The sequence below is a fragment of the Mesorhizobium kowhaii genome (assembly GCF_042431665.1).
Taxonomy (GTDB): Bacteria; Pseudomonadota; Alphaproteobacteria; order Rhizobiales; family Rhizobiaceae; genus Mesorhizobium; species Mesorhizobium kowhaii.
Window position 1 is genome coordinate 284472 of the sequence record NZ_JBHLYT010000005.1, and the last position, 114840, is coordinate 399311.

The window sequence follows — 114840 nt, forward strand, 5'->3', positions numbered from 1 at the left end:
CGGAAAGCTGGCCGGGGCGGCGGGCGCCATAGCCGGGCAGCCGCACCAGCGACAGCGCCTCTTCCGCTGCCTTGTGCCGTTCAGCCTTGCCGATGCCCTTGACCATCAGGCCATAGGCAACATTGTCGAGCACGCTCAGGTGCGGGAACAGCGCATAGTCCTGGAACACGGTGTTGACGTTGCGGCGATAGGGCGGCACGCCCTCGGCGCGTTCGCCGAAGATCGAGATCGAGCCCGATGTCGGCTGCTCGAAGCCGGCGATGAGGCGCAGGCACGTGGTCTTGCCGGAACCGGACGGCCCGAGCATGGCGAAGAACTCGCCCGGCGCGATGTCGAGATCGACAGCGTCGACGGCGCGAACGCTGCCGAAATGGCGCGAGGCTTTCTGAAAGGAGACGGCGGAGGTCATGGGCTGTCCTGATCTGTCAGGCTCGTCAAATTCAAGCGGCTGCGCTGCCCCTCATCCGCCTGCCGGCACCTTCTCCCCGTATAGTGACGGGGAGAAGAAAGCGCTCCAACGCTGGCGACCCCTCTCCCCGTTCTTCACGGGGGGAGGGTAAGGGTGAGGGGCAGCGCCGAGCTCGGCAAAGAGGCGAAATCACCTCCCGCCGATGACGCCGATATAGTCCGACACCCAGCGGTAGTAGGGCACGCATTGATCGTTCTGGGTGGCGCATTTCGACACCGGCGTCTTCCAGAACTTGATCTTGTCGAAATTGTCGTAGCCGTTGGTCTTGCAGCCTTCGTCGGTCAACAGTTCGTCACCCTTGCAGGCGGCGGGCACGACCGGCAGCGAACCGAACCAGGCCGAGACGTCGCCCTGCACTTTCGGCGACAGCGAATGTTCCATCCACATATAGGCGCAGTTGGGATTGGCCGAGTCGGCCTCCATCATCGTGGTGTCGGCCCAACCGGTCGCGCCCTCCTCCGGAATGGTGGAAGCGATCGGCTTCTTGGCGGCGACCAGTGTGTTGACCTGATAGGGCCATGAGCCTGAAGCGACGACGCCTTCGTTCTGGAAATCGTCGACCTGGATGGCGGCGTCATGCCAGTAGCGGCCGACCAGCGTGCGCTGGACGCGCAGCAATTCGAGCGCTGCCTTGTACTGGTCCTCGTTCAGCTCGTAGGGATCCTTGATGCCGAGCTCCGGCTTGTGAAACATCAGGTAGTTGGCGGCATCGGCGATATGGATCGGCCCGTCATAGGCCTGGACGCGGCCCTTGTTGGACTTGCCGTCCGGCAGCTTCATTTCCTCGAAGACGATGTTCCAGCTCTTGGGCGCTTCCTTGAACACCCCGGTGTTGTACATCAGGACGTTCGGACCCCACTGGTAGGGAACTCCGTAGTGGACGCCGCCGACGGTGAACCACGGGGCATCCTTCAGGCGTTCGTCGACCGCCTTCCAGCTCGGGATAAGATCGGTATTGATCGGCTGCACGCGCTTGCCGGCAACAAGGCGCAGCGACGCATCGCCCGACGCGGTGACGAGGTCGAAGCCGCCTTCGTTCATCAGCGAGACCATCTCGTCAGAGGTGTTGGCGGTCTTGACCTTGACCTTACAGCCAGTCTCCTTCTCGAAGGAGGTCACCCAGTCATAGCCCTTGTCGGTTTCGCCGCGTTCGATGTAGCCCGGCCAGGCAACGATGTTGACCTGGCCTTCGCCCTTGCCAAGCTCCTTGACCTGGGCGACGGCCTGGCCGGAGAAGGTCAGCGCGACCGTCAAAGCAGTGCATGACTTGAGGAATGAATTCATCATCGATCTCCCATTTTGGCGCCTGACCCCGAAAGCCGGTTTCGGTCTTCGCTAGGGGTCACGCGCGGACTGAAAAACTGTCAGTTCGTGCGTTGGACGCATGTCGCTCTGGTGGCGGCTTTGGTCCCTGAACCGAAAGGTGCTTTGAAAATTCCGGTTTCGCAAATTCATTTATCAGAAAGGCGATATCGGTTTTTCCGATAGCCGGCCGCTCCTTCAAGCCAGCGCCGTCACCAGCCAGCAGGCGGCATTGATGCGAGCCTCGCCGTCCTCCACGAAAGGCGCGAACGCAGCAGGCAACACAGCAGTGATTTTTTCGGCCGTTGCCCGGTCAACCTCGCGCAGCGCGGCGCCGACCGGCCCTAGCCGGGTGACAAACGTCATCAGATCGCCTTCGGCGATCTGACACAGGACGTCCGCCTGTTCGACTTCGATTGACGACCAGCCGCTCGCTTCAAGGATCCGCTTCACCTTGGCGCCGTCGGCAAAGGCAAACTGCCCCGGCGCATCGGGGTCTGGCGCGGGTGCGGGCGGCAGGAAAGGCGCAGCCGCTCGCGCAGCGGTCGTCATGAAATCATTCTCGACCGGACTGCGCCAACAAACAAAGGCGAGTTTGCCACCGCGCCTTGCGGCCTGCCTTATGTTGGCGAACGCGGCCACGGGATCATCGAAGAACATGACACCAAAGCGCGAGACAATAGCGTCGAAGTGCCCGGATTCGAGCGCATACGCCTGGGCATCGCCCACCTCAAAACTTGCGTTTGCTACTTCTTCCACCCGCGTGCGCTCCGTCGCCAGGGCGACAAGCGGCTGCGAGATGTCGAGCCCAACACAACGTCCGTCGTCGCCCACGCGACGCGCCATCGCCAGAGTTGTGGCGCCGGCGCCGCAGCCGATGTCCAGGACATTGCCCCCTTCTCCGGGATAGCCAGCATCGACTACCAGCCGCTCGAACGGCGCCAGTATCTCGTCGAGGATCGGCTGCATCTCGACCCAGGCCTTTCCGCTGGCGTCGTTCCAGAGCGCGGCTTGCCGTGTGTTTGGCTGCGCGGATTGCGGCATAACGGACCTCGCTTTCTGTTGCTCTCACCGATTGTCGCGAGCACTCTACAAGTTCAAGCCGACTTGAGGTCAAGCATGAAAGATATGGACATTGCCGAAGTGTCGCGCCGCACCGGCGTGCCCGCCTCGACACTTCGCTACTACGAGGAGAAGGGCCTCATCGCCTCGATCGGCCGTCGCGGCCTGCGCCGCTTGTTCGACCCGGCCGTCCTGGACCGGCTCGCCTTGATCGCGCTTGGACGCGCCGGTGGATTCGCACTGGACGAAATTTCCGCGATGCTGGGGCCCGACGGCATGCCGAAAATGGATCGAGGGCGCCTGCATGCCAAAGCGAACGAACTGGACCACACCATCCAGCGCCTGACCACGATCCGAGAGGCTTTGCGTCACGCTGCCCGATGTTCGGCCGCCCAGCCGATGGAGTGTCCGACGTTCCGCCGCGCCGTCAGGCTTGCCGGCGCCGGCCGCTTCGAGGTTGCTCCGATCGGGCCGTTCAAGGCGGAGGCGGTTTCCGTCACAAGGCGCAAGCGCCAGACTGGCGACGTCAGCCTGGAGTAGGACACACTAGCGGCGGACCGTGCGCTGCGACTGGGCAAGGCCGATGAAATCGCGCGCCGCCTGCGGCAGGCCGGAACCGCGCCGCCAGACCATGCCGACCTGGACCACCGGCAAGGAGCCGGAAATATCGCGCGATTCGATGCGGTCGCCTTCCAGCGACCAGGGCCGGTAGACGAGGTCGGGCAGCAGCGCCACGCCGGCGCCGGTGGCGACAAGGCTGCGCACGGCTTCCACGGAACGGGTGCGGAAGGCGACATGCGGCTTGGCGCCGATCGCCGTCAGCAGCTTGCCGGTGTTCTCCTCGATCTCGTCGACGGTCAGCATGATCAGCGGCTCCGACGCGATGTCGCCAATGCTGATAATGTCGGCACCGGCGAGCGAATGGCCGAGCGGCAACCACAGGCGATAGGCCGAGACCTCGAGGATTTCCGACTGCAGCGCCGTGCGGTCGCGCAGGTTGGACGTCACCATGACGGCAATGTCCAGCTTGCCGCCGATCAAGAGATGTTCGAGATAGTCGCCATTGTCCTCGATGGCCGAGACCTCGACGCCCGGATAGGCGCGGCGGTAGCGGGCAAGCAGATCCGACAGCACATAGCCGGCGACCAGCGAGGTGACGCCCAGCTGCAGCCGCCCACCCACTGCCGCCTGTTCGCCGGAGAAAGAGCGGCGCGCATCGGAAACGTCGGCAAGGATCTTTGTCGCATGGCGCAGGAACTGGTGGCCCTTGTGGGTGATGTTGAGGCCGCGCGGATGGCGTTCGAACAGTTCGACGCCGAGATCGCTTTCGAGTTCCTTGATCGCTTCGGTGACCGATGATTGCGAGATCGAGAGGTTCTGCGCGGCGCCCGACACCGTGCCTTGCTCGGCAACGGCGATGAAGAACTGCAGCTGGCGGATGGTGAAAGCCATGGCCGGACTAAACACCGGCCCGCAAGCGAAGGAAAGCCGACGGCTGAGCTTATCCAGTGGCTGGAGAGCTGGCGCTCAGCCGAGCACCAGCTTGATGCGCCGCCGCTATGCCGGGCCATAGCGCAGCGCAAGCATGAATGCCGTCTCCAGCGCCACGACGATGACAATGATGCGCAAGCCCACCGTGAAGGAATCCCGGCCGCTGCCGCGCATCAGATAGCCGGTGGTGAGAAAGCCTGCGTTCCAGAGCGTGGCTCCGAGCAGCGTCGCGGTCGTAAAGGGCAAGGCAGGCAGACAGAGCGCGCCGGCCGCGATCGGCAGGTAGTTGCGCACCGTGGGGATGAACTGCGCCAGCAAGGAGACCCGGAGATGATTGCGGCGATAGGCCTGGCCGAGCCGGCGATAGGTCGCATGGCGCAGGAAGACATATTTGCCGAAGCGTTCAACAAGCCTGTCGACGCGGTCAAATCCGAGCCGGCGACCCACCGCATACCAGACAAGGCAGCCGGTGGTGGAGGCGAGCGTCGTCACCATCAGCAAGATCGCGAGTGTGGGACCATTGGGGGCCGCCGTCATGCCGAGAAACAGCAGCATCGCATGCGACGGCGGCACCGGCAGTATCTTTTCCGTGAGAGCCAGACAGAAGACGCCGAACAGACCGAAGCCGAGTATGGTCGACAGAGGGCCAGTCATGCGAAGCGCCAGTCGTAGCTCTTGGCAGCCTTGATTTTGGCGATGCGATAGACGGTAGCAGGTGGAAGATTGCGAAGGGTATGGCCGACTAGCGTGGCTTCCAGGTCCAGCCTGTCAAGCAGCGATTGGTTGATCGGGCAGCGCCTGCCGTAGGTGAACTGATACAGCACGCCGCCGGGCCGAAGATTGGCAAAGACGCCTTCGAGAATAGCCTGGGTCTTACGCGGCGGTATCGACAAGAAGGGCAGGCCGCTAACCGCGGCGCCGACGACCGGGCCCTCGAAGAGCGGTAGGTGGCGCAGGCCTGATGCATCCATTTCGAACGTGCGGGCCTTCGGAAAACGTTGTTTGAGCAAGGCGGCAAAATCGGCACCGAACTCGATCAGCGTCAAATCCTCTTCCTTGACGCCGCGCGCCAACAGCGCACGTGTGAACGGTCCGGTGCCGGGACCAAGCTCAAGCACGGGACCGGTGTCGGGGCCAATGTCGCGCGTCATTAACGCCGCCAGGCTGGCGCTGGACGGTGTGATAGAAGCAACGCGGAGCGGCGCAGCGACCCACGCCAGGAGAAAAGACAAAGCATCACTTGCAGGCATATCCAACCTCGATTCTGATGCCAGCGAATCGCTCGCCGGCATTCGATGGGCGCTGTTTGCTGCGGCTGAATTGCATAGACATTGCGAAATTCCGGGCTTTGCGAAAGAACCTCTGTCCGCCGCCAGGTTTCGACCTCGCCATGTCTGCGCAATGTTGGCGCTGTAGCGCCCGGAGCAACTGATCTCCTCAAGGGATGATGGATGCGTATCTTGCTGGTCGAAGACGAACCCGAAATGGTCTCGGCCTTGCGTGCCGCCTTGAAGCGCCACGACATGGTCGTCGATCACGCCGGCTCGCTGCTCGAGGCGGAGGGCTTCGTTGCCGTCGACAGCTACGACGCCATCCTGCTCGATCGGCAGTTGCCGGATGGCGACGGGCTGGCGCTGGTGCCCAGACTGCGTTCGGCGAAGAACACTACGCCTGTGTTGATGCTGACCGCGAAGGGCGACACGTCGGACAAGGTCGATGGGGCTGGACATGGGAGCGGACGACTATCTGGCGAAGCCGTTCGCCTTCGAGGAGTTGCTGGCCCGGTTGCGCGCGCTGCTCAGGCGCCCAGTGCCGATGCAGTCGCAGTTCATCCGCGCCGGCCATCTGGTTCTCGATGTCGGGCATCGCGAGGTGTCGATCCGTGGCGAGCCGCTCAGCCTGCCGCGCCGTGAGCTTCTGGTGCTGGAGGCGCTGATGCGGCGCACCGGCCGCATGGTGCAGCGTGAGGCGCTGATGGAGGCGGTGTTCGGCCTCGACGACGAGATTCAGTCCAACGCCCTCGACACCCACGTCTCGCGCCTGCGCCGCAAGCTCGCCGACGCGAACAGCGGCGTGACGATCAACGGCATTCGCGGCGTCGGCTATCTCTTGCGCGAGACGACATGAGCAGGCGCCCGCGTTCGCTCAAATGGAGCCTGGTGCTGCGCATCGCGTTGCTGCAATGCGCGATGCTGACGCTGATCATCGTCGGCATTCTCGGCACCATGCTGGCCACCGGGCTCATTCCGCATGACTACGAGGACGGCACAATGGACGTGCTGGCGGACGCGGTGGCGCGCGATGCAAGCGGCAAGCTTGTCCTCAACGAAACGCCTGACATGACGACGCTGCGATCGAACGTTGCGGACCTCTGGTTCATCATCCGCGACAAGCAGGGGCAGCGGCTGCAAGAGGGAACGGTGCCTGCCACCTTCCAGCCCTTTGTCGGGTTGCTGGACAACATCAGCGACGCCCGTATCGACCATGCCCTCGGGCAAGCCGCGCCGCCGGCGGGAAAGATACGCTGGACCGATACGGCGGCCGGCAACGTCCAGATCATGACCGGCACCAAGGGCGGACTTTCGCTCCTGCGCCTGCTCGGGCGGGCGCCACAATTTTTCCTGCAGGGGATCCGCTTGCCGGGCTGATGGCGCTGGCAACGCTGTTTGCGACGCCCTGGGTGGTGCGCGGCGCACTCTCTGGCCTTGGCCATGCAGCCGCCGAGGCCGAGCGCATCGATATCGACCAGCGCGGCGTGCAGTTGCCGCTGAAGGACGTGCCGATGGAAGTGACGCCGTTGGTGAAGGCGGTGAATGCCGCGCTCGCGCGCCTCGACAAGGGCTATGAGCGCCACAAGCGTTTCCTGACCGACGCGGCACATGAGCTCAGAACGCCGGTCGCCATCCTCAACACGCGCCTTGCCTCATTGCCGGCGACACCGGAACGGGCACGGCTGCTGCAGGATGCAGCCAGGCTTTCGACGCTGACCGACCAGCTGCTCGACCTGCAGCGCCTCGACCGGCAGGCGGCGGCTTTCGAGAAGGTGGACCTGGTGGCGATCGCCCGCGGCGTCATTGTCGACCTTGCGCCGATGGCGTTTTCGGCCGGATACGAGATGTCGTTCGAACCGGCGAGAGAGACAGTTTTCGCCACTGGCGACCGCACCGCGATCGAACGCGCCGTCACCAATCTCGTCCAGAACGCCATCGAGCATGGCGGGCGTGCCGGAAAGATCACCGTCGGCGTCACGGCCCCAGCCGTCATCGAGGTGCGGGACGAGGGCGGCGGCGTGCCACTGGGCGAGCGGGAGCGCATCTTCGAGCCCTTCTACCGGCTGCGTCCGCAGGATCATGGCGCCGGGCTCGGCCTCAACCTGGTGCAGGAAATCATGCAATTGCATGGCGGACGCATCGAGATCCTCGACGGCCAGCCGAGCGGTGCCTGCTTCAGGATGACTTTTCGCGCTCTGCCAGCATAGGCATTTCAGCAAGCGCGAAACGATGAGCCGCTCTAGAATCCGGCTGCGTCGCCGGCAATGCTGAGCCGCGCGCCGGCTTGCGAAAGGGCGGCGGCAATGTCGCGCGATGGCGACCGGTCGGTGGCGAGTTCGGAGAACCCGTCGAAGCCGCAGACCTGGACCAGGCCCAGGCGGCCGAACTTGCTGTGATCGGTGATGACGAGCGAACGCTGGCCGCGCGACAGCACCATGCGGGCGAACTCGGCCTCTTCCAGATCGTAGTCCATGACACCCATCACCGCATCGATGGCGCCGGTGGAGATGATGGCATGGCTGACCGAGAAACGGCTGACGAAGTCGATGGCCGAGGCCCCGAAGGCGGCGCCTGAATCGCTGCGCAATTCGCCGCCGGCCATATAGACCTTGTTGCCGTTGACGGTGGCTAGCGTGCGGGCGATGTCCGACGAGTTGGTGACGACCGTCAGGCGCCGGTGGCCGAGCAGCTCACGGGCCAGGAACGAGGTCGTCGTGCCGGTATCGAGCATGATCGATTCACCGTCGCGGATGGTGGCGGCGACCATATGGGCAATGACGCGCTTGGCTTCGGCATTCTCGCGCATGCGCCGTTCGAACGGCGCTTCGCCGATCATCGACGGCAGGCCGATGGCGCCATGCATCTTGAGGACGGAACCGTCGCTGGTGAGCGGCTTGACGTCACGGCGCACGGTCTCGAGTGAAACGCCCAGCCGGTCGGCCAGGCTGGCGATGGTGACTGTCCCCTCTTCCTGCAGCAGCCGCAGGATCTCGCCGTGTCGTTTTGAATGGACCATTTGGATTTCCCGGACTTAGCCCTTTGCCCGCTTCTAAGCTAATTCGAGAGGTTTTAAAGGAATTGCCTATGATTTCGGGCAAAATACCCAAAAAAAGTCACAGCTTTTTGTTGACAACCGGGCAACCCTGGCGTGAAATCCAAACCGTGACAAAGAGTTCGGAGCAGCCACGGGAGGGTGATGGCAGAGCCGCGACTCAATGACCAGGCAGTTTTTGAACGTGTCTGGCGCAAGGAATTTTCAGATCCGCGGGGGCGGATGCCGGGGGTCAAAAACCTGGCCAAGGGGCTCGTCGGTGCGGTGCGGGATACCGATCCTGGCATCCCGCACCGACGAGATTTTGCGTTTCTCCTCGCTGTCGTTGCGCTGTCCATGGCGCCCTTGTCGAAGCTCAGCAAACCAGGGATGATTCCGTGATTGCCGAAGACCGCATCCGCGCCCTGCCCTGCTGGACCGGCAATATCGAGATCGCGCCGCTGCCCGGCGGCCTCAGCAATGCCAATTATGTGGTCAAGGACGCGGCCGGAAAGCATGTCGTGCGCTTCGGCAAGGACTATCCGTTCCACCATGTCTTTCGCGAACGCGAGGTGATGACCGCGCGGGCGGCACATGCCGCCGGTTTCGCACCGGCCGTCCTCCATGCCGAACCGGGCATCCTGGTGACGGAGTTCCTTGGTGCGAAAACCTATCTTGCGGAGGACGTGCGCGCCAATCTTGGCCGAGTCGCAGCCCTGATGCGCGGCTTCCACCGGGAGATGCCCAATCACGTCTCCGGCGCCGGCTTCATGTTCTGGGTGTTCCATGTCATTCGCGATTATGCGCGCACGCTTGAAGAGGGCGGCAGCCGCAAGCGCAGCGAATTGCCGCGCCTGCTGTCGCTGGCCGACGAATTGGAGCGCGCGCAGAAATTGCTGCCTATCGTCTTTGGTCATAATGATCTTTTGCCGGCTAATATTCTCGACGACGGCAGCAGGCTGTGGCTGATCGACTTCGAGTATGCCGGCTTCAACACGGCGATGTTCGACCTCGCCGGCGTCGCCTCGAATGCCGGCATGAGCGACGAGGAATCCTTTGCCTTCCTGACCGCCTATTTCATGAAGGAACCGGACCAGGCGATCCGCCGCTCGCACGCGGCCATGCAATGCGCCTCGCTGCTGCGCGAGGCGATGTGGAGCATGGTGTCCGAACTCTACCTCGACGCGCCCGGCATCGACTACGTCGCCTACACCGAGGAAAACCTGATGCGACTCGATGCGGCGCTGGAAAACTACAGAACAAAATACGGGATACAAAAATCATGACATTGCCCAGCCAGGCCGCGATCGTCGTCATCGGCGGCGGCATCATCGGCTGTTCGACGGCCTATCATCTGGCGCGTGACCACAAGGCCGACGTGGTGCTGCTCGAACAGGGCAAGCTGACCTCGGGCTCGACCTGGCATGCCGCCGGCCTTGTCGGCCAGTTGCGCTCATCCGCCTCGATTACCCGCGTGCTCAAATACTCCGTCGACCTCTACAAGGGGCTGGAGGCCGAAACGGGCCTTGCCACCGGCTGGAAGATGACCGGCTGCCTTCGGCTCGCCACCAATGCCGACCGGTGGACCGAGTACAAAAGGCTGGCGACGACGGCGAAGAGCTTCGGCATGGACATGCAATTGCTGTCGCCGGCGCAGGTCAAGGCCATGTGGCCGCTCCTGGAAATCGGCGATTTGGTGGGCGCTTCCTGGCTGCCGACCGACGGCCAGGCGAGCCCTTCCGACATCACGCAGTCGCTGGCGAAAGGCGCGCGCATGCATGGCGCCAAACTGTTCGAGGATGTGCGCGTCACCGGTTTCGAGATGAAGGACGGCCGCATCACGATGGTGAGGACCAGCAAGGGCGACATCGCCTGCGACAAAGTGGTCAACTGCGCCGGGCAATGGGCGCGGCAGGTCGGCGTGATGGCCGGCATCAACGTGCCGCTGCAGCCGGTGAAGCACCAGTACATCATCACCGAGAAGATCGACGGGCTGGCAACCGACGCGCCGACCATCCGCGACCCGGACCGGCGCACCTATTTCAAGGAAGAGGTCGGCGGGCTGGTGATGGGCGGCTATGAACCCAATCCGCAGGCCTGGACGACCGGGGATGTGCCCAACGATTGGGAGTTCCGGCTGTTCGACGACGACTACGACCATTTCGAGCAGCACATGCGCCAAGCGATGGCGCGCGTGCCGGCGCTGGAGGCCGTCGGCGTCAAGCAGATGATCAACGGGCCAGAGAGCTTTACGCCAGACGGCAATTTCATTCTCGGCGCAGCGCCCGAATGCGCCAACATGTTCGTCGGCGCCGGCTTCAACGCCTTCGGCATCGCCTCGGGTGGCGGCGCCGGCTGGGTGCTGGCGCAGTGGGTGGTCGATGGCGAGGCGCCGCTCGACCTGTGGGTGGTCGACATCAGGCGCTTTTCCAACCTGCACCGCGACCGGCAGTGGGTCTGCGATCGCACGCTGGAGGCCTATGGCAAGCACTATACGATCGGCTTTCCGCATGAGGAGTACGCCAGCGGGCGGCCGCGCATCGTCTCGCCGCTTTACAACAGGCTGAAACAGCAGCGCGCCGTGTTCGGCTCGAAGCTCGGCTGGGAACGGCCAAACTGGTTCGCGCCCGAAGGCGTCGAGCCGCAGGATGTCTATTCGATGGGCCGGCAGAACTGGTTTGCGGCGGTCGGCGACGAGCACCGGCATGTGCGTGAGAAGGTCGGCATCTTCGATCAATCCTCCTTCGCCAAATACGAACTGAGCGGGTCTGACGCGCCGAAGGCGCTGGACTGGATCTGCGCCAATGACGTCAGCAAGCCGGTCGGCCGGCTGACCTACACGCAGCTTCTCAACACGCGCGGCGGCATCGAGGCCGACCTGACCGTGGCGCGGCTGGCCGAGGAGAAATTCTACATCGTCACCGGAACCGGGTTCCGCACGCATGATCTGTCATGGATCGGCGACCATATCGGCGACGGCCTCGATGCCACGCTTGTCGATGTCACCGAAGATTTCGGCACGCTGTCGCTGATGGGTCCTCGGGCGCGCGACGTGCTTTCGGCCGTGACCGAAGCCGACGTGTCGAACACCAGCTTCCCGTTCGGCCATGTGCGCGAGATTGCCATTGCCGGCCGTACAGTTCGGGCGCTGCGCGTTACCTATGTCGGCGAACTCGGCTGGGAACTGCATGTGCCGATCGCGGCGACAGGCGAAGTCTTCGATGCACTGATGGCGGCAGGCAACAAGCACGGCATCCGCCCGGTCGGCTATCGCGCCTTGGAATCGCTGCGGCTGGAAAAGGGCTATCGCGCCTGGGGCTCCGACATCACGCCGAACGACACGCCGCAGGAAGCCGGCTTGAGCTGGGCGGTCAAGCTGCGCAAGAACACGGATTTCGTCGGACGGCGCGCACTCGCGAAGATCAACGGCGGGACCTTGAAGAAACGCTTTGCCGGCTTCACGGTCGATGACTCGGAGATCGTGCTGCTCGGCCGCGAGACCATCCTGCGCAATGGCGAGCCGGTCGGTTATCTCACCAGCGGCGGCTATGGCTACACGGTGGGCCGGAACATCGGCTACGGCTATGTGCGCAACGCCGACGGGGTGAGTGACGATTTTCTCGCCTCGGGCGACTATGAACTGGTTGTGGCGATGGAGCCGACGCCGGCCAAAATCCATCTCGAGCCGATGTACGACCCGGCAGCCGCTAGGGTCAAAGCGTAGTTCAGGGTCAAAGCGTAGTTCAGGTGACGCGCAGGGCGAGACCGCGGCTGGGCACGGTGTCGGCCTCGCCCGGCATGGAGACGTACGGACGCGTTTCCTCGACGCGGGTGATGAGGCCTTGCGCCTCGAGTTCGGCAATGCGCGCGGCAAAGCCGGCTTCCCACAGCGTGTTCTTGACCGTCAGCACGATGATGCCACCCGGCTTGCAGATGCGGATCAGTTCGTCCAGCCCCTCAGCGCCGACATGGCCGGAGGTGAAGACGCCGGCCGAAATGATGCCGGCATAGGCATCGTCGGCAAACGGCAACTTGCCGCCGAGCGCCAGGCAATGAAGCGCCGAATAGACCCCCTTGCGGGCAGCCTGCGCCAGCATGCCTTCCGAAATGTCGAGCGCCTCGACCTGGGGATAGCCTGTTATATCAAGCCATTCGCCGATCAGCCCGGTGCCGGCTCCCGCATCGAGCAGCGGTGCAGCACCGCGCGGCAGATGGCGGGCCAGCAGCGCAAGGCAGATCGTCGGGTGACGGTAACCAGCGGCCGACATGTCGGCGTCATAGGTCTGCGACCAGCGGTCGTAGAGTGCGGCGACGTCCTCCGGCCGCTTCGCCGCGTAGGCCGCGGCAAGGGGGCCTTGCTGTTTGCTGTCCGCCACTTTTGTCCTGTCCATCAATCCTTGGTCTCGCATGATAGCCAAAGCACGAAAATTGTGGAACCGTCGCCGCGACAAATAACAGCGTGGGGGCGCAGGCATGATGACAGACGAGGCACGTGCAACACTTGCCGCCATTCCCATGCTGGCCGGCTACACCGGGCCGCTCGAACGGCTCGGCGGCCTCACCAATCTGGTTTTCAAGGCTGGCGAATTCTGCCTGCGCATTCCCGGCAAGGGCACCGAGGAATATATCAACCGGGCTAACGAAGCGGTGGCCGCGCGCGAAGCGGCAAAGGCGGGGGTCAGTCCCGAGGTGCTGCATGTCGATCCCGCCACCGGGGTCATGGTGACGCGTTTCATCGCCGGCGCGGAGACGATGTCGCCGGAAAAATTCAGGACGCGATCAGGCAGCCCGGCGCGCGCCGGCGAGGCTTTCCGCAAGCTGCACAATTCCGGCGCGGTGTTTCCCTTCCGCTTCGAACTGTTTGCGATGATCGACGATTATCTCAAGGTGCTGTCGACCAAGGATGTCGCCCCACCCGCCGGCTATCATGACGTGGTGCGCGAGGCCGAGACCGTGCGGGCTGCGCTGGCCGCCCATACCTTGCCCCTCGTCGCCTGCCACTGCGATCCGCTGTGCGAGAACTTTCTCGATGCCGGCGACAGGATGTGGATCGTCGACTGGGAATATTCGGGCATGAACGATCCGCTCTGGGATCTTGGCGACCTCAGCGTGGAAGGAAAATTCGACACGGCGCAGGATGAAGAGATGATGCGCGCCTATTTCGGCGGCGAGGTGAGGCCGGCCGAACGCGGCCGCATCGTCATCTACAAGGCGATGTGCGACCTGTTGTGGACGCTGTGGGGGCTGATCCAGCTCGCCAACAACAACCCGGTCGATGATTTCCGCTCCTATGCCGACGGGCGATTTGCGCGCTGTAAGGAACTGATGGAGACGCCGGAATTTTCACGGCACCTGGCGGCGATACGCCGGGGCTAGGTACCAGAAATCTGGACCCTAGCTAATTCACGCCCTTCGGCACGTTTTCGGGCGGCACCGTGGTGTTGACCACTTTCTGGCGGTGGAAGATGAACAGGCCAGCGAGAACGACGATGCCCGAACCGATCAGGATGCGCGGGCCGGGAACGTCACCGAAGAACACCAGCCCGAAGACGACCGCCCACAGGAGCAGTGTGTAGTGCAGCGGTGCCAGCGTCGAGGCCGGCGCCAGCTTAAGCGCCCTGGTGATCATCAGATGCGCGCCGCAAGAGACGATGCCGAGCAGCAGCATGGCGCCGAAATCGAGCGCTGACGGCGTCTGCCAGGCGCCAATGGTCAGCACGCCGCCGACCACCATCGTGCCGATGGTCTGCCATGTCACCAGATTGGTGTCGCTGGTGCCGCGCAGCCGACGGTTGAGGATGATGGCGAAGGCGAAGGCAATGCTGCCGGCGAGCGCGAAGCTCGACGACAGCGAGAACGCCGCCGAGGACGGTTTCAGCATGATCACCACGCCGCAGAAGCCGAGCAGGATCGCCATCCAGCGGCGCCAGCCGACCTTTTCGCCAAGCAACAGGTGCGACAGTGCTGCGACATAGATCGGCCCGGCCATGTAGAAGCTCATCACGTCCGCAAGCGGCAGGTAGACGACGGCGGCGTAGAACAGTGCCGTGTCGAGCGTCGTCATCACGACACGCAGCAGCTGCAGCTCCAGGCGTTCCATATGAAACAGCTTGGCCGTGCCCTGATGGGCGATCATCGGACCAAGCACGAAGAAGGCACCGATGGAACGGATCAGCACCATCTGGCCGACGGAGAAGCTGGCGACCAGCCACTTGCCCATGGCGTCGTTCAGGGCAAACAGGAAGTCGCCGGCCAGCATCAGCAGGATGCCGGCCAGAAGCACGTTCCTGATGGTCGAATTCTGCGCCACAGGCTGCGTCATGCCGATCCCGATTCCTCCCTTGGGTCAAGCCGCGTCGTAGACGGAAGCGGCTGCTTTGACGAGGAGAAATCAGGCAATGCGTAAGACCAGTGTCGGGAATCGGCTGGGTCTAGGTGGATATGTGCCGCCGGTTCACCAGAGCCGGCCTGCCCGGGATCGAAAGCCTGGTGTCCTGCTTCGTCCTCTCCGCCACCACCTTGCCCCTGGCGACGACGCACAGGCGCTCAGCGCGCAGGCGCAAGGCTTCGATCGGATTGCCGGCATCGAGGATGACAAGGCTGGCGCGTTTGCCGACCGCCAGGCCGAGATGATCGAGCCCCATGATCGACGCGTTGACATTGGTGACCATGTCGAAGCAGCGCGCCATGTCGGCCGGGCTCGACATCTGGGCCACGTGCAGGCCCATGAAGGCGACATCGAGCATGTCGGCCGTGCCCAGCGAATACCAGGGATCGAGCACGCAGTCCTGGCCCCAGCCGACGCGGATGCCGAGGGCCTGCATCTCCTTGACCCGGGTCATACCCCGGCGCTTGGGAAAGGTGTCGTGGCGGCCCTGCAGCATGATGTTGATCAGCGGATTGGGGATCGCCGAAACGCCCGCCTCGGCGATCAGCGGCAGCAATTTCGAGACATAGTAATTGTCCATCGAATGCATCGAGGTGAGATGCGAGCCGGCGACCTTGCCCTGCAGGCCGAGGCGCTGCGTCTCATAGGCAAGCTGCTCGATATGACGCGACAGCGGATCGTCGGTCTCGTCGCAATGCAGGTCGACCATCAGCCCGCGCCTGGCCGCGATCTCGCACAGCTCCGTCACCGAGCGCGTGCCATCGGCCATGGTGCGCTCGAAATGCGGGATGCCGCCGACGATGTCGACGCCCATGTCGAGCGCGCGGATGGTGTTTTCCCGCGCCTTCGGCGAGCGATAAAACCCGTCCTGCGGGAAGGCGACCAATTGCAGGTCGATAGTGGGGGCAATCGTCTTCTTGACCTCGAGCAAAGCCTCGACCGCCAGCAGCCTGTCATCGCAGACATCGACATGGGTGCGGATGGCAAGCAGGCCCATCGACACCGCCCAGTCGCAATAGGCAAGCGCGCGGTCGCGCACCGCTTCATGCGTCAACAGCGGCTTCAACTCGCCCCACAGCGAAATGCCTTCGAGCAGCGTGCCCGACACGTTGATGCGCGGAATACCGTAGGAGAGCGTTGCATCCATGTGGAAATGCGGATCGACGAAGGGCGGCGAGACCAGATTGCCACCGGCATCGATCGTCGTGCCGGCGGTGACATCGAGCTTCGGCTCGATCGCCGCGATCGTCTCGTCGATGATGCCGATGTCGGCGACCCTGCCATCAGGCAGCGTGCCGCCGCGAACGATAAGGTCGAAATCCATGTCGTCATCCCGCTTGAAGAATCAGCGTTCTATCGTGGCGCAAACACACCCTGCCGCAAAGCGGCTGATGTCGGACAATGAGGGGCAGCGCCAACCTGGTCGGATTCGAGCCCTACTCCGGCACGAACCTGACCGCGCCCTTGGCCGCGCTGGTCGCCATCGCGGCATAGGCACGCAAGGCTGTTGTCACCTTGCGCTTGCGCTTTTCCTCGGGCTTCCAGGCAGCAACTCCCTTGGCCTCCATCGCCGCCCGGCGGCTGGCGAGTTCAGCATCGCTGACGGCGAGGCGAATGCTCCGGTTCGGGATGTCGATCTCGACCGTATCGCCCTCCTGCACCAGCCCGATCAAACCGCCCTCGGCGGCTTCCGGCGAGACATGGCCGATCGACAGGCCTGAGGTGCCGCCGGAGAAGCGGCCGTCGGTGACCAGCGCGCAGGCTTTGCCCAACCCCTTCGACTTCAGATAGCTGGTCGGGTAGAGCATTTCCTGCATGCCGGGGCCGCCGCGCGGCCCCTCATAGCGGATGACGACGACATCGCCGGCCTTGATCTCGTTGGACAGGATCGCCTTGACGCTGGCGTCCTGGCTTTCGAATACGCGGGCCGGGCCGGTGAATTTCAGGATCGATTCATCGACGCCGGCGGTCTTCACGATGCAGCCATCGAGCGCCAGATTGCCTTTCAACACGGCAAGGCCGCCATCCTTGGAGAAGGGATGCTGGGCTGAACGGATGACACCCTTCTCGCGGTCGAGATCGAGCTCGTCCCAGCGACGATCCTGGCTGAAGGCGACCTGTGTCGGCACGCCGCCAGGCGCGGCGAGGAAGAAATCGCGTACGCTCTGGCTGGTCGAGCGCGAAATATCCCAATGATCGAGCGCTTCACCAAGCGTGCGCGTGTGCACTGTCGGCAGGTCGCGGTTGATCAAGCCGGCATTGTCGAGCTGGCCGAGGATCGCCATGATGCCGCCGGCGCGGTGGACGTCTTCCATATGCACATCCGCCTTGGCGGGAGCCACCTTGCACAGCACCGGCACCTTGCGTGACAGCGCGTCGATGTCATCCTGATCGAAGCTGATCTCGCCCTCATGCGCGGCGGCCAGGATATGCAGCACCGTGTTGGTCGAGCCGCCCATGGCAATGTCGAGCGTCATGGCGTTCTCGAAGGCGCCCTTCGAGGCGATGTTGCGCGGCAACGCCGTCTCGTCGTCCTGCTCGTAGTAACGCTGGGCCAGATCGACGATGAGGTGGCCGGCTTCGACGAACAGCCGCTTGCGGTCGGCATGCGTGGCCAGCGTCGAGCCGTTGCCCGGCAGCGACAGGCCAAGCGCCTCGGTCAAACAATTCATCGAATTGGCGGTGAACATGCCCGAGCAGGAACCGCAGGTCGGGCAGGCCGAACGCTCGATGACCTTCACGTCCTCGTCGGAGATCTTGTCGTCGGCGGCCGCCACCATGGCATCGACCAGGTCGAGCGCCTGCGTCTTGCCGGCCAGCACCACCTTGCCGGCTTCCATCGGGCCGCCGGACACGAAGACGGTCGGGATGTTGAGGCGCAGCGACGCCATCAGCATGCCGGGCGTGATCTTGTCGCAATTGGAGATGCAGACCATCGCATCGGCGCAGTGCGCGTTGACCATGTACTCGACGGAATCGGCGATAAGCTCGCGCGACGGCAGCGAATAGAGCATGCCGTCATGACCCATGGCGATGCCGTCATCGACAGCGATGGTGTTAAATTCCTTGGCAACGCCGCCGGCCTTTTCGATCTCGCGCGCGACCAGCTGGCCAAGGTCCTTCAGGTGAACATGGCCCGGCACGAACTGCGTGAACGAGTTGACCACCGCGATGATCGGCTTGCCGAAATCGGAATCCTTCATGCCGGTGGCGCGCCAGAGGCCGCGGGCGCCGGCCATGTTGCGGCCATGGGTGGTGGTGCGGGAGCGATAGGCAGGCATGAATTTTCCTTGGCTGGCTGGCTGCGCTCGATGCGGAGCGTGGCGGCGCTGAATTCGGACCGTAGGCGTTATAGACGCGCAAGCCTGGTCTGGCCACAATTTTGCAATGCGCCAGATTCTCCGAAAATCAGACTTTCCAAAAAAATTGCTGATCGCTGTCGGATTGCGCGCCACAGGCCCGTCCTTGGACAAACGGCAAGGGAATGGCACCATTCCCGGATTGAGCCGTTTTGCCGTGACAGCAACCGAAACAGCGCGAGGAGCACGACATGCAAAAGATAACCACCTGCCTGTGGTTCGATGGCCAGGCCGAAGAGGCAATGAACCATTACACCTCCATCTTCAAGAATTCGAAGGTGCTGAGCGTGATGCGCTGGCCCAAGGGCAACGCTCTTGAAGGCAAGGTACTGGTGGCCTCGTTCGAGCTCGACGGCGTGCCGTTCCAGGCGCTCAATGGTGGACCGCAATACAAGTTCACCGAGGCGATGTCGCAGTCGATCGACTGCAAGACGCAGGAAGAGGTCGACCATTTCTGGACCAAGCTCACGGAGGGAGGCGGCGAGCCGGGCCCATGCGGCTGGCTGAAGGACAAGTTCGGCGTCTCCTGGCAGGTCGTGCCGGAACAACTGCCCAGGCTGCTTCAGGATCCGGACCAGGCCAAGGCCGGCCGGGTGATGGCGGCGATGATGCAGATGGGCAAGATCGACATCGCCAAGATCGAAGAGGCAGCGAAGGGGTGAGAAGCGGTTCGCGCAGCGAACGAAAAGCCAATTGCTTGGCTTTTCGAGCTTCGAACGCCCGGAGCCTGCGACGGGCCGGATGGCTCATTGGAGCAGATTGATCATCGAGGTCGGCGCTGCCCCTCATCTGCCCTTCGGGCACCTTCTCCCCGTGAACGGGGAGAAGGGAAAGCTGCGTATCAAGCCGCCTTGTCGCGGACCTGATAATCCTTGATCGTGGCGAAGCGGATCGCCTTCCAGCGTTCCGCTTCGTAGTTCAGCGAGAAGGCGTGCTGGGCGAGGAACACCGGATCGTTGTCGAGATCGCGGGCGATGTCGCCGCGATGCGCCTCGATGAAACGCAGAACCTCGGCCTTGTCGTCGGCCGAGATCCAGCGGCAGACCGAAAAGCGCGACATCTCGAACTCGACCGGTAGCGTGTATTCGAAGTTCAGCCGCTCCTTCAGCACGTCGAGTTGCAGCGCGCCGACGACGCCGACGATGGCCGGCGAGCCGTCCTCGGGCGAAAACAGTTGCACGACGCCCTCCTCGGCCATCTGGTGCAGCGCCTCCTTGAGCTTCTTGGCCTTCATCGCGTCGCCGAGGCGGACACGGCGCAGGATTTCCGGGGCGAAATTCGGCACGCCGCGGAACAGGATCTCCTCGCCCTCGGTCAGCGTGTCGCCTATGCGCAGCGTGCCGTGGTTGGGGATGCCGACAACGTCGCCGGCGAACGCCTCGTCGGCGGTGACGCGGGTGCGGGCAAAGAAGAATTGCGGCGCCGACAAGGACATCGGCTTGCCGGTGCGCACCAGCTTGGCCTTCATGCCGCGCTCGAGCTTGCCCGAGCAGACGCGGACGAAGGCGATGCGGTCGCGGTGGTTGGGATCCATGTTGGCCTGGATCTTAAAAACGAAGGACGTCATCTTGTCCTCGGTCGCCTCGACCTTGCGGATATCGGCCTCCTGCGCGCGCGGCGGCGGACCGAAGGCACCAAGCGCCTCGATCAGGTCGCGGACGCCATAATTACGCAACGCCGAGCCAAAATAGACCGGCGTCAGATGGCCCTCGCGAAAAGCGTCGATGTCGAGCGGACGGCAGGCTTCGCGCGCCAGTTCCAATTCCTCGATGAAGGCCTCGCGCTCGTTCTCCGGCAGCAGGCCGGCGACGCGATTGGAATCGGGACCGTTGACCGGCGTGCGTTCCTTCTCGTCGTCGCCCCTACGCACCGCGTTTAGTGCCAGATGATAGGTGCCCGAAAACGTCTTGCCGCGGCCGATCGGCCAGGTGATGGGTGCAGTATCCAGCGCCAGCTTCTGTTCGATCTCGTCGAGAATCTCGAACGGATCGCGGCTTTCACGGTCCATCTTGTTGACGAACGTGATGATCGGGATGTCGCGCAGCCGGCAAACCTCGAACAATTTGAGCGTGCGCGGCTCGATGCCCTTGGCGGCGTCGATGACCATGACGGCGCTGTCGACCGCCGACAGCGTGCGATAGGTGTCGTCGGCGAAATCCTCGTGGCCGGGCGTATCGAGCAGGTTGAAGACATTGTCCTCGTATTCGAACGTCATCACCGAAGTGACGACCGAAATGCCGCGCTCGCGCTCGATCTTCATCCAGTCGGACCGGGTCTGGATCTTGTCCTTCTTGGCCTTGACCTCGCCGGCAAGCTGGATGGCGCCGCCGAACAGCAGCAGCTTTTCGGTGAGCGTGGTCTTGCCGGCATCCGGGTGCGCGATGATCGCGAAGGTGCGGCGGCGGGATACCGCTTGTTCGATGTCTTCAGCCAATGTCTGGAATCCTGTCTGTGGCGCGGGCTTCTAGCAGCGCATTTCCGGCCTGTCGAACAGATTTGACCGGATTGGCCTGCTGGCCCTTGAGATAGGCGCGCCGCGATGGCATCAAAAGACCCGGTTCGGCAGAGGTCCCGCATGAGTGCAGTCAAACAAGTGATCGTCATCGGCGCCGGCATCATCGGCGCCTCCATCGCCTGGCATCTGAGCAAGGCAGGCGCACGGGTGACGGTCATTGCCGACAGCGATGCAGGTGGGGTCGCGACGCCGAACTCGTTCGCCTGGATCAATGCCAGCTGGGGCAATCCAGAGCCGTATTTCCGGCTGCGCACCCGCGCGATGGCGGAATGGTCGAGGTTGGCGCAGGACCTGCCCGAAATTCCGCTTAGCTGGTGCGGCGGCCTGTGCTGGGATTTGTCGGCAGCCGCAATGGAAACCTACGCCGCCGACACTCCGCCTGGGGCTACGGCATCAAGCGCGTCGACCGCATTGGCGTCGCGCGCATCGAGCCCAATCTCGCCGCGCTCCCGGATGTCGCCTTGCATGTCGCCGAAGAGGGTGTCGCCGAGCCGGTGGCCGCTGCCAGAGCGCTGCTGGCCGATGCCGAACGGCGCGGAGCGCGGATCATCTCCAGCACGGTGACGGCGCTGGTCCAGACCGGAGGCGAGATCACCGGCGTCGACACGTCGCACGGCCTGATAGCAGCCGACGAGGTGGTGATCGCCGCCGGCGTCGGCTCACCGGCGATCGCGGCAACGGCCGGGATCAACCTGCCGATCGAGACGCCGCCCGGGCTGATCGTCCATTCGCGGCCTTACAAAAAACTGCTCAACGGCCTGGTGCTGGCCGAGCGGCTGCACATGCGCCAGACGGCGGAGGGCCGCATCATTGCCGGCTCGGACTTCGGCGGCGCCGACCCGGGCATGGACCCGCAAGTCACCGCCCGCGAACTGTTTGCGGCCCTGAAAGCCATGCTGCGCGGTGGCGACGGACTGGAGCTGGATTTCCACACGGTCGGCTACCGGCCGACGCCGATCGACGGTTTTCCGATCATCGGCCGCGCCGAGGGCATGGACGGTGTCTACGTCGCGGTCATGCATTCCGGCATCACGCTGGCGCCGGCCGTCGGCCTGTTCGCAGCCCGGGAAATCCTCGACGGCGAGCGCGACCCGCTGCTGGCGCCCTACGGATTGTCGCGCTTCGCTCAATAGCCGGGCGGACGGCGAAAGCCGCCGGTCAACGGTTCGATTGCCCTGGCGATGCCGAGCAGCCGCGACTCCGACCAGCGTTTGCCGACCAGTTGCAGGCCGATCGGCAAGCCGCCGTCCTGTCCGCACGGCATCGAAAGTGCGGGATGGCCGCTGTAGTTGAACACGGCTCCATAGGCCGGCAGCATCCAGTAGCTCTGTTCCTTGCCGTCGAGCTGGACCGGCGTGCCGGGCTCGCAATGCGGGAAGGCTGTGGTCATGGCGACCGGGCAGAGCAGCGCATCCCAGTTTTCGAAAAACCGATCCCAAGCGAGAATGGATCTGTCGCGGCGGGCGAGCGCCTCGAACCAGCGCGAGACTGGTGTCGGTTCCTCCGGCGGCTCGGGTTGCGCGGCCTCCATCATCATGCCGATCAGCGCGCCGCCTTGCTCGAGATCATCGTGCAGATCGAGCTTGGGCAGTTTCGCTTCCTTGACGATCGCCCCTGCCGATTGCAGCTGCCTTGCGAGATTTTCGACCGCCGCGCTGATCGCACTGGCCACCGGGAATCCTGGAAAGGACGACGCGAAGGCGATGCGCAATGTCCTAGGGTCGAGCTTTGGCATGTCCTCGACCGGCACCGGCGCAAGATCGGTGTCGCTCCCATCAGGACCGGCGATGATTTGATAGACTAGGGATAGATCTTCCGCGCTGCGCGCCAGCGGGCCGAGGCAGGACATCAGCCGCACGCTGCGCGCAGCATCGCCGGGATCGGGAAACGCGCCGGCCAGCGAGAGACGGTGCTCTGTCGGCTTGAGACCATAGACACCGCAGAAGGCGGCCGGCAGCCGGATCGAATCCTGCATGTCGGTGCCGACATCGAATGGCGTCATCCCGGCGCAAATTGCTGCCGCCGCACCACCGCTGGAGCCGCCGGCGGTGCGCTGGAGGTTCCAGGGATTGCTGGTGCGGCCGAACAGTGGATTGCTCGACTGCCAGTCCGACAGCATGATCGCGACATTGGTCTTGGCCATCAGCAGGCCGCCGGCTGCCTTCAGCCGGGCAACGACCGGGCTATCCCGTTTGGCGACGTAGTGGGCGAAGGGCGGGAAGCCGACCGTGGTCTTCATGCCTGCCGTCTCATGCATGTCCTTCAGCGTGAACGGCACGCCGTGCAGTGGCCCAGGTGCCTCGCCGCGCGCTTGGGCTGCGTCGGCCTTTTTGGCGCGCTCGCGGGCGCCTTCCCGGTCGAGCGAAATGACGGCGTTGACCGCCTCGTTGTGCCCGTCGATCTGCGCGAGATGGGCGTCGAGCGCCTCCACGGCGGAGATTTTCCGCGTGGCGATCGCGGCGGCCAGTTCGACGGTTGAAGAAAAGACGATGTCCATGATCAATGCTCCGGCTTGGCCGCTCGTCGATTGACATGGAGGATTGCAGGGCGGCTTCAAGGCAAGTTCAGCATTCCGAACTCTCTAGCGCTTGATCAAAATTGCGCCGACAGGATTTGTTGAGGTCGGCGCTCTACGTCGCCCCCCTCTGTCCTGCCGGACATCTCCCCCACGGGTGGGGAGATTGGCAGCCTTGCCGACCGCGCCATTCTTTCAAACGTTGGAGATTGGCGAAAGCCGTCGTGACATCCAATCTCCCCCCGTGTGGGGGAGATGTCCGGCAGGACAGAGGGGGGCGCTGTCCCGCGACTTTGCCGCAATTTACAACCCAGCGAAGGACCTAGACGGCCAGCGCCAGCCTGGCCGATGCCGGCGCGAAAGGACGGATGGCCATGCCATCGCTAGTGATTGTGACGAAGCTCGATGGCGGGATCGCCTGCCAGTCGCCGCCTTCGCGGTCGAACGGTTCGGACACGATGCAGCGGCCGCCGCCTTTGCGGAAAACGGAGGTGTAGAGCGTCGGGGCGTGGGCGTCGGTGGCATAGCGCACCGCATGCAGCGCCTGCCCGTCCGAGAAGGCGGCGGTGAGCTTCAGCACCGGCTCGAGGCCGACACGGCGCGAGGCGTCGAGCACGCGGCTGGTGGCACGCGAGACGGCGCCTTGCGGATCGGTGACCAATCCTTCGTCGATCATCAGGAGGAAAAACAATTCGGAATCGGTGGTGCCTTCGCGCTGGTCGAAGACGGCGTCGGACAGTGAGTTCTCCAGCGCACGGCGGATCTTTTCAAAACCACCGATCTGGCCGTTGTGCATGAACGACCAGCGGTCCGAAATGAAGGGATGGCAGTTCATGCGGCTGGTGGCGCCGCCGGTCGAGGCCCGCACGTGGGCAAGGAACAGGCCGGACTTGATCTGCCGGCACAGGCTCTTCAGATTGGGATCGGACCAGGCCGGCAGGATGTCTCGGTAGAGACCCGGCTCCGGCCGGTCGCCATACCAGGCAAGGCCGAAACCGTCGCCATTGGTCGGCGATTTCGCTTCCTGGGCGCAATGGCTCTGGGCAATCAGCGAGTGACAGGGCGCCGTGAGGATGTCTTCGAGAAAGACCGCTTCACCGAGATAGGCCGCCCACCGGCACATCGCTTCTGTCGTCCTCTAGGCGCGATCCATTAGAGCCACCGGCTCCTTGGTCACGTGCGAGCCTCTGTTGTGCGTCCGCTCGTAAAGCTCGCGGACGATTCGGCTGGCGGTAGTCTCGAACAGAAATGGCAAGAAAGCGTGAACGAGCGCGGCACCCGCCGCCATCAGCAAACGCGACGAGAACCAGGCGGCAAAGGCCATATGGCCGAAATAGGTTTCGCCGACCTTGGCCGGATGCGAGGTGAAGATCTTTGCGAGCCGTGTCGACATGCTGGTTCCCCTTCAGCGCTTGAGTTCCTGATATGAGTATCCTGACACGCTTCGCCGGTTCATCGGTCTCAAAATGTCCTTGTATTTGGCCACTCCATGGGACAAACATCCCACATGGCGATGGAAATGGACGAAATCGACCGAAAATTGCTGACTGAACTGCAACGCGATGGCACGCTGTCGGTCGACCAGCTGTCGGAACGGGTGGCCTTGTCGCGCAATGCCTGCTGGCGCCGGGTGAAGCGGCTTGAGGAGGATGGCGTCATCACCGGGCGGGTGGCACTGGTCGATGCGGAAAAGCTCGGGCTTGGCCTTTCCGTGTTCATCCTGATCCGCACGTCCAACCACGACCCGGACTGGCTGCAGAAATTCCGGGCGGCGGTGACCGGCTTTCCCGAGATCACAGGCGTCTATCGCATGTCGGGCGACCTCGACTATGTGCTGCGTGCCCGCGTCGCCGACGTCAAGGCCTATGACCGGCTCTACCAGCGGCTTATCGCCAAGGTGGCGCTGTCTGATGTTTCCGCCTCCTTCGTGATGGAGGAGATCAAGGAGACCACCGTCGTTCCGATGGAACTGCGCTGAGGTGTGTCGATATTCAGGTGATGCCGGCCTGGCCTGAATCTCAACACACCCTAGGTCTTGTCATAGTGATGCCAGAAAGAAAGCCGTTGATAGCGCTAGAGCCGAGTTGACCGAATCGCCGTTCGCGCCGATAAGATCGATTTTATGCGCGCAGCCCTTCAAAATCCCTCCGTCATCGGTCCGACCGTCGGCTTCGTCAGATTGCCGCATGGTGAAGGACTTCCCCTCCCGGCCTATGAAAGCCCCGGTGCGGCCGGCATGGATCTGCGCGCCGCGGTGCCCGACGACCGGCCGCTGCTGATCCTGCCTGGAAAACGCGCGCTGGTGCCGACCGGACTGATCCTGGAAATTCCCGAAGGCATGGAAGGCCAGGTGCGGCCACGCTCCGGTCTCGCCTTCAAGCATGGGCTGACCTGCCTCAATACGCCTGGCACCATCGACAGCGACTATCGCGGCGAGGTGAAGGTGCTGCTGATCAATCTCGGTGACGAGGATTTCGCCGTGACGCGCGGCATGCGCATCGCCCAGATCGTTTTCGCGGCGGTGACGCAGGCGGCCGTGGAAGAGCGCACTTTGGCCGGTGGCACGGCGCGTGGCTCGGGCGGGTTCGGATCGACCGGCACCGCCTGATGCAGGTTCCAAAGCTAGTCATCTTCGACTGCGACGGGATCCTGGTCGATACGGAGAACCTCGCCAATCGACGCCTCGCCGAATGGCTGAGCGCTGCCGGTTATCCGACAAGCTTCGAATATTGCCGCAAGAATTTCTCCGGCCGCAGCATGGCGTCGGTGCAGAAACAGATCGAAGAGGAAACCAGCGTCAGGCTCGGCGCCGATTTCGTCGACCGCTGGAATGCCGGCCTGCCGGACCTGTTCGCGCAGGGGGTCGAGGCGATCCCTTACGTCCGCGAGTTTGTCGAAGCCGTGCGCTCAGTCGGCATCGCCTATTGCGTCGCCACCTCGGCCAGAGTGTCGAAGATGCACATCACGCTTGGCCAGACCGGGCTGTTGTCGCTGTTCGAACACGCGATGTTCAGCTCGACCATGGTCGCGCGCGGCAAGCCATTCCCCGACCTGTTCCTGCATGCAGCAAAGACGATGGGCTTTGCGCCCGCCGACTGCATCGTCATCGAGGACAGCGTCGCCGGCACGCAAGCCGGCATTGCCGCCGGCATGCGGGTGTTTTCCTATCATGGCGACCCCTATTCCGACCGCGACGGCCTGATCCAGGCCGGCGGCATCCTGTTCGACGACATGCGCGAGCTGGCCGGGCTGGTGCCGATCCACTGACCTGATCTTCAGCCCACGGCTGTACGCCTCGATTGTCCGTGCTAGCGTGGCGCTGCCAACTCGGGGCCACGCATGAAAATCCCTCTGCTTCGCTGCATCCTCGCCTTGATGCTGCTGCCGTTTCTCTGGACAGCCGCCGGCGCGCAAGCCGTCGGCTTCCCGGAACTCGGCAGCGCGCTGCCCGGCCACAACGACGCCACCTATCTCGACCTGGCGAGGATGGTCATCCCGGATCTCGCGGGGGACAAAGACAGCTTCTACAAAGGTGGGCTGCCGATCGACATGCGCCACATCGAGGGACCGGACAGCGGCGGTTCGCCGCCAGAAACATCGGGCTTTTCCAATGCCGCGGTGCTTGCCATCAAGTCTGGCGGCAAGGACCGGCTGACGATGCTGTTCGACCTCGGCGATTCTCCCGACAGTGCCGAAGGCTATGCCGTGCTGGCGCTCTACGACATCACGGGGAAGCCGAAACTGCTCGATGCCGTCAATGTCGCCGTCGACCGTGGCACCTATTTCCGCGAACCCGGCAAGCTTTCCGTCAGCGCCAACGATGACGTCCTCATCACCATGAGCGCGCATTTCAATTCGAGCCAGAATTATGTGATCACCCCGCTGATCATGGTCCGCGACGACAAGCTCGAACTGATCGACATGATCTATACGTTCGACGAAAATCTGTGCAGCTACAGCCGCAAGCAGAACGTGGCTTTCCAGACCATCGCCGACGGCCAGCCTTATGCCGCCATCAAGGTGACGGTGACCGATGCCACGGTGCTGAACGGTGAAAGCTGCGATGACACACCGCCCGTGGCTGCGTCGCAGGACATTTCCGTCACCTATCACTGGGACACCAAGGCCTCGCACTACGCCAAGGATTCCGGCGCGCTGGACAAATTGGCAGGAGAGAACGCCAAACGCTTCTGAACTAGTCGCATTCGTTTGCCCGGCCAGGGAGGGCAGGGTAAAATCCTTTACACCACGCCGCACATGATGGGGGAATTTCCATGGACAAGGGCAAGATCTTTCGCGACCTGCATGCATCGACCTTCGTCATGCCCAATCCCTGGGATGTCGGCACGACGAAGCTGCTGGATTCTTTCGGCTTCAAGGCGCTGGCGACGACCAGCGCCGGCTTTGCCTTTTCGCGCGGCCTGCCGGATGGCGCCGTGACCTTCGAAGCGATGATCCATCATTGCCGCGAAGTGACGGCGGCGACCAGCCTGCCGGTCTCGGCCGACCTCGAGAAAGGCAAGGGCGACAGCGCCGAGCGTGCCGCCGAAACCATCTTCGCGGCGGAAGCGGCCGGCCTTGCCGGTTGCTCGATCGAGGACCACACCGGCGATCCGGACAAGCCGATCTATGATTTCTCGCACGCCGTCGAGCGCGTCGCGGCGGCCGTGGAGGCGGCGCGGGCGTTGAAGCGCGATTTCGTCTTCACGGCGCGGGCCGAGAATTTCCTGTGGGGCAAGTCGGACCTTGACGACACCATCAAGCGGCTGCAGGCGTTCGAGAAGGCCGGCGCCGACGTACTTTATGCGCCAGGCATCGGCGACGTCGAGATGGTGCGCACGATCTGCTCGGCGGTCGGCAAGCCGGTCAACGTCATGGCGAGGCCAGGCTTCACCATCGCCGATCTGACCATGGCCGGCGTCAAACGCATTTCGCTCGGGCCATGGCTGACCAATTTCGCCTATGGCATGCTGGAGACGGCGGCGCGCGAGATCCAGCAGGACGGCACGTTCGGCTTCACCCGCGCCGCCATGCCGTTCAGCAAATTGCAGGCGCTGTTTGGTAAATCCCTAGATTAAAAGAGCCCGCGCCGGCTCGCGCTTTTCCGGGGCCGTGGTGCGGACCGCGAAGGCTGGCCCGCATGAAGCGACCATCGCCCGCGTCGGCGGCCGCGCCTACTATTCCGGGCGAGCGGAATTCATCGTCGAGCCCGATGATGAGCTGGGGCGCGGATTCCTGTTACGTTGAACAGAGCTTAGCCGTGCGAGACGCGCGCCGCTTCCCGGGCACCAATCGCCTTGTGCAGATGCACCATCAGGGCGGCAGCGAAGAGCGGCGTCACCAGATTGAGCAGCGGCACGGCGAGGAAGGCTGATATGACCAGCCCGGCGAGAAACACCGTGCCGGCATAGTGCCGGCGCAAGGCCCTGGCCTCTTCTTCCGGGCGAAAGCGCATCGCGGCGAATTCGAAGAACTCGCGCCCGAGCAGATAGCCGTTGACGATGAAGAAGGCGGCAATGTTGACGCCCGGCACCAGGAGAAGCAGCAGGGCGACGATGTTGCCGAGGATGACGACGCCCAAGAACCTGGCTGACAGGACCAGCAACCGCAGCGCCGGCATGGCGCGTCCGGCCGGGTCGCCGGGATAGTCGATGCGTTCGACCACTTCGGCGATGTCGTCGAGGAACAGGCCGGCGACGATCGCCGTCACCGGGGCGATGAGCAATGCCATGCCGAAGGCAAGAGCGATGGCTGTGATGATGCCGCCCAGCCAGCCGGCCCAGGACGGCATGCCGTGCAACAGCGTTTGGAGCCACGGCAGGGCCAGCCACTCGACGAGGCTGGTGAGGCCGAACCACAAAGCCACCAACGCCAGCAAAGTTAGCCCCAGTGTCTTGATGAACACCGAACGGAATTCGGACGAGAACAACTGGCCGGCGGCGGCGCGGGCGGCGCTTGAGATCACGGTGCTTCCAACCTCACGTCGAACGGGTCGTCCCGGAGATAGGCGACGCGCCTGCCCGCCACAAGCGCCGATAGCTCTTAGTTTTAGCGCAATTCCGGACGGAAAACCGCTTCACACTTTTCCTGGAATTGCTTTATCGAGCGAGCGCCGGCTTTCGAACCGGGATGGTCATGGCTGCGACGCCTGCGACAACAAAACCCATGCCAAGCCACGCCGTCGGACCGAGGCTTTCGCCGAGGAAGATGGCGCCGATGCCGACGCCGATCGGCACGCGCAGATAGGCTTGCGAGGTGGTGCCGACCGAGCCCAGCGTGTGGATGAGGCGGAAATAGATGACGAAGGCCAGCGCGGTCGAAAACACCGAGAGGCCGAGCAAGGCCAGGATCGACGCCGTCGACGGTGTCAGCGTCCATGGCTGGTCGACCATCAGGCTGAGCGGCACGAGGATTATGGCGCCGCAGAGCATCGAACCGGCGGCGGGCAGCATCGGATCGAGGCCCTTGAAGCCACGGCCGAAGATCGCCGCACCGGCATAGCAGATCGTCGCCGCGACGATTGCCAACTGCGCCCAGAGCTCATGACCGAGACCACCCAGCGCCTCGGTGCCGATGATGAGGCAGATGCCGGCAATGCCGGCGCCGACGCCAATCAGTTTGCGCATCGTGACCGGCTCGTGGCGGGTGATGAGCGCGGTCAGCAGGAAGGTGAAGATCGGCGAGGTCGCGTTGAGGATGGTGGCGAGGCCAGCATCAACCGAGCGCTCGGCCGCGGCGATGAGCGTGAACGGCACGACGCTGTTGAGGCATGCCTGGAAGGCGAAGCGGCGCCAGCTTGCCGCATCGCCCGGCATGGCGAGCCCGCGCCAGCGGATGATGGCGAAGAGAATGCCGCCGGCAATCAGGGTGCGCGCGGCAATGAACGTGACCGGCGGGATCGTCTCGACGCCGATCTTGATGAAGGTGTAGGACGCGCCCCAAAGCACCGCCAGCACGGCGAGCAGCGCCAGGTCGGTCGTCATATCGTTCTTTGTCGGCATGTGCGGCTCGCTTCAAAGCGTGATCGGCTGATCAGGCTTGTAAGCGGCGCTGCGATGAAATGCTTCGGCCACGGTCGAATTGTCATAGCGCCTCGTCGCGGAGGCGCACCCTGATTTGCAAGAACCGCGGCTCCGCGCCTTCCTCGACAAGGGAATGGTCATCGCCGCCACGCCGGCAACTACAGAAAATCGGTTGCCAATTTTCGGAGTCTTGCTGTAGACCCGCCCGGGCATGGCAAGAAGCCGGCTCGGGTTTTTGGCGGAGACATTGATGCCGGATTATGACGTGCTTTGCATCGGCAATGCCATTGTCGACATCATCGCCCAGTGCGACGAGGAATTCCTCGAGACCAACGGCATCATCAAGGGCGCGATGAACCTCATCGACACCCGGCGCGCCGAACTGCTCTACAGCCGAATGGGCCCGGCGATCGAGGCGTCCGGCGGCAGCGCCGGCAACACGGCGGCCGGCGTCGCCAGCTTCGGCGGCCGCGCCGCCTTCTTCGGCAAGGTTTCGAACGATGCGCTGGGCGAGATCTACGCGCACGACATCCACGCGCAGGGTGTCGCCTTCGACACCAGGCCGCTCAAGGGCGAGCCGCCGACGGCGCGCTCGATGATCTTCGTCACCCCCGACGGCGAACGCTCGATGAACACCTATCTCGGCGCCTGCGTCGAGCTCGGGCCGGAGGATGTCGAGGCCGACAAGGCTTCCGGCGCCAAGGTCACCTATTTCGAGGGCTATCTGTGGGACCCGCCGCGGGCCAAGGAGGCGATCCGGCAGACGGCGAAGCTGGCGCACGCGGCGGGCCGCGAAGTGTCGATGACACTCTCGGATTCGTTCTGCGTCGACCGCTATCGCGAAGAGTTCCTCGACCTGATGCGTTCGGGCACCGTCGACATCGTCTTTGCCAACAGCCACGAGATCAAGTCGCTCTACCAGACATCGTCGTTCGACGAGGCGCTGGCGCAGATCCGCAAGGATTGCCGGATCGCCGCCGTGACCCGCTCGGAAAAGGGCTCGGTCATCGTGCGCGGCGACGAGACCGTGCTCATCCAGGCGACCGCGATCAAGGAACTGGTCGACACGACAGGCGCCGGCGACCTCTATGCCGCCGGTTTCCTGCATGGCTACACGCAAGGCCGCGACCTCAAGGTCTGTGGCGACCTTGGCTCACTGGCGGCCGGATTGGTGATCCAGCAGATCGGCCCGCGCCCGCGCCAGAACCTGCGCCGCGAGGCTGAACAGGCGGGGTTGCTGTAGGGCAGTTTCTCCCTTCTCCCCCTGTGGGAGAAGGTGTCGCCGAAGGCGACGGATGAGGGGTCTCCAGCTTGGCGCTGACGGCGCTCCGTCCAACACCCCTCAACCGTCTTGGCGCTGCGCGCCAATCCACCTTCTCCCACAAGGGGAGAAGGGAAGGCGCGCCCCGCTGCTCACCGTCGCGCAGCTGTCATACATCGCACCTACACGCAATCGAGGCGACCTGGGACTGACATTCGCGGCGCGCCTGCAGCCAGTTGGGGTGTCAAAAATGCAAGACAGCATGCTGTCGGGCCGCTGCATCTGTTGCCGTCGCGATTTCCGCTTTCCGCACTAGCCGTTCAACAACCGGCCGCAGCTGTGGGAGGAGCGCCCGGCCCAAGAGACAGATGCATGAACAGATTTCAAATCCAGACAACCGGCATCAAGCCGGACGACTTCGCGGAGATGGTCGCGGAGGAAGTTGAACGTGCGCTTGCCCACTATGACGAGGCCATCAACAGACCCACCATGGTCTCGGTCGGCAAGATCGCCGGCAGCATAGCTTCCGCCGTCACCTTGCTGTCGCCGAAGCATCAGCGCGCCATTGATGCCATCCATGCCGACCTTCCCGGCCTTGCATCGAAATTCGTGCGCGCCCTGGCAGCGGAAGCCGCGCGCCGCAGCGAGGCGGGCACAAGCGGCGCTGCGGGGCTGCCGCCGGCATCCCTGGCGGATATCGATGGACCCGTTTCCTCACCGCCGCGAGCCGACGACCTCGAATCGATGCTGATCGAGGACTGGGCCGGCCGCGTCGCCGGATCGACCTATCTGGAAGAGAACCTGCGCATCGCCCGCTCGACCCTGCATCGCTGGCAAAGGCGGGGTGAGGTCATCGCCCTGCGCAAGGGTGGCCGCAAGCATGTCTTCCCGCTGGCGCAGTTCGTCGACGGCAGGCCGGTCGCGGGCATCCGCGACGTGCAGTCCCTGATCAGCAATCCCAGACTGGCCTGGCTGTGGCTGACGCGTCCTTCAGCGCAGCTCGACGGCCGCACCCCGATCGACCTGCTCCGGCAGGATCAGATCGAGGAGGTCGTCGAGGCCGCACGCGTGTTCGCGCCGGGCTGAGTGCTTCGGTGCACGCCCTGATAGACGCGCCTAGGCAGTCTTGCGAATTGAGTGGCGCGGCCTGGATGATGGCTGTTGCGGCGCCATTTCCTTGGCGGTGACCAACCGGTTGCGGCCACTCTTTTTTCCGATGTACATCAGCCGGTCGGCGAGTGCGATCAGCGCTTCGGAATCGGCGGCTTCCGCCGGATACATCGCCACGCCAACGGTGCAGCCGACCTGGATGGCGCCATCCGGCGTGGGAACCTTGATCCGCAACCTTTCCAGGATGCGTTCGGCAACGCGCACGGCCTTCAGCTGCGCCAGATCGGTGTCGCCCGAGAACAGGAACGCGAACTCGTCACCGCCAAGCCGGGCGACGAAATCGGCGCTGCGCAGGATCGAGCGGAGCTGGCTCGATACACGTTGCAGCAGCGCATCGCCGGCCTCGTGGCCGAGCGTGTCATTGACTTCCTTGAACCGGTCGAGGTCGATGAACAGAAGACCGGCCGCCTCGCCGGTGACGCTGCAGCGGGCGACCACCGATTTGAGTTCGTCGTGGAAGGCACGCCGGTTGGGCAGGTCCGTCAACAGATCGTGGTTGGCCGAATGGTCGCTCTGCTGCTTGGCCAGCTCAATCTCGCGCTTTTGCGCGGACAGCTCCTCGTTGGCGGTCTTCAGATCCAGCAGCAGCTGGGAGTTGAGGTCCTCGACAACCTTGCGGTCGCTGATGTCAACGACGAAGCCTTCCAGGAATTCGAGTTCGCCGGCGTCGTCCCAGACACCGCCGCCGATCTCGCGGACCCAAAGCGGTTCGCCGACCCTCGGCACGATGCGGTAGTCGACGTTCCAGTTGCAACGCGCTTCGAGCGCGGTGTCGACGGCGGCATAGACCGAGGCGAGGTCGTCCGGGTGGATGGCCGAGACGTAGTCGCGCACGGCGTTGTGCACGAAATCCGTGGGCGGAAAGCCGCTGACAGTGAGAACGCCGTCGCTGATATAGAGCATGGTGTAGGACGCATCGTTGCGGCAGCGGTAGAGGTAGCCATCCATCCGGCCGGTGATGCTGAGCAGAGCGTCCAGGCGCTCGTCGTGATAGGCTCCCTGGCCGACCACGGATGTTGGAATCGTATCGTGCTTCACGGCTGCAAATCCATGACTGTCACCACCCCAGTCTGCCCAAAATGCCACCCCTGGCACATCGACGACAGCTCTCTGGTATAACAACCGAATATTATCAATATCTTATGGATCGCGGCGATTTTCGCCAAAATCGGCTTGAATCGCAGGATTCCTGCGATTGCATGCATCCAGGTGGAGTGGCGCGGGCGATTCCGTTCAGGCTGCCCTCGAGCGAGGCCTTGCCTCTCTCGAAAAGCGCTGGCGGGCTTTCGTCCGCTGCGCGGACGTTCGTCAGGCCCCCGCCGTATACGCCGCAATCGCCGCCATGTTGACGATGTCTGAATCCTTGGCGTTGAGCGAGACGATCTGGACCGGCTTGTTGAGGCCGACCAGCAACGGGCCGATGACGGTCGAGCCGCCGAGTTCCTGCAGCATCTTGGTCGAGATCGAGGCCGAGTGGAACGCCGGCATGATCAGCACATTGGCCGGACCGGTGAGGCGGATGAACGGATACTGCGCCATGGCGCGGGCGTTGAGCGCGACGTCGGCGGCCATTTCGCCGTCATACTCGAAATCGACGCGGCGCTTGTCGAGGATGCGCACGGCTTCCTGGACGCGCTCGGAGCGTTCGCCCTGCGGATGGCCGAAGGTCGAATAGGCGAGCATGGCGAGCCTCGGCTCGTAGCCCATGCGGCGGGCAAAGCCGGCAGCTTCCTCGGCAATGTCGGCGATCTGCTCGGCGTTCGGCATGTCGTGCACGGCGGTGTCGGCGACCAGCACGGTCCTGCCCCGCGCCAGCACGATCGACACACCGATGACGCGGTGGCCGGGCTTGGCGTCGATGACGCGGCGGATGTCGTCGAGCGCGGTCGAATAGTTGCGGGTCACGCCCGTCACGATGCCATCGGCATCGCCCAGCGCCACCATGCAGGCAGCAAAGTGGTTGCGGTCGTTGTTGATCAGGCGCTGGCAGTCGCGGAACAGGAAGCCTTTGCGCTGCATGCGCTCGTAGAGATAGTCGGTGTAGATGCCATTGCGGCGCGACAGCCGGGCATTGATGATCTCGATGCCTTGCTTGTTGAGGTCGATGCCGGCGTGCTTGGCGTTCTCCTTGATGACGTCGTCGCGGCCAAGCAGGATGGCGGTGCCGAGCCGCTGGTTCACATAGGAGACGGCGGCGCGCATCACCTGCTCCTCCTCGCCCTCGGCAAAGACGATGCGCTTGGGCTGGCGGCGCACGCGGTCGTAGATGCGCTGCAAGGTCGAGGCGATCGGGTCGCGGCGGGCGGAGAGTTCCTGGGCGTAGCGGTCGAGATCGAGGATCGGCTTGCGGGCGACGCCTGAGTCCATCGCCGCCTTGGCGACCGCGATCGGGATGGCCGAGATCAGGCGCGGGTCGAACGGCACCGGGATGATGTAGTTGGGGCCGAATTTCGGCCGGTTGCCCTGATAGGCGGCGGCGACGTCGTCGGGCACGTCCTTGCGCGCCAGATCGGCCAAAGCGCGGGCGGCGGCGATCTTCATGTCGTCATTGATGGTGGTGGCCCGCACATCCAGCGCGCCACGGAAGATGTAGGGGAAGCCGAGCACATTGTTGACCTGGTTCGGATAGTCCGAACGCCCGGTGGCCATGATGGCGTCGGTGCGGATTTCGGCGACTTCCTCCGGCGTGATTTCCGGGTCGGGATTGGCCATGGCGAAGATGATCGGGTTCTTGGCCATCGACTGCACCATGGCGGTGGTCAGCGCACCCTTGGCCGAGAGGCCGAGGAAAACGTCGGCGCCGTCGAGCGCCTCGGCCAGCGAACGCGCCTCGGTCTTGACCGCATGCGCCGACTTCCACTGGTTCATGCCTTCGGTGCGGCCCTGGAAGACCACGCCCTTGGTGTCGCACAAAGTGATGTTGTCGGGTGCAAAGCCCATCGCCTTCATCAGCTCGATGCAGGCGATGCCGGCCGCACCGGCGCCGTTGCAGACCATCTTCGTGGTCTTCATGTCGCGGCCGGTGATCTCCAGCGCGTTGATCAGGCCGGCGGCCGAGATGATGGCGGTGCCGTGCTGGTCGTCATGGAAGACCGGGATGTCCATCAGCTCGCGCAGCCGCTGCTCGATGATGAAGCACTCCGGCGCCTTGATGTCCTCCAGGTTGATGCCGCCGAAAGAGGGGCCGAGGAAGCGCACGCAGTTGATGAACTCGTCGGCGTCCTCGGTATCGACCTCGAGGTCGATGGAATCGACGTCGGCGAAGCGCTTGAACAGCACCGCCTTGCCCTCCATGACCGGCTTGGAGGCCAGCGCGCCGAGGTTGCCGAGCCCAAGGATGGCGGTGCCGTTGGAGATGACGGCAACCATGTTGCCGCGCGTCGTGTAGTCGAAGGCGCGGCTGGGGTCCTCGGCGATGGCCAGAACAGGAACCGCGACGCCCGGCGAATAAGCGAGGCTCAAATCGCGCTGCGTCGCCATCGGCTTGGTGGCGACGACCTCCAGCTTGCCGGGACGACCCATGGCGTGGAATTCGAGCGCTTCCTGCGCGCTGACAGACGGACCGGTGTTCTCGGTTTTCCTGGCCATGATGCTTTTGGTTTCCTCGCCGGTGCGGCACCTCCTTGAAGCGGGTGCCTTGTGTGGCCCCGAATTAAGACCACGCGCCGCCGCGTGTAAACCGCCAGCGCTCGGTAATCGCGGTTGGTGCTGGCGATTGCGGGCATCTGGCCGTCCCGGTCGTCCCCTGTTTTTCGAAGCGCCGGCATTAAACCGCGTGACCACATCTGCTAGCGTGCCGCGCATGAACATGCACAATCCGAACGAGCCGGACGCCCCAGAGGCGATAGCGCCATTGCCGACAGCCGCTGCCGCCGTCACGCCGATGATGGAGCAGTTCATCGAGATCAAGGCGGCGAACCCGGATTCGCTGCTGTTCTATCGCATGGGCGATTTCTACGAGCTGTTCTTCGACGATGCCGAGAAGGCAAGCCGGGCGCTGGGCATCGTCTTGACCAAGCGCGGCAAGCACCAGGGTCTCGACATCCCGATGTGCGGCGTGCCGGTGCATGCCGCCGACGATTATCTGCAGAAGCTGATTGGCCAGGGTTTTCGCGTTGCCGTCTGCGAGCAGATCGAGGATCCGGCCGAAGCCAAGAAGCGCGGCGGCAAATCGGTGGTGCGCCGCGACGTGGTGCGGCTGGTGACGCCGGGCACCATCACCGAGGACAAATTGCTGGCGCCGTCGGAATCGAGCTTTCTGATGGCGCTGGGAAGGGTGAAGGGCGGAGCGGACCCAAGAGGCGGGGAGCGCGGCAGCGCGACAGGGAACCAAGGAAGCTTCGCGCTGGCCTGGATCGACATCTCGACCGGCGCCTTTCGTGTCACTGACACCACCGCCGACCGGCTGCTGGCCGACATCTTCCGCGTCGATCCGCGCGAGCTGATCGTTGCCGAACCGGTGTTCTACGATCCTGAGCTGAAACCGGTGTTCGACGTGCTCGGCCGCGTCGCCAACCCACAGCCGCCCTCGCTGTTCGATTCGGCCTCGGCCACGGGGCGCATCGCCCGCTTCTTCGATGTGGCGACGCCGGACAGCTTTGGCGCGTTTTCGCGCGCTGAACTGTCGGCGATCTCTGGCGCCATCGCCTATGTCGAGAAGACGCAGAAGGCCGAGCGCCCGCCACTGTCGCGGCCGGAGCGCGAGGAGCAGGGATCGACCCTGTTCATCGACCCGGCGACACGCGGCAATCTGGAACTGCTGCGCACGCTGTCGGGCAGCCGTGAAGGTTCGCTGTTCAAGGCGATCGACCGCACGGTGACCGGCGGCGGCGCAAGGCTGCTCGCCGACCGGCTGATGGCGCCGTTGACCGACCCGGCTGCGATCGGCGCCAGGCTGGACTCGGTATCCTTCTTCCGCTCGGAGACGCGGCTTTGCCAGGCGGTGCGGGCAAGCCTAAAGAGCGTCGCCGACATGCCGCGGGCGCTGTCCCGGCTGGCGCTGAACCGCGGCGGCCCGCGTGATCTCGGCGCGCTGCGCGCTGGTTTCGAAGCGGCCGGCGCGATCGCCGGGATCTTCGGCGGAACCACCCTGCCCCAGGAACTCACGGCGGCGCTGGGCGCCATCGAGGCACTGCCCAGGGCGCTTGCCCAGCACCTGACGCAGGCGCTTGGCGACGAACTGCCGCTGCTCAGGCGCGACGGCGGCTTCGTTCGCGGCGGCTACCATGCCGAACTCGACGAGATGCGGGCGCTGCGCGACGAATCGCGAAAAGTCATCGCCGGGCTGGAGCGCTCGCTGATCGACGAGACCGGAATCCGCTCGCTGAAGATCCGGCACAACAATGTGCTCGGCTACTACATCGAAGTGACCGCCAATCATCATGCGGTGATGACCGGCAGCGACGGTGCCAAGGCGCGCTTCATCCACCGCCAGACCATGGCCAATGCCATGCGCTTCACGACGACCGAACTCGCCGAACTCGAGACCAAGATCGCCAATGCCGCCGACCGGGCGCTGAGCATCGAGCTTGCCGCCTTCGATGCGCTGACGGCGGAAGCGGTCGGCGAAGCGGAAAAGATCCGCGCCGGCGCCGATGCACTGGCCGTGCTCGACGTGTCGGCGGCGCTCGCGCTTTTGTCCGAGAGCGAAGCCTGGTGCCGGCCGGTGGTGGATTCCAGCCTCGCCTTCGAGATTTCAGGCGGCCGGCATCCGGTGGTCGAGCAGGCACTGCGCCGCTCCGGCGAAGGCCCGTTCGTCGCCAATGATTGCGACCTGTCGCCTGAGGGTGGCGCCAAAAATGGGGCAATCTGGCTTTTGACTGGCCCCAACATGGGCGGCAAGTCGACATTCCTGCGGCAGAACGCGCTGATCGCCATCCTGGCGCAAACCGGCTCGTTCGTGCCGGCGGCATCGGCCCATATCGGCGTCGTCGACCGGCTGTTCTCGCGCGTCGGCGCCTCTGACGATCTGGCGCGCGGCCGCTCGACGTTCATGGTCGAGATGGTCGAGACGGCGGCGATCCTCAACCAGGCCGGCGAACGCGCGCTGGTGATCCTCGACGAGATCGGCCGCGGCACCGCCACCTTCGACGGCCTGTCGATCGCCTGGGCGGCGGTCGAATATCTGCACGAGAAGAACCGCTGCCGGGCGATCTTCGCCACCCATTTCCACGAAATGACCTCGCTGGCCGGCAAGCTGGCGCGGCTGCACAACGTCACCATGCGGGTCAAGGAATGGGAAAGCGACGTCGTCTTCCTGCACGAGGTCGGCAAGGGTGCCGCCGACCGTTCCTACGGCGTGCAGGTGGCGCGGCTGGCCGGATTGCCGGAAGCGGTGGTCGACCGGGCCAAGGAAGTGCTGCACCAGCTCGAAGAAGGCGAGGTTTCCGGCAAGACCAACCGGCTGGTCGACGACCTGCCGTTGTTTTCGGTGGCGGTGAAGCGCGAAGCGCCGAAGCCGGTCAAGAGCGATGCGCTCAACGAGGCGCTCGGCGCGATCAGCCCCGACGAGATGACGCCGAGGGAAGCGCTTGAAGCACTGTATCGGTTGAAGGGGCTGGCGGGAAAGTAGTCAAACCATCTCCAGTCCGCGCTTCCGCGTCGGCGGCGGAAAGGCGCGGTCGAGATCGGCGATGTCCTGCGGCGTAAGCTTGATGTCGAGCGCCGCAAAATTCTGGCGGACGTGCTCCTGGCTGCTGGCCTTCGGAATGGCAATGACACCCTCCTGATGCATCACCCAGGCCAGCGCGATTTGTGCCGGTGTAGCGTTGTGGCGGGCGGCGACGGCGTCGAGCCTGGCATTGCGTGCCAGCGCGCCCTGCTCGACCGGCGAATAGGCCATCAAGGGGATACCGCGCTGGCGGCTCCATGGTGCCAGATCGAACTCGAGGCCACGCCGGACCAGATTGTAGAGCACCTGGTTGGTCTGGACGTTGCCGCCGTCGGACAAGCCGACCAGTTCTTCCATCTCGTCGGTGTCGAAATTGCTGACGCCCCAGTGGCGGATCTTACCGGCCTCTTTCAGCGCCTCGAAGGCCGCGACGGTTTCCACCAGCGGCACGCTGCCTGGCCAATGCAGCAGGTAGAGATCGATGCGGTCGGTGCGCAGGCGCCTCAGGCTGTTCTCGCAGGCGCGCTGCACGCCGGCGCGCGAGGCGTTGGACGGCAGCACCTTCGAGACCAGGATGGTCTCGTCGCGGCGACCGGCAATAGCCTCGGCAACCACTTCCTCGGCACCGCCGCTAGCATACATTTCGGCGGTGTCGATCAGCGTGATGCCAAGGTCGAGGCCGAGCTTGAGAGCGTTGACCTCATCGGCGCGGCGGCGCGAATCCTCGCCCATCTTCCACGTGCCCTGACCAAGCACCTGAACGGCTTCGCCAGAGAGCAACATTGTAGTTCTGATTGTCGACGGCATGGCGGGCTCCAGTTGAGACCGCATCGCATCACGGCCTCGGCGAGAAATCCAGAGAGAGTTCTCGCCGGATTCTACTTTGCGAGAAGGCTTACTTCACCGGGTGAGCGGCGAGCCAGTCCTGCATCTGCTTGATCTCGGCTTCCTGCGCGGCGACGACCGCTTCGGCCAGCTTGCGGATTTCCGGGTCCTTGCCGTTGGCAAGCTCGACCTTGGCCATGTCGATGGCACCCTGATGATGCGGGATCATGCCACGGACGAAATCGACATCGGCATTGCCGGTATATTGCGACGCCATCATGTCGGCATGCATCTTGTCCATCGCCGCCTTGTAGCCTTCGGTCGAAGGGCCGGTCGCATCCATCGACATGGCACCCATGTCGTGTTTCATCTCTTCGCTCTGCGCCGGAACGCTTTCGAGGAAGACGGCAAGCAGCATTCCCGCCGCCATCAGCAAAAGCACGAGTTTTTTAGCCAAGGTCATTCATGGTCTCCTGTTGAGTGGGTTTCGTATTTGGGGGCTTTGCTCAGAGTTTCAACGTTCTCAGCCGCAATGCGTTGGCAATGACCGACACCGAGGACAGGCTCATCGCCGCCGCCGCCAGCATTGGCGACAAAAGCGTGCCGGTGAGCGGATAGAGCACGCCGGCGGCGATGGGCACGCCGAGCACATTGTAGAGGAAGGCGAAGAACAGGTTCTGGCGGATGTTGCGGATCGTCCCCTGCGCCAAGGTGCGCGCCCGCACGATGCCGTTGAGATCGCCCTTCACCAGTGTGATGCCGGCGCTTTCGACGGCGACATCGGCGCCTGTTCCCATGGCGATGCCGACATCGGCGGCGGCGAGCGCGGGTGCGTCGTTGACGCCGTCGCCGGCCATGGCGACGCCTTTGCCGCTGGTGCGCAGCTCCTCGACGAGGGCTGCCTTCTGTTCCGGCAACAGGCCGGCGCGAACTTCGTCGATGCCGAGGCTCCTGGCGATCGCTTTTGCCGTGCGTTCATTGTCGCCGGTCGCCATGACGATCCTCAAGCCGCTGTCATGCAGGGCCCGGATCGCCTCGGCGGTGGTCGCCTTGACCGGATCGGCGACAGCGACGATGCCGGCCAGTTTGTCGCCGACAGCAACGAACATCACCGTCTTGCCATCGGTCTGAAGTGCCTCGGCCTTGGCGGAGACGGATGCGGTGTCGATGCCGAGATCGGCCATCATCGCCGCATTGCCGAGCGCGACCTTCTTTCCCGACACGGTACCGGAAACGCCCTTGCCGGTGGCTGCCTCGAAGTCGCTGGCGTCGGCGATCTTCACGCCGCGCGTACCTGCGCCTTCGACGATGGCCTCAGCCAGCGGATGCTCCGAGCCCTTTTCCAGGCCGGCGGCAAGTGCCAGCAATTCGTCTTCGGAAAAGCCGTTTGCCGCAACGACATCGGTCAGTTTCGGCCGGCCTTCGGTCAATGTGCCCGTCTTGTCGACGATCAGCGTGTCGGCAGAGGCGAAGCGTTCCAGTGCGGCGGCTTCCTTGATCAGCACGCCGGCATGGGCGCCGCGCCCGGTGGCGGTCATGATCGACATCGGCGTGGCGAGGCCGAGCGCACAGGGGCAAGCGATGATCAGCACCGACACTGCCGAGACGATGGCGAAGATCAGGCTGGGTTCGGGGCCGAGAATAGCCCATGCGACAAAAGCCGCGATCGCGACCAGCACCACGGCCGGGACAAAGTAGAAAGAAACGCGATCGGCCAGCCCCTGGATCGGGGCGCGCGAGCGCTGCGCCTTGGCGACCAGTTCGACGATGCGCGCCAGCGTGGTCTCGGCGCCGATCCGCTCGGCACGTAGGATCAGCGAGCCGTTTTTGTTGAGCGTGCCGGCGGTGAGGGTATCGCCTTCGGTCTTTTCGACCGGCAACGGTTCGCCTGTGATCATCGATTCGTCGAGGGAAGAACGGCCTTCCAGCACGGTGCCATCGACCGGCACGGCGTCACCGGGACGGATGCGCAAGCGATCACCGGCCTTGACCGCGTCGAGCGGCACGTCGCTTTCGGAACCGTCGGCACCGATCAGCCGCGCGGTCTTCGGCGCGAGATCAAGCAAGGCGCGGATTGCCGACCCGGTCTTTTCGCGGGCGCGCAGCTCCAGCACCTGGCCGAGGAAGACCAGCGCGACGATGACGGCGGCAGCCTCGAAATAGACCGGCACCGTACCGCCGTGGCCGCGGAACTGATGCGGAAAAATGTCCGGAAACAGCGTCGCGACGACGCTGTAGAGATAGGCCGCGCCGACGCCGAGCGAGATCAGCGTCCACATGTTGGGGCTGCGGTTGACGAGCGAATCCCAGCCGCGATGGAAGAAAGGCAGCGCCGCCCACAACACGACGGGACTGGCCAATGCCAGCTCCAGCCCGACCATCGTGCGTTCGTCGACAAAGGCTGAGAAAGTCAGGCCAAGCATCGGCGCCATGGCGACGATCAGCAACGGCACCGACAGCGCGGCACTGACCCAGAATCGCGTGGTGAAATCGACTAGCTCGGGATTTGGTCCCTCATCGCCGGTGGGCACGCCCATCGGCTCCAGCGCCATGCCGCATTTCGGGCAGGAGCCGGGCTTGTCGCGGATGATTTCGGGATGCATCGGGCAGGTGTATTGCGTGCCCTTGGGCATCGGCTGCGGTGCAGCCTTGTCGCCGAGATATTTTTGCGGCTCGGCCTCGAACTTCGCCTTGCAGCCGGCAGAGCAGAAGTAGAAGTCCTGACCTTCATGACGGACAGAGCGCTTGGCTGTGGCGGGGTCGACGGTCATGCCGCAGACGGGATCCCGCACCACGGCCGCCTCCCCGGCAGCAGCTTTCGCCGCGCAGCAGCCGTCATGCGTGTGATGATGATGATCTGAATGCTTCATTCAAAAATGCCTCCATGCCTCGTCTCGATGCGAGGTAGTGCTTCCAGTAACTGGAAGGTCAAGGGCATAATTTCTTTTTCCCTATGTCGTCGCGGGCGCCGGGACACCATCAAAGAAAGTCAGATGCGCGACAGCGTCTTGTGCTATGGACCCGCCGATTGACAATCCAAATGCATCGATTCCATTTGCTATGAAGTGCCTGGTTATAAACCTCGACCGGTCCCAGGACCGGCTCGCGCATATGACGTCGGAGTTTGCCCGTATCGGAATTGGCTTCGAACGGGTTGCGGCGGTCGACGCCCAGGGCCGGTCCGACCTGGCGGAAATACCGATGCGGCTCAATCCGCTGACGCAGTTGCGTCTAAGCAACACCGAGATCGCCTGTTTCCTCAGCCACAAAACCTGCTGGGCAAAGATCGCCGATGGCGACGATGCCTATGGCGCGGTCTTCGAGGACGATACCGTCTTGTCCGAGGCGGCTGGCCCATTGCTCGCCGATACCAGCTGGATCCCCGCCGATGCCGATATCGTCAAGATCGAGACCTTCAAGAGTACCGTGATCGCCATGAAGCGCGCCTCCATCGGCCATGGCTTTTCAGTAGCCAGGCTCCATCGAGACCATCTCGGTGCGGCCGGCTACATCGTTTCAAGACAGGCGGCGCGCGACTTGCTCGAAGCGACAGGGAATATCGACAGTCCAGTCGATCACGTCCTGTTCGATCCGGGATTCGCGATATCGTTGAGCAAGACGATCTACCAGGTCCTGCCGGCGCTATGCATTCAGGATCGGTTCCTGAGCGAAAAATCGATGGGATTGCAGAGCCTGCTCAGTGAGGAGCGCGAAAACGGCAAGTCCAAAAGGCATAGAATGGCACCGCTGACGAAATTCGCGAACGAAGCTGGGCGGATATGGCGGCAGATTTTCGACATCTTCCGGTTGAGACAAGGAAAGACCATCCCGTTCGACTACCACGGAAAGCGTGTCCGTCCTGCCCATACCCACAAGCGCGAAAAAGCGCTATAGACGCCGCCGAAAAGGCGAGGCCAACCGGTACCTATGGCGAAAATCTCCCTGAAGCTCGATGAACTGATCGACGGCGAAGCCTTGCGCCGCGAGATGACGGCGCTGACCGCGGCCACGGCTGGGGACGGCTCCGGACAGGCCGCGCGCAGCGGTGTACTGCAGCTTCTCAAGGGGCGATTGGCGGACGGACGCGCCATTGCCGAACGCATGCTGAGGGACGACGGCGGCGGCCGTGCCTGCGCGGCGCGGCTGTCGCACCTCATGGACGAGATCATCCGGGCGCTTTACGATTTCGCCGTCACGCATGTCTACCGGGTCAAGAACCCGTCTTCGGCGGAGCGCATGGCGGTCGTCGCGGTCGGCGGCTATGGCCGCGGCACGCTGGCGCCTGGCTCCGACATCGACCTTCTGTTCCTGCTGCCCTACAAGCAGACGCCGTGGGGCGAGCAGACCGTCGAATACATGCTCTACATGCTGTGGGATCTCGGGCTGAAGGTCGGCCACGCCACCCGCAACATAGACGAATGCCTGCGCCTGTCGCGCACCGACGTTACCATCCGGACTTCGATCCTCGAGGCGCGTTTCCTGTGGGGCGAGCTCAAGCTCTATGACGAGCTGATGCTGCGCTTCGACCATGAGGTGGTGCGCACGACCGGCCCCGAATATGTCCAGGCCAAGCTTGCCGAACGCGACGACCGCCATGCCAAGGCCGGCGAAAGCCGCTATCTGGTCGAGCCCAACGTCAAGGACGGCAAGGGCGGCCTGCGCGACCTGCAGACGCTGTTCTGGATCGGCAAGTATTTCTACCGCGTGCGCACCGGCGAGGAACTGGTCGACAAGGGCGTCTTCACCGAGGGTGAATATCGCGAGTTCCAGAAGGCCGAGGATTTCCTGTGGGCGGTGCGCTGCCACATGCATTTCCTCACCGGCAAGGCCGAAGAACGGCTGCATTTCGACATCCAGCGCGAGATCGCCGAGCGGCTCGGCTACACCAGCCATCCCGGCCTGTCGGCGGTCGAGCGCTTCATGAAGCACTACTTCCTCGTCGCCAAGGATGTCGGCGACCTGACCCGCATCTTCTGCGCCGCGCTCGAGGAAGAGCAGGCCAAGCACGTGCCGGGCTTCAACCGCATCTTCCTCACCTTCTCGCGGCGCAAGCGCAAGCTTGCCGGCACCTCGGACTTCATTGTCGACAACCACCGCATCAACATCGCCGACGACCAGGTGTTCGAGCGCGATCCGGTCAATCTTTTGAGATTGTTCTGGTTCGCCGACAAGCACGGTCTGGAGTTCCACCCCGATGCGCTGAAGCTGTTGACCCGCTCGCTCGGCCTGGTCAACAAGTCGCTGCGGCGCGACGAGGAGGCCAACCGGCTGTTCCTCGACATCCTGACCTCGGACCGCAATGCCGAACTCAATCTGCGGCGCATGAACGAGGCCGGGCTGCTCGGCAAACTGATCCCGGATTTCGGCAAGATCGTCGCCATGATGCAGTTCTCGATGTACCACCACTACACGGTGGACGAGCACCTGATCCGCTGCATCGGCGTGCTGGCCGAGATCGAGCGCGGCGACGGCGAGAAGGTCCATCCCCTCTCCCACACGCTGATGCCGGGCCTGAAGAAGAGCCGCGAGGCGCTCTATGTCGCCGTGCTGCTGCACGACATCGCCAAGGGCAGGCCGGAGGACCATTCCGAGGCTGGGGCCAGGATCGCCCGCCGCATCTGCCCGCATATGGGGCTGTCACCGGCCGATACCGAAACCGTCGCCTGGCTGGTCGAGAACCACCTCGCGATGTCGATGACGGCGCAGACCCGCGACCTCAACGACCGCAAGACCATCGAGGATTTCGCCGCGATCGTGCAATCGGTCGAGCGGCTGAAGCTGCTTTTGATCCTCACCGTCTGCGACATCAGGGGCGTCGGGCCCGGTGTCTGGAACGGCTGGAAAGGCCAGCTGCTGCGCACGCTCTACTATGAGACTGAGCTGCTTTTGACCGGCGGCTTTTCGGAAGTGTCGCGCGCGCAGCGGACGGCGGCGGCGCGCGAGCGACTGGCCGAGGCGCTCGCCGACTGGCCGGACAAGGCCCGCAAGCGCTATGTCGCCCTGCACTATGAGAATTACCTGCTGACCGTCGATCTCGCCGATCAGCTGCGCCATGCCGAATTCATCCGCGAAGCGGATGCTTCGGGCAACAAGCTCGCCACCATGGTCAAGACCCACCAGTTCGAGGCGGTGACCGAAATCACCGTGCTGGCGCAGGATCATCCCCGCCTGCTCTCGGTCATCGCCGGGGCCTGCGCCGGAGCCGGAGGCAACATCGTCGACGCGCAGATCTTCACCACGTCGGACGGCCGCGCCCTGGACACCATCCTGATTTCAAGGGAATTCGACCGCGACGAGGACGAGCGCCGGCGCGCCGAACGCGTCGGCCGGCTGATCGAGGACGTGCTGTCGGGCAAGAGCTGGCTGCCGGAGATGATCGAGAAGCGGACCAAGCCGCGGCGCGGCGCCAAGGTGTTCAAAATCCCGCCACGGGCCGAAATCCGCAACGCACTGTCGAACCGTTTTTCGGTCGTCGAGGTCGAGGGGCTGGATCGGCCGGGCCTGCTGTCGGAGATCACCGGAACGCTATCCGACCTGTCGCTCGACATCGCATCGGCCCACATCACCACCTTCGGCGAAAAGGTCATCGACACCTTCTACGTCACCGACCTCACCGGCCAGAAGATCGACAGCCCGGCCCGCATCGCCACCATCCGCAACCGGCTGATGTCGGCACTCGAAGGCATCGTGCCCGAACGTGGCGGCAAGGCCAGGACCGCCGCCGAGTGACAGCGACCATCACTTTGTCCCAATTCCGCAGGCAGTTCCCAAAAGCATGAGCCTCGTCAAGAAATTCGCAACGGTCGCTTCCGGCACGCTGATGAGCCGCGCACTCGGCTTCGGCCGCGAGATGCTGATGGCGGCGGCGCTGGGCACCGGACCGGTCGCCGACGCCTTCAACGCCGCCTTCCAGTTTCCCAATACCTTTCGCCGGCTGTTCGCCGAGGGCGCCTTCAACGCCGCCTTCGTGCCGCTGTTCGCCAAGGAGATCGAGACGCACGGCACCGACGGCGCCAAGCGCTTCTCCGAGGAGGTGTTCGGCGTCTTGTTCACGGCGCTGCTGGCACTAACCATCGTCATGGAACTGTCGATGCCGCTGATCGTGCGCTACCTGGTGGCGCCGGGTTTTGCCGGCACGCCGGGGAAATTCGACACCACGGTGACGCTGGCGACGATCATGTTCCCCTACCTGATCTGCATGTCGCTGGGCGCCATGATGGCGGGCATGCTGAATTCGCTGCGCCGCTATTTCGCGGCAGCGGTGGCGCCGGTGTTCCTCAACATCATCCTGATCGGCGTGCTCGCCTATGCCTGGTACAAGGGCTCGGATGCACTCACCGTCGGCTACGGGCTGTCCTGGGGCGTGCTGGCCGCCGGACTGGTGCAGCTGGCAATCGTCTGGGTGGCGGTGCGCCATGCCGGCATCTCGATCGGTTTCCGCCGTCCGAAAATGACGCCCGCGGTCAAGCGGCTGCTGATCCTGGCGCTGCCGGCGGCGATCACTGGCGGCATCACCCAGATCAACCAGTTGATCGGCACGGCGATCGCCTCGGCGCAGAACAGCGCGGTGTCCTCGCTCGCCTATGCCGACCGCATCTACCAGTTGCCGCTCGGCGTGGTCGGGGTCGCGGTCGCGATCGTGCTGTTGCCTGAACTGTCGCGGGCGCTGAAGTCGGGCAATCTGATCGAGGCGGCCAACCTGCAGAACCGCTCGGTCGAGTTCACGCTGTTCCTCACCCTTCCGGCCGCCGCCGCACTCTGGGTGATGTCGGAGCCGATCGTGCGGCTGGTCTATGAGCGCGGCGCGTTTGCCGCCAACGGCTCGACCCCGACGGTGGCGGCGATCCTGGCGATCTTCGGCCTCGGCCTGCCGGCCTTCGTGCTGATCAAGGCATTCACCCCAGGCTATTTCGCCCGCGAGGACACGCGCACGCCGATGATCTTTGCCGCCATCTCGGTGGCAGTGAACGTCACCACGGCGCTGACGCTGTTTCCGGAAATGGGCGCGCCCGGCATCGCCGTCGCCTCGGCCGTCGCCGGCTGGGTCAACGCGCTGATGCTGCTCGGCGTGTTGATCCGGCGCGGCCATTGGGGCCGCGACGTGCCGCTGATGAAACGCATTCCGCGGCTGGTGCTGTCGGCGATCGTGATGGGAGCGGCGCTTTATTTTGCCGAGCATTGGTTCGCCGTCAGGCTCGGCCGGGGTGCGCCACTGGTCGTCAAGGCGACCACGCTTCTGGCACTCGTCGCCGGCGGGGCGCTGCTCTACTTCATCACCGCCTTCGCCACCGGCGGCGCCGATTTCGGCATGATCCGGCGCAACGTCAAGCGTGGAACGGGGAAAGCGGCGCCACCGGCCCCGAAGGCCAACCCGGACGAGTAGACTGGGTAACTCGACGGCAAAACCGGTCTTGATCGGATCCTCGTGTTCGTCCATAAGCGCGCCGTCGCAAGACTTTCGCCGCGCGCGAAACGGCCCTCCACAAGCCAAGGGAACAACCATGACCGCCTTCAAGCCACTCGTCTTTTCCGGCGTCCAGCCGACCGGCAATCTGCATCTCGGCAACTACCTCGGCGCCATCAAGAAATTCGTCGCCCTACAGGAAACCTCCGACTGCATCTATTGCGTCGTCGACCTGCATTCGCTGACGGCACAGCTCGTCTATGAAGACCTCGCCGACCAGACGCGGTCGATCACCGCGGCGTTCCTGGCCTCCGGCATCGACCCGAAGAAGCACATCGTCTTCAACCAGTCGCGGGTCATGCAGCATGCAGAGCTCGCCTGGATCTTCAATTGCGTGGCGCGCATAGGCTGGATGAACCGCATGACGCAGTTCAAGGACAAGGCCGGCAAGGACCGCGAGAACGCCTCGCTCGGCCTGCTTGCCTATCCGAGCCTGATGGCTGCCGACATTCTGCTCTATCGCGCCACCCACGTCCCGGTGGGCGAGGACCAGAAGCAGCACCTGGAGCTGACCCGCGACATCGCGCAGAAGTTCAACAACGACTTTTCGGACCGCATCGCAGCCCTTGGCATCGGCGTCGAGATGCAGGTCGGCGAGGAGACCGTCAACGGCTATTTCCCGCTGACCGAGCCGGTGATCGGCGGGCCGGCGGCGCGCATCATGTCACTGCGCGACGGCTCGAAGAAGATGTCGAAGTCGGACCCGTCGGACCTGTCGCGCATCAATCTGACCGACGATGCCGACGCCATCTCGAAGAAGATCCGCAAGGCCAAGACCGACCCGGAAGCGTTGCCGAGCGAGCTGGACGGTCTGGCCAGCCGGCCCGAGGCGGAAAACCTGGTCGGCATCTATGCGGGTCTCGCCGAAATGTCGAAGGCCGACGTGCTGAAAGAGTTCGCCGGTCAGCAGTTTTCGGTGTTCAAGCCGGCGCTGGCCGACCTTGCGGTGGAGAAGCTGGCGCCGATCGCCAGCGAGATGCGCCGCATTTCCGATGACCGCGCCTATGTCGACGCGGTGCTGAGGGATGGCGGCGAGCGCGCCGGCGTGCTGGCCGAAGCGACGATGAAGACGGTGCGCGACATCATCGGACTGCTGCAGGGCTGATCCCAACGTCGGGTGCACTGCACCAACACTGGACAAGGCCGGCGGCTTGCCGCCGGTCGATGGCAGTGGCAGATTGCGGCCGCAATGACACCGGGTATGTAGACATGGTCTCCAAACGCCTCAGCCGCGAAGCCGGCCATCGCCGCAAGTTCCTGGCGATCATCGACGACACGCCGGAGTGCGAGCGCGCCGTCGCCTACGCCTCGAAGCGGGCGCAGAGCACCAGCGGCATGCTGGTGCTGCTCTATGTCATCGAGCCGGACGATTTCCAGCACTGGCTGGGTGTCGAGAAGATCATGCGCGAGGAGGCAAACGCCACGGCGCGCGCCGCGCTTGACAGTTACGCCAACAAGGTGCGCCAGAAGCTCGGCATCGAGCCGGAAATGGTGGTGCGCGAAGGCAAGCCGACGGAAGAGATCCACAAGCTGATCGAGGAAGACCAGGACATCGCCATCCTGGTGCTGGCCGCCGGCGCCGGCAAGGAAGGCCCCGGACCGCTGGTCGGCGCCGTGGCCGGCAAGGGTGCCGCCTTCCCGATCCCGGTGACCGTGGTGCCTCAGAACCTGTCAGACGAGGAGATCGACAGTCTCGCCTGAGGTGTGCTGGTATTCAGGTGATGCCGGCCTGCAAACGGCGATTTCCTGCGCTTCCGGTGCTCACGTACTTCAAGTACGCTCCGCTCCGGTTCTCGGAAACCACCGTTTTCGACTCGGCCTGACCTGAATCTCAACACACCTCAAAGCGCATCGCAGGAACCTCGCAAAAACATTCCGCCAGCCAGCCGTTCCGGCGACGCGTTTCGCTTGAATGTCCAGCCAATAGAGCCTATTTAGAACTATTCCAAACTGGTTGCCCGAAACGGGCACGGAGACGGCCATGTTCATCCAGACCGAATCGACGCCAAACCCGACGACGCTGAAATTCCTGCCCGGCAAGGAAGTGCTTCTGGAAGGCACCGCCGATTTCCGCGATGCCGACAGCGCCGCCACCGCGTCGCCGCTGGCTGGCCGGCTGTTCGAGATTCCCGGCGTTACCGGTGTTTTCTTCGGCTACGACTTCATCACCGTGACCAAGGACGGCCCCGACTGGCAGCATCTGAAGCCGGCGATCCTCGGCGCCATCATGGAGCATTTCATGTCCGGCGCGCCTGTCATGGCCAAGGCCGGCCCTGCCGCCGAGACCAGCCTGACCGGTGAGTTCTACGACAAAGCCGACGAGGAACTCGTCATCACCATCAAGGAACTGCTCGACACGCGGGTGCGCCCGGCGGTCGCCCAGGACGGCGGCGACATCACCTTCCGCGGCTTCGAGAACGGCACGGTCTTCCTGCACATGAAGGGCGCCTGCGCCGGCTGCCCGTCATCGACGGCGACGCTGAAGCACGGCATCCAGAATCTTCTGCGCCACTTCGTGCCGGAAGTGCAGCAGGTCGAACAGGTCTCCTGATCGTTCGGCCGGCCGCTTTGCCGGCAAAACAGATTCAATCAAGCGCAAAAAACGGGCGCAAAAACAAAAAACCGGGCCAAATTGCCCGGTTTTCTGTTTGGGACGTCCGTTGTTGCCTAGACGGTCCGCGTATGAAAGGCGTCTCTATCTGATCATGATTTCTCCGAAAACCGGTACCAGTTTTCGGGATCATGGTCTAAAGAACAATGACCTTGGCGCCCACTGAGGTGCGGTCGTAAAGGTCGATAATATCCTGGTTCATCAGGCGGATGCAGCCTGACGACATTGCCTTGCCGATGGAATTCCACTCCGGGCTGCCATGCAGGCGATAGCCCATGTCGCCACCCTTGTTGAACAGATACATGGCGCGTGCGCCGAGCGGGTTCTTAAGGCCCGGCTCCATGCCGTCGGCAAACTTGGCCAGTTCCGGCTGGCGTTTGATCATCTGCGAAGGCGGCGTCCAGGTCGGCCATTCGCGCTTCAGCGCGATATGGGCAGTGCCGTGCCATTCAAAGCCTTCGCGACCGACGCCGATGCCGTAGCGCATCGCCAGGCCATCACCCTCGACGAAGTACAGAAACTTGTTCTGCGTATCGACGATGATGGTGCCCGGCTTTTCCTTGGTGTCGTAGTCCACCTCTTGCCGATGGTACTTCATCGGCACTTTCTCGATCGGGATGCGCGGCAGCTGGTAACCGGCGTCGGTGACCGCGCCATAGTTGTTGGAGAACAACTGCGAGCCGATGGTGCTGCAACCGGCGATAGCAGTGGAAAGCGCCAGTGCGGCGACGATAGCAAACGACTTCATGCGCATCAAATGATCCGGTGCCCCGCCCCAACTTCAGCGGCACGAGTCGGCCGCTTTCTCACCATCATTCATGCTGGCATTTGCTTTGCTTGCCAAGCACGCGATGCCTATATGCAGGGGCTTACGCATCGGTATGCGCATCACTATGGCATTTCGGCAACAGGCCTCACAGGATTGTAAAGGAAATTCAATGGCCCCGTCCGCAAGCCCATTAAAAATCAAGGAAAATCGTCATGAATGTCGGTGACGCCGCCCATCATTCAGGCCTGCCGGCCAAGACCATCCGCTACTATGAAGAGATCGGCCTGATCGCCCCTGCGCGCGCCGCCAACGGCTACCGCGACTATTCCGGCGACGACATCCACCGGCTCGCCTTTCTGCGCCGTGCGCGCAACCTCGGCTTTTCCATCGACGATTGCCGCCAGCTGATGGCGCTCTACAAGGATCGCAGCCGCGCCAGCCATGACGTGCGCGAGATCGCCGCCGCCCATGTCAGGGCGATCGAGGAGAAGGTGCGCGAATTGCAGTCGATGCGTTCGACCCTGCAGACGCTGATCCACGCCTGCCACGGCGACGAAAGACCGGACTGCCCGATACTGGATGATATGGCGGGGGCGGTGTTGCCCAGGGACAAGGATGTTTCGACGGCCGCATAGGAACCGTGCGCCGACGGGCGCGGAGGCGGCTTGTCCACGGTTGCGACACCGCCGGTGTTGCCGAACAGTATCAGAAATTCAAGGAAGCCGCTCGCAAGCTGGAAACCGACCAGTCAGAGCCCTTTGACCGCGTGTTGAAGAAGGTGGTGAAGTCGCAGCCGCCTAAGGAAGACGGTGCCCAAACCGTCAGAATAGTTGAACGGACGGCTGGGTACCCGCCAATAGGCTTAGTTGCGCAATTGCTAATATGCCCATAGTTTAGGCAGCGCGGGGGACGTCCAAACCAAAGCCCGCAGTGACCGGTGCGGCCCCGCATCCCCAAGATAGCCCCAGCCGCACCGGTCATCCGGGGTTTCAAGTCGCTTCGCGCCGACGTTCTCTTTGTTTTTCAAGGAACCGCTTGGCGTGTTCCGCCCAATCATCTGCCGTGATCTTATGTTCCTGAACAGACTTTCCGAAAGCCTTGCGCAGAGCGTCAAGGTCAAAGGCCCACAGTTGTTCGCCTTCGTTGCTGTTCGATGTCGCGTCACCCATCCCCATGGAAGCGACGATATGCTCCGCAAGTTCAGGCTTTCAAGGACCAATACCTGACTTCTTTTGGGTGCATCTGGGACAGGACCGGTGAAGCAGACCCTAGGCAGGTGGAATAGAGTAAAATCCCAAAGCGATAGCCATCTTCATTTCCAACCAAAACGCCCCGACAAGAACCAAGAAGAATAGGCGGAAGAGAAATTTCCGGCTGACCCTTTCATGCACGAGCAGGCAAACGACAATTGCAATCCCTGCAGCAGCAGCCATGAGCAGATTAATCGCAACACTTTGCGAAAACATAGTTCCCCTCCCCAGTAGGAACTGCATTCATAGCGCAATACGGCCCGCCTTGTGGAGAGGTGGACCGCTGCAATTCCTCTACAGCTGGGTAGCGCTCTAGTATCTAATATCCCTAATGTATGGAACGCGCGGCGTCCGTTTGAAGAACCAACCGTGATTTCACATAAGGCGGCTACGCCTTTTTGGATGGGCGGATCTACCACAATCGCAGGGTGTAGCCATTCCCCTACGGCTGGATAGCGCCTACGAGGCCGTCATTGAGAAAAATGATTACCCCGTCGACTGGCCCGGGGGAAACCACGTCGGTTGTATGACCCTTCCCTCGCGTATCTGACATGAACCACGCTGTCCCAGGTTCAATCATCCGGCTTGTACCGTCACTGGCTGTCACCTTGAGCATACCCGACAGGCAAAAGAATATCTGGCTACGGGGAGAAGGATGTCGTTCGCCAGTCCATCCGGCGGGCAAACGCATTACGACATAACCCGAAGCGTCAGTAGCGGAAGAAACCAGCACTGCTGGTGCTGGCGGTGCAAAAATCTTGAGTTCCAGCGGTACATCGCTGTCATCGAAGTGGCTTTCACCAGCTGCATCCTCGGTCAGCCGGGTTACTCGACGCGACGCTGTCATCTGCCGCCCCCCTCTGCGCTAGAGAGTATAGGCTACGTCTCTTCTCTCATGTCAGCAAGATGGCCCGCCTTGTGGAGGGGCGGGCCTTGTAGCGCTCGCTCCACAGTGTTTTGCAGGTTGGGTTTGTCAACCGTATAATCGCCCCCATAAAGCAGGTTCAAACCGTGAACAAAATCTGGCATGGTGCCGCCATGCCAATCATCTCGCCGATTCTGCAAAACCCGCTCATCGACGGTCGCCAGTCGGAACGCGCCATGCTGGTGCGGCGTGGCGTGCAGCGGCTTTTGAGGGAAATGGGCGCGCATGTGCTGCCCGAACTGTCACTGGCCACCGGCCGCCGTGCCGACCTCGTCGCGCTGACGCGGCAGGGCGACATCTGGATCATCGAGATCAAGTCGTCGATCGAAGATTTCCGGGTCGACCGCAAATGGCCCGACTACCGGCTGCATTCCGACCGCTTCTTCTTCGCCACCCATCCCGGCGTGCCCTCGGAGATTTTTCCGGAAGAATGCGGCTTCATCCTCTCCGACGGCTACGGCGCCGAAATCCTGCGCGATGCGCCGGAGCACCGCATGGCGGCGGCAACGCGCAAGGCGCTGATGCTGCGGATCGCGCGGGCCGGGGCTTCCCGGCTGCTGGCGGCTGAGCTTGCCGGGGTGTCGGTGCCTGCGCTGGAGGGTGAGAGCGAGTAGCGGCTGCTTTTGCAGAACCTGGGTTCCTCGCCCCACGGAGTGGGGAGAGGTGGCCCAGAGCTGCGGGCAACCCTACTCCTCGCTCTCCTCCATCCCACCAGCAGCCGGCGCCATCAGAAGTACGGCGGCGCCAAGGAGGGCGGCGATGAAGGAGCCGGCAAGGATGCCGACCTTGACCGCGTCCTGGAGTGCTGCGTCGCTGGCGAAGGCGAGCAGGCCGATGAACAGGCTCATGGTGAAGCCGATCCCGCACAGCAGCGAGATGCCGATCATGTGCGACCAGCCGGCATGGGCCGGCAGGTCGGCAAAGCCCAGCCGGATGGCAAGCGCTGAAGAGCCGAACACGCCGACCAGCTTGCCGACGACGAGGCCGGCGGCGACACCCAGCGTCAACGGCTCGATCAGCGCGCCGACGCTCAGGCCGGCGAGCGAAACGCCGGCATTGGCAAAGCCGAAGATCGGGATGACGACAAAGGGCACTATTCTGTGCAGGCCGTGCTCGAGCCGGTGCAGCGGCGAATGGTCGAGATCGTGGCTGATCCCGGCGGAGCGTTCGAGCGGAATGGTCAACGCCAGCGCCACGCCGGCAAGCGTCGCATGCACACCCGATTTCAGCACCAGCACCCACAGGATGACGCCGAGCACGAGATAGGGCAGCAGCGTCATCACCCGCATGCGGTTGAGCACGACGAGCACGGCAATGACGGCGAAGGCAGCACCAAGGTAAGCGAGCGACAGGCCGCTGGTGTAGAAGATGGCGATGATGATGACGGCGCCGAGATCATCGATGATGGCCAGCGCGGTGAGGAAAACCTTCAGCGAGGCCGGCACGCGACTGCCGAGCAGCGACAGCACGCCGAGCGCGAAGGCGATGTCGGTGGCGGTCGGGATCGCCCAGCCGGACAGGGCCGCCGTATTGTCGCGGTTGATCGCGACATAGACGAGCGCCGGAACCACCATGCCGCCGGCCGCGGCAATGCCGGGCAGCGCGCGCCTCGGCCAGGTCGAGAGCTGGCCGTCCAGCATCTCGCGCTTGATCTCCAGCCCGACGAGCAGGAAGAACACCGCCATCAGCCCGTCATTGACCCAGTGCGAGACGCTGAGCGGACCGAGATAGGCGTGAAGAGCGGAGAAATAGGTTTCGGAGAGCGACGAGTTGGCGACAATCAGAGCCAGGGCTGCTGCCGCCATCAGGATGATGCCGCCGGCCGCCTCGCTATCGAGAAATTCGCGGAAGACGGAAACCGGCCGCTGCTTCAAGTCCTGCATGTCGCCTCCGTCATGCCGCCTGCCGGCCGGCGTCATTCGCAATGATGCGCAACCTCCGGCAGCCCGACAAGTGCCAGACTGTGCTCCGCGCCTTTAGAGGCTGTTTCGAAATTCGCTCTGGCGAGTCATATGGTGGCGGTTTCGAGAACCGGAGCGGAGCGGACATTTGGGTCCGTGAGCACCGGAAGCGCAGAAAACGCCATCAGATGGCCGCCAGAGTAGGATTTCCAAACGGTCTCTCAGCGCGGCGCGCGCTTGGCCAATATCCGCTGCAAGGTGCGGCGATGCATGTTGAGCCGGCGCGCCGTCTCGGAGACATTGCGCTCGCACATTTCATAGACGCGCTGGATATGCTCCCAGCGGACGCGATCGGCCGACATCGGGTTTTCCGGGGGTGCCGCACGCTCGCCGGCGGTCCGGGTGAGCGCGGCAAAGATGTCGTCGGCGTCGGCCGGCTTGGAGAGGTAATCGACCGCACCGAGCTTCACCGCCGTCACCGCCGTGGCGATGTTGCCGTAGCCGGTCAGGATGATGGTGCGGGAATCGTCGCGCTTCTCGCGGATCGCGGCAACCACGTCGAGGCCGTTGCCGTCGCCGAGCCGCATGTCGACCACGGCATAGGCGGGCGGGTTGGCGCGCGCCTTGGCAACCGCCTCCTCGACGCTCTCGGCCGTCTCGACCACGAAGCCCCTAGTTTCCATGGCACGGGCCAAACGCGTGAGGAACGGCTTGTCGTCATCGACGATGAGCAGCGAGGTGTCCTCGCCTTCAACCATTGCGCCAATATTTTCGTCGCCTGTCATAGTCTCAAAATTCCTGCTGCCTTAATTTTACGCAGATATAGTTCCTGAGCCTGATTGTCCAATTTTTCGAGCCCTTGCAAGGCGCTCAGGCGGTGTCGAACATACTGGCCGAGGTGATTTCTGGATTGAGGAACACGCCGCGCGGCCACGATATCTGTACCACGGCGCCCTCGCCCAGGCCGCTCGAATTGCGGAAATCGAGCGTCGCGCCCGAGCGTTCGAGCAGCGTCTTGGCGATGAACAGCCCCAGGCCCAGGCCGCCGCCGGCTTCCGTGCCCTGGCGCGTCGACATGTAGGGCTCGCCGATACGGTCGATGATCTCGGCGGGAAAGCCCGGCCCGTCATCGATGATCGAGAAGGCCACAGTGGTGTCGTCCCAGCTCCAGCGCACGGTGACGCTCTTGCGGGCGAAATCGACGGCGTTCTCGACCAGATTGCCGAGGCCGTAGATGACGCCCGGATTGCGGCGCCCGACGGGTTCGGGCCCGATGCGCTCGCCGGGGCGAAGCTTGATCGAGATGCCGAAGTCGCGATGCGGGGCGGTGACCTCCTCGACCAGCGAGGTCAGCGGCAGCCGGGAAAGATGCGCCTCGCCCTCGGACGACAGGCTGGTCAGGCGCTTGAGGATCTCACGGCAGCGCTCGCTCTGCGAGCGCAGCAGCTTCACGTCTTCGCCGTATTTCGGATCGTTGCCGAGCGCCTTTTCCATTTCCTTGACGACAAGGGTGATGGTGGCGAGCGGCGTGCCGAGCTCGTGCGCGGCGGCCGCCGCCAGCCCGTCGAGCGCCGAAAGGTGCTGCTCGCGCTGCAGCACCAGTTCGGTGGCGGCAAGCGCATTGGCCAGAAGCCGCGCTTCGGCGGCCACCCGGAAGGCGTATATGGCGGTGAAGGCGATAGAGGACAGCACCGCCATCCATATGCCGGCGACATAAATGAACGGCATCGCCAGCGGCGCGCCTTCATGCCAGGGCAACGGCAGATGGACAAAGACCAGCAAGGTCGCCGCCGTCATCACCAGTCCGCCGAGAATGGCGGTCAGGCGCAGGGGCAGCGATGTCGCCGAAATGACGACGGGCACGGTCATCAGCAGCGAGAACGGGTTGGTGAGGCCACCGGTCATGTAGAGCAGGCCGGCAAGCTGCAGACTGTCGAAGATGAGGATGCCGAAGGCCGCGAGCGGGGTGAGCCGATGCGCCGCCGGAAAGCGAAAGGCGAGAAACAGGTTCATCCAGGCCGAACAGGCGATCAAGGCGAAGCAGAGGCTGACCGGCAACGGGAACTTCAGGCCATAGGCGACGACGAGCACCGCCAGGCTCTGACCGACGATGGCAAGCCAGCGCAGCCTGATCAGCGTGTTGAGGCGCAGTCTCTGGCTCTGCTGGAAATCGGGCGAACGCAAAATATTGATCATGGCCATGAATTACAGCCGTGGGACGGCGAGCGCTAGTAGCGCTGCACCGCCGATCTGATGGTTGGAAGCCTCTTGGCGACCGAAATTCATCGTTCGTTTCGGTGGACTAAACATTCGGGGTTGGCCGAAGCTTCCCAACTTCGTCATCCACGGGCGGCGGAGCGGGAGCGAAGCGGACGCGCAGACCCGAGGATGACGAAGCGATGGGCGTTCGCGCCAAGGCATGCAGTTCATCGCTGTGAGCGATCCATCAAAATTGCTGCGTCGAGGACCTAGGTCCCGCGCGGTTTGGCGCGGGCGGTGGCGGCGGCGAGCAGCGGATTTTCCGGCCAGACATGCTTGGGATAGCGGCCGCGCATGTCGGCGCGCACATCGGTCCAGGAGCCGCGCCAGAAGCCGGGCAGGTCGCGCGTCGTCTGGATCGGCCGATGCGCCGGCGACAGCAGTTCGAGCGTCAGCGGCACGGTGCCGCCGGCGATCGCAGGATGGCGGTCGAGGCCGAACAGTTCCTGCACGCGAACCGCCAGCACCGGCCATTCGCCGTCATAGCGGATCGGCACATGGCTGCCCGACGGGGCGTCGAAATGGGTTGGCGCCAGCGTGTCGATCCTGCGCTGCAAGTCGTGCGGCACGAGCGTGGCCAGCCCGGCCGAAACGACACCCGGATCGATGGCGGCAAAGGATGCCGCGCCGGACAGGAACGGCAGCAGCCAGTCGTCGAGGCGCTCGATGAGGGCGGCATCCGCCATGTCAGGCCACGGCGCTCCCAGGCCGCGATGCAGCCAGGACAGCCGCTGGCGCAGCGTTTGCGTCTCCTTGCCCCAGGTCAGCAGCGACAGCCCATGCTCGCACACCGCATCGAGGATGGCGCGATCGGCGTCGGCGCCGGTTGGCGGTGGCAGCATGCGCTCGGAAAGCGTGATGGCGCCGAGGCGCACGGTTTCGCGCACGCGTACGGCGCGCTTGTCGCGGTCGAAGCTCGTCTGCCTGCGTGTTTCGATCCTGCCGGCAAGGGCTGTGCGGACATCGTCCTCGCCGATTGCCGCCGCCACCGTGATGCGCGCACTCTGCGCCTTGCCCTGCAGGTCGGCGACAACCAGAAAAGGCTCGCCCGCCAGCGGGTCGGCAGCGTCGAGCATGGCGCCGGAGCCGTTGGCCAGCACGAAACGGCCACGCTCACCGCGTGCCTTGGCGACGCGGTCGGGCCAGGCGTGGACGAGGAGGAGGCCGGCAGAAACGGTCTCACCGTTTTTCGCGCCACCGGTCTGCCTCGCCAGCCGTTCGGCAAGCTGGCGCGCGGCGGTGGCGCGTGGCGATCGCTCGGAGCGAAAGCGCATCAGCCGTCGCTCCAGATCGGCACCGTCGCCGCCAAGGCCACGCTCGGTGAGCAGCACGGCAAGCATGGCTGCCTCGTCGGCATGGCCGCTCCCGGCTGCCTCGGCGACCATATGCGCCAGCCGCACCGGCAGAGCGAGCTTGCGCATCGCCATGCCCGCTTGCGTCAGGCGCCCGGCCTCGTCGATGGCGTCGAGCGCGCGCAGCAACTGCCTTGCCTCGTTGAGCGCAGGCGCGGGCGGCGGATCGAGAAAGGCGAGGCTCGTCGGGTCGGCGACGCCGAAGGCGGCACAGTCGAGCAGCAGCCCGGACAGGTCGGCTTCGAGGATTTCAGGTGGCGTGAAGGCCGGGAGTGCCGCCGTCTGCTCGGCTCGCCACAGCCGCATGGCGACGCCAGGCTGCGTGCGCCCGGCACGGCCGGCGCGCTGGTCGGCGGAAGCCTTGCTGACGCGCACCGTTTCCAGCCGGGTGAGGCCGCTGGCCGGCTCGTAGCGCGGCAAGCGCGACAGGCCGGAATCGATGACGACGCGCACGCCGTCGATGGTGATGGAAGTCTCGGCGATAGAGGTCGCCAGCACCACCTTGCGACGGCCAGCCGGCGCCGGCTTGATCGCCGCGTCCTGCGCCTTGCCGTCGAGCATGCCGTAGAGCGGCACGAGGTCGACGTCGGCGCCTACCTTGCCGGCCAGCCGCTCGGCGGTGCGCTCGATCTCGCGCTGGCCGGGCAGGAAGGCAAGCACGCTGCCGCTCACGTCGGCAAGCGCCGAGCGGATCGCCTTGGCCATGGCGTCCTCGATGGTGGTGCCGGCCGGACGTTCGTCGTAGCGGACATCGACGGGGAAGGCGCGTCCCTCGCTCTCGATCACCGGCGCGCCCGATAGCAGTTTCGCGACACGCGCGCCGTCGAGCGTTGCCGACATCACCAGCACGCGCAGGTCCGGTCGCAGCGCGCCTTGCACATCGAGCGCCAGCGCCAGACCGAAATCGCCGTCGAGCGAGCGTTCGTGGAATTCGTCGAAGATCACCGCCGAAACGCCGGGCAGTTCGGGGTCGTCGAGAATCATCCGCGCCAGCACGCCTTCGGTGACGACCAGTATCCTGGTCTTGGCCGAGGTGCGGTTCTCCATGCGCATGGCGTAGCCGACGGTGGCGCCGGTCTCCTCGCCGACGAGTTCGGCCATGCGGCGGGCAGCGGCACGGGCGGCAAGCCGGCGCGGTTCGAGCAGAACGATCTTGCCGGCCCCCAGCCAGGGCGCATCGAGCAACGCCAGCGGCACCAGCGTCGTCTTGCCGGCGCCGGGTGGCGCCACCAGCACGGCGCTGTTGCCACGGCCGAGCGCTTCACTCAGCGCCGGCAGCACGGCGGATACGGGAAGCTCCGGCAGAGGTTTCGTGGTCATTGTTCCAGGAATGCGCTCATCAAATCGCGGCAGGCCGCTCCGTCCGCATATCAGCGGTCGCGGTGGCCATGCAACTTAGAGGCCGGGGCCGGTTCAAAGCCGGGTGCGGGAAAACGGGTTCCAGCGCACCGTGCCGAGCCGTGCTTCCTCGCGCACCATGGTCAGCAGGCCGGACCCACCAACGACCGCGAGGCCTACCAGCGACAGCCAGTCGGGGTATTCCTGGAAGAACATCGCGCCGAGGATCACCGCCCAGACGATCTGCGAATAATGCGTCGGCGCGATCCGGTTGGCGGGCGCATACTTGACCGCCAGGAGCTGCAGCAATTGCCCGCAAGCGGTGAAGGCACCGGACATTGCCAGCCACACCAGCTGCTTGCCGTCCGGGATGGTGAATGAGGTGGCGGCTGCACCAACGCCGTTGAACACCAGCCCGTAGCCGACCAGCACCCCCAGCATGGTCGTGCGCTTTTCCTGCTGTGCCAGGGAGCGCATCAGGATGACGCTGGCAGCGGCGAGGAAGGCAACGCCAAACGCGGCAAGATGGCCGAGATGCAGCTCACGAAACCCGGGCCGCACCACCAGCATGACGCCGGCAAAGCCGGCGACAACCGCCAGCCATCGCCACGGACCGACCTTCTCCTTGAGGATGAGTGTGGACAGGATGGTGACGCAGAGCGGCGCCAGAAAGACCAGCGCATAGACCTCCGCCAGCGGAATGGTGGTGAAGGCGTAGACGCTGAGCACGCCGGACGCGATGCCCGCCCAGGCGCGCGCCTGCACCGCCCAGGGCCTTTTGGTGCGCCAGAAATCGCGCCAGCGCTCGCCCGGCGGCCGCGTGAAGAAGAGGAAGAAGCCGGCAAACAAGGTTATGAAAAAGCCGATCTCAAAGATCGTGAGCTGCCCGCCCAGGCTTTTGACAACGGCATCGCTGCCCGAATAGCTTGCATAGGCGATCAGGGCGAGCAGAATTCCGTTCGTCACGTTTTTCCATTTCCGGGGAGAGAGACTTGAAAATATTGGCGCTCGGTGCGCATCCGGACGACATCGAGATATTCATGTTCGGTACGATGGCCGCCTATGCCGCGCAAGGCGCAGAACTGACTTTTGCTATCGCCACCGATGGGGCCAAGGGCGGTAAGGGTGATCCCGGCGTGCTTGCCCGGGCGCGGCGCGAGGAGGCGACACAAGCGGCAAGCCTGCTTGGGGCCGCGCCACGCTTTCTCGACTTCCCCGACGGCGCGCTGGTGGCCGACGCCGCGCTCATCGCGGCCCTGAAGGCGCTGATCGGCGAGGTCGGCCCTGATCTCGCAATCACCCACGCGCCGAACGACTATCACGGCGACCATCGCGCGCTGTCGGACGGCGTGCGCATCGCGGCTTCGTTCACGGTGCCGGTGCTGCATGCCGACACGCTCGGCGGCACCGGTTTTTCGCCAACGCATTATGTCGATATTTCCGCGCATGCCGACATCAAGGCCAAGGCGATCCGCATGCATCAGTCGCAGGACCCGGAACGGTTCGTCGACGGCGCGCGAACGCAGAACCTTTTTCGTTCAGGCCAGTGCAACGGCGCGCAGGGTTCGTTGGCCGAAGCCTTCCGCTTCGAGCCTATGTTTCCGTTCGCCGACATCCGCGCGCTGCTGCCACCGGCACCGGCGATCCGGCCGGTGATGGTGAGCACCAAACGGGTCGACTGAGAGCCGAGACGACCTTCAAGCCTGGTCGGGCTCGGCTTACGCGGCTTCGACAGTCCGACCGCGATCCACGCTTTTCCCAACGTTTTCAGACACCGGCGTGAGCATGCTGCGGCGCAGCAACGAATTCGCTTGCGTTGTTTAGTAAAAATTGCATCACTAAACAAATTACTAAACATCTGCAGCGCCGCCGCGCCGCCATGTTTGGGCCCCTGAGGAGAGGGGTTTAGGGCTCTTGAAACCGTCATCCGGACGCGTTTCGCAAATGGGAGGAAGGCATGAAATCGAGCTTGAAACTGGCGTTGGGACTGGCCTCGGCGATATCCGCGTCGACAGCCGCCTCGACCGTCGCGCACGCTGAAGACCTGACGCTGTGCTGGGCCGCTTGGGACCCGGCCAACGCGCTTGTCGAACTGTCCAAGGATTTCACCAAGGAGACCGGCATCGGCATGAAATTCGAATTCGTGCCGTGGACCAACTATGCCGATCGTTTCCTCAACGAGCTGAACTCGCACGGCAAGCTGTGCGACCTGATCATCGGCGACAGCCAGTGGATCGGCGGCGCCGCCGAGAACGGCCACTACGTCAAGCTGAACGACTTCTTCGACAAGGAGAAGATCAGCATGGACGACTTCGTGCCGGCAACCGTCGTCGGCTATTCGGAATGGCCGAAGAACACGCCGAACTACTGGGCGCTGCCGGCCATGGGCGACGTCGTCGGCTGGACCTACCGCAAGGACTGGTTCTCCAAGCCGGAGCTGCAGAAGGAATTCAAGGAGAAGTACGGCTGGGATCTCGGCCCGCCGACGACGTTCGACCAGCTGAAGCAGGTCGCCGAGTTCTTCCAGAAGCGGCAGATCGACGGCAAGACCGTCTATGGCGCCTCGATCTATACCGAGCGCGGCTCGGAAGGCATCACCATGGGCGCCATGGACGTGCTCTACAGCTACGGCTTCCAGTACGAGAACCCGAAGAAGCCCTACGAGATGGAAGGCTTCGTCAATTCCGACAAGTCGGTGAAGGGGCTGGAGTTCTACAAGGCGCTCTATGATTGCTGCACCCCTCCGGGCGCCTCGAACAGCTACATGGGCGAAGGCGTCGATGCCTTCAAATCCGGCCAGGTGGCGATGCACATGAACTTCGCCTTCACATGGCCGGGCCTGCAGAAGGACGAGAATGTCGGCGGCGACAAGATCGGTTACTTCGTCAACCCCAAGGGGCCTGACGGCGAGCAGTTCGCCCAGCTCGGCGGCCAGGGCATCTCCGTTGTGTCCTATTCCGACAAGCAGGAATCGGCGCTGAAATACATCAAGTGGTTCGCCAACAAGGATGTGCAGGCCAAGTGGTGGTCACTCGGCGGCTATTCCTGCCTCAACGCGGTGGTGAAGGATCCAAAGTTCCCGGCCAGCCAGCCCTATGCGCAGACCTTCCTCGACTCGATGGCCATCGTGAAGGACTTCTGGGCCGAGCCCAGCTACGCACCGCTGCTGCAGGCGTCGCAGAAGCGCTTCCATGACTATGTCGTCGCCGGCCAGGGTTCGGCCAAGGATGCCCTTGACGGCCTGGTCAAGGACTGGACGCAGGTCTTCGAGGACGACGGCAAAATGTAACCGGCTCCTCCCGAGCTAGGCCCAAGCGTCCCGTGCCACCCTTGGCACGGGACGCAGTTCAGATAAATTCCATGACAGAGACGACCCAAGTGACCGAAGCAGGACTGACCATGCTCAATCGGACCGCGGAGAACGTTGCCCGGGCGACCCCGGAACCGTTGGCCCGCAAGGTCCGGGGCATCAGCGACAAGGGCCTCGCCTGGCTGTTCATTTCGCCGACGATCCTGTTGCTGCTCGCCATCAACATCTTTCCGCTGTTCTGGGCGATCTATCTGTCGTTCACCAACTACCGCGCCAACCGGCCGAACGAGGTGGTGAAGAATCTCGGCTTTGCCAACTACCAGCGCATCCTCGGCGACAAGGACATCTGGATCGCCATGCAGACGACGGCGCATTTCGTGTTCTGGACCATCCTGCTGCAGACGCTGATCGGTTTCACCCTGGCCTGGCTGATCGACAGGAAGTTCCGTGGCCATGCGTTCTGGACGACGCTCATCCTGGTTCCGATGATGCTGTCGCCGGCGGTGGTCGGCAATTTCTGGCGCTTCCTCTACGAGCCGCAGATCGGCCTGTTCGCCTATGCCATTTCCTTCGTCACCGGCATCCCGCCAACGAATATCCAGATGCTCTCCAACGTGTCGCTGGCACCATGGTCGATCATCATCGTCGACACCTGGATGTGGACACCTTACGTGATGCTGATCTGCCTCGCCGGGCTGCGCTCGATCCCCGAATACATCTATGAGGCGGCCGAGGTCGACCGCGCCTCCAACTGGCGGCAGTTCTGGTCGATCACGCTGCCGATGGCGCTGCCGTTCATCATGCTGGCGGTGCTGTTTCGCGGCATCGAGAACTTCAAGATGTTCGACATGGTCAATCTGTTGACCGGCGGCGGGCCGGGCTCGACCACCGAGGTCGCCTCGATCACGCTGAAGCGGCAGGCCTTCGAGAGCTGGCGGACGGGCTATTCCTCGGCCTTCGCCATCATCCTGTTCGTCGCGGTGTTCGGTCTGGCCAACATCTACGTCAAGGCGCTCAACAAGGTGAAGCAGAGATGAGCCTGACCACTGCCCACTCGGTCGTCGCACCGTCTGCGAATTCGAAGCGCATCGCCGGCGCGATCATCATCGCCTACGCGCTGATCTCGATCGTGCCGCTGCTGTGGATCTTCGCCACCAGCTTCAAGACGCCGCCGGATTCGATCGCCTATCCGCCGAAGCTGCTGTTCCAGCCAAGCCTCGAGGGCTATTGCAACCTGTTCACGACACGCACGCGACAGACGCCCGAATACATCAACTCGCTGGGACCGGCGACCGACTTTTGCGACGAGACCACGCGCAAGCGCAACATGGTGATCGCCGGCCCGTCCAACTTCCTGCCGCGCTTCGTCAATTCGCTGATCATCGCCTTCGGCTCGACCTTCTGCGCGGTGTTTCTCGGCACGCTGTCGGCCTATGGCTTCTCGCGCTTCAAGGTGCCGCTGGCCGACGACCTTTTGTTCTTCATCCTGTCGACGCGCATGATGCCGCCGATCGCCGTCGCCATCCCGATCTATCTGATGTACCGCGAGCTTGGCCTGTCGGACACCGCGCTCGGCATGATCCTGCTCTATACAGCGGTCAACGTGTCGCTGGCCGTGTGGCTCTTGAAAGGCTTCATCGACGAGATCCCGCGCGAATATGAGGAAGCGGCGATGATCGACGGCTATACGCGGCTGCAGGCCTTCTGGCGCACGGTGCTGCCGCAGGCGACCACCGGCATTGCCGCGACCGCCATCTTCTGCCTGATCTTCGCCTGGAACGAATATGCCTTCGCAGCCCTTCTGACCTCGGGCACGGCACAGACCGCGCCGCCTTTCATCCCGACCATCATCGGCGAAGGCGGCCAGGACTGGCCGGCGGTCGCGGCCGGCACGACGATCTTCCTGGTGCCGATCCTGGTTTTCACCATCCTGCTTCGCAAGCAATTGCTGCGCGGCATCACCTTCGGCGCGGTGCGCAAATGAGCATGACCCAGAAACGCAAATCGCGCTGGCCGGTCTGGGCGAGGCGCGGGCTGATGGAAAACATCGCCACAGTGCTGATCGCCATCGGCTTCCTGATGCTGTTCCAGCCCTTCGCACTGTCGCTCTACACCTATTCCTTCATCACCATGCTCGCCGGCACCGTGATGTTCATCATCGTCTCGAAGTTCCCGGAATAGCCATGGCCGAAATTCGCGTTCAGCACCTGAGAAAGGCCTTCGGCGATTTCGTCGCGGTGCAGGATTCCAACTTCGTCGTCGAGGATGGCGAGTTCTTCGTCATGCTCGGACCGTCGGGCTGCGGCAAGACGACGACCTTGCGCATGATCGCCGGGCTCGAACTGCCGACCGGCGGGCAGATCCTGCTCGGCGGCGAGGACGTCACCATGCTGCGGGCACGCGAGCGCGACATCGCTTTCGTCTTCCAGCTGTTCGCGCTCTATCCGCATATGAACGTGCGCAAGAACATCGGCTTCCCACTGCTGGCGCAAGGCATGCCATCAGCCGAGATTCGCGAGCGCGTCGAAGAGACGGCAAAGCTTCTGCGCATCGACCATCTGCTCAACAAATCCGTCTCCGGACTAGCCGGCGGTGACCGCCAGCGGGTGGCGCTCGGCCGCGCCATCGTGCGGCGGCCAAAATGCTTCCTGATGGACGAGCCGCTGGGGACCCTTGATACTGAATTCCGCGATTTGATGGTCCATGAGTTGCGCGAGCTGCACAACCGCATCCACGCCACCACCGTCTATGTCACGCATGACCAGATGGAAGCGATGTCGATGGCTGACAAGATCGCGGTGATGAACCATGGCGTCATCGAACAGTTCGGCACGCCGCGCGAAATCTACGACCGGCCGGCGACCATGTTCGTCGCCGACTTCATCGGTTCGCCGCCGATGAATTTCCTGGGCTTCGGCGGCGGACTCAACAAAGGCGCGAAAGAAATCGTCGTCCAGGGTGCGAAGGTCGCGGTGCCGGAGGTGCGCGAGGATATCGCACCGACCGACATGGCGCTTGGCATCCGCCCGGAACACATCCGCTTCGACGACACCTCCAAGTTGCGTGGCGCTATCTACGGCACCGAATATCTCGGCACTACGCAGATCGTCGCTGTGGAGACGGCGGACGGCATCATCAAGGCACGCGTGCCGGCCGAGATCCGGCTCTCCACTGGCGACCATGTCGGCCTGACACTGAGCAGGGCGCGGCTGTCGCTGTTCGAGAAGGGATCGGGTCGCGCGGTGAGAACTGCGGTCCACGATGCCGCCTCGGAGCGGAGGGCACAGCATGGCTGACGTGCACATCAAGAATGTGAGCAAGAGTTTTGGCGACCATGTCGCCGTCAACGGTCTCGACCTTTCCATCGCCGATGGTGAGTTCGTCGTGCTGCTCGGGCCAACCGGAGCCGGCAAGACGACGACGCTGCGGCTGATCGCCGGGTTGGAGCGGCCGGATGCAGGCACCATCGAAATCGGCGGCCACAATGCCACGACACTTTCGCCGGCCGAGCGCGACACCGCCTTCGTGTTCCAGCAATACTCGCTCTATCCGCATTTGTCGGTGTTCGACAATCTCGCCTTCCCGCTGCGCTCACCGGCACGAAGGATGCCGGAGGAGCAGATCCGCCGCCGGGTCGAGGAGGTGGCGAAGATGGTGCGCATCCATCACAAGCTCGCCAACCGCTCGACCAAGCTTTCGGGCGGTGAAATGCAGCGCGTCGCCATCGGCCGCGCGCTGGTGCGCAAGCCTTCCATCTACCTGATGGACGAGCCGCTGTCGTCGCTCGACGCCAAGTTGCGGGCGGATCTCAGGCTCGAACTGAAACGCATCCAGTCCGAGCTCGGCGCCACCATGCTCTATGTCACGCATGACCAGATCGAGGCGATGACGATGGCCGACCGCATCGGCATCCTTGCCGATGGCGTGCTGGTGCAGATCGGCTCGCCGAGGACGATCTATTCGGAGCCGGCAAACCTTCATGTCGCGGCCAGGCTCGGCCAGCCGGCGATCAATCTTCTGCCGACCGGGCTGCTGCCCGATGGCGGCGCGCCGGCCGGGACCAAGACCATCGGCGCACGCACCGAGCATCTGTCAATCGAGAAAGCCTCGAATGGCCATGCCGACGGTGTCGTCGACTGGGTCGAGCATCTCGGCGACCAGAACCATCTGCATGTGACGGTGGGGACCAGGAAGCTGGTGACGCTGACCGATCCCGACACGGATCTGGGGCAAGGCGACAGGGTGGTGATCCGCTACCGGTCGCCGCTGTATTTCGGTGCCGACGGACAAAGGCTGATGTGAACGGTTTTCGGTGTTTCCCTGCCAAGGGTTCAACACCGGCTTCCGATTGACGATTGCGAATACGGGACTGGACGAATTCGATGAAGCACTTTTTCAATCGCAGGGAAACGATCGTCACCGAGGCGCTGGACGGCCTCTTGCGGACCATTGGCGCCGGCGATCTGGCGCGCCTCGACGGGTATCCCGAAATCAAGGTCATCCTGCGCGCCGACTGGGACAAGACGAACGTCAGCGTAGTCTCCGGCGGCGGCGCTGGGCACGAGCCGTCACATGCCGGCTTCGTCGGCAAGGGCATGCTGACGGCGGCGGTTTCGGGCGAGATCTTTGCCTCGCCAAGCGTCGAGGCGGTGCTGGCCGCCATTCGCGCGGTCACTGGCCCGGCCGGCTGCCTGCTGATCGTCAAGAACTACACCGGCGACCGTCTCAATTTCGGCCTGGCGGCCGAGAAGGCGCGGGCTGAGGGCTTCCGCGTCGAGATGGTGATCGTCGCCGACGATATCGCGCTGCCCGATATTGCCCAGCCGCGCGGTGTTGCCGGTACATTGTTCGTGCACAAGATCGCTGGCCATCTGTCGGAGGCCGGCCACGATCTTGCAGCCGTCGCGACAGCTGCGCGAGCCGCGGCGAAGGACATCGTTTCACTCGGCATGTCGCTGTCGTCCTGCTCGATCCCGGGCCAACCGCACGAGGACAGATTTGGCGAAAACGACGGCGAGCTCGGCCTCGGCATTCATGGTGAGCCGGGCGTCGAGCGGATCGCGGTGCAAAGCGCCGACAGGTTGGTCGCGATCATGGTGGAGCGCCTCTCGGCACGGCTCGATCCAGCAGGCAGCTATGCCTTGCTCATCAACAATCTCGGCTCCGTGCCGCCGCTCGAAATGTCGCTTGTCGCCAACGCGGTGCTGGCCTCGCCGCTCGCCAAAACCGTCAAGCTGACGATCGGCCCCGGACCGCTGATGACGGCGCTCAACATGAACGGCTTCTCGCTGTCGCTGATCCGGCTCGATGCCGTGCGCGAAACCGCCTTGCTGGCGCCGGTCGGCCCGCACGCCTGGATGCCGGCAAAGCCTGTCGTGCCACCTGCCGTCGTGCCAATAGCGAAACCGCTTACTGAAAACGAGGCACGCAAGCCCAGCCAGGATGCACGCACCAGACGCCTTGTCGTCACGATCGGCGAACGGCTGATCGCGCTCGAAGCCACTTTGAATGGGCTGGACGCCAAGGCGGGAGATGGCGACACCGGTTCGACGGTGGCGACAGGCGCGCGCAGTGTGCTTGAGCGACTTGATACGCTGCCGCTGGCCGACCCTGCGGCAACCTTTGGCGCGGTGGGCGACATTCTGAGCGCGTCCATGGGCGGCTCCAGCGGGGTGCTGCTGTCGATCTTCTTCACCGCGGCGGCGCAGGCTTTGGACGGCGGCGCCAGCGTGGCGAAGTCGCTGCTTGCCGGCCTCGAACGGATGACCTTCTACGGAGGCGCAAAGGTCGGCGACCGCACCATGGTCGACGCCCTGGAGCCAGCGCTGAAAGCGCTGGACGCCGGCGGCCTGGAGGAAGCGGCAGCAGCGGCTCGTCGCGGTGCCGAAGCCACGTCCGCCATGGACAGAGCGAAAGCCGGGCGGTCCGCCTATGTCGGCAGCAAGCTGCAAGGCGTGGTCGACCCCGGCGCCCATGCGGTGGCCGAGGCCTTTGCGGCCGCAGCGGCGCTGCTTGCAGCGGTCTGACGCATGCTTCAGTTGTCGAATGAAAATTCTTTCGCTACTGCCGGCAGGGTGGGAACCAGGAATTTGGGTGACATGGCGGCGTTGAACCTTTCCAGGCTGATCGCAGCCGCCGCAGACACCATTGCCGCCCACGCCGAGGCGTTGACGGCGCTCGACCAGGCGATCGGCGACGGCGATCATGGGCTGAACATGAAGCGCGGCTTTGAGGCCGTGCGCAGCGAAGCCGAGGCGTTTGCTGCCAAGCCGCTGCCCGAGGCGCTCAAGGCGATCGGCACCAAGCTGGTGATGACGGTCGGCGGGGCTTCCGGTCCGCTGTTCGGCACCTTGTTCATGGCGCTCGGCAAGGAGATTTCCGCCGCGCCCGATCGCGCCAATCTGACCCTGGCTTTCGGCAAGGCCATCGAAGCGGTGGCCGCAAGGGGCAAGTCGCAGGTTGGGCAGAAGACGATGCTCGACGTGCTGCAGCCTGTGCATGATGCCCTGCTGCAGGGAAAGACGGCGGCGGAAATCGCCAATATCGCCGACGCGGCCGCCGAAGCGACCGTGCCGATGAAGGCCCTGCGTGGCCGCGCCTCGTTCCTTGGCGACCGCTCGATCGGCCATATGGATGCCGGTGCGCGCTCAACCGCGCTGCTGGTGCGGATAGTGGCGGAAACCGTCGGGGAAAGCGCATGAGCAATGTCGGCATCGTCATCGTCTCGCACTCGCCGCTGGTCGCCGAGGGCACGGCCGACATGGTGCGGCAGATGGTGGGCGACGAAGTGCCGCTTGCATGGTGCGGCGGAAACGGCCATGGCGGGCTCGGCACCAATGTCGAGGCGATCATGAGCGCTATCGACAGGGCCTGGTCGGAAGCCGGCGTCGCCATCCTGGTCGATCTCGGCGGCGCCGAGACCAACAGCGAAATGGCGGTGGAGATGATCGGCGAGCCGCGTGCGCAGAAGATCATCGTCTGCAACGCGCCGATCGTCGAAGGCGCGGTGATGGCGGCGACCGAGGCGTCCGGCGGCGCCTCGCTCAAGGAAGTGGTGGCGACGGCGCACGAATTGTCGCCGTCGTGAACGAACGGGAATCTTGAAGATATGTCCGCATCCGCCGAAGCGACCGTTCTGATCACCCATGAGGTGGGTCTGCATGCGCGTCCTTCGGTGAAGTTCACCAAGCTGGCCAAGACCTTCGCCGCCGAGGTGGAAATAGCACTTGCCGCCAACGGGCCATGGTTCGACGCCAAGAGCATCGTCAAGGTGATGGCCACCAAGGCGCCGAAGGGCACGGTGCTGCACATCAGGGCCAGCGGCGCCGGCGCCAATGATGCCGTCGACGCACTGGTCGAACTGGTGCGGCGCGATTTCGACGAAGGCGCGGACCATGTCCGAACCGCTTAGGCTTCAAGGCATCTCGGCCTCGGCCGGTTATGCCGAGGGGCCGCTGTTCGACCTCGACCGGATTGCCATTGCTTACGCCTGCAAGGAAAATACCGCCGACGAGAAAGCAGCGCTCGAGACCGCAATCGACATTGCGACGGGCCGTCTCGCCGCATTGATCAAAATCGCTGATGGTGACGCCGCCGACATCCTCGAATTTCAGATAGCCATGCTGGGGGACGACGCGTTGAGCGGCCCGGCTTTTGCAGCGATTGCCTCCGGACACCCCGCCGATGCGGCATGGCGACAGGCGCTGGACGTGGAAATCGCTGGCTACGAGACCTCGGATCAAGACTATTTCCGCGCCCGTGCGGCCGACATACGCGACATCAGGGACCAGGTGCTGCGCGCGCTGACCGAGGATGGCGGGGTTCAAGCACCAGCCGGTGCCATTCTCTACGGCGAGGACATCGCGCCGACGCGTTTTCTCGAGACCGACTGGAGTGGCGGTGGCGGCATCGCGCTGAAGGCGGGCAGCACGGCGAGCCACGTCGCCATGCTGGCGCGCTCGCGCGGCGTGCCCATGGTTGTGGGGCTTGGGGTGGTGGGTCTTGGCAACTTGCCTGCCAATCTTGCCGGCATCGCGCTGCTCGATGCCGAACATGGCGGCATCGTGCTGTCGCCCTCCAAAGCCGAAATCGACGCCTTTCGCCAATCGTCGTCATCGTTCGCGGCGCGCCGCGACCGGGCCGGGATTTTTCTGGCGCGGCCGGCGGTGACCAAGACCGGCACAGCGGTGCGAGTGCAGGTCAACATCGCCGACCCGTCCGACGTCGACGGCATCGACATCGCCACCTGCGACGGCGTCGGGCTGATGCGCACCGAATTCCTGTTCGGCAAGACATTGCCGGACGAGGAAACGCAGTATCGCGCCTATCGCAAGGTGCTGGAATGGGCCGGCGACAAGCCGGTGACAATCCGCACCGTCGATGCCGGCGGTGACAAGCCGGTGCCTGGCTTCACTGTCGCGGAAGGCAATCCGTTCCTCGGCCTGCGCGGCATCAGGCTGTCGCTGGCGCGGCCTGAAGTGTTTCGTGTACAAATCCGGGCACTGCTGCGCGCCGCCGTCCACGGCAGTCTGAAAGTGATGTTCCCGATGATCGCCGTTGTGGAGGAATACAGACAGGCAGCGGCGATGTTCGCCGAAGAACAGGCGGTGCTTGCCGCGCGCGGCATTCCGCAAAAGATGCCGCCGCTCGGCATCATGGTCGAGGTGCCATCGGTGGCGATCGTGCCGGAGGCCTTTGCCGAGGCCGCCTTCTTCTCGATCGGCTCCAATGACCTGACCCAATATGTCATGGCAGCCGCCCGCGACAACGCTGCGGTGGCGCACCTCAACTCGGTCCGTCATCCAGCCGTGCTGCGGCTTGTCGCTGCCGTAACCGCGTTTGGCTTGCGTGCAGAAATTCCGGTCAGCCTGTGCGGCGATGCCGGCGGTGACCCCGCCTCGATCCCGTCGCTGCTCGAGGCCGGCCTGCGCGATCTTTCCGTTGCCCCCGCGCAACTCGCCATGGCCAAGGCGGCCATCGCGGACGTTTCGATCCAGGCGCGGCCGGCATGATCGACAAGATGCCTGAAGCCGGTTCCGAAGAGGCGATCCGCGCCTACAAGACGATCCTGTCGCACGTCATCGACCAGCGGCCGTCCGGCATGCGCCAGCGGCTCGCCGATGCGCTTGGCAAGCACCGCAGCTTCGTCACGCAGATTTCCAGCCCGGCCTATTCGATCCCGATCCCGTCAAAGCATTTGCCTTCGATCTTTTCCGTCTGCCATTTCAGCCCCGCCGAGCGCGACCAGTTTCTCGCCGCCTATCATCAGGCGCATCCGGGAAAAATGTCTGTCGCGGCAGGCATGCGCAAGACGCGGCATGTTTCGCTCATCGTGCCCGATTTCGGTGACGACAAGCAGAACGCAGCGCTCGACCGGGCAGTGAATGATTTTATCCAGAAGATCACCAGCATCACCGGTAAGGGTGGCTGATCCGTTAGAGCGGTTCAATATTTCGTGGAGCGATTGAACCACTCTAACCTTTTGTTTCTACGCAATTCCGGACGGAAAACCGTTACACACTTTTCCTGGAATTGCTTTGGTTGAGGCCCATTTCGGGAGGAGACGGCCGTGAAGAAATTTATGAATTCGGTGGACACGGTGCTGACCGAAAGCCTCGACGGCTTCGTTGCCGCCCATGCCGACATCCTTGTGCTTGGCGACGAGCACAAATTCGTCCGCCGCAAGGCCTTGCGGCCGGGCAAGGTGGCGCTGATCTCCGGCGGCGGCTCCGGCCACGAGCCGCTGCATGGCGGTTTTGTCGGTCACGGCATGCTCGACGCCGCCTGCCCCGGCCAGGTGTTCACCTCGCCGACGCCGGACCAGATGCTGGCGGCGGCGGAAGCCGTCGACACCGGCGCCGGCTGCCTGTTCATCGTCAAGAACTATGAGGGCGACGTGATGAACTTCGAGATGGCGGCTGAAATGTCGGAAGGCGTCATGCAGATCGTCACCAATGACGATGTCGCCGTCGAAAACTCGTCCTACACGACCGGCCGGCGCGGCGTCGCCGGCACGCTGGTGGTCGAAAAGATCGTCGGCGCGGCGGCCGAGCATGGCCTGGCGCTGGCGCCGCTGAAGGCGCTGGGCGAACGCGTCAACGGTGTGACCCGGTCGATGGGCGTGGCGCTGACCAGTTGCACCGTGCCCGCCGCAGGCAAGCCGACTTTCGACATCGGAGATGGCGAGATGGAGTTCGGCGTCGGCATCCACGGCGAGCCCGGAAGGCGACGCGACATGTTGAAAAGCGCAGATGCGATCGCGCAAGAGATTTGTGCCGCGATCCTGGGCGATCTCGGCGACAGGGCCAAGGGCCCGGCGCTGCTGTTCGTCAATGGCTTTGGCGGCACGCCGTTGATGGAACTCTATCTGATGTACAACAGCGCGCGAACAATTTTCGAGAGGCACGGCGTGACGGTGACCCGTTCGCTGGTCGGCTCCTATGTCACTTCGCTCGACATGGCTGGCTGTTCGATCACGCTGACCATGCTCGACGCGGAAACGGCCGCATTCTGGGACGCGCCGGTGCACACGGCGGCGCTGCGCTGGGGCATGTAGTCTTCCTGCCAAGCTGTGGCTGGAATCGTGCCGGCGGCGGGAATCGTCCCAGAAATAGTCTTCCTCGCGACGCGGGATCGTCCGACGTACGGGCCAGACCGTTGCTTTCCTTCCCCTGAGTAAGGTAAAGGACTCCTCGGGACTTGTGGAGATAGCGTATGCGTTACAATTGGGAGCGGGCTCCGACGAGCTTCGAACGTCACAGAAAAGCCCTGGCGACAGCCATTTTGATCTTCGGCGGCATCGGCCTCATGCTTGTGGCTTTGCCGATCTAGAGCAATTCCAGGAAAAGTGTGAAACGGTTTTCCGTCCGGAATTGCGTCGATCTAGAGCAAGCGACATTCATCGAACGGCTGCCTGGGAAACTCGGGACACGGATTGTCAGCGCGGCTGGCCGGTCACGGCAATGAAGCGGCGGTCGCGCCCCTCGAAGCCTTGGCTGAAGCGCTGCACCAGCACCACAATCACGGCCGGCTTGCCGGCCGGGGTGAATTCGTAGGATTCCGACAGGCTGTAGGAGGTCGGACAGTTCCTTGAGCCCGGCACCGTCTTGTCTTCATGCAGGACCTTGAACGGCTTGCCGTCCCGCCCCTGCAGCGTCAGCCGAAAGCCGAGCGCCTTGCCCGATATGTCGCCTTGCTGCGTGGCGTCGAAACTCGCTGAACAGTCGGTGGTGCTGCTGGCCAGGATCTGGTCGAGCTGGATGGTCGAGATGTCGAGTTGGTCATAGAGCGGCGAAAGCCATTTCTGCGACACCTGCTCGAGGCGGGAAATGTCGTTGTAGGCAACCATCTCATCGGGAAAGGTGAACTTGTCGGAAGCCGTCTGCTCGCCGCGCGACGCGATGGCATATTCGGCAAGGATGGGCGCCGCCTTCGCAGCGGCCTGCGCCCGCGCCTGTTCCAGGGTCAGTGTCGCCTCCTCGGACTCGTCGACGATGAGGATCGGCTTGCCGCCGACGAAGGCGTCGGTACGAGTGTCGATGATGTCGATCTGCGAATAGCCGGAAGCCGAGGCGCCGGCGTCGAGCGTTCCATATTGCTCGAAGGCGAAGGTGCTGCCGTCGGGCGAAAAGCCGATGATGCGCCGTGCCGCGGCATCGCCGGCCTCAGCGGTTCCAGTCGAGATCGCGAGCATGACACCCAGGAAAGATGGAAGCAGGGATTGCCTGATGGTCCGCCCAAGACGAGGCATTCTCTTCACTCCCCTCGTTTCACCAGCGCGGTCACCACCGTGAAACGGCGGTCCGGCCCTTCCATGACATAGTCGAAGCGTTGCACAAGCACGGCAAGCGCGATCGAGCCATCCGCCAATTGCAAGGCGTGCGCCTCGGCAAGACCGAAGCCGAGCGGGCAGCCCTCATCCGTCTGCGCAGCCTGGACCGCGCCAAGCACGAGCGGCGGCTTGCCGTCGCGCTGCAGCGTCAGCGTAAAGCCCTTGGCGGTGTAGCCGTAGTCGGCACAGGTGCCGGCGGACGAGGCGATGGCCTGTTCCTGCAGCTCCATATGGGCTCCACCTCCGAATTACCGAGGGTTCCAAAGCCATCGTCGCCACCGCGGCCTGCTGCAATGCCTTGACAACAGGCGATTGGCGTCCGTCCGTCTCGTCGGCGATGGCCAGCGTGGTTTCGCGCGAACGGCTGGCGGCCACGATGCCGACCCGGGTGCCGCTTCCATTGATGCCGAACCGTTGCAGCAAGGGCGCGGCCTGTTGCTTCGCCTGCCGCCGGATGACCAGGAGTGGATCCTGATTGGGGTCTTGCAGCAGGCTGTCATCGACCGTGGTGGTATCGACGATGAGCGGCACACCATCGACGGATCTGTTCGTGGCGACCGCGATCACATCGGTCAGCGAATAATCCATGCCGGAGACGCTTTCGGTGCCGTATTGCTCGAAGGCAAAGGTGCGGCCATCGCTGGAAAAGCCGAGCGGCTCGACGGCCGCGCCATCGCCCGCCCAGGCGACGGATGCGACCGTCAATGACAGCGCCGCCAGCACGGCCGCTCCAATCCCGTATCGAAATTTCATCGCAGCTTGCCCCCAAGCGCCAGATCGATGCCGGCCGCACGATGGCGTGCATTTGCGGCCAAGGTTAGAGCGCGCTATCTGGAGGGAAGAAAATCGTTCCTGGGAGGTGTCGGATGGCTTCACGCTATCACGAGGTCTATGACGGCTGGAAACGCGATCCGGAAAAGTTCTGGGCGGAGGCGGCCGAGGCCATCGACTGGTATTCGCCCTACGACAAGGTGTTCGACGCCGCTGCCGGCGTCTATGGCAGCTGGTTTACCGGCGCCACCTGCAACACCTGCTACAACGCCGTCGACCGTCACGTCGCAGGCGGACGTGCCGAGCAGATCGCGCTGATCCATGACAGCGCCATCACCGGGACGATCAAGAAATTCACCTATGCCGAGCTGAAGCGCGAGGTGGTCGCGCTGACCTCGGTGCTGAAGAACCGCGGTATCGGCAAGGGCGACCGCGTCATCATCTACATGCCGATGGTGGCGGAAGCCGCCTTTGCCATGCTGGCCTGCGCCCGCATTGGCGCGGTGCATTCTGTCGTCTTCGGCGGCTTTGCCTCGCATGAGCTTGCCACCCGCATCGACGACGCCAAGCCGAAGCTGATCATCTCGGCCTCCTGCGGCCTGGAGCCGGGTCGCGTCGTCGCCTACAAGCCGCTGCTCGACAAGGCGATCGAGATTTCCCGCCACAAGCCGGACGGCTGCCTGATCCTGCAGCGCGACCAGCTGCGCTGCGAGTTGAAGGAGTATTTCGACATCGACTACGCCGATGCCGTCGCCCGCGAACGGGCAGCCGGCGCCAATGTCGACTGCGTTCCGGTGCTCGCCACCGACCCGCTCTACATCATCTACACATCGGGCACGACCGGCCAGCCCAAGGGCATCGTGCGCGACAATGGCGGCCACATGGTCGCGCTGAAATGGACGATGGAAAACGAGTTCGGCGTCAAGCCGGGCGAGGTGTTCTGGGCAGCCTCCGATGTCGGCTGGGTGGTTGGCCATTCCTATATCGTCTATGGGCCGCTGCTGCACGGCTGCACCAGCGTGCTGTTCGAAGGCAAGCCGATCGGCACGCCCGATGCCGGCACCTACTGGCGGGTGATCTCAGAGCATGGCGTCGTCGCGCTGTTCACCGCGCCGACCGCATTTCGGGCCATCAAGGGGCAGGATCCGAGGGGCGAGTTCATTCCGAAATACGACCTGTCGAAATTCCGCACGCTGTTCCTCGCCGGCGAGCGCGCCGACCCCGAAACCATCAAATGGGCGGAGCAGAAGCTGAATGTGCCGGTGGTCGACCATTGGTGGCAGACCGAGACCGGCTCGCCGATGACGATCAATCCCGCCGGCCTCGGCCTGTTGCCGGTGAAATATGGCTCGCCCGGCGTGCCGATGCCCGGCTACGACATCCGCGTGCTTGACGATGCCGGCCATGAGGTGCCGCGCGGCACGCTGGGCAATGTGGTGGTCAAGCTGCCGCTGCCCGCCGGCTGCCTGCCGACGCTGTGGAACGCCGACGCGCGGTTCCGCCAAGCCTATCTCGACGAGTTCCCAGGCTTCTACAAGACGGCGGATGCCGGCATGGTCGACGAGGACGGCTATCTCTATGTCATGGCCCGTACCGACGATATCATCAATGTCGCCGGCCACCGCCTGTCGACCGGCGCCATGGAGGAGGTGCTTTCCGCCCATCCCGACGTCGCCGAATGCGCCGTCATCGGCATCGCCGATACCATGAAGGGCCAGGTTCCGCTTGGCTTCGTGGTGCTGAATGCCGGCGTCTCGCGCGAAACCGGTGCCATCGAAAGCGAAGTGGTCGGGCTGGTGCGCGAACGGATCGGCCCGGTCGCCGCCTTCAAGACAGTGGTGACGATCAAGCGCCTGCCCAAGACACGCTCGGGCAAGATCCTGCGCGGCACCATGCAGAAGATCGCCGACAAGGAAGAATGGACCATGCCGGCGACCATCGACGATCCGCTGATTCTCGACGAGATCACCGCCGCCTTGAAGGAGCGAGGGATCGGAGTTTAGCAAAATCGTCGAGGTCGGCGCCGCAATCTTTTGTTGTGCAATGCAGCAATCCACCTTACACCTTTGATTGGGGGGCCATCCGGCGAGACGGTATGGCTCAGCAGAAGAAAATAACATTTGGCGGCGTCGACATCCTGCGGTTCCTCGCCGCCGTCATGGTCATGGTCTACCACTACGGCTTCTGGGTGTGGGCGTTTCCGGACGGCGTTTCGGCACGCGCCACGGGCGGCATTCCCGCGCAGCCGGCAATAGGTGCCTGGGTCGAATCAGGCTGGGTCGGCGTCCAGATCTTCTTCGTCATCAGCGGTTTCGTCATCGCCTTCAGCGCCGAGAGATCGACGCCGCTGCGGTTTTTCGAAGCAAGGGTGAAACGGCTGGCACCGGCGGTCTGGATCTGCGCCCCCGTTACCGCGGTGGTGCTTTTGATCGTCGGCCTCAGCTGGCCGACCGATGCCGTCACCAGGCTGGTTCGCACCGGCCTGTTCGTTCCCTACGCACCCTGGGTGGACAGCGTCTACTGGACGCTCGGCATCGAGATCGCCTTCTATGCCATCGTCTGGACCTTGCTGCGGCTTGGCCGCTTCCATCAGATGGAAATGGTGGCCATCGCCATCGGCCTAGTCAGCACGCTTTTCTGGTGCCTCTACTACCCGCTCGGCTGGGCCGACCTTGCCGAGACACGCACGCTCGACCTTTTGCTGGTGCATCACGGCGTTTTCTTCGCGACCGGCGTCATGCTGTGGCTGATGCGCTTCAAGGCGGTGACGACGGCTCGCCTTGCCTTCTGCGCCCTGTTCCTGGGCGGCGGCGTGCTGCAGATCGCCAGTTCGGTCGACGTTCATATCCTGAAGGTCGGGCAACAGATGCCATTCGCGCCGCCAATCCTGATCTTCCTCGCCGCGGTCGGACTGATGGCGTGGTCGCTTCGGCTCGACCTCTCCTGGAGCGGCTGGCGCCGGATCGGACTGATGACCTATCCGCTCTACCTCCTGCACGACGTCGTCGGCGCGGCCCTGCTCGGCGTCCTGGTCCGCGCGGGCCTGCCGCATCTCTTCTCGATGGTGATCGTCGGCGCGACAATGATCGCGGTAAGCTGGCTGGTGGCGACCGAGGCCGAACCACGCATCCGGCTGCTGCTCGACCACACCGTGTTCCGCTATCGGCTCAAGGCCGCGTAGACCTCGTTGACCAAATGGGCACCTTGGTGCCCAGCGCGCGCAGGAGCCATGCTGTCCGGCCGCAGGTTCCGAGACCCGGCTCGACACCGCCATCCATCCAGAGCGGACAACTGACTGCCATAGGAATCGCCGGCAAGCGAAGCAGGCTCATTCATGTGCTTCTGGAGCTGACCTGCTCCAAATGCATGTCGCCCAAAAGCGCGCGGCGTTTGGGCATGCAGGCATAAAGCAAAGATTTAAAGCGCGTCGACTGATCCCGTTTCAACGCGATGCGCTTTCGAAAGGCCTGCTTGGACAACGGCCGATATCAGACCGTTGCCTTTGCCTTGCTGCGCACTTCCGACTTTTCCAGATAGTAGGTCGAGTATTTATCGAAGAATTTCTCGGAGCCGCCGAACGATCCATATTTGGCCAGCTTCTTCAGATCGACCTTGTTCAGCACCGCCCCGATGATCTTGTTGGCGACATAGGGTTCGGATTCCAGCATCGACCTCACCATCGCGCGGGGCGTGCGGCCCCATTCGGTGACGAGCACAAAACCGTCGACCAGCGGCGCGAAAGCCTTGGCATCGACCACCGGTCCGAGCGGCGGCAGATCGACGACGATGTATTCGAACGTCTCCTTGGCGTTGTCGATGAAGCGCCGCATCCCGGCCGAGGAGAGAAGTTCGCTGGTGTGCGAGAAGTAACCGCGCAGCACGGCCGGGATGATTGCCAGCTTCGTCTGCCGGTCGATCTTGCCGACGGACTGCCAGGTCTGGCCGTTGACCACGGCTTCCATCAAGCCTTGCTCGCATTCCATGCCAAGGCCGCGGCTGAGGCCGGGGTTGCGCAGGTCGCCGTCGATCAGCAGCGTCTTGGCGCCGTTGGCGGCAAGCAATCCGGCGAGATTTGCCGCGACCGTCGACTTGCCCTCGCCGGGAAGCACCGAGATGATGCCGATGACGCGGCTGCCTTGCCCTTCCATCACGACGTCGAAGGCGATCTTGGCGCTGCGCAGCGTTTCGGAGAACATCGACGCAGGCGAATCGATGCTTACCCGCATGCGCGCGCGCTTTTCGGCGGACGACAGCGATTTGGCGGTCTTGGTATCCACCTGGGTCTCGCCCGGCTTTTCTTCCTTGCCGAGCTTGCCGCCGATCGCCGGCAGATAGCCGAGGAATTTCAGGCCGACACGGTCGCGCACCTCCTCGCCGGTCCTGAAGAAACGTTCGTTGAATTCATTCAGGCCGCCGAAGCCGGCGCCCATCAGCGTGCCAAGCACCAACGAAAGGCCAAGCACGATGATCGTGCGCGGGCTTGACGCGGCCATCGGCATCGAGGCGTCCGAGATAATGCGGATCTTGCCGACCGGGAAGGATTGCTGTTGCGCGGCTTCCTCGTAGCGGCCGAGGAATGTCTGATAGAGCGTGGTGAGCGCCGTCGCCTGCTGATCGAGTTCCCGCAGCTTGACTTGCGTCTGGTTGTCGACGGAACTCTTGCCTTGCGCGGCCGCGACATTGGCCCTGAGCGCGGTCTCGCGCGCCAGCGCCACTTCATATTCGTTGCGATAGCTTTCGGTCAGCTGCTTCAGTTCGCCGAAGATCTGCGTCGATATGTCGGCCTTCTCCTTGGCAAGCGCCACCGCCTGCGGATGCTGGGCGCCGAAATTCGCCTCGACGTCCTGCAGCCGCTTGGAGACCGTGAGGTAGCGGGTCTTGAGCGCCGCGATGACCGAGCTGCTCGGCTGGTCGCTTGATATGGCGGCATCCTTGAAAGCGTTGTCGGAACCGCTTTCGACAATCGCCTTGTACTGCTGGTAGCGGGCACTGGCGCGGGCGGTGTCGGCCTGCGCGACGATGAGCTGGGCGTTGAGATCGGAGAGTTGCTTGTCGCTCATCAGCTGGCCATCGCTGTTGGCGGCCAAGCCATGTTCGGCCCTGAATTTCTCGACCGCGAGCGATGCCGCCTGCGAGCTCTCGCGCAATTCCGTCAGCCGACCCTGCAGCCAGACCGCCGCCCGCTCGGTGGCGTCGAAGCTGGCATCGAGCTGATCGGCGAGATAGGCATCGGCATAGGCTTTGGTGATCGCATGGGCCAGGGCTGGATCCGTCGCCTGATACCCAAGGGCGATGACGTAGCTTCGCCCCGTGCGCTCCGCCCGCACCTCGTTCTGCAGCTTGAGGATCGCGTAGTCGCGACTGGACGAGGCGATCAGCGCATCGCGGGTGGCGGGGTCGAGTTTGCTGATGTCACCAACGCCCGGCAAGACAGGGCTGGGGCGAACATACTGGATCAGGCTCCGGACCAGACCGACGCCCTTCGCCAGAGCTGATACGGGCGGATTCATGAAGGCATCGTTCTGGTCGAGCTTCAGCTTGTCGACGACCACGGCGGCAAGCCGCGTCGAGGTCAGGATTTCGATCTGGCTCAGGATGGCCGAATCGGTCTGCATGGTTGTCGACGCCGCCGAGATGTCATCGACGATCTTGTTCAAGCCTTCGTCGATCAGCACGCTTGAGACCGACTGATATTGGGGCGGCGTGGTCTGCAGATAGAGCAGGCCCAGAAAGAGACCGATGATGGCGCACACGGCAACCACCTTGGCTTGCCGTGCGGCCATGCCAAGCAGCCGCTCGATATCGATGAAGTCGTCGCCGTCTCCTGCGTCTGAATTCGGCAATGGCATCCTCTTGTCGAGAGGAAAGTTGGCATAATTCATCTTCGGTCCAATTCTAGAGCCTGTTCCATCCCGATGATCGGGATGGGGATCTATCTCATTGTTTTAGCATGATCTTTTCCGAAAACCGGTAGCCACTTTTCGGGATCATGCCTTGGCTTGCACAGCCGCGAAGATCGGGAGCATTGCGCAACACAAGGCAAGCTTCGTGCCAGACGGCGCGGGAGCTATCGCCCCGCGTCGCCAGCCATCTGAATATGCTCCCGAAACATGGGCATTATGCGGCTTCTTCCTGGCGTTCATGCGACCGGACGAACTCCTGAAGCATCTCGAAAACCGGGCCCTTCATGTCGTCGCGCGCCAGCGCGAAGGCAATGTTGGCCTGGATGAACCCTTCCTTCGAACCGCAGTCGAACATGCGGCCCTTGAAAGGTTGGGCGAAGAACGCTTGATCCCGCGACAGCCGGACCATGGCGTCCGTCAACTGGATCTCGTTGCCGGCGCCGCGCTGCTGATTGCCCAGAAGCGCGAAAATCTCGGGCTGCAGGATGTAGCGGCCGTTGATGTAGAAGTTCGACGGTGCGTTGGCTGGCGCCGGCTTTTCGACCATGGCCGTCACCTCGAAGCCGCCGCCGATATCGGCGCCACGGCCAACGATGCCGTATTTGTTGGTCTCGGTCGGATCGCAGCGCTCTACGGCGATCACGTTGCCGCCGGTTTCAGCATAAAGGTCGACGATCTCGGCCAGGCAGCCGCGGCCGCCGAACGATACCATGTCCGGCAAAAGCAGAGCGAAGGGCTCGTTGCCGATGACTTCGCGCGCGCACCAGACGGCATGGCCGAGGCCTTGCGGCGATTGCTGGCGGATGAAGCTGGTGGCGCCTGCCACCGGCAGCAGGCTTTCCAGCGACTGCAATTGCGCCTTCTTGCCGGTCTGTTCCAGCGTCCCGATCAATTCCGGGTGCAGGTCGAAATAGTCCTCGATCACCGCCTTGTTGCGGCCGGTGACGAACACGATGTGCTCGATGCCCGCCTCGAAGGCCTCGTCCACCGCATATTGCACGACAGGCCTGTCGACGACGGGGAGCATTTCCTTCGGCATCGACTTGGTCGCCGGCAGGAACCGTGTTCCAAGCCCCGCCACCGGTATCACGGCCTTCCTGATTTTCTTCATCGCAAATTCCTTCTGAGGAGATCGACTTCAGTCCATTCACAGGCCACGAAAAACCCCTTCATAAGCCTGCATCTTCACCTCCCCACCCCCACGGCAAACTGCGCCGCTACTCTTCGCAACCGCACGGCGATCGGCATGCCCATATGCCTGACCGCCGCCGGGTCGCTGAGCGCTGTCCGGATCGCCTTGAGCGGGGACCGCGCCTTGATGTGCTGAACCATCGACAGGAACGATGCGGCCTTGCGCAGGCTGCGGCTGCGCCGGGCGAACGCGACTTGCGCGGCCTCGTCCATCGAATGGGTTTGAGCGAACACGGCATCTGCCTTGCGCATCGCTTCGACGTGGTGAAGCTCGAGCACCCGGGAGATGGAGCCGCTGCGGATATGATAGGCATAGCCGATCGTCGGCTCGACCACGCATTTGCCGCCCTTGGCCAACGCATTGGCGAGCAGGATGTAATCTTCGCCGATGCTCAGTTTTTCATCATAGCGAAGCCCGTTTTCATCCAGGAACCGGCGCTGGAAGATCGGCTTGAGGTAGCCGAGATTGAACTTCGATTCGAAAACGACGTTGCCGGCGATGTAGCTGGCCAGCGAGATTTCGCTCAAGTCCTCCAGGTAGCGCGTCGGAAACATCGCGTCCTCGACGACACTGTCCTCGCGAATGACCTGCAAATTGTCGACGGCGATCTCGGCGCCTGCCTTCTCGGCGCGGGCGATCATGGCGGCGATGCGGTCTGGAAAAACGGCGTCGTCGGAATCGAGAACCGCGATCCATCTGCCGCGGGCGACATCGAGCCCGGCATTCCTGGCGCCGCCGGGACCGCGATTGCTGGCCAGCGCGACGACGCGAACGATGTCTTGCGGATAGGCCCACGCCACGTCGAGCGTCGCGTCGCGCGACTTGTCGTCGACGACGATGATTTCGACACTGACGTTTTTCTGCGCGATGGCGCTTGCGATCGCCCGGTCGAGGGTCGTCTCGGCGTTGTAGGCGGCGATGACAAAGCTGACGTCAGGCTGCACGCTTGCCTCCTTCCTGTGGCGAAGGCTGGCCGTAGAGCCGGATTTCGCGGATGCCGACGAGGCCGCTTACGACGCCGACATGCATAATGCCGCGCAGCACGCTGCGGTTCCTTCGAACCGGACTGATGACGACCGGAAGTGCCGAGGCGAAGCAATAGATGGCCTTTGCCGACGCCAGGCCAACCTGCTTGACCAGGCCGATGCCGCGCGAGTTGCGTCCCAGAAGATGCCCGTGCGTCTGTCCGACGCGGAAGCGGCGGCGGCCGAGCCAGTCGAACGCCGCCCTTGAGCGCGGCACCGCCTCATCCACCCAGGCCTCGGGCGAAAAGGCGATGCGGCCGCCCGCTTTGTGCATCTGGTCGAAGAACTCGGTGTCCTCGCCGCCGGTCTGGCCGCGCGCCAGGCTGAAGCGGCGGCCACGCAGGCTGTCCGATCCCATGCGGAGCAGAACGTTGCAAGTGTAGCCGGTCTGGATCTCGCCGCGCACCCAGACGGGCAAGGTCGAGTGAAAATCGCCGCGCCGCATCCAGTCCGGCGCATCCGGGCGATAGCGCGCCCGGACCGGGCCGAGCACGGCGGCCGCGCCGCTCGATTGCGCCATCGCGACGAGCTCGGCGAGCCAGCGCGGCGTGGCCGTCTCGTCATCGTCGATGAAGGCGACGAAATCTGCTGTGCTGGCGTCGAGGCAAGCGTTGCGAGCGATCGAAATGTTGCGCGCCGGGCAATGCTGATAGCGGACCGGCACCGTCAATTCCTGCGCCAGCGCCGTCACCAGGTCCCGGGCGGTCGGCGTGTCGTCATTGTCGGCGACGATGATGCTGATATCGAACCCAGCCGGCATCTCCATGGCGTCGAGCGAGCGCAGCGTGTCGGCCAGTTCCGGCCGCCGGAAGGTGCAGACGCCGATGTCGATGCTGAGCTTCTTGGCCTGCGTCGCCATCACGCCACCCTGCGCCGCGACCCGAGGCCGAGAAGCTGCAGCCAGAAGCCGACCGACCAGCCAAGATGCATGACCATCGCCGAGACGCCGGCAAGCGCGATATCAGCATTGCGCTGGCGGATGGCCGTCCACAGGCCGTAGCCCAGGCACACCGAGGCCCACAGCAGCAGCGGCACCGCCGCCAGCCAGAGCACGAAAGAGAAGGCCGCCAGCAGCACGACCGGAAACACCAGGAGCGGCACCATCTGCCGGACCTTCGGGACGACACGGTGCTTCAGCACATTCTTGGCGCGGCCGCGACCATAGCCGAGATACTGGAAATAGAGGCCGCGGAGCGAGGCGCGCGGGTAATAGATCATCTGCGTCTTGCCGCTCATCCAGATCTTGTAGCCGGCCTGTCTCAGCCTGTAGTCGAGCTCGGCATCCTCGTTGTGGCTGAACGTCTCGTCATAGCCGCCGACAGCCCCGAACGCCGATATCCGGATCAGCGCGTGATGACCGTGGTCGACCCACTCTCCGGCGGAGAGGTGCCGGTGCTTGGAGCCGCCGGTGCCGAGCTTGGAATTCTGTGCCGCCGCGACGGCCTTCTGCACGGTGCCGTTGCCGCTGGTCAGCATCGAAACGACAACCGAATCCGCTCCGGTGGCCAATGCCTCCTCGACCAGCCGGTCACAATAGTCGTCGGGATAGCCGCCATGCGCGTCGATGCGAATGAGATAGTCGGCACCTTCGCCGAAGGTGCCGACGGCGAGGTTGATCGCCGCACTCTGGATGCGCCTTTTGTTGTGAAGCAGGATAACGCGCGGATCCCTGCTTGCGATGTCCTCGACGATGGCCAGCGTGCCGTCGGTGCTGCCGCCATCGGCGACGATGATCCTGGCGCCAAGCCTCGCGGCCGCGGGGCGCAATTGATCGAGCAGCACACCGATATGGGCGGCTTCGTTCAGGCACGGAATAACGATAAGGCTGGATGAGGGTTTTTCAGTCTGCGTCATCGGCTTCAGTCTATCTCCAGCCATCCTATGCCAATGCCTCAGCTGCAAACGAACCCGATACGGCGGTCAGGCTGCGCAGCCGCTCGACAAGCGCCCGGCAATCGCTGCGATCGTAGCTCCAGGTTCTCGGGTTGCGGCCAAGAACACGCGCCTTCAAACTGGCGAAGCGATGCTCATCCATCTTGCCGAGCGTCGCTTCGAGCGCCTTGGGCGAAGCCTCTGGCAAGAGAATGCCGATATCCTGCTTGCTGAGGAACCGCCCGGTTTCGGTGTTGCCCATCGAGATCGGCACCGCGCCGAAGCGGCAACCTTCGTAGAGGCGGTTGGGCAGGAGCCATTCGGAGTTCTGTCCCGCTTCGAAGAAATCGATCGCCCAGGAAAAATGGACTTCGCCGTAGATCGACGCCATGTCCTCCGGATTGCGATAGGGCCCGCCAAACGAGAGCCATGGCTCGGATTCGACGAAAGCATGGAAATCCGGGAATTCGGACAGGGCCGGACGGCCGCGCAGCACGATCTCGAAGCGTCCCTCCATCCGGCGGGAGAAATCGGCCAGCAGTTCGAGCGAGCGGCGGCAGCGCAGCGCGCCGAACCAGCCGATTCGCCATGGCGGTCCGACGGGACTCTCAACCGCCTCAGAACCACCGGGCGCCTCAGGACTGCCGGGCAAAATCGCGGCTGCCTCGAAATACTTGTTCTCGACCAGCTCGATCGGCGCCGCGACCTGGCCGAACGGCTTGAAATAATTGGCGATGAAGGCAGGCGAGCTGGTCACCAGCAGCTTCACGTCCCTGGCCAGAAAGCGTTCGGTGGCGCGCAGCGCCTTGCCCATGACATCGTTGCGAAGCACAAGGCGATGGATGTCGAGGCACTCGTACACGATCGGAACCGATGCACCGAAGGCTGACCTGGCGCGGCGGGCAAGCGCCAGCATTTCCAGGTTGCGCGCGATGATCAGATCGGGCCTTGGCATATCGCCAAGCTTCGAGCCGATCGAAACCGCCGCCTTGGCGATCGTCGCGAGCCGCTGGCCGAATCGCCCGTCACGCGTCGCGCCAAGATCGATCGGCCGCACTCCCTCGATATCCGCGATCGGATTTGTGATGCGACGGAAGCCGGCCAAGGTGACCTCGGCCCCACCTGCCCTGAGCATTATGATCCGCCGGCGCACGGCCGGGTCGGAAACGTCGTGCACAAGGTACAAGACATGCAGCATGAAAACTCGACCGCTGTTGGCCCACCCAAGGAGAGCCTAGTACAGCTCTTGCTGCATCGCAACATTTTTGGCGCGACGATCCACGTTTTCTGTTGCACTGCAAAATTATTGCCGTAGTTTGTCGTTGGCGGCGGTAGTGGATTTTCGGACAATTGGAAATCCGCGCAAAAATCAGGAATCCTGAATTTGGAAGCCAATGCATTCGATCCGCCGGAAGGCTCTCTGCGCAAATCTGTCGGGCGCGGCGCGGTTGTCACGGCCATGGCGCAATCGGTGCGGGTCGCGACACAGATCATATCCGTCATCGTGCTGTCGCGGCTGTTGTCGCCGCAGGATTTCGGCGTCGTGGCGATGTGCGCGCCGGTGCTGGCCTTCATCGCGCTGTTCCAGGATTTCGGCCTGACCCAGGCGACAATCCAGAAAAGCGGCATCCGGCATGAGGAGGTGAACTACCTCTTCTGGATCAATGTGGCCGTCAGCGCGATTCTGGCCTGTGTGCTTGCGGGTGCCGCGCCGCTGGTCGCCGCTTTCTACGGCGAGCCGCGCGTGGCCGGCCTGGTGGCCGCATTCGGACTGCAGATCATGGCCTATGGGCTTGGCGCCCAGCATCTGGCTCTTTTGACGCGCCGCATGCAGTTCGGCTCGCTGGCCATCATCGACGTCGCCAGCGCTGTCGCCGGACTCGCCGTATCGATTGCCTGGACTTTCATCGACCGTTCCTATTGGGCGCTGTTTGCCGGCACGCTGACCGGTGCCGTGCTGCCGACGCTCTGCTATTGGGCAAGCTCGCGCTGGCGTCCCGGCCTGCCGCGCAAGGTCGCCGGAATCAGCGAATTGATCAATTTCGGCGCCGGCATCACCGGCTTCAACTTCGCCAATTTCTTTGCCCGCAACCTCGACAATGTGCTGATCGGCAAATACTGGGGCGAAGCCCAGCTCGGCCTTTATGACCGCGCCTACAAGCTGCTTTTGTTTCCGCTGAGCCAGATCACCAATCCATTGTCGAAGGTGATGGTTCCGGCGCTGTCCAGGCTGAAGGACGAGCCGGACCGCTACCGCAGCGCCTATCTGCGCGTCATGCCGCTGATCCTGCTGGTGGCGCTTCCCGGCGTCGCCTTCGCCACAGCGATGTCGGACGTGCTGATCCCCTTCGTGCTCGGCGAGCAATGGCGCGCGAGCGCCAGCATTTTCCTGGCGCTCGGCTTTGCCGGGCTGCTGCAGCCACTCAACAATCCGGCGGGATGGCTTTTCGTCAGCCAGGGCCGCTCCGGCGATTTCATGCGCTGGGGCATCGTAACGGCCGTGACGTCGGTGGCGGCCTTCGCGCTCGGCCTGCCCTATGGCGCGCTGGGCGTGGCGATCGCCTATGCGATCAGCGAGTATCTGAGGACGCCATTCCTGTGGCTCTATGTCGGCAAGAGCGGTCCGCTGCAGGCGCACCATGTGCTGCGCGCGGCAATGCCGTTCGTGCTTGGCGCCCATCTGGCGCTGGCCGCCATCTGGTTCATCAAGCCGCTGCTGCCGCAGCAGCATGTCATTGGCTTGGCCAGCGGCGCCGTTCTCGCTTACCTGATCACCATCGTCATCGCGTTGGCATTCGCATCCGGCCGCGAAGCCCTGCGCGAGGCCTTGAAGATGCTGCCGGCAAGGCTGCCCGCGGCAACACCACGCGAGGCGCAATAGTTTGCGCGACCTCGACAGGTACGGACATTCACTCCAGGACCAGGTCTGAACCCATGCACTACCGATCGATTTCCGACATGAACGACGCCATTGTCAGGGGCCTGCACCGGCTGCCGCGCGACATCGACCTGGTCGTCGGCGTTCCCAGAAGCGGCGTCCTGGCGGCAACGCTGGTGAGCCTGGCGGCGAACATTCCGATGACCGATCTGGACAGCTTCCTGGCCGGCCGGATCTACACCTCGGGCATCACCAAGCGCCGGGCGGCGCTCGACCGCAAGGTCTCCGAGATGCGCAAGGTGCTGGTGATCGACGACAGCGTCGCCGGCGGCAACGCCATGCGCGACGCACGCTCCCGTATACAGGCTGCCGGCATCAAGGCCGATTTCACCTTTGCCGCGGTGTTCGGCCTGGAGCCGCAGCATCAGGAGACCGACCTCGTCTTCGACGTCGTGCCGCATCCGCGCATGTTCCAGTGGAACTTCATGCATCACAAATTCCTGGCACAATGCTGCGTCGACATTGACGGCGTGCTGTGCCTCGATCCGACAGAAGCGGAAAACGACGATGGCCCGGCCTATGAGAAATTCCTCAGCGAGGCGCGGCCTCTCCATACGGCGACCCACAAGATCGGCTGGCTGGTCACCAGCCGGCTGGAGAAATACCGCGCGCTGACCGAGGCGTGGCTCGACAAGAACGAGATCAAATACGACCAGCTGATCATGCTCGATCTGCCGAGCAAGGCGGAACGGCAGAGGCTTGGCGCGCATGGCAGTTTCAAGGCCGATTTCTACCGCAAATCCGATGCCATCCTGTTCATCGAAAGCGAGCACGAGCAGGCGCTGAGGATCACAGAACTGTCCGGCAAACCGGTGCTGTGCGTCGAAACGCATATGGTCAGCTTTCCCGACGCGCTGTCGCTGCCGGCACTTGGCCAGGCAGCCCGCAACCTGCCGGCGAGGCTGCGGCAGATCAACTCGCAAAAGGGCCGCAAGAGCGCCGCCAAGACCATTGCTCGCGCCCTGCTTGGCGCCCGTGGCTACGAGACGCTGAAGAGCCGGGTCAAACGCCTGGCCTGATCCGCACGCTACGCGGCTTGACGCGAGTTGCTACGCGGCTGGCGCCGCGAGCCGGGCTACGCGGCTTGCCGTGCGCGCTGCTGTATCGCCCTGTCCACTATCGAGAAGAAGGTGATGAACTGGCGATCGGGTTCCAGTTCGGGCCGCCCGGCGAAGCTGCGCGCGAGGCCCGAGAGCCGCTCATATTCCTGGTTGTCGTTCCACAGCCGCCTGACGGCCGCGACCCAGTCGGCGAGCGGAGCATCGTAGTCGAGCACCACGCCGCCTGAGCCGATCGCCTCGGGCAGACCACCACGCCGCGAGCCGACAACCGGGATTCCGCTGCAATGGGCCTCCGACGCGACGCGGCCCCAGGCCTCCTCCCACTTGCTGGGAGCAAGCAGGATCTTGGTGCGGCCATAGACCGTCTTCATGTCGCTGGTGCGGCTCTCCAGCACGACATTGCCCAAAGGTGCGATCGTCTGTTCGATCCGCGCCCGATGATCGTCCTCCAGCTTCCAGCTCTCGACGAACAGGAACGGGATTTCGGGACAGGCGCCGGCAATGCGCACCGCCAGTTCAAAACCCTTTTCCTCATAGGGATTGATCAGTGTGACAAACTGGCCCGTCGTCGGCGTGCTGTAGTGCGCCGGATTGATGGTCGGCGGGATCACCGTCGCCTCGATGCCGAATTCTCGTCTGTAGGTGCGCGCGGTGAATTCCGAATTGGCGATGTAAAGCGCTGAATGCAGCTCGCGCAGGTCGCCGCCCAGTTCATGGAATTCGACATTGCGGAGATAGACCACCAAAGGCACGCCCTCCGCCTGCAGCGCCTTGCCGATCGGAACCGATTTGTGACACTGGACGACGGCCACATCCGGCTTCAGCCTGTCGACGGCAAAGGCCGCCGCTTCCCAGGGAAACCAGGCCCGCACCACCGGATAGCCGGGATAGCTGTCGATGACCGCCGGCTGCCGCAACAGCTTCATCTTGGCGCGCGCCTTGAGGCCGAAGACACCATCGCCGAACAGGGCAGCGAGCACCGCGGCTTCATGGCCATGTTCGATCAGCTGTTCGGCCAGATGGTGCGTGCTCGACTGAACGCCGCCGCTGAACTCCGGTGGATAGCCGCTGCCACCTGCAAAAAGGACTTTCATGGGATCGGGCTCCTTGTCGCATCTCGTATTTCGTTCCGAGGCAACCGGCGCCGCCTCGCTTTCGACGTCAGGCAAGCTTCGGCGGCTCCAGATTGGCGAACGGATTGGTACAGGATTGCCAGCCGGTAAACCGGATCGGGTCATTGGGCGAACTGCGCCATGCGTAGTCCGTCAGCATATGGAATTCGGCGATGACCCAGCGGTCGAAATGGATCAGATCTTCCCGTTTCTCCTGGGGCAGCAGGCGGCGGACGGCGCCCAATTTGAGCTCCTCGACCAACGTGACGGCGTCGCTGAGCTTGTCACTGGGAAATACCCACGGGTTCCTGTTGCGGAACTCCAGCACGAACTGCTGCAGATGCTCGATGCGCATGTTCAGCCTGCCGAGGTATTTTTCGAGTGTGACGCGCACCAGGTCCTCATCGGAAAACGAACTGACGGCGGCAAAGGCGACGCCCGTCGACACCACCCCACCGGCGACGATGGCCAAGGCCGAGCGCCTGGAAATTTCGATCATCCGATGCCCTCCTCTCACGCCATGCGGCTCGCCGCCCTCAGGGAGAGGGCCGCGGCGGTCAGGCTCGGGTTGGCGCAGGAGCAGCTCGGATAGGTGCTGGTGCCGACGACAACCAGGTTTCTCAGCTGGTGGTGGATCATGTCGCTGTCGATCACCGAATCGGCCGGGCCGGAGCCCATCCTCAGCGTGCCCTGGACGTGCGATTCGGTTGGCCGGATGCCACGATCGAAGAGCCTTTCGACCGGCAGCGGAGCCAGAAGGTCAGGCAATTTCTCCAGCGCGCGAGCCATGCCCTTGACCGCGTAGTCCGACGGCGCCTTGAAGCTGACGAAGGCGTTGTCGTCCTCGTCGAGGGTGACGAAATTTTCGTGGTCGAGCAGGTTTTCGGTGACCACGACGAGCGGCAGCGCCTGGCGCAGCCGCCCCTTTTCCGCACGCATCCCGTGCTGCCAGCGGTTCTCGAAATAGACCAGTGCCGCCGCATGCTCCGATCTGTGGGGACCGTCATAGAGGCCGAAGTTCAGGCCGGTGGTGATGGTGCTGCCGTCGAAATTGTCGACCCCGTCGAGATAGACCTCAAAGTTCCAGCCGTAGGATTCGTGCAGGCCTCGGCCGACGAACTCGCCGCCCAGGCCGGACCGCAGCATGATCGCCGCGCTCTGGATAGCATTGGCGCCGAGAATGAAAAGGTCGCCGCTGACCTGGTATTCCTTGCCGTCATGCATGAAATTGACCGAGCGGACCGTGCCGCCGACGTGATCGAGCCGCCGCACCTCCGCACCGAGGCAGACCGAAATGTCGGGATGCTCGAAGACATGCATCAACCCGTTGTTGACGGTGAATTTGGCGTCGACCGGACACAGCCAGCAGCGCAGATTGGCACAGCATGAGGTGCGCTGCGCGGTCGGCACACGCGCCCGAGCCGTCGGCATGACGAAATGCTGGCCGGGCTGCGCCGCCTTCATCATCCGGTCCGGCGTCGACATGCGATGCGGCGGTTGCGGAAACGGCTTCGAGCGAGGCAGCATCGCCGCCATGTCGGGATCGCCCGAGATCGACATGATGTCTTCGGAGTCGCAGTAGAACGGCTCGACGTCGTCATAGCTGATCGGCCAGTCATTGCCGATGCCGTAGGTACTTTTCAACCTGAAGTCGTTGGGATGGAACCTTGGCGTCTGCGCGAACCAGCAATTGGTGCCGCCACCCAGTCCGATGGTGTAATTCCACGGCTTGTCGGAATTGGTCTTGTAGGTCGTCTCGTCATCGATGTCCGTGTTAGCATTCTGCTTGAGCTGCCATTCATGGGTGTTGTGCCGGCCCCATTCGAGCACCAGGACGCGTGCCTTTCGGCGCTTGGCGAACTCGTGCAGGAAGAAGGCCGAACCGAAGCCGGAACCGATCGCGACAAGATCGAAATGATCCCTGGTGATTTGCTCGGGCTTTACGTCCAGCACCATCAACCAAAACTCCTTTTCGCGCCGGGCGCGCCCGCCAGGTTCTGCCTCCGGCTCTTCGCTCCCAGCCTCATGCCGCCATTCTGCCGATCGAGTGATATTCGATGCCGTGGCGGGCAATGACCTTGGGGTCATACAGGTTGCGGCCATCAAAGATGATCGGCGTGGTCAGCGCATCTTTCATCGCGCCGAAAGACGGCGCGCGGAAACTCTTCCATTCGGTGGCGATCAGCAGCGCATCGGCGCCACGCAGGGCGGCTTCCTTGGTGCCGCACAACAACAGGTCGTCGCGCAGCCCGTAGATGGCCTGGCATTCCAGCATCGCCTCGGGATCATAGGCCTGCACATTGGCGCCGGCGTTCCACAGCGCCTCCATCAGCGTGCGTGCCGGCGCTTCGCGCATGTCGTCGGTGTTGGGCTTGAAGGCCAGCCCCCACAGCGCAAAGGTCTTGCCCTTGAGATTGCCCTTGAAATAGCGGTTCACCTTGTCGAACAGGACGGATTTCTGCTCGTTGTTGCGCTCCTCGACGGCGCGCAGCAACTTGGCGTCGAACTTGACGCCTTCGGCGGTCTTGATCAGGGCGCGGACATCCTTGGGGAAGCACGAGCCGCCATAACCAAGACCCGGATAGATGAAGTGATAGCCGATACGCGGATCGCTGCCGATGCCCTTGCGGACCTCCTCGATGTCGGCGCCGAGCTGCTCGGCCAGGTTGGCCATCTCGTTCATGAAGCTGATCTTGGTCGCCAGCATGCAATTGGCGGCGTATTTGGTGAATTCGGCGCTGCGCACGTCCATCACGATCATCTTCTCGTGGTTGCGGTTGAAGGGAGCATAGAGCTCGCGCATCACCGCTTCGGTGCCCTCGCTGTCGGTGCCGACGATGATGCGGTCGGGCTTCATGCAATCGGCAACCGCGGAACCCTCCTTGAGGAATTCCGGATTCGAAGCGACGTCGAAGGTCAGGTCCTCACGCCCTCTTTTCTTCAGCGTCTCGGCGATCCTGGCCTTTACCTTTTCGCAGGTGCCGACCGGCACGGTCGACTTGCCGACGATGATCTTGGGGGTGTCCATCTCACGACCGATGGTCTCGGCCACCGCCAGCACGTATTTGAGATCGGCCGAACCGTCCTCGCCCGGCGGCGTGCCGACCGCGATCATCTGGATTTCGCCATGCCTGACCGCGGCCGCGGCATCGGTGGTGAACTTGATGCGGCCAGCGGCGTGGTTCTCCTTGACGAGGCTTTCGAGCCCCGGCTCGAAAATCGGAACCAGGCCCTGGTTGAGTCGCTCGACCTTGTTGGCGTCGATGTCGACGCACACCACCTGGTGCCCGACTTCGGCAAGCACCGCTGCCTGCACGAGACCGACATAACCAATTCCAAAGACCGTCAAATTCATTCGGTTTCATTCCCATGCAAGACAGCGGACCGCTCTGGGCCCGGCCAGTTCAAATCGACTTTCCCAACTACTTTATGCTGCATGCCAGCGATTCCGGAAACTGACAGGGCTCGCCCAAGGCCGTGAACGCAACGCGATCGATCTGCAGCTTGAGTTTGCGGCCTGGGTCCGCGAACGCTCCCATCCAACCGGTCATCTTGTCGCTGCCCCAAAGGCTGAAGAATATCTTCTGGGCATGCGTCGGCAATTTCGCCGGATCGGTAATTGTGTTGACCAGCTTGCCGTTGACATACCAGCGCAAGCTATCCTTCTCCCAGACGAAGGCATATTCGTTGAAGGCATTTTCGGTGCCGCCCGCCACGTCGACCAGCTTCTCATTCTTGCCCTTGCCGGCGATATAGGCGTTGACCTGCACCTTGGAGGTGTCCTTGGTCAGGACCTCGAAGTCGATCTCATCCCACGGCTGCTTGTCGGACGGACCGATATAGGAGAAGAAAGCCGCATTGAGACCGGAGCCGGTGTCCGTCTTCATCCGCGCCTCATAGGTGCCGTAGCCGAAGCGCTGCTTGGTCTGGATCTCGCCGCAGGCGTAGTCGCGGTCCTTCAGCTTCTGCTTTTCGAAGCCGAGCGACAGCACGCCGTCGGAAAGCTCGACCAGGCCTTTCGACCAGGTGCAATTTTGATGACTGCCATTCGACCAACCGTCGGAAACATACCAGCGTTCGCGATTGAAGCTGGCGAAATCATCGACGAATGATGGCGACGACGGAATGTCCTGGGCATGGGAAGGAGCCGTCACAAAGCTCCCAAGAGCGGCGAGCAGCAACGCACTGATCGCACTCAACCGACTGAGGCCGGCTTGCCTGGCCTGGCGTGTGAACGGCGTTCCGCCGGCTGCGATGGTGGACATAGTTTTCGGATCCGAATTCATACCAAACTCACCTTTGTGCTGTGCATCCCCAACCCAAAGTCGACGTTCGAACCCTGAACGGGCCAACCTTGACCTCCTGCTTGACCCTCTCGAATTCTTGTCCTGCCTCGCATCAAGTCTCTTGCAACAATTCCGAACCTTCACGTTCAACCCCTGCCAGCGCCCGCCGGCCTGGCGAACCCGGCAGTAGTGGCCGAATCGGACGCCGCACTCTCGTCGAAGACCATATCCAGCGAATGACGGAGTTCTTTCATCATGCCGTTCTGGCGCGACAGCTCCGCGATGCGGCGTTCGCAATTCAGGATCGACTTCGTCAGTTCGCTGACTTCGGATGACCGACGGTCGGAGGTGGAGCCGTTCTCCATCGCTTCGACCAGGAAAGCGGCGTTGGTCGCCTTCGTCCGATAGCGATTCTCCAACCCAGCTCTCTCGGCCTCGATCTCGACCGCAATCTGCTCAAACAGCTTTGCCAGGCGATCAAGACGCGAACCATCGGTCTGCCGGTCGCGGGCCGGATCCCTTGATCTGAAACCGAATATCGAAGCCATGAACTCAGATCCCTGTCATCGCCGGCTCGTGGGCCGGGCTTCTGGCCGATCCCCGCAGCCGGGGCTCAAAAAACTCATGTTGCATTGTCCTGCTCCCCTGAGGGAGAGACATCTGACCAATCCGATCGGGGGCCAGTTCGGCTGGTCGTCCAATTTGCTGCACCGCAACATAGACTGCCATCGTCGGGGCCGCGAGGCAACCACCCAGTTCGTAAACTCATAAATCCGACCGAAATGGTTTGCGCGATGAGCTTGTCGTCGGCGGCCAACCCGGACGAAGCGGACAGTTTCACCGCTCCTTGCCGGTGCTGGTGCCGGCCATCAAAAAACGCAACGGCGGCACATGCTTGTGCCTGGACACCAAGCCGACGCGGCGAAACAGCGCCTCGAGCTTGTCGGACGCCACGCCCTGAACGATGGGGACGAGGTTGGATTGGCTGGCGAATGCGTAGGCCGCTGCCGATGCCAGCCCGCGCTCGGCCTTGACGTCGAGGAAATTGCGCAGCCGGTACTTGTCGCGCACGTGCCGCTCGTGCCGTCTCAGCACCGCTTTCGAGCCTTCCGGCAGGCTGTCGATCGCCAGCAGCGCCAGATCGGCATCGGCCAGACGCTTCAGGTCCTGCGTCTTGTGGCGGCCGCTGAGCGAATCAGCGCGGACGATGGCGCCGTAGCCACACGAGCGGATGACCTTGAACCGCGCCCCGCAGGCGACCGCGCGGGCGTAAAGCTCATAATCCTCGCCCAGCCGCAAGCTCTCGTCATAGCGCAACCCATGGCGGTCGAGGAAGGCACGGCTGATCGCCGGCTTGAGGAAGCCCAGTTCGCCCCTTTGCACGCGGCGCCTGGAGATATTGCCTTCGACGAAGCGCTCGAAATCGAGGAATTCCGGATCTGCGGCAAATTGCGGGGCGACGATTTTCGTCGCGTCGCCCGTCGCATCATCCCTGATCAGCATGATGTTGTCCGCCGCGAAATCCCAGTCGGCGCCGGCAAACAGGTTGCGAAACCGGCCTTCGAGAAAAAAATCGTCAGCGTCGAGAATGCTGATGAACGGCGATTTCGAACTGGCGATCGCGGCGTTGCGGGCGAAGGAGGGGCCGCGATTGACGTCGAGGCGCATCACCGCAAGCCGGCCGCTGCCGTCGTCGGCGGATCGCGCGACTGCCGCGGTGTCGTCGGTGGAGGCGTCGTCGACGACGACGACTTCCGCCACTTCCGGTTCGCGCAACGCGGACGCGATGGCGACGGCGATTGTCGCTGCCGCGTTTCGTGCCGCGATGATCACGCAGACCTGGGATTTCGTCATCGACATGGATTAGCCTCTCGTACAGGTGATATCGATTTGCGTTCGCCCCGTACCCATTCGATGCCCGATAGAATTGCCATCAGTGCCCGATCTGTCTTCATTCAACGATTGCCTGGCCGTTCAAAGATGCGGCGGCTGATGTCGGCGGACGCAGCCCAGCCGGCTTCCGCCAGATAGCGGACCGGCGCGCGGCCGCATAGTTCCCACAGCACCGTTCGCCGCTGCGGCCACCGAAGCGACGACAGCCACGGCGCCATGACCATGTTGAGCAGGTCCTCGTTGCCGATGCGTGACAGGATCCGCGTCGCCCGCTCCGACAGCAGCGTGCCGGCGCCGCCAAGCAGCACATCCGCTGCGCGTACACCAAGCAGCAGCGTATCGTCCAGCCCCTGCGCCACCGCGGCATCGAGCACGAGCTGCTGGTCCGCCTCGTCGAGGCGGCTGGCGCTGGCGCGCACGTCGCATACATAGCCCGCGCAGGGTTCCCGGTTGAACAGCGCCTTGGCGAGGCTGATGCAGGACAAAAGCAGCGTGTCGGCGGCCGAGGTGAACGGCACCGTGGCGCCGGCGATTTCGACTTGTCGCTTGCGCCGCAGAAACCCGTCCGCGTCGCGCGGGCTCGGCGAGCCGGGCTGCTGGAGGCGGTAGTGGAGATCGACCGTGGATGGCCTCGGTCCGTCGCCGCGCGTCATATGCTGTTCGCCAAGGAAGCGAACCCACCAGACGGAGCGCGACTTGCCGGCGACCTCGTAGCCGATCGAGCGCAGCGCATCCCGCGCCTTGAAATACCCGACCGGCGAAACCAGAATGTCGACATCGCCCGAGGGCTTCATGAAGTGGTCGTCGTAGAGAAGCTGCTGCTGGAACGGACCTTTCAGAAAGACGAAATCGATCCGGCTTTCGCGCAGCACATCATGGATCGCCATCGAATCCATGATGCAGGACGCGTTCATCGAAACCGTCCTTCTGCGGTAGGTATCCAGCCAGTGGAAAAGCTCGGGCGGTCTCTCATTCGCAGGCGCGCGCGACAGGGCCTTGAGGACAAAGGTCGCGACCTTGTTCAGCCTGGCGATGTCGGCAACATTGGCGCCGCCAAGGCCGGGCATCGATACGTCGCCCGCGGCGGCTCCCGCCCCCGCGAAGTACAACCGCAGGCAGGCCCGCACATAGGCAACCTCGTCGGCACAATCGGCGGCGCGCAATCGTTCATAGGAACCATCCGGCAAGGCCATTTAGCGCACAGTCTCCCAAAAACTCTCAAAAAAGCGATTTGCGCGGCGCGTATGCTGCAAGTGCGAAGCAAGCATCACCAAAAACCTTGATGCCGTAAAGCCTTTCCTTTTGCAGTGCAGAATTTTGCAACCTGAGCGTTTACCGACACTTCCGAAGGTGGTGAAAATCGCTGTTGAAATACCGCCCTTGCCAAGGCGTTTCAGCTGGCCCTTATCAGGATTTGCCAAATGAATTCATCCCCTATTAGCGATGCCTAAAATATAGGCACCCCGCAAATGTTTTATTCAAGCAAAATCAAATGCTTAAAGAATCGGCATCGAGGTGGTCGCCAAGCGAAGGGAATCGACCTAAAAGAAGTCAGATTTTAGGCATAGCGACAAATATGGTGACGCGCGCAACCAGTAATTGATTAATGCCTGGTAAATCAGACTTGACTCATAAATGCTGCCATGCAGCTATTGCGCTGCAGCATGCAAGTGCTGACGGCACTCGACAAGCCGTTTCCAGTCCTTATTGGAGAGTAAAATGGAACAGAATGTTGAAAAGCAAGAATACGAGACGCCAAGCCTGACGGTGCATGGTTCGATCGAAACCATCACCCAGGGCGGCGGCGGCAGCACGGCGATCGACGCATCTTTTCCCGCGCATACGCCGATCGGCGACCTGACGTTTTCCTGAAGCCTATCGCAATTACTCCAGAGTGACGACGTTGGGGCTCTGGGTCAAAAAACATAAGAGAGTCGGGGGCCAAGCCTCCGACTCCCCTTTCATTGCCTGGAACTGCCGAAGCGTAGTGTAAGCGAGGTTTTGGGATGAACTGGAAGCTATCCGACCAAGATTTGGCCGACCACGATCGTGTGAGTGCGACCAAGGATGCCGTGGCTTGCGAGTTCGGCGATGGCCTGGCGCTCCTCAATCTGAAATCCAACATCTATTACAGCCTGAACGGTGTCGGCGCTTTCATCTGGGATTTGATCCAGGAGCCCAGGTCGATGGTGGACATCCGCAGCGCCGTGCTTGCGCGCTACAATGTCGACCCGGAGCGCTGCCAGGCCGACGTCGACGCATTGCTGAAGGGCCTGGCCGATAACGGGCTTGCGAGGCTGCATCATGAGGAACTTGTCTAAGCAGGTTCCGCAAAAGGCCATGGTTTTGCGGCAGGAACCCGCGACCGAAAGAAGCCCTAGGCAGAGAAAGCGCCGGCAAGGCCGGCGAAGCCTGCTTGGAATTCTCTCCCCGAGCGGCTCGGAAATGATCTTCCTCGGCCGCTGCCTGCTGGTGGTCACGGCGGTTCGGCTGGGGCTGACCCTGTTGTCCTACAACCGTGTTCGCAGCTTGGTGACGCGGCTCGACGCGCGACAGTGCGCCAGCATGGGCGAACTGCGGCGCGTCGCCTGGGGGGTTGCCGCCGCGGCCCGTTTCGTCCCTTACGCCACGTGCCTGACCCAGGCGCTTTCGGGCCAATACATCCTCGCTCGACAGGGCAATGCCTCGAAGATACGCATCGGCATCGAACGCGGCACGGGCGAGCAACTCAAGGCGCATGCCTGGCTGGTCAGCGACAATCATATCGTGCTTGGCGGATCGATCGACGGTTTCGCCCATCTGGTCGACCACGGCAGCCGATGAGCGGCGTGGCCGGGATCCTGCTTCGACAGGGACACGCATCAGCGGTCCGGGGAAACGCACCGGCGGTCGCGGCGGCCGATATCCAGCAGATGCTGGCGCGCATGCGCCATCGTGGCCCCGACGGAAATGCATGGTGGCTGGACACCAGCATCGCCCTTGGCCACGCCTGGCTCAACACCACCGATGAAGCCGGCCCCGGTCCACTGACGATGGCCGACGGCAAGCTCGCCATCACCGCCGATTGCCGGCTGGACAACCGCGACGAGCTGCTGGCCAGGCTGGGCATCCGCGACAGGTCGGTCGCCGATGCGACGTTGATGATGCGGGCCTATCTGCGTTGGGGCGAGGCTTGCCCCATGCATCTGCAAGGCGATTTCGCCTTTGCCATCTGGGATGCCGAGCGGCAGCTCCTGTTTTGCGCGCGCGACCATTTCGGGGTCAAACCGTTCTACTACCACGCGGCGGATCGGCGTTTTGCCTTTGCCTCGGAGATCGGGCCGATCCTCGGCGTCGATGGGGTCGGAAGACGTGTCTGCGAGCATCAGATCTCCGGGTTTCTGGCCGGGCTTCCCGACGACCCGCAGGCCACACCCTACAGCGACATCTTCAGCTTGCCGGCACGCCACAGCCTCACCGTCACCGGCCAACAGGTGGTGCTGCGCCGCTACTGGCAGATCGAACCATCGGCTCGACCGATGCGGTCGGATGCGCCTGAGGAATTCGCCCATCTGTTCTCGCAATCGGTGCGCAACCGCATGCGCGGAACCTCGGCGGTCGGCGCGATGCTGAGCGGTGGCCTCGATTCTTCCTCGATCGCCTGTGTCGCCGGCCTGCAGAACGCCGCCGAGCGCAAGCCGAGGCTGCCCACCTTCTCGCTGATTTTCGAGAAGGGCTCGTCGATGGACGAGCGCCCCTTCATCGATGCCGTGCTTGACCAGCAGAAGGTCGACGGAACGCTGATTCCAGTCGGCAACTATGCGCCATTCGCCGAATTCGAACGGGTTCTGGAAGAACAGGAAGGGACGTTCCTGGCGCCGGGCCTGACGCTGACCCGCGGCATCTACCGGACTGCCGGCGCCAAGGGCATCAAGGTGCTGCTGGACGGCCATGGCGGCGACGAGGTGGTTTCACAAGGTCACGGCCACCTGCATGAACTTGCGAATGCCGGCCGTTGGATGGATTTGTGGCGTGAGATCCGCAGCGCCTCCGACACTTATGGCGACAGCACGCTGGGCCTGTATTTCCAGTTCCTGACCCTCTACGGGCCGGCCTGGCGCATCGCGAAGCTGAGGCACATGGCGAACCGCGTCCTGAACAGGATCCGCAAGCCGGCCCAGGCGCCGCGCGGCCGAAGCTGGCGCGACCTGATCAATCCGGATCTGGCCAGGCGCACCGAGCTTGTCGACCGATTTCACCGGGCCGGATATATGCCGCCCGGCGTCCAGGCCAGCGACGCCTTGAGTCATCGCTGGATCCTGTCGAACGGCTATGTCCCGCATGCTTTCGAGGTGCTCGACAAGGCCGCGGCCAATTTCGGCGTCGAGCCGCGCTACCCGTTCTGGGACAAGCCGCTGGTCGAGTTCTGCCTGGGCCTGCCCGGCGAGGAGAAGCTTAGCCACGGCTTTGGCCGCTATGTGCTGCGCCGCGCCATGGAAGGCGTCCTGCCGGCAGCGGTTCAGTGGCGGCGCGACAAGATCGACTTCACCGCCAATCTCGTCAACGGCATGCTGCGCAACCACCGCGACCTCCTGGAACAGCTGCTGATCTCGGATGCGAGCCGCATCGCGCCCTACGTCAATCTGCCTCAGGTGAGTGCTGCCTATGCGCGGCTGCTGCGCCAGCCCGATCAGGCAGCACCTTTGGATGTCCAGTATGTCTGGCGCTCGGCATCGCTGTCGCTCTGGCTGCGGCAGCTCCAGCACAGCGGGAGCCCCGCATGATGCCGCACAACGAGCCGCTCGCCGCATACAATGATCATCCCCGTCCGCATGGCCGGACTATGAGAGAACGCCGCTTCTACCGCGCCTATGGCCTGACCATCGCGTCCGAGGTGACGTTGCCCGAACTGGAGCCGGCGGCACCGGGGACGGCGGATGTCGTGATCGCCCTCGGCCCGATCGACCTGCCAAGACCCTCCTCGGAAGCCGCGACCGAGTTTCGCTTCGAGGCGGACCGGCAATATCTCGCATGGCATGCCGTCGGCACATTCCTGATCAGCGATGGCTGCCGCATCGACGTCGAGCCGGCGCCCGGCGTCGACGACACGCTGATCGCGTTTCCGCTGCTGGGTCCAGTCATGGCGCTGCTGCTGCACCGGCGCGGCCTGCTCGTCCTGCACGCCAGTGCCATTGCCGTCGCCGGCACGAGCGCCATCTTCATGGGCGACAAGGGCGCCGGCAAGTCGACGATGGCAAGCGCGATGATCCGGGCCGGACATGAACTGCTTACCGATGACGTGGTGGCCCTGGACCTGGCCAATCCGAGTGAGCCGATGATCGTTCCGGGTTTTCCGCAGATCAAGCTGGCCGCCGACGCGGCTGCAGCGATCTCGCTGGGGGAAGCGGAGGTGCGGCCGCAAGTGCATCCGGCGATCGACAAGATGCAGCATCGCCTGAATGGCGCCTTTTCCGGCAACAGGGCGCCTGCGACCAGGATTTATATCCTCGAGCGCGGCGAAAAAGCTGCTATCAGGCCCTTGCCCGGCATCGCTGCCTTGCCGGCCATCATCAAATTCTCCTATGTGACGCGGTTCGGCCGCGCGGCCCTGCCCAGCGATCTTGCAGAAGTGCATCTTCGGCAATGCGCGCGACTGGCGGACCATGTCGGCGTTCGCCGCCTCGAAGTCCCGACGGGCCTCGACAGGATCGGTGAGGCCGTGGACCTGATCGAAAGGGATCTGGCAGCTGGGGGTCTGGCGGCTGGTCGATGGCGGTCGTGAGCGCAATCATGTCGAAGCCCTCAATCCTTCGCCTGTCGCTGTTTCGAGACGTTGCCGGATTCGGCGCCGTCATTGCCCACATCGGTGGACGGCGAAGCTGGACGGCGCTGCTCTTCCTGATCCTGGGCAGCCTGACCGAAGGCATCTCCATCCTGCTGCTTGTGCCGCTGCTGCATCTGGTCGGACGCGCCGAGCAGGACTTTGCGGTCAAGCTGCCGAACAATGATTTCGTGCGCTGGCTGGTGCCGGACGGAACGCTGCAGCTGACGACGGTGCTTTGCGTGCTGGTCGGGCTTGTTGCTGTGCAGGCGGCGTTCAACCGCTTCAAGTCGGTCTATATGGCCAAACTGCTGTTCGATTTCATCAACCGCTTGCGCATGAACCTGTTCGAAAGCATCGGCAAGGCACGCTGGGGCGTCTTCGCGCGCATGCGCAGTTCCGACCTCGACCATGCCCTGACCGGCGATATCGACCGCGTCCAGGGCGCCGCCTTCTCGCTGTTGATGCTGGTGCAGATCGCCGTGCTTCTGGCCGGCTATCTGCTGGTTTCGGTGTTCATCTCGCCTGTGATGACGCTGTTTGCCGTCGTTATCGGCATCGTGATGTTCGTGGCGCTGCAGCCGTTTCGATCGCGGGCCACCGCCTTTGGCCGGGTTCTGACCGCCAATCGCCAGGATCAGTACCGGACGGTTTCGGAATTCCTCGGCGGCATCAAGGTGGCCAAGAGCCTGAACGTCGAGGCGACCTATTTCGCACAGCTGCAAGCGACGCTCGAAAAGATGAAGGCCGACAATGTCGACTATGTGCGCAACAGCACGATCGGCACAGCGGTGTTCCAGGTGGCGAGCGTCGTTGGCTTGAGCCTGTTTATCTATGTGGCGCTGGTCCGCTTCAACCTGTCGCTGGCCGAGATCGTCGTCCTGCTCCTGGTTTTCATGCGCATCGCGCCGCGCTTCATGGACATGCAGACGCAGGCCCAGCAGGTGCTGATCAACCTGCCCGCCTATACAGCAATGCGCAACCTGCAGGCGCGTTTCGACGCCGAACGCGAGCCGGGCGATGCCGAAGCCGGCGAAGGCGGCAAGCTGTCGCTGGCCACCGGGCTCAACCTCAGGGACGTCTGCTTCGGCTATGGCGACGACCCCGCCAAGATGGTGGTCAAGGACATCACGTTCGGCCTGCCGGCCGGCAAGGTCACCGCCCTGATCGGTCCCTCCGGATCAGGCAAGAGCACGATCGCCGACATGCTGCTCGGCCTGCTTGAGCCGACCGCCGGCAAGATGCTCGTCGATGGCGTCGAGATCGATGCCGCAAACCGCCGCCGCTGGCGCGACCAGGTGGCCTATGTGCCGCAGGACGTGTTCCTGCTGCATGACACGATCGCGGTGAACCTGCGCCTTGCCGCGCCGCAGGCCAGCGATGACGATCTGTGGACCGCGCTGCGCTCGGCGCACGCCGGCGAGTTCGTCGAACGGCTCGACCTCAGGCTCGAGACGGTGGTCGGCGACCGCGGCGTGCGGCTCTCGGGCGGTGAACGCCAGCGCATCGCGCTTGCGCGCGCGCTGCTGCGCAAGCCGTCCCTGCTCATCCTGGACGAGGCCACCAGCGCGCTCGACTGGCAGAACCAGTCGCTGATCGCCAAGTCGATTGACGGATTGCGCGGCACCATGACGATCCTGACCATTGCGCACCGGCCGTCGATGATCGCCTTCGCCGACTGGGTGGTGGCGATGGAAAACGGCCGTGTCGTCGAAGTCGGGCAATATCAGCGGCTGAAGGAAAAAGCCGGCAGCCGATTGTCGCGGATGCTGTCGGGCGAGCAGTCTGACAGCCAACCCGCTAACGTGGCGTGAGGCTGGCGGGCTTCTGGCTAGTGCAGGCTTCGCCTGGCGCTGCCCAGCTTCTCGCCTTCGGCCACCTCGGGCGCCTTCAACTTTCTCTCCGCGTCGCGAGCCATGTCGGCCGGCGTCGGCGCGCTCCTGGCGATCATGGCATAGACGAGCACGAAGTAGCCCGCCTGAATGATAATTGCGCAGATGATGACGCGGACCAGCGTCGTGCCGATCGACGCGCCGCCTAGCCAGGACCAGGCAACGACGATCGAAATAGCGAAAATCATCCCGACGATGAATTTTGGAAGTGCCATACCCAACAGCCCATAAACCGGCTCGGGTATATATAACGATTGCCCCACCCGAGCGCCGTCCCTTGTCATGCGGGCTTGTTAAGGTCGCCCGCTCTCGGCCGGTTGCTTCCGGCCTTTTCTACCTGTCGCCACTCTGACAGGTATAATTTGCAATTCTATTAAGGCGAGCAGTAGGCGGCAAGGGCAACTGCGGATATTTTTGATTGAGCTTTTGCAATCGACTCGGTCATGTTGCAATGCACGCGAAGGGATTTAAGCCGACCTCCGATCGTCGCCATTTTTGAGTAAAAGAAACAATATTAAGTAGTATTTTAGGTGATTCGCCTTGAGCACCGAGCCATGCTAAAGCACTAATATGCTCCGTGCCTTGACGCATAGGACGACTTGCCCAAAAACCGCCCCAAAAAGGCCCTCATTTTTTCGACAGTGCCCATTTGTTGTCACAAATGTGCTAAATATCCCGAAATTTGTGCATGGCTAGCTTATTATTTAGTCAATTCATGACGCGACTATTTCAACCGGTTGGTAAATTGTGTGTTGCGCTGCAACATTTTTTTGGTATCTTGCGGCGAACCATTCGTTCAACGCATGGAGTTACCGCATGAGGGACGTTGCCAAGTCGGCCACCGCGAGCTTTTCGCAGGCCGACATCGATTTTCCGCCGCCGATCGGCGGCCTGCTCAAACGCAGCTTCGATATCACCGGTTCACTGATTGGCTTGATCGCTCTCAGCCCGCTGTTTGTCATGATCGCTCTGCTCGTCAAACTTTCCGACGGCGGATCGATTTTCTACGGCCACAGGCGCATCGGCCGCGGCGGACGGATTTTTCCGTGCCTGAAATTCCGCACCATGGTTCCCGATGGCGACAAAGTGCTGGCCGCGTATCTCGCCACCAACCCGGACGCCAACGCGGAATGGGTAGCGACCCGCAAGCTGAAGAACGATCCGCGCGTCACCCGCGTCGGAGCGGTCTTGAGAAAGCTCAGCCTCGATGAGCTGCCGCAGATCATCAACATCCTGCAGGGCGACATGAGCCTTGTCGGACCTCGTCCGGTCGTGCGCGACGAACTGGAGATCTATGGCACCTCCGCCGTCTATTACCTGAAATCCCGTCCGGGCCTGACCGGCCTGTGGCAGGTCAGCGGCCGCAACGACGTTTCCTATGACAGCCGCGTCGCCTTCGATCGCCACTATGTCGAGAACTGGTCGCTGTTCGAGGACGTTCGCATCATCATCAAGACTGTCCCCGCGGTCTGGATGTCACGCGGTTCTTACTGACCGGCCGCGATGCCAAGCATTCGCTGTCTGGCATTCGGCGGCAAGCTCATCGGGCGATGGGGCTAAAGCGGATCGGAACGTTCAGTTGAAAACAGATATATTTGAAGCCTTTCGCAGCGGCCCGGTTTCCGGCCGTCTGCGGCGGGCGCGTTTGCTGGCCACATGCGTTGCCGTGTCGCTGGTCATCCCCCACATCGCCGCCGCCGACGAATACCGCCTCGGATCGCAGGACAAGCTCACCATCCGCGTCGCCGAATGGCAGACTGTCGAAGGCACATTCCGTGACTGGTCGGCGGTGAATGGCGAGTACACGGTCGGCCCTTCCGGCACGCTGTCGGTGCCGTTCGCCGGCGAGTTGCCAGCATCCGGCAAGACCACGTCCGAAATCGCCGCGGCGATCAGCGTGGCGCTGCAGCGCAAGCTCGCTCTATCGGACAAGCCCGAAGCCTCTGTCGAAATGGCGCAGTTCCGGCCATTCTACATTTCGGGCGAAGTCCAGAACCCCGGCCAATTTCCTTATGTGCCCGACCTGACGGTGCTGAAGGCCATAAGCGTCGCCGGTGGCATCAGGCGAAACGCCGACTACGGGCCGCAGCTCGGCAAGGACCTGGTCACCGCCAAGGGCAACTTCGACATCTCTGACGACCAGCGCATTCGGCTGATCGTCAAGCGCGCGCGCATCGACGCGGATATGGCCGGCAAGACGAGTTTCGAGGTGCCGAACGAGGCCGAGGGTGATCCGCGGTTGCCGGCCATCGTTGCCGACGAGATGACGATCCTGACGTCCGACCAAAAGGCGCTGAAGCTGAAGCTTGAGGCGCTCGACGATCTGAAAGGGGTTTTGCAGTCCGAGATCGAATCGCTGCAGAAGAAGATCGTCAACCAGCAACAGCAGGTCGACCTGGCACAGCAGCAGCTCACCAGCATCGGCCCGCTGGCTCAGAAAGGCCTGATCGCCAACGCCCGACTGCTGGATTCGAGGCAGTCCGTCGCCGACCTGCAGGGCAAGATCCTGGACTACGAAACAGCCATCCTCACCGCCAAGCAGGCGATCAGCAAGGCGACGCAGGACGCCATCGATGCCCAGAACACCCTGAGTTCAAGTCTCGCCACCGACCGGCAGCAGACCGAAGCCGACCTGAACGAGGCCGCGCTGAAGGCGAATATGCAGAAAGGCCTGATGGCCCAGGCAAGCGATCCCGCGATGAGAGTCGCCAGCGACACCGACCAGCAATCCAGCCTGCTCTACGCACTGGTGCGGGTCGTCGACGGCAAGAGCAGCGAAATCGCCGCGAAGGAAGATACCCCGGTGCTGCCTGGCGACGTGATCAAGGTCAAGCTGGCGCCGCTGACCAGCCAGTAGACCCCCATCTAAAGCGCGTCGCGTCGAAACGGATTCATGCGACGCGCTTCAAGTCTTTGTTTGTATGCATGTCGTTGTCTCAAAACCGGGGCCACTTTTGAGCGACATGCAATAGTAGACCTGGGGACCCCAGCCACACTCAGACGTCTCCCGCCTTGCGCCAAGCCTGCCTGGGCGGAAGCTCTCCCCAGAGCGGTTCACCATTTCACGGAAACGCCGAACCGCTCTATCTCTTTGTTTTCACGCAATTCCGGACGGAAAACCGTTTCACACTTTTCCTGGAATTGCTCCAGGCGAAGGCTCTTTTGGCCCGGCTTCAACCTGAGAAACGATAAAGCGCTTCGCGTTTGAAGGGATTCATACGACGCGCTTCAGGTCTTTGTTTTCATGCATGTGCCCTTGTCTCAAAACCGCTGCGCAGTTTTGAGCGCCATGCATTGGCTCATGACGGGTTGGCGGCCGCCGGACCATCGACATGCCGGGGCCATGCAGCCTCTCTCTTCGCCGCCTCCGCCTGCTCGAAGGCGGGGCTCCACCGCGTGCGGGTGACCGGCAGCCGTGCCAGCTTGAAGAAGCTGAAATACATCAGGAAGGAGCCCATGATGTAGGGGTTGAGAATCTCGACCTCGACGAAGGAGCGGATCAAGAGCAGCACCATCACGCCGAAGAGGATCACGGAATCCGCTTGCCATGCCCTGAAGATCACCGCCGAGACGTGGCCGTAGAGTGTGCGCAGCATGATCAGCGAGACCGTCGTCGCACCGACGAAGCCGAGTTCGACGAGGGCTTCGATGTAGGTGTTGTGGAAGTGGAAGCCGGTGCGGGTGGTGATGTAGAATTCGTTCCACAGCCGCTCGGCTTCGGCGAAGCCCTGCACCCAATAGGCGGCATAGCCGACGCCGAGAATCGGTGCTTTCTGCACGGCGTTCCAGCCCTGCTCCCACAGATAGGTCCGCCCGGTGAGGGTTGAATCCTTGCCGAAGAGGCCAAGGACGAAGTCCATCAGCCCGAGGTTCAAGGCGACGAAGGCAACCACGATCAGCAGGCCGGCGCCGACCAGGAAGATCACCCGGCGATAGCGCCGCGACAGCAGCTTGCTCATGGCAAGAAGCGCCACCAGCGCCAGAACCGCCGGTATCGAGGCCATCGAGGTGGCGGAATGCGCAATGACCAGCAGATAGGCCGACAACAGCACGATGGGCACCGCCAGGATGACGCTCAGCCAGCCGCGTCTGTAAAAAGCAATGAATACAACGCAGAAATAGATGCCGAGCGAGGCGACAAAGCCGATCTGGTTCTTGGAGGCGAAGGCGCCGACGAAGTTGTAGGTGCCGTCGAGAACGTCCTCGGAATAGTTTCCGACCCGCAGCGAATAGAGCAGGACGACAAATATCCCGATCAGGGCGCCTATGGTCAATGTGCGCACGCTGACGGTGCGCGCCGCGACGTAGGCGCAGGCAATATGGGAAAAATACTGGATTGACGTCCTTGCGGTGACGCCGGGCGCCTGCGACCAGAAGACCGAGAAGCAGACATAGGCGGCAAACAGCAGCGGCAGCCAGGCACTGGACAGGTGCCGCAGGAACCGCCGGTAGTCGACCAGGATGAGCGGCAGCCAGACCGCGTAATAGGCCAGGATCAGCACCTGGCCGAAAATGACCGAGTAGGAAAACGCCCAGATCGACACGGCCACGGCAAAACTGCCATAGACCGAGTTCTTCTCGGGATCGACCAGCAGGGACTTTGGAATCTTCATCTCAGAGTCCCGCCGGCGCGACCCAGGGCCGGCGCGCCATAGGCCAGCCGGCATATCCGCAAACAAGGGCGTGCAATAAACGGCGTCTCCATTGTGCAGTGCAATATAACCTATCGCGACCTGCGCTCAATGGCAAATCCGGTCACCTTGTCTTACAGCGAGGCGATTGCCGAGATCAGGTCGTCGCTCGTCCGGCTACCGCTGCCTGGATCAGGCGATCGGCGAGAATGGCCAGAAAGGCGATCGACAGGCCGGCGATCAGCCCCATGCCGGCATCGGCCTTGCCCAACGCGACATAGACCGCCTGTCCGAGATCGCGCGTGCCGACCAGGGCGGCGATGGCGAGCATCGACAGTGCCGCTATGATGGTCTGGTTGAGCCCCAGCATGACCACCGGCAGCGCCAGCGGCAGCTTGGCCTGGAACAGCGTCTGCACCGGGGTCGCGCCCATCTGCTCGACCGCCTCGACGACATCGGCCCGGACATGGCGCAGACCATGCTCGACATAGCGGATCGGCGGGACGATGGCGTAGAGCATGATGGCGATCAGTGCCGTGAACTCGCCGACCTTGAAGAACATCAGCGCCGGGATCAGGAAGACGAATTGCGGCATGGTCTGCAGTGCGTCGCAGACCGGCTTCAGGATGCGCGAAACCCGTTCGCTGTAGGCGGCCCAGACGCCGAGCGCCCCGCCGATGACAAGGCAAAGCAGCACCGCCAGCGTGCAGAGATAGAGCGACTGGACCAGCGCGCCCCACAGTCCGTTGACGAGGATCAGCAGGAACCCGGCCACGGCAAAGAGCGCCAGCCGCAGGCCGGCGACCTGAAAGGCGAGCAGGGCAATGCCAAGGATGAAGACCGGCCAGGGGAAGCCGAGAAAGCCGGTGTAGAGCAGCGTGCCGGCGACCAGCAGCGCCAGTGCCGGCCGCCAGTTGAAGCGATGCAGCAGCAATGCGCAGGCGAGCAGCACGGCGACAGCATAGGTCGCGTTCGCGGTCGGCGAGAGCGTGAACCCCCAGATGGCTGGAACCGCGGCGCCCGATATGCCGATCCTGAGTGGCAGCAGCAGGCAATAGAGAACGCCGTTGCGCAGGCCGTCGAAGAACCAGGCATAGTCGCGCACGAGGCCCAGCAGCCATTGATTGATGCCGCCGACCTGCATGCGCAGCCCGGTGGCCGGCAGCAAGGTTTCGTTCGGCCACAAGAGGCGAATGGCAATCGCCAGCGCCACCGCGAGGGCCAGGACAATTGCCAGCCGGCGATCGGTCATCCATGTCATGGCCGCCGTCGGCCCGGCCGGACGCGCCTTGGCAAACCCGATCGTCAGCCGGTCGATGAGGATGGCGAGCAGCGCGATCACCAGGCCCGACAGGATGCTCTGGCCGAACTCGGCCTTGCGCATCGACGACAGCACTTCCCAGCCGATGTCCTCGAAGCCGCCGATGATGGCGGCGACAATCACCATCGACAATGCGGCCATCGTCGTCTGGTTGAAGCCGACCAGAATCTGCGGCAGCGCGGTCGGCACTTCGACATGCCAGAATTGCTGGCGGCGCGTGCAGCCGCTCATCAAGCCGGCCTCGCTGATATCGGAAGGCACGCGATCGAGGCCGAGCAAGGTGTTGCGCACCATCGGCGGCGTCGCATAGATGGCGCTGGCGATCAACCCGACCACCGGCCCGAAGCCGAACAGCAGAAGCAGCGGGATGAGATAGGCAAAGGCCGGCACGGTCTGCATCAGGTCAAGCGCGCCGAGCAGCACCGGGCGCAAGCCGGGCCTGGTATGGCCGAGCACGCCAAGCGCGAAGCCGAGCACGGTGGAGATCGGCACGGCGAGCAGCACCAATGACAGCGTGCTCATGCTTTGCGGCCAATAGCCGGCCAGGAGAATGTAGGTCAAAGCCAGCAAGGCAAAGACCGCCAGCCTGATGCCGCTTGATTTCAGCGCCAGCGCCGCCACCGCCAGCATCACCGCCGGCCATGGCAGCCAGACCAGGACGAGGCGAGCGCCACGCATCGGCGCTTCGAGCGCGGCGGAGAGGGCCCGGAATGCCGGCTGGACGACGGTCACGACAGCGTCGGTGACCGCGTTGACGCCTGCCGCCAGCGGCAAGGTCCACTCCTTGGGAAACGTCACCAGCCAGGGGAAATCGGTCTTGAGGACGAGACACAGCGCGGTCAACGCGATCAGCGCGCACCAGGGCAGAAGAGCCGGCTCGATTGCGACCCTCGGCGAGGATCGGAACGATGCGGCCGGCGCCGTCATGATCGCGTCCGCCTTGTCTGTTCCCGCTCCAGCACGGCAAGCACGGCGCCGGCGGTCAGCAGCGCCGGCGGGCCGGCGCCCTCGCCCGGAACGCTGAACGCGCGAACGCCTGAGGCCAGCCGCGGAATAAGCTCCTCCAGGCTGGCACCGGCAGCGACGCTTTCCTCGGGCACGGCTGACCCGTTCAGCGACGTCGCGAGATCGCCTGCCTTGATGACGCGCAACAGCGGCATGTCTTCGGTGAACTGCGCGACATAGTCGTCAGCCGGGTTGAGCACGATGTCGGCCGGACGGCCGATCTGGACGATCTTGCCGGCCCGCATGATGGCGAGCCGGTCGGCCAGCCGGAAGGCTTCGGCCATGTCGTGGGTGATGAAGACGATGGTCTTCTTCAGCATCCGCTGCAGGCGCAGGAACTCGTCCTGCATCTGCCGGCGGATCAGCGGATCGAGCGCCGAGAACGGCTCGTCGAGGAACCACAGTTCCGGACCGACGGCGAGCGAGCGGGCGATGCCGACGCGCTGTTGCTGGCCGCCCGAAAGCTGATGCGGAAACGAGGCCTCGCGGCCCTCTAGCCCGACCAGCGCAATCATCTCGCGGGCACGGGCTTCGCGTTCCTTCTCCGGTCTGCCCTGGATCTTCAGCGGGAACGCCACATTGCCCAGAATGCTAAGGTGCGGCAGCAGGCCGAAATTCTGGAACACCATGCCCATGGCATGGCGGCGCAGTTCGATGAGTTCCTTGCCGGTGGCCTTCAGCAGGTCCTGGCCGTCGAGCAGGATTTCACCGGCACTCGGCTCGACCAGCCGCGACAGGCAGCGCACCAGCGTCGACTTGCCGGAGCCGGAAAGCCCATGATGACGAAGATCTCGCCGGTCGCGACCTCGAACGTGGCATCGACCACGGCGGGCAGATGCGCTTCCGAGCGCAGCCGCTCGGCCAACGCATCGGGCTCGATGATGTAGCCGCGTGAATCGAAATAGTAGGCGGGACGCCGCCCATAGACCTTCCAGACATTGCGGCAGGCGAGTTTGATCGGCGCGGCGGTCATTGCATGAACCCCTCAAGCACCCAGAATCCGGCTTCGCACGGATGCGAAACCGGATTGGCAAATCGACCCCCACCCAAGTGGCGGGACATCGGGCCGCCTATCCCTTGGTCGCGTCGACCCAGGGCTTCCAGACGGCTTCGTTCTTGTCGACCCATTCCTTGACGACGGCGTCGAGATCCTTGCCGTCCTTGTCGACGGCCAGCATCATCTTCTGCTGTTGGGTGGCGTCCATCTTGAACGCCTTGAGGAAGGCGAGCGCCGCCGGCCATTTGGCACCGAAGCCTGACCAGACGATCTTGTCGACATCGGGCGGCGTGATGCAATGCTCGTTGGTCTGCTCCTTGCACGGCGGCATCTTGATCCAGCCGACGTCGTTTTCGGCGAGCGCATAATGCGGACCCCAGAACATCATGACCAGCGGCGACTTGGCGGCCTCGGCGGATTCGAGCTCGGCCACCAGCGCACCTTCCGACCCTGCCGGGACGGCGGTGTAGGGCATGCTGTTGTCGGCCAGGATGGTCGCCGCCCGCGAACCCCAGTCAGCCGGATAGTCGAGGAAGCGGCCATTGGGCGCCGTCTCGGGCGTCGACAATGCCTGCACGCATTCGGGCTTGGTCAGCGCCGACCAGTCGGGCAGGCCCGGGCAAACCTTTTCCATGAATTTCGGATAGATCCAGCCTTCGCGCGTTTCGAGGTCGAGCTTGCCGATGTCCTCGATCTTCTTTTCGGCCAGCACCTTCGGATAGATGTCGCCGACATTGTTCAGCCAGATCTCCACCGAAGCGCTCAGCGAGCCGTCGGCAAGGCCGGAGAATTGCGGGAAGTTGCCGGCGGTGACGTATTCGACCTTGTAGCCGATCTTTTC

101 protein-coding genes and 5 pseudogenes (2 of these 106 running past the window's edge) are annotated in these 114840 nt (G+C 63.5%); 53 read left to right on the forward strand and 53 right to left on the reverse strand.

All coding sequences use genetic code 11. The annotated features are described in order from the left end of the window. The 3 genes from ACFFNA_RS04875 to ACFFNA_RS04885 form a co-directional block, all read right to left on the reverse strand. Positions 1-409, reverse strand: the beginning of a protein-coding gene (locus ACFFNA_RS04875) for an ABC transporter ATP-binding protein (protein ID WP_378916032.1). Its footprint begins 590 nt before the window's first position; the window shows 409 of its 999 coding nt (coding positions 1-409); its start codon is at positions 407-409; its stop codon lies beyond the left edge, outside the window. 189 nt (positions 410-598) lie between these two features. Next, positions 599-1753: an ABC transporter substrate-binding protein gene (locus ACFFNA_RS04880; RefSeq protein WP_378916035.1), complete on the reverse strand. Its 1155-nt coding sequence runs from the start codon at positions 1751-1753 to the stop codon at positions 599-601. Positions 1754-1969: 216 nt separating this feature from the next. Next, the gene (locus ACFFNA_RS04885; RefSeq protein ID WP_378916037.1) at positions 1970-2815 is read right to left on the reverse strand and encodes a class I SAM-dependent methyltransferase; all 846 of its coding nucleotides are present in this window, start codon (positions 2813-2815) and stop codon (positions 1970-1972) included. Positions 2816-2890: 75 nt separating this feature from the next. On the opposite strand from ACFFNA_RS04885, the gene ACFFNA_RS04890 reads away from it, so the two are divergent. Beyond that, positions 2891-3373 (forward strand): helix-turn-helix domain-containing protein, encoded by a 483-nt coding sequence (locus ACFFNA_RS04890; protein ID WP_378916039.1) that lies wholly within the window; start codon positions 2891-2893, stop codon positions 3371-3373. 6 nt (positions 3374-3379) lie between these two features. Here the strand turns inward: ACFFNA_RS04890 and ACFFNA_RS04895 are convergent, their stop codons facing one another. From ACFFNA_RS04895 to ACFFNA_RS04905, 3 genes are all read right to left on the reverse strand, one after another. Continuing rightward, complete coding sequence (locus ACFFNA_RS04895) at positions 3380-4285, reverse strand: LysR family transcriptional regulator (protein WP_111544791.1); 906 nt, start codon at positions 4283-4285, stop codon at positions 3380-3382. Between the two features lie 105 nt (positions 4286-4390). Further along, complete coding sequence (locus tag ACFFNA_RS04900; RefSeq protein ID WP_378916042.1) at positions 4391-4978, reverse strand: DedA family protein; 588 nt, start codon at positions 4976-4978, stop codon at positions 4391-4393. After that, entirely contained in the window at positions 4975-5862 is an 888-nt protein-coding gene (locus ACFFNA_RS04905; RefSeq protein WP_378916045.1) for a class I SAM-dependent methyltransferase, read from the reverse strand. The genes ACFFNA_RS04900 and ACFFNA_RS04905 overlap by 4 nt, the downstream gene beginning before the upstream one ends. Here ACFFNA_RS04905 and ACFFNA_RS04910 point away from each other — a divergent pair. Together ACFFNA_RS04910 and ACFFNA_RS04915 are read left to right on the forward strand one after the other, a co-directional pair. Beyond that, a pseudogene (locus ACFFNA_RS04910) lies at positions 5776-6451 on the forward strand (response regulator transcription factor). The gene ACFFNA_RS04905 and the pseudogene ACFFNA_RS04910 overlap by 87 nt on opposite strands. Beyond that, a pseudogene (locus tag ACFFNA_RS04915) lies at positions 6448-7802 on the forward strand (sensor histidine kinase). The pseudogenes ACFFNA_RS04910 and ACFFNA_RS04915 overlap by 4 nt, the downstream one beginning before the upstream one ends. A gap of 32 nt (positions 7803-7834) precedes the next feature. Here ACFFNA_RS04915 and ACFFNA_RS04920 read toward each other — a convergent pair. Beyond that, positions 7835-8611 (reverse strand): DeoR/GlpR family DNA-binding transcription regulator, encoded by a 777-nt coding sequence (locus ACFFNA_RS04920; protein ID WP_111544796.1) that lies wholly within the window; start codon positions 8609-8611, stop codon positions 7835-7837. Positions 8612-8791: 180 nt separating this feature from the next. Between ACFFNA_RS04920 and ACFFNA_RS04925 the strand changes: the two genes are divergently transcribed. From ACFFNA_RS04925 to ACFFNA_RS04935, 3 genes are read left to right on the forward strand one after another with little or no spacing between them, the layout of a single operon-like run. Beyond that, positions 8792-9028 carry a hypothetical protein gene (locus ACFFNA_RS04925; RefSeq protein ID WP_378916048.1) on the forward strand — a complete coding sequence of 79 codons (237 nt, stop codon included), beginning with the start codon at positions 8792-8794 and terminating at the stop codon, positions 9026-9028. Next, positions 9025-9912: a phosphotransferase gene (locus tag ACFFNA_RS04930; RefSeq protein ID WP_378916051.1), complete on the forward strand. Its 888-nt coding sequence runs from the start codon at positions 9025-9027 to the stop codon at positions 9910-9912. Before ACFFNA_RS04925 ends, ACFFNA_RS04930 begins: the two co-directional genes overlap by 4 nt. Continuing rightward, complete coding sequence (locus ACFFNA_RS04935) at positions 9909-12350, forward strand: GcvT family protein (protein ID WP_378916054.1); 2442 nt, start codon at positions 9909-9911, stop codon at positions 12348-12350. The genes ACFFNA_RS04930 and ACFFNA_RS04935 overlap by 4 nt, the downstream gene beginning before the upstream one ends. A 19-nt stretch (positions 12351-12369) precedes the next feature. On the opposite strand, the gene ACFFNA_RS04940 is transcribed toward ACFFNA_RS04935, so the two are convergent. Continuing rightward, entirely contained in the window at positions 12370-13017 is a 648-nt protein-coding gene (locus ACFFNA_RS04940; protein WP_378916057.1) for a class I SAM-dependent DNA methyltransferase, read from the reverse strand. 82 nt (positions 13018-13099) lie between these two features. Here ACFFNA_RS04940 and ACFFNA_RS04945 point away from each other — a divergent pair, with 82 nt between their 5' ends. Beyond that, positions 13100-14002: a phosphotransferase gene (locus ACFFNA_RS04945; protein WP_378916060.1), complete on the forward strand. Its 903-nt coding sequence runs from the start codon at positions 13100-13102 to the stop codon at positions 14000-14002. 22 nt (positions 14003-14024) lie between these two features. Here the strand turns inward: ACFFNA_RS04945 and ACFFNA_RS04950 are convergent, their stop codons facing one another. The 3 genes from ACFFNA_RS04950 to ilvD all read right to left on the reverse strand — a co-directional run bounded on the left by ACFFNA_RS04950 (position 14025) and on the right by ilvD (position 18295). Continuing rightward, positions 14025-14948 carry a DMT family transporter gene (locus ACFFNA_RS04950; RefSeq protein WP_378916063.1) on the reverse strand — a complete coding sequence of 308 codons (924 nt, stop codon included), beginning with the start codon at positions 14946-14948 and terminating at the stop codon, positions 14025-14027. Positions 14949-15057: 109 nt separating this feature from the next. Further along, a complete protein-coding gene (locus tag ACFFNA_RS04955) occupies positions 15058-16338 on the reverse strand; it encodes an amidohydrolase family protein (RefSeq protein WP_378916066.1) in 1281 nt (426 codons plus the stop codon). 112 nt (positions 16339-16450) lie between these two features. Further along, positions 16451-18295 carry a dihydroxy-acid dehydratase gene (gene ilvD, locus ACFFNA_RS04960; RefSeq protein ID WP_378916069.1) on the reverse strand — a complete coding sequence of 615 codons (1845 nt, stop codon included), beginning with the start codon at positions 18293-18295 and terminating at the stop codon, positions 16451-16453. 269 nt (positions 18296-18564) lie between these two features. Here ilvD and ACFFNA_RS04965 point away from each other — a divergent pair, with 269 nt between their 5' ends. Beyond that, entirely contained in the window at positions 18565-19035 is a 471-nt protein-coding gene (locus tag ACFFNA_RS04965; protein WP_111544804.1) for a VOC family protein, read from the forward strand. 179 nt (positions 19036-19214) lie between these two features. On the opposite strand, the gene ACFFNA_RS04970 is transcribed toward ACFFNA_RS04965, so the two are convergent. Further along, on the reverse strand, positions 19215-20807 hold the full coding sequence (locus ACFFNA_RS04970) for a peptide chain release factor 3 (protein WP_111544805.1): 1593 nt from the start codon (positions 20805-20807) through the stop codon (positions 19215-19217). A gap of 141 nt (positions 20808-20948) precedes the next feature. On the opposite strand from ACFFNA_RS04970, the pseudogene ACFFNA_RS04975 reads away from it, so the two are divergent. Then, positions 20949-22021 (forward strand): annotated as a pseudogene (locus ACFFNA_RS04975) (NAD(P)/FAD-dependent oxidoreductase). Here ACFFNA_RS04975 and ACFFNA_RS04980 read toward each other — a convergent pair. From ACFFNA_RS04980 to ACFFNA_RS04990, 3 genes are all read right to left on the reverse strand, one after another. Next, entirely contained in the window at positions 22015-23385 is a 1371-nt protein-coding gene (locus ACFFNA_RS04980; protein WP_378916074.1) for an amidase, read from the reverse strand. The pseudogene ACFFNA_RS04975 and the gene ACFFNA_RS04980 sit on opposite strands and share 7 nt — an antisense overlap. Before the next feature lie 340 nt (positions 23386-23725). Next, the gene (locus ACFFNA_RS04985; RefSeq protein ID WP_378916077.1) at positions 23726-24526 is read right to left on the reverse strand and encodes a class II glutamine amidotransferase; all 801 of its coding nucleotides are present in this window, start codon (positions 24524-24526) and stop codon (positions 23726-23728) included. A gap of 15 nt (positions 24527-24541) precedes the next feature. Then, a complete protein-coding gene (locus tag ACFFNA_RS04990; protein WP_111544809.1) occupies positions 24542-24796 on the reverse strand; it encodes a DUF6356 family protein in 255 nt (84 codons plus the stop codon). A gap of 114 nt (positions 24797-24910) precedes the next feature. Between ACFFNA_RS04990 and ACFFNA_RS04995 the strand changes: the two genes are divergently transcribed. From ACFFNA_RS04995 to ACFFNA_RS05020, 6 genes and pseudogenes are all read left to right on the forward strand, one after another. After that, positions 24911-25381: an Lrp/AsnC family transcriptional regulator gene (locus ACFFNA_RS04995; protein ID WP_378916397.1), complete on the forward strand. Its 471-nt coding sequence runs from the start codon at positions 24911-24913 to the stop codon at positions 25379-25381. 144 nt (positions 25382-25525) lie between these two features. Further along, positions 25526-26011, forward strand: coding sequence for a dUTP diphosphatase (gene dut, locus ACFFNA_RS05000; RefSeq protein WP_111544811.1), 486 nt, complete (start codon positions 25526-25528; stop codon positions 26009-26011). Further along, positions 26011-26670: an HAD family hydrolase gene (locus tag ACFFNA_RS05005; protein ID WP_378916081.1), complete on the forward strand. Its 660-nt coding sequence runs from the start codon at positions 26011-26013 to the stop codon at positions 26668-26670. The genes dut and ACFFNA_RS05005 overlap by 1 nt, the downstream gene beginning before the upstream one ends. Positions 26671-26742: 72 nt before the next feature. Further along, positions 26743-27597, forward strand: a complete 855-nt coding sequence (locus ACFFNA_RS05010) for a hypothetical protein (protein WP_378916084.1) — start codon at positions 26743-26745, stop codon at positions 27595-27597. A gap of 80 nt (positions 27598-27677) precedes the next feature. Next, on the forward strand, positions 27678-28481 hold the full coding sequence (locus tag ACFFNA_RS05015; RefSeq protein ID WP_378916087.1) for an isocitrate lyase/PEP mutase family protein: 804 nt from the start codon (positions 27678-27680) through the stop codon (positions 28479-28481). Between the two features lie 10 nt (positions 28482-28491). Further along, positions 28492-28650: pseudogene (locus ACFFNA_RS05020) on the forward strand (proline racemase family protein); the annotation flags it as partial. Between the two features lie 7 nt (positions 28651-28657). Here ACFFNA_RS05020 and ACFFNA_RS05025 read toward each other — a convergent pair. Next, positions 28658-29368, reverse strand: a complete 711-nt coding sequence (locus ACFFNA_RS05025) for a sulfate transporter family protein (RefSeq protein WP_378916090.1) — start codon at positions 29366-29368, stop codon at positions 28658-28660. A gap of 133 nt (positions 29369-29501) precedes the next feature. Beyond that, positions 29502-30404, reverse strand: a complete 903-nt coding sequence (locus tag ACFFNA_RS05030) for a DMT family transporter (RefSeq protein ID WP_378916093.1) — start codon at positions 30402-30404, stop codon at positions 29502-29504. Positions 30405-30675: 271 nt separating this feature from the next. Between ACFFNA_RS05030 and ACFFNA_RS05035 the strand changes: the two genes are divergently transcribed. Together ACFFNA_RS05035 and ACFFNA_RS05040 are read left to right on the forward strand one after the other, a co-directional pair. Next, a complete protein-coding gene (locus tag ACFFNA_RS05035; RefSeq protein WP_111545400.1) occupies positions 30676-31668 on the forward strand; it encodes an adenosine kinase in 993 nt (330 codons plus the stop codon). Between the two features lie 390 nt (positions 31669-32058). After that, the gene (locus ACFFNA_RS05040; protein WP_111545401.1) at positions 32059-32772 is read left to right on the forward strand and encodes an antitoxin Xre/MbcA/ParS-like domain-containing protein; all 714 of its coding nucleotides are present in this window, start codon (positions 32059-32061) and stop codon (positions 32770-32772) included. Positions 32773-32802: 30 nt separating this feature from the next. Here ACFFNA_RS05040 and ACFFNA_RS05045 read toward each other — a convergent pair whose 3' ends face one another. Then, positions 32803-33894: a GGDEF domain-containing protein gene (locus ACFFNA_RS05045; protein ID WP_378916098.1), complete on the reverse strand. Its 1092-nt coding sequence runs from the start codon at positions 33892-33894 to the stop codon at positions 32803-32805. A 270-nt stretch (positions 33895-34164) separates the two neighbouring features. Beyond that, positions 34165-36444, reverse strand: coding sequence for an NADP-dependent malic enzyme (locus ACFFNA_RS05050; RefSeq protein WP_111545402.1), 2280 nt, complete (start codon positions 36442-36444; stop codon positions 34165-34167). 214 nt (positions 36445-36658) lie between these two features. Between ACFFNA_RS05050 and mutS the strand changes: the two genes are divergently transcribed. Then, complete coding sequence (gene mutS, locus ACFFNA_RS05055; RefSeq protein WP_378916400.1) at positions 36659-39427, forward strand: DNA mismatch repair protein MutS; 2769 nt, start codon at positions 36659-36661, stop codon at positions 39425-39427. Here the strand turns inward: mutS and ACFFNA_RS05060 are convergent, their stop codons facing one another. From ACFFNA_RS05060 to ACFFNA_RS05070, 3 genes are all read right to left on the reverse strand, one after another. Further along, positions 39428-40273: an aldo/keto reductase gene (locus ACFFNA_RS05060; protein ID WP_378916102.1), complete on the reverse strand. Its 846-nt coding sequence runs from the start codon at positions 40271-40273 to the stop codon at positions 39428-39430. It lies immediately after the preceding gene. Between the two features lie 88 nt (positions 40274-40361). After that, a complete protein-coding gene (gene copM, locus ACFFNA_RS05065) occupies positions 40362-40754 on the reverse strand; it encodes a CopM family metallochaperone (RefSeq protein ID WP_111544818.1) in 393 nt (130 codons plus the stop codon). 43 nt (positions 40755-40797) lie between these two features. Then, positions 40798-43161, reverse strand: coding sequence for a heavy metal translocating P-type ATPase (locus ACFFNA_RS05070; RefSeq protein WP_378916105.1), 2364 nt, complete (start codon positions 43159-43161; stop codon positions 40798-40800). 190 nt (positions 43162-43351) lie between these two features. On the opposite strand from ACFFNA_RS05070, the gene ACFFNA_RS05075 reads away from it, so the two are divergent. The 6 genes from ACFFNA_RS05075 (at position 43352) to ACFFNA_RS05100 (ending at position 51306) form a co-directional block, all read left to right on the forward strand. Continuing rightward, complete coding sequence (locus ACFFNA_RS05075) at positions 43352-44185, forward strand: glycosyltransferase family 25 protein (RefSeq protein WP_378916108.1); 834 nt, start codon at positions 43352-43354, stop codon at positions 44183-44185. 33 nt (positions 44186-44218) lie between these two features. Further along, positions 44219-47020 (forward strand): [protein-PII] uridylyltransferase, encoded by a 2802-nt coding sequence (locus ACFFNA_RS05080; RefSeq protein WP_378916111.1) that lies wholly within the window; start codon positions 44219-44221, stop codon positions 47018-47020. A gap of 46 nt (positions 47021-47066) precedes the next feature. After that, on the forward strand, positions 47067-48674 hold the full coding sequence (murJ, locus tag ACFFNA_RS05085) for a murein biosynthesis integral membrane protein MurJ (protein ID WP_111544822.1): 1608 nt from the start codon (positions 47067-47069) through the stop codon (positions 48672-48674). A gap of 118 nt (positions 48675-48792) precedes the next feature. After that, entirely contained in the window at positions 48793-49860 is a 1068-nt protein-coding gene (gene trpS, locus ACFFNA_RS05090) for a tryptophan--tRNA ligase (protein ID WP_378916114.1), read from the forward strand. A 104-nt stretch (positions 49861-49964) separates the two neighbouring features. Next, positions 49965-50456, forward strand: coding sequence for a universal stress protein (locus ACFFNA_RS05095; protein WP_111544824.1), 492 nt, complete (start codon positions 49965-49967; stop codon positions 50454-50456). A gap of 280 nt (positions 50457-50736) precedes the next feature. Beyond that, positions 50737-51306, forward strand: coding sequence for a NifU family protein (locus ACFFNA_RS05100; RefSeq protein ID WP_111545404.1), 570 nt, complete (start codon positions 50737-50739; stop codon positions 51304-51306). Positions 51307-51502: 196 nt separating this feature from the next. Here ACFFNA_RS05100 and ACFFNA_RS05105 read toward each other — a convergent pair whose 3' ends face one another. Continuing rightward, the gene (locus ACFFNA_RS05105) at positions 51503-52120 is read right to left on the reverse strand and encodes a L,D-transpeptidase (RefSeq protein ID WP_378916118.1); all 618 of its coding nucleotides are present in this window, start codon (positions 52118-52120) and stop codon (positions 51503-51505) included. Between the two features lie 227 nt (positions 52121-52347). Here ACFFNA_RS05105 and cueR point away from each other — a divergent pair, with 227 nt between their 5' ends. Continuing rightward, positions 52348-52770, forward strand: a complete 423-nt coding sequence (gene cueR / locus ACFFNA_RS05110) for a Cu(I)-responsive transcriptional regulator (protein WP_378916121.1) — start codon at positions 52348-52350, stop codon at positions 52768-52770. A gap of 354 nt (positions 52771-53124) precedes the next feature. Here cueR and ACFFNA_RS05115 read toward each other — a convergent pair whose 3' ends face one another. The 3 genes from ACFFNA_RS05115 to ACFFNA_RS05125 all read right to left on the reverse strand — a co-directional run bounded on the left by ACFFNA_RS05115 (position 53125) and on the right by ACFFNA_RS05125 (position 54232). Beyond that, positions 53125-53310, reverse strand: coding sequence for a hypothetical protein (locus ACFFNA_RS05115; RefSeq protein ID WP_378916124.1), 186 nt, complete (start codon positions 53308-53310; stop codon positions 53125-53127). Positions 53311-53403: 93 nt separating this feature from the next. Then, positions 53404-53601 (reverse strand): hypothetical protein, encoded by a 198-nt coding sequence (locus ACFFNA_RS05120; RefSeq protein ID WP_378916127.1) that lies wholly within the window; start codon positions 53599-53601, stop codon positions 53404-53406. A gap of 226 nt (positions 53602-53827) precedes the next feature. Beyond that, positions 53828-54232 carry a cupin domain-containing protein gene (locus ACFFNA_RS05125; RefSeq protein ID WP_378916130.1) on the reverse strand — a complete coding sequence of 135 codons (405 nt, stop codon included), beginning with the start codon at positions 54230-54232 and terminating at the stop codon, positions 53828-53830. 191 nt (positions 54233-54423) lie between these two features. Between ACFFNA_RS05125 and ACFFNA_RS05130 the strand changes: the two genes are divergently transcribed. Beyond that, the gene (locus tag ACFFNA_RS05130) at positions 54424-54924 is read left to right on the forward strand and encodes an MmcB family DNA repair protein (protein ID WP_378916402.1); all 501 of its coding nucleotides are present in this window, start codon (positions 54424-54426) and stop codon (positions 54922-54924) included. Positions 54925-54996: 72 nt separating this feature from the next. Here the strand turns inward: ACFFNA_RS05130 and nhaA are convergent, their stop codons facing one another. From nhaA to ACFFNA_RS05155, 5 genes are all read right to left on the reverse strand, one after another. Next, positions 54997-56193, reverse strand: a complete 1197-nt coding sequence (gene nhaA, locus ACFFNA_RS05135; RefSeq protein ID WP_378916133.1) for a Na+/H+ antiporter NhaA — start codon at positions 56191-56193, stop codon at positions 54997-54999. 239 nt (positions 56194-56432) lie between these two features. After that, a complete protein-coding gene (locus ACFFNA_RS05140; protein ID WP_111544836.1) occupies positions 56433-56996 on the reverse strand; it encodes an ActR/PrrA/RegA family redox response regulator transcription factor in 564 nt (187 codons plus the stop codon). 85 nt (positions 56997-57081) lie between these two features. Then, the gene (locus ACFFNA_RS05145; protein WP_111544837.1) at positions 57082-58413 is read right to left on the reverse strand and encodes an ActS/PrrB/RegB family redox-sensitive histidine kinase; all 1332 of its coding nucleotides are present in this window, start codon (positions 58411-58413) and stop codon (positions 57082-57084) included. Between the two features lie 266 nt (positions 58414-58679). Next, positions 58680-61142 (reverse strand): ATP-dependent helicase HrpB, encoded by a 2463-nt coding sequence (hrpB, locus tag ACFFNA_RS05150; protein WP_378916138.1) that lies wholly within the window; start codon positions 61140-61142, stop codon positions 58680-58682. Positions 61143-61235: 93 nt separating this feature from the next. Next, positions 61236-62126 carry a DMT family transporter gene (locus tag ACFFNA_RS05155; RefSeq protein ID WP_378916141.1) on the reverse strand — a complete coding sequence of 297 codons (891 nt, stop codon included), beginning with the start codon at positions 62124-62126 and terminating at the stop codon, positions 61236-61238. 26 nt (positions 62127-62152) lie between these two features. On the opposite strand from ACFFNA_RS05155, the gene ACFFNA_RS05160 reads away from it, so the two are divergent. The 14 genes from ACFFNA_RS05160 to dhaK all read left to right on the forward strand — a co-directional run bounded on the left by ACFFNA_RS05160 (position 62153) and on the right by dhaK (position 75025). Then, on the forward strand, positions 62153-62842 hold the full coding sequence (locus ACFFNA_RS05160; RefSeq protein ID WP_378916144.1) for a PIG-L deacetylase family protein: 690 nt from the start codon (positions 62153-62155) through the stop codon (positions 62840-62842). A gap of 275 nt (positions 62843-63117) precedes the next feature. Further along, positions 63118-64449, forward strand: a complete 1332-nt coding sequence (locus ACFFNA_RS05165) for an ABC transporter substrate-binding protein (RefSeq protein ID WP_111544842.1) — start codon at positions 63118-63120, stop codon at positions 64447-64449. A gap of 110 nt (positions 64450-64559) precedes the next feature. Then, positions 64560-65507, forward strand: coding sequence for a carbohydrate ABC transporter permease (locus tag ACFFNA_RS05170; protein WP_095084297.1), 948 nt, complete (start codon positions 64560-64562; stop codon positions 65505-65507). Beyond that, a complete protein-coding gene (locus ACFFNA_RS05175) occupies positions 65504-66454 on the forward strand; it encodes a carbohydrate ABC transporter permease (protein ID WP_111544843.1) in 951 nt (316 codons plus the stop codon). Before ACFFNA_RS05170 ends, ACFFNA_RS05175 begins: the two co-directional genes overlap by 4 nt. Further along, on the forward strand, positions 66451-66651 hold the full coding sequence (locus tag ACFFNA_RS05180; protein ID WP_378916148.1) for a hypothetical protein: 201 nt from the start codon (positions 66451-66453) through the stop codon (positions 66649-66651). The genes ACFFNA_RS05175 and ACFFNA_RS05180 overlap by 4 nt, the downstream gene beginning before the upstream one ends. Positions 66652-66653: 2 nt before the next feature. Then, on the forward strand, positions 66654-67766 hold the full coding sequence (locus tag ACFFNA_RS05185) for an ABC transporter ATP-binding protein (protein WP_378916151.1): 1113 nt from the start codon (positions 66654-66656) through the stop codon (positions 67764-67766). After that, a complete protein-coding gene (locus ACFFNA_RS05190) occupies positions 67759-68772 on the forward strand; it encodes an ABC transporter ATP-binding protein (protein ID WP_378916153.1) in 1014 nt (337 codons plus the stop codon). The genes ACFFNA_RS05185 and ACFFNA_RS05190 overlap by 8 nt, the downstream gene beginning before the upstream one ends. Before the next feature lie 80 nt (positions 68773-68852). Beyond that, on the forward strand, positions 68853-70496 hold the full coding sequence (locus tag ACFFNA_RS05195) for a dihydroxyacetone kinase subunit DhaK (RefSeq protein WP_378916156.1): 1644 nt from the start codon (positions 68853-68855) through the stop codon (positions 70494-70496). A 72-nt stretch (positions 70497-70568) separates the two neighbouring features. Next, complete coding sequence (dhaL, locus tag ACFFNA_RS05200) at positions 70569-71171, forward strand: dihydroxyacetone kinase subunit DhaL (protein WP_378916159.1); 603 nt, start codon at positions 70569-70571, stop codon at positions 71169-71171. Next, entirely contained in the window at positions 71168-71557 is a 390-nt protein-coding gene (gene dhaM, locus ACFFNA_RS05205) for a dihydroxyacetone kinase phosphoryl donor subunit DhaM (protein ID WP_111544849.1), read from the forward strand. The genes dhaL and dhaM overlap by 4 nt, the downstream gene beginning before the upstream one ends. A 21-nt stretch (positions 71558-71578) precedes the next feature. Continuing rightward, complete coding sequence (locus tag ACFFNA_RS05210; protein ID WP_111544850.1) at positions 71579-71881, forward strand: HPr family phosphocarrier protein; 303 nt, start codon at positions 71579-71581, stop codon at positions 71879-71881. Continuing rightward, positions 71865-73481 carry a phosphoenolpyruvate--protein phosphotransferase gene (gene ptsP, locus ACFFNA_RS05215; protein ID WP_378916163.1) on the forward strand — a complete coding sequence of 539 codons (1617 nt, stop codon included), beginning with the start codon at positions 71865-71867 and terminating at the stop codon, positions 73479-73481. Before ACFFNA_RS05210 ends, ptsP begins: the two co-directional genes overlap by 17 nt. Then, positions 73478-73900: a hypothetical protein gene (locus ACFFNA_RS05220; RefSeq protein ID WP_095082801.1), complete on the forward strand. Its 423-nt coding sequence runs from the start codon at positions 73478-73480 to the stop codon at positions 73898-73900. Before ptsP ends, ACFFNA_RS05220 begins: the two co-directional genes overlap by 4 nt. A gap of 138 nt (positions 73901-74038) precedes the next feature. Further along, positions 74039-75025, forward strand: coding sequence for a dihydroxyacetone kinase subunit DhaK (gene dhaK, locus ACFFNA_RS05225; protein ID WP_111544852.1), 987 nt, complete (start codon positions 74039-74041; stop codon positions 75023-75025). 381 nt (positions 75026-75406) lie between these two features. Here the strand turns inward: dhaK and ACFFNA_RS05230 are convergent, their stop codons facing one another. Both ACFFNA_RS05230 and ACFFNA_RS05235 read right to left on the reverse strand, forming a co-directional pair. After that, positions 75407-76219, reverse strand: coding sequence for a DUF2259 domain-containing protein (locus ACFFNA_RS05230; RefSeq protein ID WP_378916167.1), 813 nt, complete (start codon positions 76217-76219; stop codon positions 75407-75409). A 5-nt stretch (positions 76220-76224) separates the two neighbouring features. Further along, complete coding sequence (locus ACFFNA_RS05235; RefSeq protein WP_378916170.1) at positions 76225-76530, reverse strand: hypothetical protein; 306 nt, start codon at positions 76528-76530, stop codon at positions 76225-76227. 205 nt (positions 76531-76735) lie between these two features. Here ACFFNA_RS05235 and ACFFNA_RS05240 point away from each other — a divergent pair, with 205 nt between their 5' ends. From ACFFNA_RS05240 to ACFFNA_RS05250, 3 genes are all read left to right on the forward strand, one after another. After that, entirely contained in the window at positions 76736-77008 is a 273-nt protein-coding gene (locus ACFFNA_RS05240; RefSeq protein WP_378916173.1) for a hypothetical protein, read from the forward strand. A gap of 158 nt (positions 77009-77166) precedes the next feature. Next, positions 77167-79074: a propionyl-CoA synthetase gene (locus ACFFNA_RS05245; RefSeq protein WP_378916176.1), complete on the forward strand. Its 1908-nt coding sequence runs from the start codon at positions 77167-77169 to the stop codon at positions 79072-79074. 92 nt (positions 79075-79166) lie between these two features. Then, positions 79167-80252: an acyltransferase family protein gene (locus ACFFNA_RS05250; RefSeq protein WP_378916179.1), complete on the forward strand. Its 1086-nt coding sequence runs from the start codon at positions 79167-79169 to the stop codon at positions 80250-80252. Between the two features lie 307 nt (positions 80253-80559). On the opposite strand, the gene ACFFNA_RS05255 is transcribed toward ACFFNA_RS05250, so the two are convergent. The 6 genes from ACFFNA_RS05255 to ACFFNA_RS05280 form a co-directional block, all read right to left on the reverse strand. After that, positions 80560-82953, reverse strand: coding sequence for a succinoglycan biosynthesis protein ExoP (locus ACFFNA_RS05255; protein WP_378916182.1), 2394 nt, complete (start codon positions 82951-82953; stop codon positions 80560-80562). Positions 82954-83188: 235 nt separating this feature from the next. Next, complete coding sequence (locus ACFFNA_RS05260) at positions 83189-84085, reverse strand: UTP--glucose-1-phosphate uridylyltransferase (protein ID WP_111544857.1); 897 nt, start codon at positions 84083-84085, stop codon at positions 83189-83191. A 74-nt stretch (positions 84086-84159) separates the two neighbouring features. Beyond that, complete coding sequence (locus ACFFNA_RS05265; RefSeq protein ID WP_378916185.1) at positions 84160-85110, reverse strand: glycosyltransferase family 2 protein; 951 nt, start codon at positions 85108-85110, stop codon at positions 84160-84162. Next, positions 85100-86050: a glycosyltransferase family 2 protein gene (locus ACFFNA_RS05270; RefSeq protein WP_378916188.1), complete on the reverse strand. Its 951-nt coding sequence runs from the start codon at positions 86048-86050 to the stop codon at positions 85100-85102. Before ACFFNA_RS05270 ends, ACFFNA_RS05265 begins: the two co-directional genes overlap by 11 nt. After that, positions 86050-87045, reverse strand: a complete 996-nt coding sequence (locus tag ACFFNA_RS05275; protein ID WP_111544860.1) for a glycosyltransferase family 2 protein — start codon at positions 87043-87045, stop codon at positions 86050-86052. Before ACFFNA_RS05275 ends, ACFFNA_RS05270 begins: the two co-directional genes overlap by 1 nt. Before the next feature lie 25 nt (positions 87046-87070). Continuing rightward, positions 87071-88261, reverse strand: a complete 1191-nt coding sequence (locus ACFFNA_RS05280) for a glycosyltransferase family protein (protein ID WP_378916192.1) — start codon at positions 88259-88261, stop codon at positions 87071-87073. Positions 88262-88447: 186 nt separating this feature from the next. Here ACFFNA_RS05280 and ACFFNA_RS05285 point away from each other — a divergent pair, with 186 nt between their 5' ends. Together ACFFNA_RS05285 and ACFFNA_RS05290 are read left to right on the forward strand one after the other, a co-directional pair. Next, a complete protein-coding gene (locus ACFFNA_RS05285; protein ID WP_378916195.1) occupies positions 88448-89944 on the forward strand; it encodes a lipopolysaccharide biosynthesis protein in 1497 nt (498 codons plus the stop codon). A 53-nt stretch (positions 89945-89997) separates the two neighbouring features. Next, on the forward strand, positions 89998-91020 hold the full coding sequence (locus ACFFNA_RS05290; RefSeq protein WP_378916198.1) for a phosphoribosyltransferase: 1023 nt from the start codon (positions 89998-90000) through the stop codon (positions 91018-91020). 56 nt (positions 91021-91076) lie between these two features. Here ACFFNA_RS05290 and ACFFNA_RS05295 read toward each other — a convergent pair whose 3' ends face one another. The 9 genes from ACFFNA_RS05295 to ACFFNA_RS05335 all read right to left on the reverse strand — a co-directional run bounded on the left by ACFFNA_RS05295 (position 91077) and on the right by ACFFNA_RS05335 (position 99774). Beyond that, positions 91077-92156, reverse strand: coding sequence for a glycosyltransferase (locus ACFFNA_RS05295; protein ID WP_378916201.1), 1080 nt, complete (start codon positions 92154-92156; stop codon positions 91077-91079). 67 nt (positions 92157-92223) lie between these two features. After that, on the reverse strand, positions 92224-92673 hold the full coding sequence (locus tag ACFFNA_RS05300; protein WP_378916204.1) for a hypothetical protein: 450 nt from the start codon (positions 92671-92673) through the stop codon (positions 92224-92226). A gap of 14 nt (positions 92674-92687) precedes the next feature. Then, positions 92688-94130: a GMC oxidoreductase gene (locus ACFFNA_RS05305; protein ID WP_378916207.1), complete on the reverse strand. Its 1443-nt coding sequence runs from the start codon at positions 94128-94130 to the stop codon at positions 92688-92690. Between the two features lie 67 nt (positions 94131-94197). Then, complete coding sequence (locus ACFFNA_RS05310) at positions 94198-95529, reverse strand: UDP-glucose dehydrogenase family protein (RefSeq protein WP_378916210.1); 1332 nt, start codon at positions 95527-95529, stop codon at positions 94198-94200. Positions 95530-95596: 67 nt separating this feature from the next. Continuing rightward, on the reverse strand, positions 95597-96460 hold the full coding sequence (exoK, locus tag ACFFNA_RS05315) for an endo-1,3-1,4-beta-glycanase ExoK (RefSeq protein WP_378916213.1): 864 nt from the start codon (positions 96458-96460) through the stop codon (positions 95597-95599). A gap of 146 nt (positions 96461-96606) precedes the next feature. Further along, positions 96607-97008, reverse strand: coding sequence for a hypothetical protein (locus tag ACFFNA_RS05320; RefSeq protein WP_378916216.1), 402 nt, complete (start codon positions 97006-97008; stop codon positions 96607-96609). A gap of 289 nt (positions 97009-97297) precedes the next feature. Next, the gene (locus ACFFNA_RS05325) at positions 97298-98320 is read right to left on the reverse strand and encodes a glycosyltransferase family 2 protein (RefSeq protein WP_111544869.1); all 1023 of its coding nucleotides are present in this window, start codon (positions 98318-98320) and stop codon (positions 97298-97300) included. A 95-nt stretch (positions 98321-98415) separates the two neighbouring features. Then, positions 98416-99546: a nucleotidyltransferase family protein gene (locus tag ACFFNA_RS05330; protein ID WP_378916219.1), complete on the reverse strand. Its 1131-nt coding sequence runs from the start codon at positions 99544-99546 to the stop codon at positions 98416-98418. Then, positions 99547-99774: a hypothetical protein gene (locus ACFFNA_RS05335; protein ID WP_378916222.1), complete on the reverse strand. Its 228-nt coding sequence runs from the start codon at positions 99772-99774 to the stop codon at positions 99547-99549. A gap of 298 nt (positions 99775-100072) precedes the next feature. Between ACFFNA_RS05335 and ACFFNA_RS05340 the strand changes: the two genes are divergently transcribed. From ACFFNA_RS05340 to ACFFNA_RS05365, 6 genes are all read left to right on the forward strand, one after another. Next, the gene (locus ACFFNA_RS05340) at positions 100073-100225 is read left to right on the forward strand and encodes a lasso peptide (RefSeq protein ID WP_095082854.1); all 153 of its coding nucleotides are present in this window, start codon (positions 100073-100075) and stop codon (positions 100223-100225) included. Between the two features lie 134 nt (positions 100226-100359). Further along, on the forward strand, positions 100360-100674 hold the full coding sequence (locus ACFFNA_RS05345; protein ID WP_111544871.1) for a PqqD family protein: 315 nt from the start codon (positions 100360-100362) through the stop codon (positions 100672-100674). A gap of 124 nt (positions 100675-100798) precedes the next feature. Next, positions 100799-101176, forward strand: coding sequence for a lasso peptide biosynthesis B2 protein (locus ACFFNA_RS05350; RefSeq protein ID WP_378916226.1), 378 nt, complete (start codon positions 100799-100801; stop codon positions 101174-101176). Next, positions 101173-103116 (forward strand): lasso peptide isopeptide bond-forming cyclase, encoded by a 1944-nt coding sequence (locus ACFFNA_RS05355; RefSeq protein ID WP_378916229.1) that lies wholly within the window; start codon positions 101173-101175, stop codon positions 103114-103116. The genes ACFFNA_RS05350 and ACFFNA_RS05355 overlap by 4 nt, the downstream gene beginning before the upstream one ends. Next, positions 103113-104114: a phosphoenolpyruvate carboxykinase (ATP) gene (locus tag ACFFNA_RS05360; RefSeq protein ID WP_378916232.1), complete on the forward strand. Its 1002-nt coding sequence runs from the start codon at positions 103113-103115 to the stop codon at positions 104112-104114. Before ACFFNA_RS05355 ends, ACFFNA_RS05360 begins: the two co-directional genes overlap by 4 nt. An 8-nt stretch (positions 104115-104122) precedes the next feature. Then, a complete protein-coding gene (locus ACFFNA_RS05365) occupies positions 104123-105967 on the forward strand; it encodes an ABC transporter ATP-binding protein (RefSeq protein WP_378916235.1) in 1845 nt (614 codons plus the stop codon). A gap of 17 nt (positions 105968-105984) precedes the next feature. On the opposite strand, the gene ACFFNA_RS05370 is transcribed toward ACFFNA_RS05365, so the two are convergent. Continuing rightward, a complete protein-coding gene (locus tag ACFFNA_RS05370; protein WP_378916238.1) occupies positions 105985-106260 on the reverse strand; it encodes an exopolysaccharide production repressor protein in 276 nt (91 codons plus the stop codon). Positions 106261-106861: 601 nt separating this feature from the next. Here ACFFNA_RS05370 and ACFFNA_RS05375 point away from each other — a divergent pair. Together ACFFNA_RS05375 and ACFFNA_RS05380 are read left to right on the forward strand one after the other, a co-directional pair. Continuing rightward, the gene (locus ACFFNA_RS05375; RefSeq protein WP_111544876.1) at positions 106862-107539 is read left to right on the forward strand and encodes a sugar transferase; all 678 of its coding nucleotides are present in this window, start codon (positions 106862-106864) and stop codon (positions 107537-107539) included. 85 nt (positions 107540-107624) lie between these two features. After that, positions 107625-108902 carry a polysaccharide biosynthesis/export family protein gene (locus tag ACFFNA_RS05380; RefSeq protein ID WP_378916242.1) on the forward strand — a complete coding sequence of 426 codons (1278 nt, stop codon included), beginning with the start codon at positions 107625-107627 and terminating at the stop codon, positions 108900-108902. Between the two features lie 442 nt (positions 108903-109344). Here ACFFNA_RS05380 and ACFFNA_RS05385 read toward each other — a convergent pair whose 3' ends face one another. From ACFFNA_RS05385 to ACFFNA_RS05400, 4 genes and pseudogenes are all read right to left on the reverse strand, one after another. Beyond that, complete coding sequence (locus ACFFNA_RS05385; RefSeq protein WP_378916245.1) at positions 109345-110658, reverse strand: O-antigen ligase family protein; 1314 nt, start codon at positions 110656-110658, stop codon at positions 109345-109347. 175 nt (positions 110659-110833) lie between these two features. Then, complete coding sequence (locus tag ACFFNA_RS05390; RefSeq protein WP_378916248.1) at positions 110834-112924, reverse strand: ABC transporter permease; 2091 nt, start codon at positions 112922-112924, stop codon at positions 110834-110836. After that, positions 112921-113975: pseudogene (locus ACFFNA_RS05395) on the reverse strand (quaternary amine ABC transporter ATP-binding protein). Before ACFFNA_RS05395 ends, ACFFNA_RS05390 begins: the two are co-directional and overlap by 4 nt. A gap of 97 nt (positions 113976-114072) precedes the next feature. Next, positions 114073-114840 carry the 3' portion of an ABC transporter substrate-binding protein gene (locus ACFFNA_RS05400; protein WP_378916253.1) on the reverse strand. Its footprint extends 171 nt past the window's final position, so only the last 768 of its 939 coding nucleotides appear in the window; the start codon falls outside the window, past its right edge; it ends in the stop codon at positions 114073-114075.

Excerpts from the sequence above, each read along its gene's own strand:
- ACFFNA_RS04880 (WP_378916035.1), bottom strand. The coding sequence starts at position 1,753 with ATGAATTCATTCCTCAAGTCATGCACTGCTTTGACGGTCGCGCTGACC.
- ACFFNA_RS04885 (WP_378916037.1), bottom strand. The coding sequence starts at position 2,815 with ATGCCGCAATCCGCGCAGCCAAACACACGGCAAGCCGCGCTCTGGAAC.
- ACFFNA_RS04890 (WP_378916039.1), top strand. The coding sequence starts at position 2,891 with ATGAAAGATATGGACATTGCCGAAGTGTCGCGCCGCACCGGCGTGCCC.
- ACFFNA_RS04895 (WP_111544791.1), bottom strand. The coding sequence starts at position 4,285 with ATGGCTTTCACCATCCGCCAGCTGCAGTTCTTCATCGCCGTTGCCGAG.
- ACFFNA_RS04900 (WP_378916042.1), bottom strand. The coding sequence starts at position 4,978 with ATGACTGGCCCTCTGTCGACCATACTCGGCTTCGGTCTGTTCGGCGTC.
- ACFFNA_RS04920 (WP_111544796.1), bottom strand. The coding sequence starts at position 8,611 with ATGGTCCATTCAAAACGACACGGCGAGATCCTGCGGCTGCTGCAGGAA.
- ACFFNA_RS04925 (WP_378916048.1), top strand. The coding sequence starts at position 8,792 with ATGGCAGAGCCGCGACTCAATGACCAGGCAGTTTTTGAACGTGTCTGG.
- ACFFNA_RS04935 (WP_378916054.1), top strand. The coding sequence starts at position 9,909 with ATGACATTGCCCAGCCAGGCCGCGATCGTCGTCATCGGCGGCGGCATC.
- ACFFNA_RS04940 (WP_378916057.1), bottom strand. The coding sequence starts at position 13,017 with ATGGACAGGACAAAAGTGGCGGACAGCAAACAGCAAGGCCCCCTTGCC.
- ACFFNA_RS04945 (WP_378916060.1), top strand. The coding sequence starts at position 13,100 with ATGATGACAGACGAGGCACGTGCAACACTTGCCGCCATTCCCATGCTG.
- ACFFNA_RS04950 (WP_378916063.1), bottom strand. The coding sequence starts at position 14,948 with ATGACGCAGCCTGTGGCGCAGAATTCGACCATCAGGAACGTGCTTCTG.
- ACFFNA_RS04955 (WP_378916066.1), bottom strand. The coding sequence starts at position 16,338 with ATGGATTTCGACCTTATCGTTCGCGGCGGCACGCTGCCTGATGGCAGG.
- ilvD (WP_378916069.1), bottom strand. The coding sequence starts at position 18,295 with ATGCCTGCCTATCGCTCCCGCACCACCACCCATGGCCGCAACATGGCC.
- ACFFNA_RS04965 (WP_111544804.1), top strand. The coding sequence starts at position 18,565 with ATGCAAAAGATAACCACCTGCCTGTGGTTCGATGGCCAGGCCGAAGAG.
- ACFFNA_RS04980 (WP_378916074.1), bottom strand. The coding sequence starts at position 23,385 with ATGGACATCGTCTTTTCTTCAACCGTCGAACTGGCCGCCGCGATCGCC.
- ACFFNA_RS04985 (WP_378916077.1), bottom strand. The coding sequence starts at position 24,526 with ATGTGCCGGTGGGCGGCCTATCTCGGTGAAGCGGTCTTTCTCGAAGAC.
- ACFFNA_RS04990 (WP_111544809.1), bottom strand. The coding sequence starts at position 24,796 with ATGTCGACACGGCTCGCAAAGATCTTCACCTCGCATCCGGCCAAGGTC.
- ACFFNA_RS04995 (WP_378916397.1), top strand. The coding sequence starts at position 24,911 with ATGGCGATGGAAATGGACGAAATCGACCGAAAATTGCTGACTGAACTG.
- dut (WP_111544811.1), top strand. The coding sequence starts at position 25,526 with ATGCGCGCAGCCCTTCAAAATCCCTCCGTCATCGGTCCGACCGTCGGC.
- ACFFNA_RS05005 (WP_378916081.1), top strand. The coding sequence starts at position 26,011 with ATGCAGGTTCCAAAGCTAGTCATCTTCGACTGCGACGGGATCCTGGTC.
- ACFFNA_RS05010 (WP_378916084.1), top strand. The coding sequence starts at position 26,743 with ATGAAAATCCCTCTGCTTCGCTGCATCCTCGCCTTGATGCTGCTGCCG.
- ACFFNA_RS05015 (WP_378916087.1), top strand. The coding sequence starts at position 27,678 with ATGGACAAGGGCAAGATCTTTCGCGACCTGCATGCATCGACCTTCGTC.
- ACFFNA_RS05030 (WP_378916093.1), bottom strand. The coding sequence starts at position 30,404 with ATGCCGACAAAGAACGATATGACGACCGACCTGGCGCTGCTCGCCGTG.
- ACFFNA_RS05035 (WP_111545400.1), top strand. The coding sequence starts at position 30,676 with ATGCCGGATTATGACGTGCTTTGCATCGGCAATGCCATTGTCGACATC.
- ACFFNA_RS05040 (WP_111545401.1), top strand. The coding sequence starts at position 32,059 with ATGAACAGATTTCAAATCCAGACAACCGGCATCAAGCCGGACGACTTC.
- ACFFNA_RS05050 (WP_111545402.1), bottom strand. The coding sequence starts at position 36,444 with ATGGCCAGGAAAACCGAGAACACCGGTCCGTCTGTCAGCGCGCAGGAA.
- mutS (WP_378916400.1), top strand. The coding sequence starts at position 36,659 with ATGAACATGCACAATCCGAACGAGCCGGACGCCCCAGAGGCGATAGCG.
- ACFFNA_RS05060 (WP_378916102.1), bottom strand. The coding sequence starts at position 40,273 with ATGCCGTCGACAATCAGAACTACAATGTTGCTCTCTGGCGAAGCCGTT.
- copM (WP_111544818.1), bottom strand. The coding sequence starts at position 40,754 with ATGACCTTGGCTAAAAAACTCGTGCTTTTGCTGATGGCGGCGGGAATG.
- ACFFNA_RS05070 (WP_378916105.1), bottom strand. The coding sequence starts at position 43,161 with ATGAAGCATTCAGATCATCATCATCACACGCATGACGGCTGCTGCGCG.
- ACFFNA_RS05075 (WP_378916108.1), top strand. The coding sequence starts at position 43,352 with ATGAAGTGCCTGGTTATAAACCTCGACCGGTCCCAGGACCGGCTCGCG.
- ACFFNA_RS05080 (WP_378916111.1), top strand. The coding sequence starts at position 44,219 with ATGGCGAAAATCTCCCTGAAGCTCGATGAACTGATCGACGGCGAAGCC.
- murJ (WP_111544822.1), top strand. The coding sequence starts at position 47,067 with ATGAGCCTCGTCAAGAAATTCGCAACGGTCGCTTCCGGCACGCTGATG.
- trpS (WP_378916114.1), top strand. The coding sequence starts at position 48,793 with ATGACCGCCTTCAAGCCACTCGTCTTTTCCGGCGTCCAGCCGACCGGC.
- ACFFNA_RS05095 (WP_111544824.1), top strand. The coding sequence starts at position 49,965 with ATGGTCTCCAAACGCCTCAGCCGCGAAGCCGGCCATCGCCGCAAGTTC.
- ACFFNA_RS05100 (WP_111545404.1), top strand. The coding sequence starts at position 50,737 with ATGTTCATCCAGACCGAATCGACGCCAAACCCGACGACGCTGAAATTC.
- ACFFNA_RS05105 (WP_378916118.1), bottom strand. The coding sequence starts at position 52,120 with ATGCGCATGAAGTCGTTTGCTATCGTCGCCGCACTGGCGCTTTCCACT.
- cueR (WP_378916121.1), top strand. The coding sequence starts at position 52,348 with ATGAATGTCGGTGACGCCGCCCATCATTCAGGCCTGCCGGCCAAGACC.
- ACFFNA_RS05115 (WP_378916124.1), bottom strand. The coding sequence starts at position 53,310 with ATGGGGATGGGTGACGCGACATCGAACAGCAACGAAGGCGAACAACTG.
- ACFFNA_RS05120 (WP_378916127.1), bottom strand. The coding sequence starts at position 53,601 with ATGTTTTCGCAAAGTGTTGCGATTAATCTGCTCATGGCTGCTGCTGCA.
- ACFFNA_RS05125 (WP_378916130.1), bottom strand. The coding sequence starts at position 54,232 with ATGACAGCGTCGCGTCGAGTAACCCGGCTGACCGAGGATGCAGCTGGT.
- ACFFNA_RS05130 (WP_378916402.1), top strand. The coding sequence starts at position 54,424 with ATGCCAATCATCTCGCCGATTCTGCAAAACCCGCTCATCGACGGTCGC.
- nhaA (WP_378916133.1), bottom strand. The coding sequence starts at position 56,193 with ATGCAGGACTTGAAGCAGCGGCCGGTTTCCGTCTTCCGCGAATTTCTC.
- ACFFNA_RS05140 (WP_111544836.1), bottom strand. The coding sequence starts at position 56,996 with ATGACAGGCGACGAAAATATTGGCGCAATGGTTGAAGGCGAGGACACC.
- ACFFNA_RS05145 (WP_111544837.1), bottom strand. The coding sequence starts at position 58,413 with ATGGCCATGATCAATATTTTGCGTTCGCCCGATTTCCAGCAGAGCCAG.
- hrpB (WP_378916138.1), bottom strand. The coding sequence starts at position 61,142 with ATGACCACGAAACCTCTGCCGGAGCTTCCCGTATCCGCCGTGCTGCCG.
- ACFFNA_RS05165 (WP_111544842.1), top strand. The coding sequence starts at position 63,118 with ATGAAATCGAGCTTGAAACTGGCGTTGGGACTGGCCTCGGCGATATCC.
- ACFFNA_RS05170 (WP_095084297.1), top strand. The coding sequence starts at position 64,560 with ATGCTCAATCGGACCGCGGAGAACGTTGCCCGGGCGACCCCGGAACCG.
- ACFFNA_RS05175 (WP_111544843.1), top strand. The coding sequence starts at position 65,504 with ATGAGCCTGACCACTGCCCACTCGGTCGTCGCACCGTCTGCGAATTCG.
- ACFFNA_RS05180 (WP_378916148.1), top strand. The coding sequence starts at position 66,451 with ATGAGCATGACCCAGAAACGCAAATCGCGCTGGCCGGTCTGGGCGAGG.
- ACFFNA_RS05185 (WP_378916151.1), top strand. The coding sequence starts at position 66,654 with ATGGCCGAAATTCGCGTTCAGCACCTGAGAAAGGCCTTCGGCGATTTC.
- ACFFNA_RS05190 (WP_378916153.1), top strand. The coding sequence starts at position 67,759 with ATGGCTGACGTGCACATCAAGAATGTGAGCAAGAGTTTTGGCGACCAT.
- ACFFNA_RS05195 (WP_378916156.1), top strand. The coding sequence starts at position 68,853 with ATGAAGCACTTTTTCAATCGCAGGGAAACGATCGTCACCGAGGCGCTG.
- dhaL (WP_378916159.1), top strand. The coding sequence starts at position 70,569 with ATGGCGGCGTTGAACCTTTCCAGGCTGATCGCAGCCGCCGCAGACACC.
- dhaM (WP_111544849.1), top strand. The coding sequence starts at position 71,168 with ATGAGCAATGTCGGCATCGTCATCGTCTCGCACTCGCCGCTGGTCGCC.
- ACFFNA_RS05210 (WP_111544850.1), top strand. The coding sequence starts at position 71,579 with ATGTCCGCATCCGCCGAAGCGACCGTTCTGATCACCCATGAGGTGGGT.
- ptsP (WP_378916163.1), top strand. The coding sequence starts at position 71,865 with ATGTCCGAACCGCTTAGGCTTCAAGGCATCTCGGCCTCGGCCGGTTAT.
- ACFFNA_RS05220 (WP_095082801.1), top strand. The coding sequence starts at position 73,478 with ATGATCGACAAGATGCCTGAAGCCGGTTCCGAAGAGGCGATCCGCGCC.
- ACFFNA_RS05230 (WP_378916167.1), bottom strand. The coding sequence starts at position 76,219 with ATGCCTCGTCTTGGGCGGACCATCAGGCAATCCCTGCTTCCATCTTTC.
- ACFFNA_RS05235 (WP_378916170.1), bottom strand. The coding sequence starts at position 76,530 with ATGGAGCTGCAGGAACAGGCCATCGCCTCGTCCGCCGGCACCTGTGCC.
- ACFFNA_RS05245 (WP_378916176.1), top strand. The coding sequence starts at position 77,167 with ATGGCTTCACGCTATCACGAGGTCTATGACGGCTGGAAACGCGATCCG.
- ACFFNA_RS05250 (WP_378916179.1), top strand. The coding sequence starts at position 79,167 with ATGGCTCAGCAGAAGAAAATAACATTTGGCGGCGTCGACATCCTGCGG.
- ACFFNA_RS05255 (WP_378916182.1), bottom strand. The coding sequence starts at position 82,953 with ATGAATTATGCCAACTTTCCTCTCGACAAGAGGATGCCATTGCCGAAT.
- ACFFNA_RS05260 (WP_111544857.1), bottom strand. The coding sequence starts at position 84,085 with ATGAAGAAAATCAGGAAGGCCGTGATACCGGTGGCGGGGCTTGGAACA.
- ACFFNA_RS05270 (WP_378916188.1), bottom strand. The coding sequence starts at position 86,050 with ATGGCGACGCAGGCCAAGAAGCTCAGCATCGACATCGGCGTCTGCACC.
- ACFFNA_RS05275 (WP_111544860.1), bottom strand. The coding sequence starts at position 87,045 with ATGACGCAGACTGAAAAACCCTCATCCAGCCTTATCGTTATTCCGTGC.
- ACFFNA_RS05280 (WP_378916192.1), bottom strand. The coding sequence starts at position 88,261 with ATGCTGCATGTCTTGTACCTTGTGCACGACGTTTCCGACCCGGCCGTG.
- ACFFNA_RS05290 (WP_378916198.1), top strand. The coding sequence starts at position 89,998 with ATGCACTACCGATCGATTTCCGACATGAACGACGCCATTGTCAGGGGC.
- ACFFNA_RS05295 (WP_378916201.1), bottom strand. The coding sequence starts at position 92,156 with ATGAAAGTCCTTTTTGCAGGTGGCAGCGGCTATCCACCGGAGTTCAGC.
- ACFFNA_RS05300 (WP_378916204.1), bottom strand. The coding sequence starts at position 92,673 with ATGATCGAAATTTCCAGGCGCTCGGCCTTGGCCATCGTCGCCGGTGGG.
- ACFFNA_RS05305 (WP_378916207.1), bottom strand. The coding sequence starts at position 94,130 with ATGGTGCTGGACGTAAAGCCCGAGCAAATCACCAGGGATCATTTCGAT.
- ACFFNA_RS05310 (WP_378916210.1), bottom strand. The coding sequence starts at position 95,529 with ATGAATTTGACGGTCTTTGGAATTGGTTATGTCGGTCTCGTGCAGGCA.
- exoK (WP_378916213.1), bottom strand. The coding sequence starts at position 96,460 with ATGAATTCGGATCCGAAAACTATGTCCACCATCGCAGCCGGCGGAACG.
- ACFFNA_RS05320 (WP_378916216.1), bottom strand. The coding sequence starts at position 97,008 with ATGGCTTCGATATTCGGTTTCAGATCAAGGGATCCGGCCCGCGACCGG.
- ACFFNA_RS05325 (WP_111544869.1), bottom strand. The coding sequence starts at position 98,320 with ATGTCGATGACGAAATCCCAGGTCTGCGTGATCATCGCGGCACGAAAC.
- ACFFNA_RS05330 (WP_378916219.1), bottom strand. The coding sequence starts at position 99,546 with ATGGCCTTGCCGGATGGTTCCTATGAACGATTGCGCGCCGCCGATTGT.
- ACFFNA_RS05340 (WP_095082854.1), top strand. The coding sequence starts at position 100,073 with ATGGAACAGAATGTTGAAAAGCAAGAATACGAGACGCCAAGCCTGACG.
- ACFFNA_RS05345 (WP_111544871.1), top strand. The coding sequence starts at position 100,360 with ATGAACTGGAAGCTATCCGACCAAGATTTGGCCGACCACGATCGTGTG.
- ACFFNA_RS05350 (WP_378916226.1), top strand. The coding sequence starts at position 100,799 with ATGATCTTCCTCGGCCGCTGCCTGCTGGTGGTCACGGCGGTTCGGCTG.
- ACFFNA_RS05355 (WP_378916229.1), top strand. The coding sequence starts at position 101,173 with ATGAGCGGCGTGGCCGGGATCCTGCTTCGACAGGGACACGCATCAGCG.
- ACFFNA_RS05360 (WP_378916232.1), top strand. The coding sequence starts at position 103,113 with ATGATGCCGCACAACGAGCCGCTCGCCGCATACAATGATCATCCCCGT.
- ACFFNA_RS05365 (WP_378916235.1), top strand. The coding sequence starts at position 104,123 with ATGTCGAAGCCCTCAATCCTTCGCCTGTCGCTGTTTCGAGACGTTGCC.
- ACFFNA_RS05370 (WP_378916238.1), bottom strand. The coding sequence starts at position 106,260 with ATGGCACTTCCAAAATTCATCGTCGGGATGATTTTCGCTATTTCGATC.
- ACFFNA_RS05375 (WP_111544876.1), top strand. The coding sequence starts at position 106,862 with ATGAGGGACGTTGCCAAGTCGGCCACCGCGAGCTTTTCGCAGGCCGAC.
- ACFFNA_RS05385 (WP_378916245.1), bottom strand. The coding sequence starts at position 110,658 with ATGAAGATTCCAAAGTCCCTGCTGGTCGATCCCGAGAAGAACTCGGTC.
- ACFFNA_RS05390 (WP_378916248.1), bottom strand. The coding sequence starts at position 112,924 with ATGACGGCGCCGGCCGCATCGTTCCGATCCTCGCCGAGGGTCGCAATC.